At 71.9% G+C, this 102874-nt stretch carries 101 protein-coding genes, 5 pseudogenes and 1 riboswitch; of the genes and pseudogenes, 50 read left to right on the top strand and 56 right to left on the bottom strand.

Features of this window, described 5'->3' with window-relative positions; genetic code table 11:
- Positions 1-361: mismatch-specific DNA-glycosylase (locus K7G59_RS28520; RefSeq protein ID WP_225839204.1), on the top strand; the 361-nt coding region annotated here is incomplete at its 5' end.
- Here the strand turns inward: K7G59_RS28520 and K7G59_RS28515 are convergent.
- Genes K7G59_RS28515 through K7G59_RS28505 form a run of 3 tightly spaced genes read right to left on the bottom strand, consistent with a single transcriptional unit; the run spans position 358 to position 2476 of the window.
- On the bottom strand, positions 358-801 hold the full coding sequence (locus K7G59_RS28515) for a hypothetical protein (RefSeq protein ID WP_225839202.1): 444 nt from the start codon (positions 799-801) through the stop codon (positions 358-360). The two genes, K7G59_RS28520 and K7G59_RS28515, sit on opposite strands and share 4 nt — an antisense overlap.
- 41 nt (positions 802-842) lie before the next feature.
- Positions 843-1553 (bottom strand): ABC transporter permease subunit, encoded by a 711-nt coding sequence (locus K7G59_RS28510; protein ID WP_225839199.1) that lies wholly within the window; start codon positions 1551-1553, stop codon positions 843-845.
- A 2-nt stretch (positions 1554-1555) separates the two neighbouring features.
- Complete coding sequence (locus K7G59_RS28505; protein WP_225839197.1) at positions 1556-2476, bottom strand: ABC transporter ATP-binding protein; 921 nt, start codon at positions 2474-2476, stop codon at positions 1556-1558.
- A 108-nt stretch (positions 2477-2584) separates the two neighbouring features.
- On the opposite strand from K7G59_RS28505, the gene K7G59_RS28500 reads away from it, so the two are divergent.
- The 3 genes from K7G59_RS28500 (at position 2585) to K7G59_RS28490 (ending at position 5721) form a co-directional block, all read left to right on the top strand.
- On the top strand, positions 2585-3739 hold the full coding sequence (locus K7G59_RS28500; protein WP_225839194.1) for a sensor histidine kinase: 1155 nt from the start codon (positions 2585-2587) through the stop codon (positions 3737-3739).
- Between the two features lie 36 nt (positions 3740-3775).
- On the top strand, positions 3776-4432 hold the full coding sequence (locus K7G59_RS28495; RefSeq protein WP_225839192.1) for a response regulator transcription factor: 657 nt from the start codon (positions 3776-3778) through the stop codon (positions 4430-4432).
- 122 nt (positions 4433-4554) lie between these two features.
- Complete coding sequence (locus tag K7G59_RS28490; protein ID WP_225839190.1) at positions 4555-5721, top strand: ROK family protein; 1167 nt, start codon at positions 4555-4557, stop codon at positions 5719-5721.
- Positions 5722-5846: 125 nt separating this feature from the next.
- Here the strand turns inward: K7G59_RS28490 and K7G59_RS28485 are convergent, their stop codons facing one another.
- The gene (locus tag K7G59_RS28485; RefSeq protein ID WP_225839187.1) at positions 5847-6608 is read right to left on the bottom strand and encodes a GntR family transcriptional regulator; all 762 of its coding nucleotides are present in this window, start codon (positions 6606-6608) and stop codon (positions 5847-5849) included.
- A 196-nt stretch (positions 6609-6804) separates the two neighbouring features.
- Between K7G59_RS28485 and K7G59_RS28480 the strand changes: the two genes are divergently transcribed.
- The 5 genes from K7G59_RS28480 (at position 6805) to K7G59_RS28460 (ending at position 15250) form a co-directional block, all read left to right on the top strand.
- Complete coding sequence (locus K7G59_RS28480; RefSeq protein WP_225839184.1) at positions 6805-7635, top strand: alpha/beta fold hydrolase; 831 nt, start codon at positions 6805-6807, stop codon at positions 7633-7635.
- A 276-nt stretch (positions 7636-7911) separates the two neighbouring features.
- Complete coding sequence (locus K7G59_RS28475) at positions 7912-9495, top strand: alkaline phosphatase (protein ID WP_225839182.1); 1584 nt, start codon at positions 7912-7914, stop codon at positions 9493-9495.
- Between the two features lie 157 nt (positions 9496-9652).
- Complete coding sequence (locus K7G59_RS28470; RefSeq protein WP_225839179.1) at positions 9653-11059, top strand: SWIM zinc finger family protein; 1407 nt, start codon at positions 9653-9655, stop codon at positions 11057-11059.
- Complete coding sequence (locus K7G59_RS28465) at positions 11056-13713, top strand: DUF6493 family protein (protein ID WP_225839153.1); 2658 nt, start codon at positions 11056-11058, stop codon at positions 13711-13713. Before K7G59_RS28470 ends, K7G59_RS28465 begins: the two co-directional genes overlap by 4 nt.
- Before the next feature lie 88 nt (positions 13714-13801).
- A complete protein-coding gene (locus K7G59_RS28460; protein ID WP_225839150.1) occupies positions 13802-15250 on the top strand; it encodes a GNAT family N-acetyltransferase in 1449 nt (482 codons plus the stop codon).
- A 121-nt stretch (positions 15251-15371) separates the two neighbouring features.
- Here the strand turns inward: K7G59_RS28460 and K7G59_RS28455 are convergent, their stop codons facing one another.
- Positions 15372-16571, bottom strand: coding sequence for a PLP-dependent aspartate aminotransferase family protein (locus K7G59_RS28455; RefSeq protein WP_225839148.1), 1200 nt, complete (start codon positions 16569-16571; stop codon positions 15372-15374).
- 60 nt (positions 16572-16631) lie between these two features.
- Between K7G59_RS28455 and K7G59_RS28450 the strand changes: the two genes are divergently transcribed.
- From K7G59_RS28450 to K7G59_RS28430, 5 genes are all read left to right on the top strand, one after another.
- Positions 16632-17117 carry an Lrp/AsnC family transcriptional regulator gene (locus tag K7G59_RS28450; RefSeq protein WP_225839145.1) on the top strand — a complete coding sequence of 162 codons (486 nt, stop codon included), beginning with the start codon at positions 16632-16634 and terminating at the stop codon, positions 17115-17117.
- Positions 17118-17181: 64 nt separating this feature from the next.
- Entirely contained in the window at positions 17182-18873 is a 1692-nt protein-coding gene (locus K7G59_RS28445; RefSeq protein ID WP_225839142.1) for a DUF885 domain-containing protein, read from the top strand.
- A gap of 185 nt (positions 18874-19058) precedes the next feature.
- Positions 19059-19316, top strand: coding sequence for a ferredoxin (locus K7G59_RS28440; protein ID WP_225839140.1), 258 nt, complete (start codon positions 19059-19061; stop codon positions 19314-19316).
- A complete protein-coding gene (locus tag K7G59_RS28435; protein WP_225839137.1) occupies positions 19306-20706 on the top strand; it encodes an NAD(P)/FAD-dependent oxidoreductase in 1401 nt (466 codons plus the stop codon). The genes K7G59_RS28440 and K7G59_RS28435 overlap by 11 nt, the downstream gene beginning before the upstream one ends.
- Positions 20707-20741: 35 nt before the next feature.
- Entirely contained in the window at positions 20742-21971 is a 1230-nt protein-coding gene (locus tag K7G59_RS28430; RefSeq protein ID WP_225839136.1) for a cytochrome P450, read from the top strand.
- A gap of 23 nt (positions 21972-21994) precedes the next feature.
- Here K7G59_RS28430 and K7G59_RS28425 read toward each other — a convergent pair whose 3' ends face one another.
- On the bottom strand, positions 21995-22510 hold the full coding sequence (locus K7G59_RS28425) for an immunity 21 family protein (protein ID WP_225839134.1): 516 nt from the start codon (positions 22508-22510) through the stop codon (positions 21995-21997).
- Between the two features lie 58 nt (positions 22511-22568).
- On the bottom strand, positions 22569-23072 hold the full coding sequence (locus tag K7G59_RS28420; protein WP_225839131.1) for a rhodanese-like domain-containing protein: 504 nt from the start codon (positions 23070-23072) through the stop codon (positions 22569-22571).
- 94 nt (positions 23073-23166) lie between these two features.
- On the opposite strand from K7G59_RS28420, the gene K7G59_RS28415 reads away from it, so the two are divergent.
- Positions 23167-23613: an Lrp/AsnC family transcriptional regulator gene (locus K7G59_RS28415; protein WP_225839129.1), complete on the top strand. Its 447-nt coding sequence runs from the start codon at positions 23167-23169 to the stop codon at positions 23611-23613.
- 3 nt (positions 23614-23616) lie between these two features.
- On the opposite strand, the gene K7G59_RS28410 is transcribed toward K7G59_RS28415, so the two are convergent.
- Genes K7G59_RS28410 through K7G59_RS28390 form a run of 5 tightly spaced genes read right to left on the bottom strand, consistent with a single transcriptional unit; the run spans position 23617 to position 30091 of the window.
- On the bottom strand, positions 23617-26607 hold the full coding sequence (locus K7G59_RS28410) for an AAA family ATPase (RefSeq protein ID WP_225839126.1): 2991 nt from the start codon (positions 26605-26607) through the stop codon (positions 23617-23619).
- Positions 26604-27767, bottom strand: coding sequence for an exonuclease SbcCD subunit D (locus K7G59_RS28405; protein WP_225839124.1), 1164 nt, complete (start codon positions 27765-27767; stop codon positions 26604-26606). Before K7G59_RS28405 ends, K7G59_RS28410 begins: the two co-directional genes overlap by 4 nt.
- Before the next feature lie 41 nt (positions 27768-27808).
- Positions 27809-28435 (bottom strand): YigZ family protein, encoded by a 627-nt coding sequence (locus K7G59_RS28400; protein WP_225839122.1) that lies wholly within the window; start codon positions 28433-28435, stop codon positions 27809-27811.
- 40 nt (positions 28436-28475) lie between these two features.
- On the bottom strand, positions 28476-29057 hold the full coding sequence (locus K7G59_RS28395; protein ID WP_225839120.1) for a histidine phosphatase family protein: 582 nt from the start codon (positions 29055-29057) through the stop codon (positions 28476-28478).
- On the bottom strand, positions 29054-30091 hold the full coding sequence (locus K7G59_RS28390) for a hypothetical protein (RefSeq protein WP_225839118.1): 1038 nt from the start codon (positions 30089-30091) through the stop codon (positions 29054-29056). The genes K7G59_RS28395 and K7G59_RS28390 overlap by 4 nt, the downstream gene beginning before the upstream one ends.
- 154 nt (positions 30092-30245) lie before the next feature.
- Between K7G59_RS28390 and K7G59_RS28385 the strand changes: the two genes are divergently transcribed.
- A complete protein-coding gene (locus tag K7G59_RS28385; RefSeq protein WP_225839216.1) occupies positions 30246-30662 on the top strand; it encodes a CoA-binding protein in 417 nt (138 codons plus the stop codon).
- Between the two features lie 203 nt (positions 30663-30865).
- Positions 30866-32506, top strand: coding sequence for an APC family permease (locus K7G59_RS28380; protein WP_225839115.1), 1641 nt, complete (start codon positions 30866-30868; stop codon positions 32504-32506).
- Between the two features lie 55 nt (positions 32507-32561).
- On the opposite strand, the gene K7G59_RS28375 is transcribed toward K7G59_RS28380, so the two are convergent.
- Positions 32562-32921, bottom strand: a complete 360-nt coding sequence (locus tag K7G59_RS28375; protein WP_225839113.1) for a metalloregulator ArsR/SmtB family transcription factor — start codon at positions 32919-32921, stop codon at positions 32562-32564.
- 60 nt (positions 32922-32981) lie between these two features.
- Between K7G59_RS28375 and K7G59_RS28370 the strand changes: the two genes are divergently transcribed.
- Entirely contained in the window at positions 32982-34214 is a 1233-nt protein-coding gene (locus tag K7G59_RS28370; RefSeq protein WP_374114294.1) for a cation diffusion facilitator family transporter, read from the top strand.
- A 2-nt stretch (positions 34215-34216) separates the two neighbouring features.
- Here K7G59_RS28370 and K7G59_RS28365 read toward each other — a convergent pair whose 3' ends face one another.
- On the bottom strand, positions 34217-34774 hold the full coding sequence (locus K7G59_RS28365) for a YbaK/EbsC family protein (protein ID WP_225839111.1): 558 nt from the start codon (positions 34772-34774) through the stop codon (positions 34217-34219).
- 46 nt (positions 34775-34820) lie between these two features.
- The gene (locus K7G59_RS28360; RefSeq protein ID WP_225839108.1) at positions 34821-35393 is read right to left on the bottom strand and encodes a helix-turn-helix domain-containing protein; all 573 of its coding nucleotides are present in this window, start codon (positions 35391-35393) and stop codon (positions 34821-34823) included.
- A gap of 106 nt (positions 35394-35499) precedes the next feature.
- Here K7G59_RS28360 and K7G59_RS28355 point away from each other — a divergent pair, with 106 nt between their 5' ends.
- On the top strand, positions 35500-36357 hold the full coding sequence (locus K7G59_RS28355; protein ID WP_225839106.1) for a DMT family transporter: 858 nt from the start codon (positions 35500-35502) through the stop codon (positions 36355-36357).
- Position 36358: 1 nt separating this feature from the next.
- On the opposite strand, the gene K7G59_RS28350 is transcribed toward K7G59_RS28355, so the two are convergent.
- Complete coding sequence (locus K7G59_RS28350) at positions 36359-37123, bottom strand: acyltransferase (RefSeq protein WP_225839104.1); 765 nt, start codon at positions 37121-37123, stop codon at positions 36359-36361.
- Positions 37124-37241: 118 nt separating this feature from the next.
- On the opposite strand from K7G59_RS28350, the gene K7G59_RS28345 reads away from it, so the two are divergent.
- Entirely contained in the window at positions 37242-37769 is a 528-nt protein-coding gene (locus tag K7G59_RS28345; protein WP_225839102.1) for a gamma carbonic anhydrase family protein, read from the top strand.
- A gap of 12 nt (positions 37770-37781) precedes the next feature.
- Here the strand turns inward: K7G59_RS28345 and K7G59_RS28340 are convergent, their stop codons facing one another.
- The 3 genes from K7G59_RS28340 to K7G59_RS28330 all read right to left on the bottom strand — a co-directional run bounded on the left by K7G59_RS28340 (position 37782) and on the right by K7G59_RS28330 (position 41819).
- Positions 37782-38426, bottom strand: a complete 645-nt coding sequence (locus K7G59_RS28340; protein WP_225839101.1) for a DedA family protein — start codon at positions 38424-38426, stop codon at positions 37782-37784.
- 221 nt (positions 38427-38647) lie between these two features.
- A complete protein-coding gene (locus tag K7G59_RS28335; RefSeq protein ID WP_225839100.1) occupies positions 38648-41140 on the bottom strand; it encodes a beta-glucosidase in 2493 nt (830 codons plus the stop codon).
- A gap of 235 nt (positions 41141-41375) precedes the next feature.
- Complete coding sequence (locus tag K7G59_RS28330; protein WP_225839213.1) at positions 41376-41819, bottom strand: DUF4442 domain-containing protein; 444 nt, start codon at positions 41817-41819, stop codon at positions 41376-41378.
- Between the two features lie 142 nt (positions 41820-41961).
- Here K7G59_RS28330 and K7G59_RS28325 point away from each other — a divergent pair, with 142 nt between their 5' ends.
- Positions 41962-42960, top strand: coding sequence for a hypothetical protein (locus tag K7G59_RS28325; RefSeq protein ID WP_225839099.1), 999 nt, complete (start codon positions 41962-41964; stop codon positions 42958-42960).
- 187 nt (positions 42961-43147) lie between these two features.
- On the opposite strand, the gene K7G59_RS28320 is transcribed toward K7G59_RS28325, so the two are convergent.
- Together K7G59_RS28320 and tuf are read right to left on the bottom strand one after the other, a co-directional pair.
- Positions 43148-43993 carry a spermidine synthase gene (locus K7G59_RS28320; RefSeq protein ID WP_225839098.1) on the bottom strand — a complete coding sequence of 282 codons (846 nt, stop codon included), beginning with the start codon at positions 43991-43993 and terminating at the stop codon, positions 43148-43150.
- 31 nt (positions 43994-44024) lie between these two features.
- The gene (gene tuf / locus K7G59_RS28315) at positions 44025-45215 is read right to left on the bottom strand and encodes an elongation factor Tu (protein ID WP_225839097.1); all 1191 of its coding nucleotides are present in this window, start codon (positions 45213-45215) and stop codon (positions 44025-44027) included.
- Between the two features lie 318 nt (positions 45216-45533).
- Between tuf and K7G59_RS28310 the strand changes: the two genes are divergently transcribed.
- The gene (locus K7G59_RS28310; protein ID WP_225839095.1) at positions 45534-46229 is read left to right on the top strand and encodes a TVP38/TMEM64 family protein; all 696 of its coding nucleotides are present in this window, start codon (positions 45534-45536) and stop codon (positions 46227-46229) included.
- 16 nt (positions 46230-46245) lie between these two features.
- Here the strand turns inward: K7G59_RS28310 and K7G59_RS28305 are convergent, their stop codons facing one another.
- Positions 46246-47415 carry a thiolase family protein gene (locus K7G59_RS28305; protein WP_225839093.1) on the bottom strand — a complete coding sequence of 390 codons (1170 nt, stop codon included), beginning with the start codon at positions 47413-47415 and terminating at the stop codon, positions 46246-46248.
- A gap of 131 nt (positions 47416-47546) precedes the next feature.
- Here K7G59_RS28305 and K7G59_RS28300 point away from each other — a divergent pair, with 131 nt between their 5' ends.
- Both K7G59_RS28300 and K7G59_RS28295 read left to right on the top strand, forming a co-directional pair.
- The gene (locus K7G59_RS28300) at positions 47547-48017 is read left to right on the top strand and encodes a helix-turn-helix domain-containing protein (RefSeq protein WP_225839091.1); all 471 of its coding nucleotides are present in this window, start codon (positions 47547-47549) and stop codon (positions 48015-48017) included.
- Positions 48018-48370: 353 nt separating this feature from the next.
- Positions 48371-48550: a hypothetical protein gene (locus K7G59_RS28295; protein ID WP_225839090.1), complete on the top strand. Its 180-nt coding sequence runs from the start codon at positions 48371-48373 to the stop codon at positions 48548-48550.
- Between the two features lie 16 nt (positions 48551-48566).
- Here K7G59_RS28295 and K7G59_RS28290 read toward each other — a convergent pair whose 3' ends face one another.
- Positions 48567-49178 carry a DUF4291 domain-containing protein gene (locus K7G59_RS28290; RefSeq protein WP_225839088.1) on the bottom strand — a complete coding sequence of 204 codons (612 nt, stop codon included), beginning with the start codon at positions 49176-49178 and terminating at the stop codon, positions 48567-48569.
- Between the two features lie 92 nt (positions 49179-49270).
- On the opposite strand from K7G59_RS28290, the gene K7G59_RS28285 reads away from it, so the two are divergent.
- Both K7G59_RS28285 and lnt read left to right on the top strand, forming a co-directional pair.
- On the top strand, positions 49271-49753 hold the full coding sequence (locus K7G59_RS28285) for a nuclear transport factor 2 family protein (RefSeq protein WP_225839086.1): 483 nt from the start codon (positions 49271-49273) through the stop codon (positions 49751-49753).
- Positions 49754-50075: 322 nt separating this feature from the next.
- Entirely contained in the window at positions 50076-51641 is a 1566-nt protein-coding gene (gene lnt, locus K7G59_RS28280; RefSeq protein ID WP_225839084.1) for an apolipoprotein N-acyltransferase, read from the top strand.
- Here the strand turns inward: lnt and K7G59_RS28275 are convergent.
- Positions 51559-52470 carry a Gfo/Idh/MocA family protein gene (locus tag K7G59_RS28275; RefSeq protein ID WP_225839082.1) on the bottom strand — a complete coding sequence of 304 codons (912 nt, stop codon included), beginning with the start codon at positions 52468-52470 and terminating at the stop codon, positions 51559-51561. The genes lnt and K7G59_RS28275 overlap by 83 nt on opposite strands.
- A 10-nt stretch (positions 52471-52480) precedes the next feature.
- The gene (locus tag K7G59_RS28270) at positions 52481-53656 is read right to left on the bottom strand and encodes an FAD-dependent monooxygenase (RefSeq protein WP_225839080.1); all 1176 of its coding nucleotides are present in this window, start codon (positions 53654-53656) and stop codon (positions 52481-52483) included.
- A gap of 81 nt (positions 53657-53737) precedes the next feature.
- Here K7G59_RS28270 and K7G59_RS28265 point away from each other — a divergent pair, with 81 nt between their 5' ends.
- From K7G59_RS28265 to K7G59_RS28255, 3 genes are all read left to right on the top strand, one after another.
- On the top strand, positions 53738-54328 hold the full coding sequence (locus K7G59_RS28265) for a TetR/AcrR family transcriptional regulator (RefSeq protein WP_225839079.1): 591 nt from the start codon (positions 53738-53740) through the stop codon (positions 54326-54328).
- A gap of 44 nt (positions 54329-54372) precedes the next feature.
- A complete protein-coding gene (locus K7G59_RS28260) occupies positions 54373-54885 on the top strand; it encodes a DinB family protein (protein ID WP_225839078.1) in 513 nt (170 codons plus the stop codon).
- 114 nt (positions 54886-54999) lie between these two features.
- Positions 55000-55464, top strand: coding sequence for a hypothetical protein (locus K7G59_RS28255; protein WP_225839077.1), 465 nt, complete (start codon positions 55000-55002; stop codon positions 55462-55464).
- 23 nt (positions 55465-55487) lie between these two features.
- Here K7G59_RS28255 and K7G59_RS28250 read toward each other — a convergent pair whose 3' ends face one another.
- From K7G59_RS28250 to K7G59_RS28220, 7 genes are all read right to left on the bottom strand, one after another.
- On the bottom strand, positions 55488-56003 hold the full coding sequence (locus K7G59_RS28250) for a hypothetical protein (protein ID WP_225839076.1): 516 nt from the start codon (positions 56001-56003) through the stop codon (positions 55488-55490).
- Positions 56004-56118: 115 nt separating this feature from the next.
- Positions 56119-56802, bottom strand: coding sequence for a uracil-DNA glycosylase (gene ung, locus K7G59_RS28245; protein WP_225839075.1), 684 nt, complete (start codon positions 56800-56802; stop codon positions 56119-56121).
- A gap of 81 nt (positions 56803-56883) precedes the next feature.
- Complete coding sequence (locus K7G59_RS28240) at positions 56884-58461, bottom strand: ABC transporter substrate-binding protein (protein WP_225839074.1); 1578 nt, start codon at positions 58459-58461, stop codon at positions 56884-56886.
- 187 nt (positions 58462-58648) lie between these two features.
- The gene (locus K7G59_RS28235; protein WP_225839073.1) at positions 58649-59410 is read right to left on the bottom strand and encodes an SDR family oxidoreductase; all 762 of its coding nucleotides are present in this window, start codon (positions 59408-59410) and stop codon (positions 58649-58651) included.
- Positions 59411-59437: 27 nt separating this feature from the next.
- On the bottom strand, positions 59438-60199 hold the full coding sequence (gene fabG / locus K7G59_RS28230; RefSeq protein WP_225839072.1) for a 3-oxoacyl-ACP reductase FabG: 762 nt from the start codon (positions 60197-60199) through the stop codon (positions 59438-59440).
- A 146-nt stretch (positions 60200-60345) separates the two neighbouring features.
- A complete protein-coding gene (locus tag K7G59_RS28225; RefSeq protein ID WP_225839070.1) occupies positions 60346-60795 on the bottom strand; it encodes a DUF3037 domain-containing protein in 450 nt (149 codons plus the stop codon).
- Positions 60792-61556, bottom strand: coding sequence for a HipA family kinase (locus K7G59_RS28220; RefSeq protein ID WP_225839068.1), 765 nt, complete (start codon positions 61554-61556; stop codon positions 60792-60794). The genes K7G59_RS28225 and K7G59_RS28220 overlap by 4 nt, the downstream gene beginning before the upstream one ends.
- Positions 61557-62415: 859 nt before the next feature.
- Here K7G59_RS28220 and K7G59_RS28215 point away from each other — a divergent pair.
- Positions 62416-62613, top strand: a pseudogene (locus tag K7G59_RS28215) (ABC transporter ATP-binding protein); the annotation flags it as partial.
- 158 nt (positions 62614-62771) lie between these two features.
- Positions 62772-63362 carry a bifunctional 2-polyprenyl-6-hydroxyphenol methylase/3-demethylubiquinol 3-O-methyltransferase UbiG gene (locus tag K7G59_RS28210; RefSeq protein WP_225839066.1) on the top strand — a complete coding sequence of 197 codons (591 nt, stop codon included), beginning with the start codon at positions 62772-62774 and terminating at the stop codon, positions 63360-63362.
- 79 nt (positions 63363-63441) lie between these two features.
- Here the strand turns inward: K7G59_RS28210 and K7G59_RS28205 are convergent, their stop codons facing one another.
- Positions 63442-63858 carry an SgcJ/EcaC family oxidoreductase gene (locus tag K7G59_RS28205; RefSeq protein WP_225839064.1) on the bottom strand — a complete coding sequence of 139 codons (417 nt, stop codon included), beginning with the start codon at positions 63856-63858 and terminating at the stop codon, positions 63442-63444.
- Between the two features lie 260 nt (positions 63859-64118).
- Entirely contained in the window at positions 64119-65084 is a 966-nt protein-coding gene (locus tag K7G59_RS28200; RefSeq protein WP_225839062.1) for a sigma-70 family RNA polymerase sigma factor, read from the bottom strand.
- A 354-nt stretch (positions 65085-65438) separates the two neighbouring features.
- On the opposite strand from K7G59_RS28200, the gene K7G59_RS28195 reads away from it, so the two are divergent.
- A complete protein-coding gene (locus K7G59_RS28195; RefSeq protein WP_225839061.1) occupies positions 65439-65897 on the top strand; it encodes a Rieske (2Fe-2S) protein in 459 nt (152 codons plus the stop codon).
- A gap of 40 nt (positions 65898-65937) precedes the next feature.
- Here the strand turns inward: K7G59_RS28195 and K7G59_RS28190 are convergent.
- Positions 65938-66191, bottom strand: a pseudogene (locus K7G59_RS28190) (hypothetical protein); the annotation flags it as partial.
- Between the two features lie 25 nt (positions 66192-66216).
- Between K7G59_RS28190 and K7G59_RS28185 the strand changes: the two are divergent.
- Positions 66217-66657: pseudogene (locus tag K7G59_RS28185) on the top strand (pyridoxamine 5'-phosphate oxidase family protein).
- Positions 66658-66664: 7 nt separating this feature from the next.
- Here the strand turns inward: K7G59_RS28185 and K7G59_RS28180 are convergent.
- On the bottom strand, positions 66665-67582 hold the full coding sequence (locus K7G59_RS28180) for a LysR family transcriptional regulator (RefSeq protein WP_225839059.1): 918 nt from the start codon (positions 67580-67582) through the stop codon (positions 66665-66667).
- A gap of 74 nt (positions 67583-67656) precedes the next feature.
- On the opposite strand from K7G59_RS28180, the gene K7G59_RS28175 reads away from it, so the two are divergent.
- Complete coding sequence (locus K7G59_RS28175) at positions 67657-68637, top strand: DMT family transporter (RefSeq protein WP_225839057.1); 981 nt, start codon at positions 67657-67659, stop codon at positions 68635-68637.
- 79 nt (positions 68638-68716) lie between these two features.
- On the opposite strand, the gene K7G59_RS28170 is transcribed toward K7G59_RS28175, so the two are convergent.
- Complete coding sequence (locus K7G59_RS28170; protein WP_225839056.1) at positions 68717-70048, bottom strand: aminotransferase class I/II-fold pyridoxal phosphate-dependent enzyme; 1332 nt, start codon at positions 70046-70048, stop codon at positions 68717-68719.
- Between the two features lie 47 nt (positions 70049-70095).
- Between K7G59_RS28170 and K7G59_RS28165 the strand changes: the two genes are divergently transcribed.
- Complete coding sequence (locus K7G59_RS28165) at positions 70096-70797, top strand: pyridoxamine 5'-phosphate oxidase family protein (protein WP_225839053.1); 702 nt, start codon at positions 70096-70098, stop codon at positions 70795-70797.
- A 1-nt stretch (position 70798) separates the two neighbouring features.
- Here K7G59_RS28165 and K7G59_RS28160 read toward each other — a convergent pair whose 3' ends face one another.
- The 3 genes from K7G59_RS28160 to K7G59_RS28150 form a co-directional block, all read right to left on the bottom strand.
- On the bottom strand, positions 70799-71749 hold the full coding sequence (locus K7G59_RS28160) for a DMT family transporter (RefSeq protein ID WP_225839050.1): 951 nt from the start codon (positions 71747-71749) through the stop codon (positions 70799-70801).
- Positions 71750-71943: 194 nt separating this feature from the next.
- Positions 71944-73002, bottom strand: coding sequence for an EamA family transporter (locus tag K7G59_RS28155; RefSeq protein ID WP_263976883.1), 1059 nt, complete (start codon positions 73000-73002; stop codon positions 71944-71946).
- Between the two features lie 10 nt (positions 73003-73012).
- Positions 73013-73522 (bottom strand): Clp protease N-terminal domain-containing protein, encoded by a 510-nt coding sequence (locus tag K7G59_RS28150; RefSeq protein ID WP_374114293.1) that lies wholly within the window; start codon positions 73520-73522, stop codon positions 73013-73015.
- 366 nt (positions 73523-73888) lie between these two features.
- Between K7G59_RS28150 and K7G59_RS28145 the strand changes: the two are divergent.
- Both K7G59_RS28145 and K7G59_RS28140 read left to right on the top strand, forming a co-directional pair.
- Positions 73889-74194 (top strand): annotated as a pseudogene (locus tag K7G59_RS28145) (SRPBCC family protein).
- A 276-nt stretch (positions 74195-74470) separates the two neighbouring features.
- Positions 74471-74959, top strand: a complete 489-nt coding sequence (locus K7G59_RS28140; protein WP_225839048.1) for an MSMEG_6728 family protein — start codon at positions 74471-74473, stop codon at positions 74957-74959.
- A 188-nt stretch (positions 74960-75147) separates the two neighbouring features.
- Here the strand turns inward: K7G59_RS28140 and K7G59_RS28135 are convergent, their stop codons facing one another.
- On the bottom strand, positions 75148-75762 hold the full coding sequence (locus tag K7G59_RS28135) for a PadR family transcriptional regulator (RefSeq protein ID WP_225839047.1): 615 nt from the start codon (positions 75760-75762) through the stop codon (positions 75148-75150).
- Between the two features lie 341 nt (positions 75763-76103).
- Here K7G59_RS28135 and K7G59_RS28130 point away from each other — a divergent pair, with 341 nt between their 5' ends.
- The 3 genes and pseudogenes from K7G59_RS28130 to K7G59_RS28120 all read left to right on the top strand — a co-directional run bounded on the left by K7G59_RS28130 (position 76104) and on the right by K7G59_RS28120 (position 77676).
- Complete coding sequence (locus tag K7G59_RS28130) at positions 76104-76478, top strand: hypothetical protein (protein WP_225839218.1); 375 nt, start codon at positions 76104-76106, stop codon at positions 76476-76478.
- Positions 76454-76546 (top strand): annotated as a pseudogene (locus K7G59_RS28125) (ATP/GTP-binding protein); the annotation flags it as partial. The gene K7G59_RS28130 and the pseudogene K7G59_RS28125, both read left to right, overlap by 25 nt.
- Before the next feature lie 314 nt (positions 76547-76860).
- Positions 76861-77676, top strand: a complete 816-nt coding sequence (locus K7G59_RS28120) for a class I SAM-dependent methyltransferase (protein ID WP_225839209.1) — start codon at positions 76861-76863, stop codon at positions 77674-77676.
- A gap of 85 nt (positions 77677-77761) precedes the next feature.
- Here the strand turns inward: K7G59_RS28120 and K7G59_RS28115 are convergent, their stop codons facing one another.
- Positions 77762-78211, bottom strand: a complete 450-nt coding sequence (locus K7G59_RS28115; protein WP_225839046.1) for a hypothetical protein — start codon at positions 78209-78211, stop codon at positions 77762-77764.
- A gap of 165 nt (positions 78212-78376) precedes the next feature.
- Between K7G59_RS28115 and K7G59_RS28110 the strand changes: the two genes are divergently transcribed.
- Complete coding sequence (locus tag K7G59_RS28110; protein ID WP_225839045.1) at positions 78377-79189, top strand: PhzF family phenazine biosynthesis protein; 813 nt, start codon at positions 78377-78379, stop codon at positions 79187-79189.
- 37 nt (positions 79190-79226) lie between these two features.
- On the opposite strand, the gene K7G59_RS28105 is transcribed toward K7G59_RS28110, so the two are convergent.
- A complete protein-coding gene (locus tag K7G59_RS28105) occupies positions 79227-80033 on the bottom strand; it encodes a CPBP family intramembrane glutamic endopeptidase (protein ID WP_225839044.1) in 807 nt (268 codons plus the stop codon).
- Between the two features lie 577 nt (positions 80034-80610).
- A complete protein-coding gene (locus K7G59_RS28100) occupies positions 80611-82128 on the bottom strand; it encodes a glutamate-cysteine ligase family protein (RefSeq protein WP_225839043.1) in 1518 nt (505 codons plus the stop codon).
- A gap of 581 nt (positions 82129-82709) precedes the next feature.
- Between K7G59_RS28100 and K7G59_RS28095 the strand changes: the two genes are divergently transcribed.
- Complete coding sequence (locus K7G59_RS28095; protein ID WP_225839042.1) at positions 82710-83303, top strand: hypothetical protein; 594 nt, start codon at positions 82710-82712, stop codon at positions 83301-83303.
- Between the two features lie 402 nt (positions 83304-83705).
- Positions 83706-83912, top strand: a complete 207-nt coding sequence (locus tag K7G59_RS28090; protein WP_225839040.1) for a DUF5999 family protein — start codon at positions 83706-83708, stop codon at positions 83910-83912.
- Between the two features lie 96 nt (positions 83913-84008).
- Here the strand turns inward: K7G59_RS28090 and K7G59_RS28085 are convergent, their stop codons facing one another.
- Complete coding sequence (locus tag K7G59_RS28085; RefSeq protein WP_225839038.1) at positions 84009-84161, bottom strand: hypothetical protein; 153 nt, start codon at positions 84159-84161, stop codon at positions 84009-84011.
- Positions 84162-84342: 181 nt separating this feature from the next.
- Here K7G59_RS28085 and K7G59_RS28080 point away from each other — a divergent pair, with 181 nt between their 5' ends.
- The 6 genes from K7G59_RS28080 (at position 84343) to K7G59_RS28055 (ending at position 88917) form a co-directional block, all read left to right on the top strand.
- Positions 84343-84873, top strand: a complete 531-nt coding sequence (locus tag K7G59_RS28080; RefSeq protein ID WP_225839036.1) for a universal stress protein — start codon at positions 84343-84345, stop codon at positions 84871-84873.
- A gap of 184 nt (positions 84874-85057) precedes the next feature.
- Positions 85058-85453, top strand: coding sequence for a molybdopterin-binding protein (locus K7G59_RS28075; protein WP_225839034.1), 396 nt, complete (start codon positions 85058-85060; stop codon positions 85451-85453).
- 217 nt (positions 85454-85670) lie between these two features.
- The gene (gene modA / locus K7G59_RS28070) at positions 85671-86489 is read left to right on the top strand and encodes a molybdate ABC transporter substrate-binding protein (RefSeq protein ID WP_225839032.1); all 819 of its coding nucleotides are present in this window, start codon (positions 85671-85673) and stop codon (positions 86487-86489) included.
- Positions 86486-87343 carry a molybdate ABC transporter permease subunit gene (gene modB, locus K7G59_RS28065; protein ID WP_374114292.1) on the top strand — a complete coding sequence of 286 codons (858 nt, stop codon included), beginning with the start codon at positions 86486-86488 and terminating at the stop codon, positions 87341-87343. Before modA ends, modB begins: the two co-directional genes overlap by 4 nt.
- A 2-nt stretch (positions 87344-87345) precedes the next feature.
- On the top strand, positions 87346-88470 hold the full coding sequence (locus tag K7G59_RS28060; protein WP_225839030.1) for an ABC transporter ATP-binding protein: 1125 nt from the start codon (positions 87346-87348) through the stop codon (positions 88468-88470).
- A gap of 27 nt (positions 88471-88497) precedes the next feature.
- Positions 88498-88917, top strand: coding sequence for a molybdopterin-binding protein (locus tag K7G59_RS28055; RefSeq protein ID WP_225839028.1), 420 nt, complete (start codon positions 88498-88500; stop codon positions 88915-88917).
- A gap of 53 nt (positions 88918-88970) precedes the next feature.
- Here K7G59_RS28055 and gcvP read toward each other — a convergent pair whose 3' ends face one another.
- Positions 88971-91856 (bottom strand): aminomethyl-transferring glycine dehydrogenase, encoded by a 2886-nt coding sequence (gene gcvP / locus K7G59_RS28050; RefSeq protein WP_225839026.1) that lies wholly within the window; start codon positions 91854-91856, stop codon positions 88971-88973.
- 174 nt (positions 91857-92030) lie between these two features.
- A riboswitch (glycine riboswitch) is annotated at positions 92031-92125 on the bottom strand.
- A 119-nt stretch (positions 92126-92244) separates the two neighbouring features.
- On the opposite strand from gcvP, the gene K7G59_RS28045 reads away from it, so the two are divergent.
- Positions 92245-92616, top strand: coding sequence for a PRC-barrel domain-containing protein (locus tag K7G59_RS28045; protein ID WP_225839024.1), 372 nt, complete (start codon positions 92245-92247; stop codon positions 92614-92616).
- Here the strand turns inward: K7G59_RS28045 and K7G59_RS28040 are convergent.
- From K7G59_RS28040 to K7G59_RS27995, 10 genes are all read right to left on the bottom strand, one after another.
- Positions 92538-93950 (bottom strand): DNA polymerase IV, encoded by a 1413-nt coding sequence (locus K7G59_RS28040; RefSeq protein WP_225839022.1) that lies wholly within the window; start codon positions 93948-93950, stop codon positions 92538-92540. The genes K7G59_RS28045 and K7G59_RS28040 overlap by 79 nt on opposite strands.
- A 69-nt stretch (positions 93951-94019) precedes the next feature.
- A complete protein-coding gene (locus K7G59_RS28035; protein WP_225839020.1) occupies positions 94020-94706 on the bottom strand; it encodes a MerR family transcriptional regulator in 687 nt (228 codons plus the stop codon).
- A 252-nt stretch (positions 94707-94958) separates the two neighbouring features.
- On the bottom strand, positions 94959-95432 hold the full coding sequence (locus tag K7G59_RS28030; RefSeq protein WP_003988851.1) for a bifunctional nuclease family protein: 474 nt from the start codon (positions 95430-95432) through the stop codon (positions 94959-94961).
- A gap of 84 nt (positions 95433-95516) precedes the next feature.
- Positions 95517-96254, bottom strand: a complete 738-nt coding sequence (locus K7G59_RS28025) for a MerR family transcriptional regulator (RefSeq protein ID WP_225839018.1) — start codon at positions 96252-96254, stop codon at positions 95517-95519.
- Positions 96255-96295: 41 nt separating this feature from the next.
- Complete coding sequence (locus K7G59_RS28020; protein WP_225839016.1) at positions 96296-97123, bottom strand: FHA domain-containing protein; 828 nt, start codon at positions 97121-97123, stop codon at positions 96296-96298.
- Positions 97124-97313: 190 nt separating this feature from the next.
- Positions 97314-98204: a DUF881 domain-containing protein gene (locus tag K7G59_RS28015; protein WP_225839015.1), complete on the bottom strand. Its 891-nt coding sequence runs from the start codon at positions 98202-98204 to the stop codon at positions 97314-97316.
- Between the two features lie 5 nt (positions 98205-98209).
- Entirely contained in the window at positions 98210-98542 is a 333-nt protein-coding gene (locus tag K7G59_RS28010) for a small basic family protein (protein ID WP_225839013.1), read from the bottom strand.
- Positions 98539-99447: a DUF881 domain-containing protein gene (locus K7G59_RS28005; protein ID WP_225839010.1), complete on the bottom strand. Its 909-nt coding sequence runs from the start codon at positions 99445-99447 to the stop codon at positions 98539-98541. The genes K7G59_RS28010 and K7G59_RS28005 overlap by 4 nt, the downstream gene beginning before the upstream one ends.
- 99 nt (positions 99448-99546) lie before the next feature.
- Positions 99547-102042, bottom strand: a complete 2496-nt coding sequence (locus tag K7G59_RS28000; RefSeq protein ID WP_225839008.1) for a mannose-1-phosphate guanyltransferase — start codon at positions 102040-102042, stop codon at positions 99547-99549.
- 114 nt (positions 102043-102156) lie between these two features.
- Positions 102157-102765 (bottom strand): CDP-alcohol phosphatidyltransferase family protein, encoded by a 609-nt coding sequence (locus K7G59_RS27995; protein WP_225839006.1) that lies wholly within the window; start codon positions 102763-102765, stop codon positions 102157-102159.
- Positions 102766-102874: the final 109 nt, after the last annotated feature.

The following is a 102874-nucleotide window of genomic DNA, read 5'->3' as shown; positions in this document are numbered from 1 at the left end:
ACCTAGGCTGCTGAAACCCGCCGAGCAGCGCGAACTGCTGACGTACGGGCTCGGCATCACGAACGTGGTGGCACGGGCCACCGCACGCGCCGACGAACTGACCGCCGAGGAGTACCTCGAGGGCGGCCGGCTGCTGACCGCCAAGGTGACCCGGTGGCGCCCGGAGTGGCTCGCCGTGGTCGGCGTGACGGCGTACCGGGCCGCCTTCGGGGACCGCAGGGCGCAGGTGGGGCCGCAGGAGCGGACCATCGGCGACAGCCGGGTGTGGGTGCTGCCCAATCCCAGCGGGCTGAACGCGCACTGGACGGCGGCGACGATGGCGGAGGAGTTCGCCCGGCTGCGGGACGCCGCGCCGGCCTAGGGCGGGTCTGTCTCCGTGACCACGGCAAGGAGCTGGAACTCCAGTTCCTTGTCCCACTGGGACACGCCGAGGGCCACCCAGCGCCCCGGCCCGGGCGCCTGCCACAGGTGGACGTCCGGGACGTGCTCGCTCAGAGCCGCCCACGGCTGCTCCACCTGCTCGCCCTGCATCGCCCGGCGCAGGACGCTGTACAGGCTGAAGCGCTGCGGCGGCCCCCACCGCTCGGTGAGCCGCTGGGCGAGTCCGTCCCGGTCGGCGTCGAACTGGGCCTCCGTCTCCGCCCGTTCCGTGCCGTCGTCCTCCCAGAAGTCCCCACTCGTCCGTAATGCGGCTATGTGATACCCGGGGCCGCTCTCGCCGTGCTCCGTCCTGCCGTGCGCCCGGGGAAACTCCTGGGCGCACAGCAGGTCGATGACGTTCAGACAGCGCACGAGGTCCATGCGGTCCAGTAAAGCGGCACCCACTGACAAGTGGCGGTCTGTCAGGCGTCCCTGCGGTGGATGCTCCACGCCCCCGCGCCCAGCGCCGCAGCCGTCCACAGCGCGGTGACCGCGAGCCCGGTCCAGGGGCCGAGCGCACCGTCCCAGGTACTGTGCAGGGCCACCTGGCCGGCCCGGTCGGGCAGGAAGTCCGCGGCGCCCGCGGACAGGTCGCCGATGACGAAGGACACGATCAGCAGGAACGGGATCAGGACGGAGAGGGTCGCCACCCCGCTGCGCAGTACGGCCGCCAGTCCGGCGGCGAACAGCGACATCAGCGTGAGGTGCAGGCCGCAGCCGACCGCGCCGCGCAGTCCCTCGGCCCAGCCGGGACCGTGCCGGCCGAGGACCGCCTTTCCCACCAGCAGCGTCACCAGGCCGGTGAGGAGTCCCACGGCCAGCACCGGCAGGGCGATCGCCGTGGCCTTCGCGGCGAACCAGCGCCCCCGGTCGGGCGCGGCGGCCAGCGTCAGCCGCAGCGCACCGCCCCGGAACTCCGCCGCGACGGCCGTCGTACCGAAGGCGATCGCGGCGATCTGACCGAAGCCGATGCCGAAGAACGCCGAGAACAGCGGATCCGTGTCGTCGGCGTCGGCCGAGGCGAGCGCGGAGAACGCCACGGTGGCGACGACGATCGCGGCCAGGCTGCCCACCAGCGAACGGAGCGTCCGGATCTTGATCCACTCGGCGTGCAGAACGGGGACGAACGGCATGGTCAGGCCTCCTGGTGCAGGGCGGTGAACTCGGCCTCGGCCGCGGTCAGATCGAAATAGGCCTGCTCCAGGGTGGCTTCCCGCGCGGCCAGTTCGAGTACGGGCACGCCCGCCTCGGACATGAGGCGGCCGAGTTCGTCCACGCGCGCGTGGCGCACGGTCCACGTCCCGTCCTCGTCCCGGGAGGCGTCGTGACCGTGCCGGGCGAGCAGGTCGCCGAGCGCGGCGGGCTCGGTGGTGCGGATCCTGACCTCGGGGCGCACGCGCGCGTGGATGAAGTCCCGGACGGGGGTGTCGGCGAGCAGGCGGCCTCGGCCGAGGATCACCAGGTGGTCGGCGAACGCGGCGGTCTCGTTCATCAGGTGGCTGGAGACCAGGACCGTACGGCCCTGCGCCGCGAGCCGGCGCAGCAGCGTGCGGATCCAGACGATGCCTTCGGGGTCGAGGCCGTTGGCGGGCTCGTCCAGCAGGATCACCTCGGGGTCGCCGAGGAGCGCGGCGGCGATGCCGAGCCGCTGCCGCATGCCGAGGGAGTACGTCTTCACCCGGCTCCGGGCCACCGCCGCGAGGCCGGTCTCCTCCAGGACGGTGTCGACCCGACGCTCCGGGATGCGGTTGCTCGCCGCCAGGGCCAGCAGATGGTCGCGGGCGGTGCGGGATCCGTGCGCCGCCCGTGCGTCCAGCAGGGCGCCCACCCGGCGCAGAGGGTCGCGGAGTCCGGCGTAGGCGTGGCCGCCGATGGTGGCGGTGCCGGAGGTCGGCCGGTCGAGGCCGAGGACGACCCGCATGGTGGTGGACTTTCCGGCGCCGTTGGGGCCGAGGAAACCGGTGACGCGGCCGGGGCGGACGCTGAAGGTGAGGTGGTCCACGGCCCGCTTGGTGCCGTACTCCTTGGTGAGGTCTCGTACGTCGATGCTGGTCATGGCATCAGCCTGGCGGGGTGCGCGGCTGAAGTTCCTCCCCCGCCGGTGGAGATCGTCTCCCCCGCGCGGGGGAGGTCCCTTGTCGGGGCTGCCTGCGACGATGACCCCATGGCCCGCTTCCTGCGCCCGCTGCTGCGGGGGACGACGTACACGCGCCTGCTGCATCTGTGGGTGCCCATGCTGATCGTGAGCGTGTGGCTTTTCATCGACTTGTCGACTCCCTGGGTGCCCGCGCTGTTACTCGTCCCGGTCGGTTTTCTGCCCGCCGTGCGGATGGGCGAGGGTGTTCAGGCGAGGCTGCTGCTGACGCCCGGCGAGGAGGAGCCGGGCATCTCCGTGACGCCGTCGGCGACCTGGCGGGACCGGCTGCGCACGGTGCTGTGGCTGGAGCTGCGGATGGTCCTCGGCGCGGCGGCGATGTTCGCCACGGTGTGGCTGCCGGTTGTCACCTACGAACTGGCGAGGTGCGCGTGGGGACAGGCGCCGTCCGGTCTTCCACTGCTGGACCGGCTGCCTCCGGAGCGGGCGTACGCCCTGCTGGTGCCGCTGCCGCTGCTCGCCCTGTACGGGGCTGTCGTGGGGCTCGGCGAGCTGGTCACCGCGGGTGCGCGCCGACTCCTCGGGCCGTCTGCCGCCGAGCGGCTGGCCGCCCTGGAGGAGCGCACCGAGCAGCTGCTCGAACGCACTCGCATCGCACGGGAGTTGCACGACTCCATCGGGCATGCCCTGACGGTGGCGGTGGTGCAGGCGGGTGCCGCGCGGGCGGCGGGCGATCCGGGATTCACCGACCGCGCGCTGGAGGCCATCGAGGAGACCGGCCGAGCCGCCCTCGCGGACCTGGAGCGGGTGCTCGGGGTGCTGCGCGAGTCGGAGCGGCCGGCCGGCGCCCGGCCCACGCTGGCCGACGCCGATCGCCTCCTGGGCTCCGCGCGTGCCTCCGGCGCCACAGTGGACGCCGAGGTGACCGGGTCCGTCGCGGCGGTGCCGGGGCCCGTCTCGCGGGAGGGGTACCGCATCCTCCAGGAGGCGCTGACCAATGTCCTGCGGCACGCGGGTGCCGTACCGGTGCGGGTACGGGTGTCCGTGGCCGGGAGCACACTCGCCGTCGAGGTCCGCAATCCGCTTCCGGCCGCGCTGCCCGAGCCCGGACGGGGCAGCGGGCTGCGGGGCATACGGGAGCGCGCGGAGTTGCTCGGGGGCAGTGCCCGCACCGGACCGGACCAGGGCGACTGGCAGGTGCGCGCGGAGCTGCCGCTGGGCTGATCCGCGCCGGCGGACGGGTTGATCTACGCTGGCCGGATGCCTGTGACCGTGCTCCTCGTCGATGACGAACCCCTGGTCCGTGCGGGTCTTCGGGCCGTGCTGGAGGCGCAGCCCGACATCGAGGTGGTGGGCGAGGCGGCCGACGGTGCGGCGGTCATCCCGCTGGTGCGCCGACTGCGGCCGGACGTGGTCGCGATGGACGTGCGCATGCCTCTGATGGACGGGATCGAGGCCACGCGCGCGCTGCTGCGCACGGTCGACGCGCCGCCCAGGATCCTGGTGGTGACCACCTTCGAGGACGACGAGTTCGTGTACGAGGCACTGCGCGCGGGGGCCGACGGGTTCCTGCTGAAGCGGGCCAGGCCGGCCGAGATCGTCCATGCCGTGCGGCTGGTCGCGGAGGGCGAGTCGCTGTTGTTCCCGGCGTCCGTCCGCCGCCTCGCCGCCCGGTACGGCGACGCCGGCCCTGCGGCCCGTGCCCCGCTGTCGGCGGCCGGACTGACGGAGCGTGAGGCGGAGGTGCTGCGGCTCATGGCGCGGGGGCTGTCCAACGCGGAGATCGCCGACCGGCTGGTCGTCGGGACGGAGACGGTGAAGTCGCATGTGAGTGCCGTGCTGGCCAAGCTCGGGGCACGCGACCGCACCCAGGCGGTGATCGCCGCGTACGAGTCGGGGTTCGTCGCGCCGGGCTGACCCGTCTTCGCCGCACCGGGCTGGTCCCGAGGGCCGCCGGATCGGCGGAACCCGGAGCTCGCCGGGGTGGGCCCGGCCGAGTACGATCCGCCCCAACACGCCCGCGAGCTGGGAGGACGACGGTGGGGCAGCTGACCGGCGGCGATCCCTCGCTGCTGCGAAGGATCAATTCCGCGGTGGTGCTGCACTCGCTGCGTGCCACGGACTGCGCGACGCTCACCGAGATCGCCCGGGTCACGGGTCTGTCGCGGCCGACCGTCGAGGGGGTCGTCGAAGGGCTCGTCGAGGCCGGGCTGGTCGTGGAGTCGGCGGCCGACGACGGAGCCGCACGCCGTCAGGGGCGGCCCGCCCGGCGGTTCCGGTTCCGGGCCGAGGCGGGGCATCTGCTGGGCCTGGAGATCGGGGCGCACCGGGTCGCCGCGCTCCTGTCCGACCTGGACGGGCGGGTACTGGGCGCGCAGACCAAGGAGGTCGACGAGACGGCTTCGGCCGACGAACGGCTGGAACGGCTGCGCGGTGCGGTCGCGGAGCTGCTGCGGCGGGCCGGCGTGGCACGCGGCTCGCTGCGGGCGGTGGGGGTGGGCACGCCGGGGATCGTCGAGGCCGACGGCACGGTACGGCTGGGTACGGCCCTGCCCGAGTGGACGGGGCTGCGGCTGGGCGAGCGCCTGAGCCGTTCCTTCAAGTGCCCGGTGCTGGTGGAGAACGACGCCAACGCGGCGGCGGTGGCCGAGCACTGGAAGGGCGCGGCGGCCGAGTCGGACGACGTGGTGTTCGTGCTGGCGGGGTTGAGCCCCGGGGCGGGTTCGCTGATCGGCGGGCGGCTGCACCGGGGGTACGGCGGGGCGGCCGGGGAGATCGGCGCGCTGCATCTGCTGGGCCGGGAGGAGACCCCGGAGACGCTGCTGTCCACCACGGACGAGCCGTTGCATCCGCTGGACGAGCAGGCGGTCGCGGAGGTGTTCGCGCTCGCCCGGGAGGGTGACCAGCGGGCGCTGGCGGCCGTGGAGCGGTTCATCCAGCGCCTCGTCCACGACGTGGCCGCGCTGGTGCTGGCCCTCGACCCGGAGCTGGTCGTCGTCGGCGGCTGGGCGGCCGGCCTGGACGGCGTGCTGGAGCCGCTGCGCAGTGAACTGGCGCGCTACTGCCTGCGGCCCCCACAGGTCGCGCTGTCCCTGCTCGGTGAGGCGGCCGTGGCGACCGGCGCCCTGCGCCTCGCCCTCGACCACGTCGAGGAGCAGCTGTTCGCGGTGGAGGGCACGGTGACGCGGCGCCGAGCCGTACGGTGACGGCGCCGGCCATCGGGCCGTGCCCGCCGGACGGGTTCACCGGACGGCCACGGCACCGTCGTGGCTGGTGCCCTGATGAAGTGGCCCCGCCCGGCGTTCCGGGCGTGGGCGCAGACCTGGCGGGGTCAGGAGGCCTGGCGCTCGGAATCGTGGTGTATTTCCACGCCGGCCGGGTCGCCGAAGGTCAGCCGGCAGGTGTCGGCGCGGTAGGTCGCCACGGACAGGGCGGCGGTGCGGCCCGCGGCGAAGTAGCGGGTGGTGACGACCAGGACGGGCGCGCCGGGGAGCCGGTCGAGTTCCCTGGCGTCGTCCGCACGGGCCGAGCCCAGCTCGACGGCGCGGTCCTGGCCTTCCAGGGTCAGGTGCTGCAGCTCGCGCAGCACCGCACGCGCCCGTGCCGCGCCGGAGGGGGCGTCGATCGCGCTGAGGTCGGGCACCGAGACGGCCGGGACGTAGAGCAGCTCCGTGGCGACGTGCTGGCCGTGGGAGGTCCGGATGCGGCGCACGGTGTGCAGGGGCTCGCCGGAGGCGGTCTCCAGGGCGGCGGAGACGGCCGCCGGCGGCGCGGCCTGGACGCAGTCGACGGGCTGCCAGGCGTCGTCCTCGGCTTCCGGCCAGGTCTGCTGTCCCGCGCCGACGGCCACGCCGACACGCGGCGGCGCGACGGTGGTGCCGACGCCGCGGCGGCGCTGGAGCCGGCCTTCCAGCTCCAGCTGTTCCAGCGCCTGGCGGAGCGTGGCGCGGGCCACGCCGAAGCGGGCGGCGAGGTCGCGCTCGTTGGGCAGGATCTCGCCGACCGAGAACTCGGAGTCGAGTGCCTCGCTGAGCACGGTCTTGAGGTGCCAGTACTTCGGTTCCGGCACCGCTTCCAGCTGCGTGGTCCCCACCCTGTCCTCCGCAAGAGCCGTGGTCCGGCGGTTTATGGCGCCCTTGTTTATTAAAGGTTGTTGCAGTTCTCTGCGACGATAGGGCGGCCCTCACCCTTGGTCAAGACCAATGCCCGACCCCTGGGGGCTACCCGTCGGTAGTGATTGCTGACAAGCTGTCTATGGTGTCCGTCCGCAGCCCTGACGAGGAGCGCACATGCCCACCACCGTCGCCATCAAGGTCCCGACCCCGCACGGCCCGACGGACGTGACCGTCGCGTACGCGCGCGTGGGACGCGGTGAACCGCTGGTCCTGCTGCACGGCATCGGCCACCATCTGCAGGCATGGGACCCGGTGGTGGACATCCTCGCCACCGAACGCGAGGTGGTCGCCGTGGACCTGCCGGGGTTCGGCGCGTCCCCGGCCCTGCCGGCCGGGCTGGCCTACGACCTGCCCACGACCGGCGCCGTCCTGGGCGCCCTCTTCGAGGCGCTGGAGCTGGAACGCCCGCACGTCGCGGGCAACTCGCTCGGCGGCCTGGTGGCCCTCGAGCTGGGCCGGGAGAAGCTCGTACGGTCCGTCACCGCCCTGTCCCCGGCCGGTTTCTGGACGCAGGCCGAGCGGCGTTACGCCTTCGGCGTCCTGATCACGATGCGCGGCATCGCCCAGCGGCTCCCGCTGCCGCTCGTGGAGCGGCTGTCGCGCACGGCGGCCGGCCGCACCGTGCTGACGAGCACCGTCTACGGCCGTCCGGCCCGCCGCGCGCCGGAGGCCGTGGTCGCCGAGACGCTGGCGCTGGCGGGTGCCACCGGGTTCGAGCAGACCCTGAAGGCGGGCACCACGGTCCGGTTCACCGACGACCTGCCTGGCATGCCGGTCACCGTGGCCTGGGGCTCCCGGGACCGGGTGCTCATGCGCCGTCAGGGCGTGCGCGCCAAGCGGCTCATCCCGCACGCCCGTCTGGTACGGCTGCCCGGGTGCGGCCACGTCCCCATGAACGACGACCCGGCGCTCGTCGCCCGCGTGATCCTCGACGGCAGCCGCTGACCGCCGCAAGAACCCCGATCCCGCGAACGGCCGAGAACACCGGCTCGACGGCTCGCCGACCTGGCGGGCCATCGACCTGGCGGGACGCCGGCCTCGCGGGACGTCGGCCTCGCGGGACGTCGGCCTCGCGGGACGTCGGCCTCGCGGGACGTTCGTCCCCGCCCCACAAGCCCTGTTTCATCACCCCCCGTTCTTGTTGAATCCACGTTTCCGCTGTGGCTCCCCAGTTGGGTGTTGACCCCAACACCGGCCGGATCCATCCCCGGAGGCACAGCCATGTCACACCCTCAGCTCCCGGACCGCCGCAGCATTCTGCGCGGTTCCCTCGCCGCCTCCGCGGCCCTCTCGCTGCCCGTGAGCATCGGCGCGGCACCGGCGTTCGCCCGCTCCGGGCGCCCCGAGGCGAGCTGGGGCGTGCAGGCGGGTGACATCACCACCGACTCGGGCCTGGTGTGGGTGCGTTCGGACCGGCCCGCCCGGATGGTCGTGGAGACCTCGGCCACCGAGTCGTTCCGCGACCCGCGCAGGTGGCAGGGCCCGCTGCTGGGACCGGGCACGGACTTCACCGGTACCACCCGGCTGCACGGCCTGCCGTCCGGCGAGCAGATCCACTACCGCGTGGTGCTGGAGGATCCGGACGACCCGCGCCGCACCGGCGAGCCGGTGACCGGAACCTTCCGCACCGTCTCCCGACGTCACCGCGACGGCGTGCGCTTCCTGTGGTCGGGCGACCTCGCCGGCCAGGGCTGGGGCATCAACCCCGACTTCGGCGGCTACCGGATCTACGACGCGATGGCGAAGCTGGACCCGGACTTCTTCCTGTGCAGCGGCGACAACGTGTACGCCGACGGCCCGATCGCCGCCACGCAGGCCCTGCCGGGCGGCGGTACGTGGCGGAACATCACCACCGAGGAGAAGTCGAAGGTCGCCGAGACCCTGGCCGAGTACCGGGGCAACTTCCGCTACAACCTGCTGGACGACAACCTCCGCCGGTTCAACGCCCAGGTGCCCTCGGTCGTCCAGTGGGACGACCACGAGGTGCGCAACAACTGGTACCCGGGCGAGGTGATCGCCTCCACCGACACCCGGTACACCGAGAAGAGCATCGACGTGCTGGCCGCGCGCGCCCGGCGGGCGTTCAGCGAGTACTTCCCCGTCTCGACGCTGCGGCCCGGCACGCAGGAGGGCCGGATCTACCGCGTGCTGCACCAGGGCCCGCTGCTGGACGTGTTCGTCCTCGACATGCGCTCCTACCGCAACGCCAACTCCCCCGACGACCAGACCGTCGACCCCCAGGGCATCCTCGGCCGCGAGCAGCTGGAGTGGCTCAAGCGGGAGCTGTCCCGGTCGCAGGCGGTGTGGAAGGTGATCGCCGCCGACATGCCGCTCGGTCTCGTCGTGCCCGACCCGATGGAGGGCAAGCCGGACTTCGAGGCGGTCGCGCAGGGTGACCCGGGTGCTCCGCTGGGCCGTGAGCTGCAGATCGCCGAGCTGCTGCGCTTCATCAAGCACAGGAAGATCACCGGCACGCTGTGGCTGACCGCGGACGTGCACTACACCTGCGCCCAGCACTACCAGCCCTCGCGTGCCGCGTTCACCGACTTCGAGCCGTTCTGGGAGTTCGTCTCCGGCCCGCTGAACGCCGGCGCCTTCCCGGCCGGCGCGCTCGACGGCACCTTCGGTCCGGAGCGGGTGTTCGTGAAGGCGCCCCCGACGGCGAACGTCTCTCCCGCCGGCGGCTACCAGTTCTTCGGCGAGGTCGACATCGCCGCCGGCGGCGAGCTGACGGTACGGCTGCGCGAGCAGGACGGCACGGTGCTGTTCACCAAGGCGCTGCAGCCGGGCCGGGTCGGCCAGTAGGTGTCCGCGGAACCGCGGTCCCGTACTCTCTAGGCCGTGCCGCGCACCGGCGTCATCCCCCGGTGCGCGGTATGCTCCGGCATTCGCCAACTCCCCTGCCCGGCGTGTGTCTTTGCAGCTCAGACCTATTGTCAGTGGTCACCTCTACGGTTTTCCCATGACGCGATCACTGCAGGCAGTGGCCTATCGCCGGTCCTCCGTGCTGCGCTCGGGGGCGGACGGGCGGCTGCTCGGGCTGGAGACGTCCCGGGGTGCGACCCCCACGGGCGCCGAGGACCATCCGAGGTTCTTCGCGGGCTTCCTGACCTCGCCGCAGGTGGCCGCCGCCGGGCTGCTCGCGGTGGCCGACGTGGCGGCGGCGCGGTACTACCAGCCGCAGCTACGCGCCTCGCTCGACCCGGTGGTCACGGGCAACGGCGACCGCCTGCGCTTCGAGTCCTTCTCCGGCTGCGGCGGGGTGTACGCACGCCTGGACGTGCTGCCCCCGGGCCTGGACGGCGGCGAGGTGGGGCACGGGACGACGAACGTCGACGTCAACGACCCTCTGCGCGAGGCCCTCTCCCGGATCGGCGGTGACGACCCGCTGCACCTGCGCGTGGGCCCGGAGGAGCTGGCCGTCACCACGCTCGACGGTCCCGTGGTGGAGAAGAAGGTCCCGCTGCCCGACCGATGGCTGCGCGGGTTCGCGGAGGCCCAGGTGATCGCCGCCGGGTTCGATCTGCGGGCCGAGCTGCCGGCGGACGAGGCGGTGCGGTTCCTGCGCGGGCTGCCCCGGACGGGCGCGGGCCGTCGGTCCGCGGCGGGCCCGCGCTGGGTGGTGCCGGTGGGCCGCGGGCTGCGGCCGACGACCCGGGCGGTGCCGGGCGCCGTCTGCCTGCCGGGCCCGGAACGCCTGGTCGCGCTCCAGCGGGTGCTGCGGCACGCGACGGCCCTGCGCGTGTACGGGCCGCCGGTCACCGGTACGGCCGCGACGGCCGCCGCCTGGGAAGTCGTCCTGCCAGGCATGCGACTCACACTCACCCTGTCGCCGGACGCCTCGCGCGGCTTCTCCGGGGAGGGCGGCGTCCTGGACGCCCTCGCCACCGACGACGCGGCGGCGGACGCCGAGCTGGTCGCGGTGCTGCTGGCCTGGGAGCCGCGCGTCGACGTCGCCGGACTCGCGGCGGCCTCGGGCCTGACGCCCGAGCGGGTGCGGGCCGCCCTGGTCCGCCTCGGCACCTCGGGCCGGGTCGGGTACGACACGGCGGAGGCGGCCTACTTCCACCGTGAACTGCCGTACGACGCCGCGCGCGCCGAGCGGCACAACCCGCGCCTGCGTGCCGCGCGGGCGCTGGTGGCGGCGGGTGCGGTCACGGTGGACGGCTCGCTCGCCACGGTGACCGCCGAGGACGGTCATGAGCACCGGGTGCGCGACGAGGCGGGTGTTCTCACGTGCAGCTGTCTGTGGTGGGCGAAGTACCGGGGCGGGCGCGGACCGTGCAAGCACGCGCTGGCGGTGCGGATGGTACGGCGGGGTGCCCTGCCGGCGCAGGACACGGCGGAGATCGAGGGGGGTGTGCGGTGAGCGCGCTGATGGCGGCGGTACGGACAGGACGCACGGCGGAGACGCTGCGCGTGCTGGCGGAGATGACGGACGAGGAACGGCGGGCGGTGCTCCCCCGGTTGAAGGAGCTGCGCAAGGAGCTGCGGGCGATTCCACGCCGGGAGGCCGGTCCCGAGCGGATCCATCCGGCGCTGCACCTGGCCGGAGCCGCCTGTCACACCGGTGCGGCTGCGGCGGCAGGCTGGCTCGCGGCGACCGACATGCGCTGGAGCCAGGCGCCGGCCGAGACGCTGCTGCGGGCCCTGGAGCACCGAGACACCGGCTGGCTGGCCGATGTCGCACAGCGGCTGGCCCAGCGGCCGGTGTCCGCCCGGGTGCCGTACGAGCTGATGGCGGGCCTGGCCGGCAGGTCGGGCCGCGAGGTGCCGGTGACGGACGCCTATGTGATCGGCTGGATCCAGTATGTCGGCGGCCGGCGCCGCGGCGGTGTCCTGGAACAGCTGCGCCGTGAACCGCATCTGACCCCGCTGGTCACCGGGCTCTTCGCCCTCAAGGACCTCGGTGAGGTCCGGTGGCTGCTCGGCGACGGACCGGACTCCTGGCAGTGCGCCCTCGCGACGCTGGCCCAGGAGGGCTCCCTCGACCGGACCTTCGTGATCGACGCCTGCGTGGCCCGGCTGCTGCGCGGCGGTGGTCCCACGGACCACCGGATCTTCCTGCCGCTGCTGACCCGGCTCGGCCTGACCCGCGAGGAGGAGCGCGAGCGGGTCGCCGACTGGACGGCGCTCGCCCGTGACGCGGTCTCCCCCGTGGCCGCCCACGCCCAGGCGGTGCTCGCCGCCCTGGCACTGGACGGCGAACTGACCGTGCGGCAGCTGGCCGAGGTCTCCGAAGGACTGCTCTTGCGCGCCGAGAAGAAGCTGGTCCGGGCCCAGCTCGTCCTTCTCGCCAAGCTCCTGTCCCGTGACGCCGCCGCCGTTGCGGAGCTGCTGCCGGTGGTGGCCCAGGCGTTCGGCCATGAGGACACCCAGGTGCAGGAGCGCGCCCTGAAACTCGTCGAACGGCACGCGGGCGAGCCGGGCCTCGCCGAGATCGGTGAGGAACTCGCCGTGCTCGCCGACCGGTTGCCACCGGCCCTGCACGGGCGGGCGTCCGCCGCGCTGGGCATTCCCACGGTGGACCGGGCCCCGGAGACGTACGAGGAGGTGCTGCCGCCGGCGCCGGAGCCGGTCCGGCTCGCGTCCGCACCGAAGACGGCGGTCGAAGTGGCCGAGGAGGTTGGGGCGCTGCTCGCGTCCGGCGGTGAGGACGTGGCCGTGTTCGAGCGGGCGCTGGACGGCCTGGTGCGGCACGCCTGCCGGGACCCGGACGCACTGCGCGATGCGCTGGCACCGGTGGTCGCGAACCGCTGGTGGGTCACGGCGGACCACCCCCACTGGCCGCGTGTCGACGACATCTTCGGCAGCAGCCGCTACCGCGTGCTCGACGCCCAGCAGGGCCTCGACCTGCTGCTGGCCACGCTGGACGGCAGGATTCACACAGCGACGCTGCACACGGCGATGCGGCGCGGGCCGGACGAGCACCCGTGCCCGCACAGCGGCCTCGCCCGCGTCTTCGACGCCCGACTGCGCGAAGTGGCGTACCGTCTGCGGGCGGAACCGCTGCCGCTGCTGCTGGCCACGCCCAGCTGGAGCACTGGCCTGCTGGAGCCGGACGAACTGGTGGACCGCCTCGCGGAGTACCGGCGGCTGGACGCCCGGATCGGCGCGGCCGACTTCGCCCAGGCCCTGCTGCGCGTGCGCCGGGACGACCGGACGGCGGCCGAGGAAGCGGCCCGGAGGGCGCGGGCGCTCGGCATACCGGAGGGCGCGCGGCTCGCCCGCTGGCTGACCGCCACCGATGCCGCCGAACCCTCGGTCAGGCGCCGGGCCAGGGACGCGCGGATCCTGCTGGAGCTGGGCGAAGTACGGGAGTTCCAGGAGGGTTTTACGCAGGCGTTCCACCGGCTCGGCCGGCCGCTGTCGATCTTCGACGACCGGTGGTACTGCCACCACTGGAACCAGGCGATACGCCCGCACTGGCTCGCCGTACTGCCCGAGCGGCGGGAACTGGTCGCGGCCCGGCTGCTGAACGACCTGGCGAACGCGGCCGTCGCGGACGGACGGGGTGCCGCCGTTCTGCCGCTGCTCGCCGAGTCCGGCGGCGAGGCCGGCGAGGCGGTGCACCTGTGCGTGGCCTACGGGCTCGGCGCGCGGTACCCGGAGGACCGGCTGGCCGCCGTGGACGCTCTGCTGGTGCTCGCCGCGCGGCAGCAGCTCGATACGGAGCGACTGGGCCTGGATATCGCCGAGTTGGTGCGGCGCGGGGCGCTGAAGCCGCTGCGCCTGGCCGAGTCGGTGCGGACGGCGGCGGCCACCGGCGCCAACGCCACGATCTGGAGCGCGCTCCGGCACACCCTGCCCCCGCTGCTCGCCGGCCTGGCGGCCGCCCGGCCGGAGGCGGCCGCCGTGGCGCCGCGGGGCCTCGGGGAGCTGCTGGCCGTCGCGGCGGACTGTGCCGAGCGGACCGGGGCGCGCGCGGCACTCCCGTATCTGGCGCAGATCGCCTCGCGCAAGGGCGGCTCGCGTCTGGTGGCCGAGGCCCGGCGGCTGCGGGAGGCGCTGGAGCTGCGGTAGAAACCGCAACAAACAGGGCGGAGCATGCTTAACCCATCGGTCACAATCAGTTCGTGATCACGCAACACCTCTGCTCCACAGTGGCTGCATGACTCCAGACATGTCCGATGTGACCCGAACGAAGCACGGCAGGCCCGTGCACCACTGGCGGCGGGACGTCGTCGAACTCGCCGCCCTGTTCACGGCGGTGGCCGTGGCCGACGCCGTGGCCAACGTGATCGGCCACGGGCCCGGCGGCCCGGCGCTGCTGGTGATCTCCGCGATCGTGCTCGCCGCGACGACGGGCTTCCACATCTGGTGGGCACGCCGCCACGGGCACGCACCGCCGAGGGCGGATACCGGTGCCCGGCCGGCCGACGGGACACGGCCGGCCGGGCAGCCCGCAGCGCCGCAGGCAGCGGACCGGGGCGCGGACCGGGCGAGCGTGCTGTGGCGGATGCGGACGACCGTGAAGGACGAGCCCGGTTCGCTGGCCGCCCTGTGCACGGCGCTGGCCGCCGGGCGGGTCGACATCCTGAGCCTGCAGACGCACCCGCTGGCCGACGGCACGGTGGACGAGTTCCTGCTGCGGGCGCCGGACACACTGCCCGCGGCCGAGATCACCCGGGCCGTCGCACGGGCCGGCGGCGCGTCGACGTGGATCGAGCGGGCCGACGCCCATGACCTGGTCGACGCTCCGACCCGTATCCTCGGCCTGGCGGCCCGCACCGCCCTTGATCCGGCGGAACTTCCGCTGGCGCTCAGGCAGTTGCTGGGCCGGTGCACGATCCGTTCGCTGCCCGGCGTGCCGGTCGGCGGGGGCGGGGCGACGGAACCGGTGCCCGTGGAGGGTGTCCTGGAGGACACCGTCATGCGGCTGCGGGATCCCGAGGGTGGGGTGCTCACGGTGGAGCGGCCGTATCTGCCCTTCACACCGGCCGAGTTCGCGCGGGCCTGCGCGCTGGTGGAGCTGGACAGCCGACTCGGTCCGCGGATTCCGGGCGGCCAGGACGTGCTGACCCTGCCCGAGGGCAACGACATCACCGTGCGCCGCGTCGACACCGGCGCCCTGGCAGCGGCCAGGGCGATGCACGAACGGTGCTCCTCGCGCACCCTCGGCATGCGCTACCACGGGCCGGTCGGTGACGCCGACCGCTATCTGAACCACCTGCTCAGCCCCCGCTTCGGGCGGACCCTGGCCGCGCAGACCACCGCGGGCCGCATCGTCGGCCTCGGACATCTGCTGTGGGACGGCGACGAGACGGAGGTCGCGCTGCTCGTCGAGGACGCGTGGCAGCGGCGCGGTATCGGCACCGAGCTGCTCAGCCGGCTGGTGTCGATGGCGGTGGAGGCGGGCTGCGAGAGCGTGTACGCCGTGACGCAGGCCTCCAACACGGGCATGATCGCCGCGATGCGCGGGCTCGGGCTGCCCCTGGACTACCAGATCGAGGAGGGCACCCTGGTGATCACGGCCCGCTTGGACGCCACCCCGGTCGCCTCCCGGCCGTCGTACGCCACTCGGCGTGAGCAGCTCGGCGGCCCGTCCCGCAGGGGCTGAGGCCGCAGCCACGCGCAGCCCTGCGCACCGGACGCGGCGAGCGGACGACGAGGCCCCCCACAGGTACGGCGGCCCGGCACTGGCCGGCCGGGCCGCCGTACGTCTCACCTCCTCAAGGCCGTCAGGCCTTCGCCTCCTGGAGCGGCACGGGGGTCAGGATCCGTTCCCCGAGGGCGTTGTCCAGGTCCGCCCAGAGATCGTCGACGTCCTCCAGGCCCACCGAGAGGCGCAGCAGCCGGTCGCTCACCCCGGCGCCGCGCCGGTCATCGGCGTCGACGATGCGGTGGCTGATGGACGCCGGGTGCTGGATGAGGGTGTCGACGCTGCCGAGGCTGACCGCCGGGGTGACCAGCCGGACGCGGGAGATGACCTCGTGCGGGTCGCCGTGCACCTCGAAGGCGATCATCGCGCCGCCGAGCCGCGGATAGTGGACGCGGGCCACACGCGGGTCGGCGGAGAGACGGCGGACGAGTTCGGCGGCGTTGGCGGAGGCCGCCCGTACCCGCACCGGCAGCGTGGAGAGCCCGCGCAGCAGCAGGTAGCCCGCCAGCGGGTGCAGGACACCACCGGTGGCGAAACGTATCTGCCGCAGCCGTCCCGCGAACTCCTCGTCGCAGGCCACCACGCCGGCCAGCACGTCGCCGTGGCCGCCGAGGTACTTGGTGGCGCTGTGCAGCACCAGGCGGGCGCCGAGTTCCGCCGGGCGCTGCAGGACGGGCGTGGCGAAGGTGTTGTCGGCGAGCAGCGGGACCGAGCCGCAGGCGTGGGCGACGGCCCGCAGGTCGAGTTCGGCGAGGGTGGGGTTGGCCGGGGACTCGACCATCACCAGGCCGGTGTCCGGGCGCAGCGCGTCGGTGATCCCGGCCGGGTCGGTCCAGGTGACCTCCGAGCCGAGCAGCCCGGCGGTCAGCAGGTGGTCGCTGCAGCCGTACAGGGGCCGTACGGCGACCACGTGCCGCAGGCCCATGGCGGACCGGGCGAGGAGGACCGCGCTGAGCGCGGCCATGCCGCTGGCGAACGCGACCGCGGACTCCGTGCCCTCCAGCCGGGCCAGGGCGGTCTCGAAGCGGGCGACGGTCGGGTTGCCGAGACGGCCGTAGACCGGCGGGCCCACCGGGTCGGCGCCGTCGGCGGCGAAGGCGTCGATGCGGGCGGCCTCGGCGCGGCTGTCGTAGGAGGGATAGGTGGTCGACAGGTCGATCGGCGGGGCGTGCAGCCCCTGGCGGGCGAGGTCGTCGCGGCCGGCGTGCACGGCCTCGGTGGCCAGTGCTCTCGATGCGGTGCGTACGTGGTCGTAGGCACCGGTGCTCGCTGAGTCCATGGCGGGAAGGGTGAACACAGAACGGATGACCGGAGGCAAACCCCGTGCTACGTTCGGCCAATGGCCGAATCTGTCGTACTGGATCCGGTGGACCTTCATCTGCTGCGCCTGCTGCAGAACGACGCCCGGACCACCTACCGCGACCTCGCCGCGCAGGTCGGGGTGGCGCCGTCGACATGTCTGGACCGGGTGGCCCGGCTGCGTCGCTCGGGCGTGATCCTCGGGCACCAGCTGCGGCTGGACCCGGCCAGGCTCGGGCGCGGCCTGGAGGCGCTGCTGTCGGTACAGGTCCGGCCGCACCGGCGGGAGCTGGTGGGACCCTTCGTGGAGCGGATCCGGGCGCTGCCCGAGTCGCGCACCGTGTTCCATCTGACCGGGCCCGACGACTACCTCGTGCACGTGGCGGTGGCGGACATGGCCGACCTCCAGCGGCTGGTGCTGGACGAGTTCACGGCGCGGCGCGAAGTGGCCCGGGTGGAGACCCGGTTGATCTTCCAGCAGTGGGAGTGCGGGCCGCTGCTGCCGCCCGGGCACGCCCAGAGCTGAACTCGCCCCTACATGCCCGAAACACGGGTGACGCAGGCTTCCTCGTCGTAAGAGGATGGTCGGCATGTCTGAGACCAAGAGCCCGCTGCCCCGTCAGGTGGCCGACGCGTATGTGGACGACCTGATCGCCCTGGACCCGATCACCGGGACCTACCTCGGTGTGCCGGACAGTTCGAGCAAGCTGCCCGACTACTCGCCCGCCGGCCAGGAGGCCCGGGCGGAGCTGGCACGGGCCACGCTCGTGAAGCTGGACGAGGCCGAGCGGCTGCCCGGCGCGGACAGTGACGTGGAGCGCCGCTGCGGGCGGCTGCTGCGGGAGCGGCTGACCGCCGAACTCGCCATGCACGAGGCAGACGAGCATCTGCGCGCGATCGGCAACATGCACACCCCTGGCCACGCGGTGCGGGACGTCTTCTCGGTGACGCCGACGCGGACGGAGCAGGACTGGGCGGCGATCGCCGAACGGCTGCGCGCGGTGCCGGCCGCGCTCGCGGGCTACCGCGAGTCGCTGGCGCTGGGCCTGGAACGCAAGCTGTACGCGGCTCCGCGGCCGACCACGACCTTCATCGGCCAGCTCACCGAGTGGACGGACACGGACGGCCAGGGCCGTGGCTGGTACGAGGACTTCGCCGCCGAAGGCCCGGACACCCTGCGCACCGAGCTGGACGAGGCTGCCCGCACGGCCACCGCCGCCCTGCTGGAGCTGCGCGACTGGCTGCGGGACGTGTACGCACCGGCGGCCGAGGGGACCCCGAACACGGTGGGCCGCGACCGGTACGCGGTGTGGGCCCGGTACTTCAACGGCACCGACCTGGACCTGGACGAGGCGTACGCGTACGGCTGGGCGGAGTTCCACCGGCTGCTCGGCGAGATGCGGCAGGAGGCGGAGAAGATCCTGCCCGGCGCGAAGACGCCGTGGGAGGCCCTCGCGCACCTGGACGTGCACGGCCGGCACGTCGAGGGTGTCGAGGAGGTGCGCGAGTGGCTGCAGGGCCTGATGGACAAGGCCATCGAGGACCTGGACGGCACGCACTTCGAACTCGCCGAGCGGGTACGGCGGGTGGAGGCCCGGATCGCCCCGCCCGGCGGTGCCGCGGCGCCGTACTACACGGCCCCCTCGGAGGACTTCTCGCGTCCCGGCCGCACCTGGCTGCCGACCATGGGACTGACCCGGTTCCCGGCGTACGACCTGGTGTCGACCTGGTACCACGAGGGCGTGCCCGGCCACCACCTCCAGCTCGCGCAGTGGGCGCACGTGGCGCAGGACCTCTCCCGCTACCAGGCCACGGTCGGCGGGGTCAGCGCCAACGTGGAGGGCTGGGCGCTGTACGCGGAACGTCTGATGGACGAGCTGGGTTACCTCACGGACCCGGAGGAGCGGCTTGGCTATCTGGACGCGCAGATGATGCGCGCGGTCCGGGTGATCATCGACATCGGCATGCACCTGGAGCTGGAGATCCCGGCCGACTCCCCCTTCCACCCGGGTGAGCGCTGGACTCCGGAGCTGGCGCAGGAGTTCTTCGGTGCGCACAGCAGCCGCCCCGCGGACTTCGTGGAGAGCGAGCTGACCCGCTATCTGACCATGCCGGGTCAGGCGATCGGCTACAAGCTGGGCGAGCGGGCCTGGCTGCTGGGCCGGGAGAAGGCGCGCGAGCGGCACGGCGCCGGCTTCGACCTGAAGGCCTGGCACATGGCGGCACTGTCCCAGGGCTCGCTGGGCCTGGACGACCTGGTGGACGAGCTGTCCCGCCTCTGATCCTCCGGGACGGGGTCTCCGGGTGGCGCGTTCCCCGCGGGGTCGCTCACCCGAACGGCATTCCCCGGGGCGCGAGGCCCCCGCCCGGCTTCCATGCTGGCGAACGGGACATGACCGCCGTCCGGAGGCACCCGCGCACCGTGGTGGGGGACACCGGACTTCGCCACCGGAAGGTCGGAGCGTCGATGAGACTCGTCGTCGATCTCAACAAGTGCCAGGGGTACGCGCAGTGCGCGTTCCTCGCGCCCGATGTCTTCGCCCTGCACGGCGAGGAGGCGCTGATGTACGACCCGCGGCCGCAGGAGGAGCAGCGGGAGCGGCTGGCGCGGGCCGTCGCCGCCTGTCCGGTGCAGGCGATCACGGCCGACGGGCTGGACGGCGGACAGGGCCGGACCGCGTCCGGTCAGGAGGTGTCCGGCCGGGAGGCGTGCGATGGCAGCTGACTACGCCGACTACGTGGACTGGCTCAGGCACGAGGGCCGGATCGTGATCGTGGGCGCCTCGCTGGCCGGCCTGCGGGCCGCCGAGACGCTGCGCGCCGAGGGCTTCGCCGGTTCGCTCACCATGATCGGTGACGAGCCGTACGAGCCGTACGACCGGCCGCCGCTGTCCAAGGCCGTCCTGCTCGGCACGGCTTCCGCACGCCACACCGAGCTGCCCCAGCGCCGAGAGGTCGACGCCACGTGGCGGCTCGGTGTCGCGGCGACCGGTCTCGACCTGGCGGCCAAGCGCGTACGGCTCGCCGACGGGGACGAAGTGGAGTACGACCGGCTGCTCATCGCGACCGGTGTCCGGGCCCGTCCGTGGCCGAAGGAGGACGAGGCCCGGCTGGACGGCGTCTGTCTGCTGCGCACGCGCGGCGACGCGGCCAGGCTGCAGCAGCGGCTGAAGGCGGGGCCGCGCCGGGTGTTCGTCATCGGCGCCGGCTTCGCGGGTTCGGAGGTCGCCTCGGCCTGCCGGGACATGGGCATCGCCGTCACGGTGGCGGAGCGTGCCGGTGCCCCGCTGGTCGGCGCCCTCGGCGGGGTGGTCGGCGCGGTCGCCGCCGACCTGCACGCCGACAACGGCGTGGACCTGCGCACCCATGTCACGGTGACCGCTCTGGAGGGCGACTCGGCCGGCCGGGTGCGGGCCGTCCACCTGTCGGACGGGAGCGTCGTCGAGGCCGAGGTCGTGGTCGTCTCGCTGGGCTCGCTGCGCAACACCGAGTGGCTGACCGGGTCGGGGCTCGGCGCGGGGCCCCGGGGCATCGCGTGCGACGCGGGCTGCCGGGCCTTCGACTTCCGGGGCATCGTCACCGACGACGTCTTTGTCGCCGGTGATGTCGCGCGGTCCCCGCACGCACTGTTCGGATACCAGTTCCTCTCGCTGGAGCACTGGGGCAACGCCGTCGCCCAGGCGGAGACCGCCGCGCACAACATGGTCTGCCGGGGTGCCGACCGCCGACCGCACCTGTGGATGCCGGCCTTCTGGTCCGCGCAGTTCGGGGTGAACATCAAGTCGGTCGGTGTGCCGCCGATGGGCGACCAGCTCATGATCACGCAGGGGTCGCTGTCCGAGCGCAGGTTCGTCGGCGTCTACGGCTGCAAGGGCCGGATGATCGCCGCCGTCGCCTTCGACAACGCCCGCTGGCTGGAGTTCTACCAGCGGCAGATCGAGCGGGGCGCGCCGTTCCCCGTGGAGTTCCCGACCGTCGACCGGCGTCCCGAAGGCCGGCACCCGGTCGCGGCCGACTTCCCCGACCCGTCCCTGCCGACCCACGGCCCCACGGTGACCCTGACCGGCTACTCACCGGCCGACCAGCAGTTGGTCTTCCACCCCGCCCGGCACTGACCGCCGCCCGGCCCCCACGCTCCAAGGAACCCGTCATGACGCGAGCCTCGATGCTGCGCAAGATCACCGACTTCGCGAACCGCGCCGACCCCTATCCGATCTACGAGGAACTCCGCAGGACGCCAGTGCTGCACGAGGAGCAGGACGGTCCGTACCTCATCAGCTCGTACTACGACATCGAGGCCCTGCTCCATGATCCGCGGATCAGCTCCGACGCCGCCAACCTGGCCGCCGCCGGGGACGACGAGTTCTCCGGGCCGGAGGCGACCGGGCTGCCGCCGAGCTTCATCCGGCTCGACCCGCCGGAGCACGACCGGCTGCGGCGGATCGCCAACGGCTCCTTCGGCCCCCCGCACCGGCCCACCCGTGTCGACTCCCTGCGCGGTGAACTCACCGAGATCGTCACCGACCTGATCGACGCGTTCGGGGACGCGCGGCAGATCGACGTGGTCGACCGGTTCGCGTACCCCTTCCCGGTGACCGTGATCTGCCGGCTGCTCGGCGTGCCGCGCGAGGACGAACCGCGCTTCCGTGCCTGGGTCGACCCGATCGTCGCCAGCCTGGACCCCGGCGACCGCCCGAGCGCCGAGTCCGCGCGGGTCGCGCAGGACGCACGGCTGCAGCTCGCCATGTACCTGAACGGGCTGGTGGAGCAGCGCGTCAGGGAACCACGCGACGACATGCTGTCCGACCTGGTGAACAGTCACGGTCCGGACGGCGTCATGACCACGATGGAAGTGCTGAGCACCGCGGTGCTGCTGCTCATCGCCGGCCATGAGACGACCGTCAACCTGATCACCAACGGCATGCTCACGCTGCTGCGCCACCCCGAGTACCTCCAGCGGCTGCGCGACGAACCGGACCTGTCCGTGAAGATCGTCGAGGAACTCCTGCGCTACGAACCGCCGGTGCAGCTCGTGCCGCAGCGCACCTGCATCGCCGACATCGAGCTGCGCGGGGTGACCATCCCGAAGGGCTCACGCATCTGGCTCGTCCTCGCCGCCGGCAACCGGGACCCGGAGCGGTTCAAGGAGCCCGAGCGCTTCGACCCGGACCGCGGGGACATCCAGCACCTCGGCTTCGGCAGCGGCATCCACAGCTGCTTCGGCGCTCCGCTGGCCCGGCTGGAGACCCAGGTCGCCCTGTCCGAGCTGGCCCGGCGGCTGGAGAACCCCCGCCTGCTCGAGGACCCGCCGCCCTACCGGCAGAACGCGCTGCTGCGGGGTCCACGCCATCTGGACGTCGCGTTCGACGCCCTGCGCTGACCCCCGGGGGCGGGTGACCGCGGTCAGTTCGCGAGCCGTCTGAGCTGAACCAGCCCGACCCAGGTCTCAGGTCCCGGCTGGACGTAGGCGGCACGCACCGCGTACCTGCCCGCTTCCAGGGGGACGCGCAGGTGTTCGGTGCGGTCCGCCGTCCCGCCCGGCCAGGCCGAGTCGAACAGCAGCACCGGTCCGGGCACCTGCCAGTGGATCTCGGGTGCCCACAGCGCCGAGTCCAGGGCGTCGGGGACGCCGGCGAGCAGTTCCTCCTCCGAGTCGGCGGCGGCCCACCGTACGAAGGTGCCGTGGTCCGGCAGGAAGGACGTCGAGGCGGGGTCGTCGCCGAACACCAGCGCCGCACTGTCGCCGACCGGGAGCAGTCCCACGTACCCGTCGACCTCGCACGCCCGGTCGTAGTCCGTGGCGGGTTCGGAGCTGTCCGCGCCCGCCCAGAACGGCAGCACCGCCTCCGGTATCGCTATCAGCGGGCCGCCGCCCGACTCCACCCACTCCAGGGTGCCTGGATCCGCGTATCGAACCATGGGCAGAACCTACACGGAAGCCAGTGGTCCGGTTCCCTTGCGGGGATGTCCCGCGGACTCAGCAACCGCATGCGCCCTCGACCGGCGCGGTCAGCGGATCGGCGTCGCGGCGGGCGGGGCCCTGCCAGGTCTCGTACTCGAAGCCCTCGCGGACCCAGTACTCGAAGCCGCCGAGCATCTCCTTGACCCGGTAGCCGAGTTCGGCCAGGGCGAGGGCGGCGCGGGCGGCGCCGTTGCAGCCGGGGCCCCAGCAGTACGTCACCACCGGCACGGACCTGTCGAGGAGTTGACCGGCCTGCTCGGGGATGAGCGCGGTCGGCAGGTGGACGGCTCCTGGGATGTGCCCCTGGTCCCAGGACTCGGTGGAGCGGGAGTCCAGCACGACGAAGCCGGGGTCGCCGCCGGCCGCGAGCGCCGCGGCCACGTCGGAGACGTCGGCGTGGAAGGCGAGGCCGGCCCGGAAGTGAGCGGCGGCCTCGGCCGGCGCGGCGGGGGCGACGCGCAGGACGGGGTTCACGGGCGTCGTGGAGTTGCCGGTGGTTGCGGACTTCGTAGTGATCATGACTGAAAATCTATGACCCCCGGCCCGCTCGCTGAAGTGCTGATTCCCGGCGTTCCCCTTGATCTGCCGGGGTTTTCCCTGCTATCCATCGCGGATGACCGTGTATTCCCCGGATGCCACCGACTGGCACATCCTGGACGTCCTCCAGCGGGACGGCCGGGCCAGCTACGCCGAGCTGGCGCGTGCCGTCTCCATGTCGTCGAGCGCCGTGACCGAGCGGGTCCGGCGGCTGGAGGAGGCCGGCGTCATCCAGGGCTACGCGGCGGTCGTCGACCCCGAGCGCCTCGGTCTGCCGATACTCGCGTTCGTCCGCCTGCGCTACCCGAACGGCAACTACAAGCCCTTCCACGACCTGGTGGCGGCGACGCCCGAGATCCTGGAGGCGCACCACGTCACGGGCGACGACTGCTTCGTCATCAAGGTCGCCGCGCGGTCCATGTCCCACCTGGAGGAGGTCTCCGGGAAGATCGGCGCGCTCGGCTCGGTCACCACGAGCGTGGTGTACTCCTCCCCGCTGCCCCGGCGTCCGCTGGGCCGCTGACCGTCACACGCCCCGCTGCCGCAGCACGGACCCCGACCGCCCCTTGACCACCTCCAGCTGGGCGTGGATCCGGCGGCGCAGGTCGGCGACATGGCTGACGATGCCGACGCTGCGGTCGCGTTCCCGCAGGCCGTCGAGGACGTCCAGGACCTCGTCCAGGGCCTGGTCGTCGAGGCTGCCGAAGCCCTCGTCGATGAAGAGGGTGTCGAGGCTGACGCCTCCGGCCTCGTCCGTGACGACGTCCGCGAGGCCGAGGGCGAGCGCGAGGGAGGCGAAGAAGGTCTCGCCGCCGGACAGGGTGGCGGTGTCCCGTTCGCGGCCGGTCCAGGCGTCGACCACGTGCAGCCCGAGACCGCTGCGCCCGCGTCCGGTGCGGTCGTCGGAGTGGACGAGGGTGTAGCGGCCCGAGGACATGCGCTGGAGGCGTACGGTGGCGGCGGCGGCGACCTGTTCCAGGCGGGCGGCCAGCACGTACGACTCCAGGCGCATCTTGCGGTCGTTGTCGGCCGAGGTGCCCGCGGTGAGCGAGGCCATGCGGGCCACCCGGTCGTACTCGGCGCGCAGCGGCGCCAGGCGTCGTACCCCGTCGGTGGCGCGGGCGGAGAGCCGGTCCAGCTCGGTGCAGCAGCGGGCGGCGGCGTCGCGTGCGGAGGCGGCCTCCTGCAGCCGCCGTTCCGCCTCGGCCATGGCCTGTTGCGCCGTGGCGACATCGGCGGGCGGCTGCTGGGCGGCGGCGGCCGTGCCGGCCTCGGCGAGCATCGCGCGGACCGCGGCCTCTTCGGTCTGCCAGGCATCGAGGCGGTGTTGCAGCTCGCGGTGGGCGGCGGCGTCGAGGAGGGCGCCGGCCGCGGCCTGCGGTGTGTCGAAGCCGGCGCGGTAGGCGGCGTCGGCGAGACGGGCGTCGGCGTCCTTCAGGCGCTGGGCTGCGTCCTCGGCGGCGCGCGCGGCGTCGGCCGCCTCGGTGAGCAGGGCCGTCTGCCGCTCCAGTTGCGCGGCGCGCGCGGCCACACTCGCCGCGGTGCCGCGGGCGCGGTCCAGCTCCGTCCGCAGGGCCGTCCGTTCCCGCTCCAGGGTGTCGCGCCGGGTGAGCCGTGAGGCGGCACGCACGGCGGCCTGCTGACGGTCGGCCAGCCGCCGTTCCCGCTCGTGCTCGGCGCGCCTCAGCTCCTCGCGGGCGGCGTGCAGGGCGGAGCCCTCGCGGCGTGCGCGGGCGTACTCCTGTTCCAGTTCCTCGGCCTCGGCGGCGAGCCGGGCGGCGGGGGTGTCGCCCGCCTCGGCGCCGGCCGCTGCCAGGGCCTCGCGGACCACGCCGAGGCGCCGCTCGTCCTCGGCGTGCTGCTCCTCGGCCCGCTGGTGGGCGGCGAGGGCGCGTTCCTCGGCGTCGCGGTCGACGTGTCCGGCGACCTTGCGGGCGGGCGCGGGATGTTCGGTGGCCCCGCAGACGGCGCAGGGTTCGCCGTCGACTAGGTGCGCGGCCAGTTCGGCGGCGATGCCGTTCAGGCGCTGTTCCTTGAGGTCGAGCCAGCGGGTGCGGGCGTCCAGGGCGGCCTGCCGGGAGGTGTGGGCGCGTTGCAGGGCCTGCTCCAGGTCTCCGGCCAGCTGGTCCCGCAGGCGGGCTGCGTCGAGCCGCCTGCGGGCGGGTTCGCGCCGGACGGCGAGCTGTTCGGCGCGGGTGGCGCTCTCCTGGGCCGCGTCGACGCGGGACTGGAGGCTCGCGCGGGTGGCGTCCCAGTCGGCGAGCCAGGCGTCGGCCTCGCGCAGGACGTCCTCGTCGGCGCGCTCCTGCCGGTCGAGCCCGGCCTGTTCCTCGGCCAGTTCGGCGAGCCGGCGCTCGGCACGCCGGGCCGACTCCAGGCCGCCCAGCTCCTCGGCGAGGCGGCGGGCGGCGGCGGCCAGACCCGCCGGTCCGGCGGCGGCGAAGGAGTCGGGCAGCATCCCGCGCGCGCGTGCCTCGGCACGAGCGGCTCTGTCGTGCTCCCTCTCTGCGGCCTCCCGCAGCTCCAGCGCGGGCGCCACCGCTTCCGCCTTCCGGGAGCGCTCCATACGTTCCTGGGCGGCGCGGTGCGCACCGGCCCGCTCCCTCAGCCGCTCGGCGCGCTCCTGCGCCTCGGCGAACCGGCTTTGCAGCCGGGCGAGTTCGCGTACGTCCTCCAGGGTGCGCCGGGCCGTGGCACGGGCGGACTCGGCGGCGGTGAGCCGGCTGTGGGCGAGGGTGAGGCGTTCGCGGGCGGTGCTGCGGGCGACGGCGGCGGCACCGAGCACGGCCTCGGCCAGGCCCGGGTCGCCCGGGGCGAGGTCGGGCAGCTCCATGGTGCCGCCCGCCTCCTGCTGCATGCGGTGTGCGTCGGCGAGCAGCGCGGCGTCCCCTTCGCGCACCCGGGCCTCGGTGGCGCGGCGGCGCTCGGCGAGCCGCTTCTCGACGTCGGCGAAGCGCTGGGTGTCGAAGAGGCGGCCCAGCAGCCGGCCGCGGGCCTCGGCGTCGGCGCGCAGGAAGCGCGCGAAATCGCCCTGGGGCAGCAGGACGACCTGGCAGAACTGTTCGCGGCTCATGCCGAGCAGCTGGGTGATCTCCTCGCCGATCTCCTGGTGGGAGCGGCTGCGGTCCCGCCAGGCGCCGGCCGTGCTGTCGTACTCCCGCAGCCAGGTCTGGGCCTTGTCGACCGTCGTGCCCTTGCCGCGCAGCTTCGCCCGCTCCCGGGGCGGCTGCCGGGTGACCTCCAACCGGCGCCCGGCGACGGTCAGTTCGAGCCGAACCTCGGTGCGGGTGCCCGGTTCGGCGTGGTCGCTGCGCAGGTTCATGCCCTGGCCGCTCTGCCGGGAGCCGGGCACGGTGCCGTACAGGGCGTAGCAGACGGCGTCCAGGACGGAGGTCTTGCCGGCGCCGGTCGGGCCGTGCAGCAGGAAGAGCCCGGCGGCGGACAGCGCGTCGAAGTCGACGGTCTGGGAACCGCCGAAGGGCCCGAAGGCGGTGATGTCGAGCCGGTGCAGCCTCACCGCGCCCCCTCGCGCACCGCGTCGTCGGCGCGGACCGCGTCGAAGGCCTCACTGAGCACGGCCGCCTCCTGCTCATCGGGCCCGGCGCCGCGCACGTGGGCGACGAAGTCCTGGGCGATCTGCTGGTCGCTGCGGCCCACGAGCCGCCGGGCGTAGGAGACCTGGGGGTCGTCCGGTGCCCGTTCGGGGGCGAAGACCAGGCTGAGGGTGTGCGGGAAGCGCTCGGTGAGCCGGGCCATGGGGTCGGTGGGGCGGACCGGGTCGGTGAGGGTGGCCTCGATCCAGGAGTCCTCGTGGCGGGTCAGCTCCGGGTCGGCGAGGAGGTCCTCCAGGGTGCCGCGGACGCGGGCGAGGGGGCGGGGCACGGGGCAGTCGACGCGCTCGGCGGTGACGGCTCCGTCGGCGTCGAGGTCGACGAGCCACATGCTCTTGCGGTGGTCGGCCTCGGAGAAGGAGTAGGCGAGCGGGGAACCCGAGTAGCGGACGCGCTCGGTGAGGGTCTGACAGCCGTGCAGATGCCCGAGGGCCACGTAGTCGACGCCGTCGAAGATCCCGGCCGGTACGGCGGCCACCCCGCCGACGGTGATGTCCCGTTCACTGTCGCTGGCCCGGCCGCCGGTGACGAAGGCGTGGGCGAGGACGACGGAACGGGTACCCCGCGGGCGTGTGGCGAGGTCGGCGCGGACCCGGTCCATGGCGGCGCCGAGCACGGCCTCGTGCCCCGCCCTGTCCACCGCGAACTCCTCCTTGACCAGGGCCGGTTCGAGGTAGGGCAGACCGTAGAAGGCCACGTCCGAGTGGTCGTCGGCCAGCACCACCGGGGTGCCGACGGCGGACGGCTCGGTGCGCAGGTGGATGCCCGCGCGGTCGAGGAGTCCGGCGCCGACGCCCAGGCGGCGTGCCGAGTCGTGGTTCCCGGAGATCATCACCGTGGGCACACCGAGGTCCGCGAGCCTGTGCAGGGCGTCGTCGAACAGCTCGACCGCGGCGAGCGGAGGCACCGCGCGGTCGTACACGTCCCCCGCCACGAGCACCGCGTCCACGCCGCGTTCGCGGACGGTGGTGACGAGGTGACCGATGAACTCGGCCTGGGCACCGAGCATGTTCACCCGGTGGAAGGCCCGGCCGAGATGCCAGTCGGACGTGTGCAGCAGTCTCATGATCCCCGAGGTTAACGGCGGGGTCTGACATCGCGCTGATGTCAGGCGTCGCCGTACGCCTCCCCGCCCAGCTCGAACCCGGCCGTGCCCGCCGTCGCATCGGCCAGCCACGCCCGGAAGGCGTCCACGTCGGCGTCCGGCAGGCCGATCTCGATGGTGACGGCCTCGCCGTAGCGCACGTCCCGCACCTCGCGTCCCGTGGACCGCAGGTCGTTCTGCACCTTGCCCGCGCGCTGGTGGTCGACGGTGACCGTGGCCAGCCGGAAGCGGCGCCGGGTGATCGTGCCGAGGGTGTCGATGGCCTCGCCGACCGCCCCGCCGTACGCCCGGATCAGCCCGCCCGCGCCGAGCTTGACCCCGCCGTAGTAGCGGGTGACGACAGCGACGACGTACCGCATGTCGCGGCGCAGCAGCATCTGGAGCATGGGAACACCGGCCGTGCCGCCCGGTTCCCCGTCGTCGCTGGCCTTCTGGACGGCCGCATCGGCACCGATGACGTACGCCCAGCAGTTGTGGGTGGCGTCGGCGTGCTCCTTGCGGACCGCGGCGAGGAACTCCTGCGCCTCCTGCTCGGTGGCCGCCGGGGCGAGCGCACACAGGAAGCGGGAGCGGTTGACCTCGGTCTCGTGCACGCCCGCGCGGGCGACTGTGCGGTACTCGTCCTGCATCCCGCAAGCCTAAGCGCAGCCGCACCCCCGCCGGTCCGCGCTACCTCTCTCCCCGGTCGTCTCCCTCCCCTCCCTTCTTCCCCTTCTTCTCGCCCCGCGGCACGGTGAACGACGTCAGCAGGGCCACGCCCGGGGCGAGGGCCGGCCAGCCGGTGCCGCGCCAGGCCAGTACGGCGATCGCGGACGTGGGGAACTTCACGCGGACCCGGTCCAGCGTGTCGTCCAGGCCGTCGCCGGCCAGTTGCAGGACCAGATCCTCCAGACCCGGGTTGTGGCCGATCACCAGCAGCGTCTCCACCTCGGCCGGTGTCTCGCGCACGACCTCCAGCACCTCGTGCGCGGTGGCCCCGTACAGCCGCCGGTCGTAGCGGACCTGGGGCGGGGTGCCCCACTGCGCGGAGGACAGCTCCCAGGTACGGCGGGCGCGTACGGCGGTGGAGCACAGGGCGAGATCGGGCAGGCAGTCGGCCTCGGCGAGGGCGCGCCCGGCGGCCGGGGCGTCCCTGAGACCGCGCGGCGCCAAGGGGCGACGGTGGTCCTCGACGCCCTCGGGCCAGGCGGACTTGGCGTGCCGCAGCACCACCAGACGACGCAGCGGGCCCGCGCCCGCCCGCTCGATCACGCGAGGCTCCCGAGGTCCCGGGCGAGGTCGAGGGCGAGCAGCCGGTCGGCGTAGGCGTACGTCTCGAAGCGGGCGCCGTCCGGCACGCCGGGTCCGCTCGCCACGTCCCGCAGGACGCCGAAGACCGCGGGCACGTCCAGGTCGTCCTCCCAGGCGGCGCGCAACCGCGCGCGCACCTCGTCGGGCACCGGCCGCGAGGGCTGCCGCGCCCATCCGGCAACGTCTCGCCGCCATCGCCCGAGCGACCGCGCGGCGCTCTCCAACAGGGCGCCGTCCATCCGCACCGGTTCCCGCCGCGGGACGGAGAGCAGGGCCAGGCGGAGGGCGGCGGAATCCATGTCGGCGCCGGCCAGGAGGGCCGGCAGCGGGGGGAGGGGGCGGGGCGCGGGCCGGGACGGGGGTAGGGGGGTGGTGCGGGCCGCGGCACCGGCCGGAGCGTCCGCGACCCGGCCTCCTCCGTCCTCAGCACGGCGCGACCCGCCCGGACCACGGTCCAGCCCGCCCGGACCGTGCTCCAGCCCGCCCGGACGACGATCCATGGCGTCCGGCCCGTCCGCAGTCCTGTCCGGCCCACCCGCACCCTGGTCCGGCCCGCGCCCAGCGCCACCGGGCCCCCCTGCTGCGCCATCGGGAGCCTCCGCAGCCCCGCCCGGCGGCTCCCGGCGCGGCCACTCCACCGGTGCCACCGATACCACCGCTCCCTCGCCGCAGGTGTCCTCGGCACCCTGTGGTGCCACGTGGACGACCTGGGCCTCGCCGAGTCCCGAGGCGAGGTCGTGGCCGTCCTCGAAGGGGCGGACGGAGAGGGTGGTGGCCGCCGTGCGGAGTGCGGGGCGGTCACAGGCGGCGGTGAGTGTCGTCCAGACGGGGGTGCCGCCGAGTTCCAGTGCGCGGCCGAGGACGTCGGCGGTGAGGAGCACACGCAGGGACGTCGGGTCGAGGCCGCAGGCGTGCGCCTCGATACGGGTCAGGCCGCGCCGGACGGGCGCGGCGGCAACGGACTCACCGGTACGGGCGTCGAGGATGCGCAGCACGCAGTGAGCGTAGGCGGGCCGACGGCCGTACGCAGGCACCTGGCCCGGATTACGGACGCCGTGGCGGCCCGATCGGGACACCGTGGCGGGAATCAGCGGCAGCCGGGTGCTGTTGCCGCGACGACAGTTCCCCGAGCAGCCCGAGGAGGCGGCCGTGTACGGCGACTACGGCGACGAGGCGACGATCCGCAGGATCCTGACCGAACTGGGTGACACGTGGGCCGTGGTCGGCCTGTCCTCGAACCGGGGGCGGGCCGCGTACGGGGTGGCGCAGGTGCTGCAGCGGTTCGGCAAGCGGATCGTCCCGGTGCACCCGCGGGCGGAGACGGTACACGGCGAGCGGGGCTACGCCTCCCTCGCGGACGTGCCGTTCCAGGTCGACGTGGTGGACGTTTTCGTCAACAGCTCCCTGGCCGCAGCGGTGGCCGAGGAGGCCGTCGCGAAGGGCGCAAAGGCCGTGTGGTTTCAGCTCGGTGTCGTCGACGAAGCCGCTTTCGAACGGACCCGGAACGCCGGACTTGACATGGTCATGAACCGCTGCCCGGCGATCGAAATTCCCCGTCTGGGCTAGCCCATCTCACTTTCTTCTCACAATTGACTGATGAATATTGACATTCACGCTTGGTGTCTGACCTGGGGGAAGTCGACATCCAAGACGAACAAGATCCCAGGTCAAGATTTGGAAAACAGTCTTTTGCCAGGACGGAAAGCGTTCCTAGCCTGTGACCTTCCTGCTCGTTAATGATGCGTATACGACCTGAGAGGTCACTTGACATGGTGAAACTCGACCATGCCGCGCCCACAACCACGAAGGACACAGCCGGCGGACTGCGCCGGGATGTCGGCCTGATCGGCCTGATGTGGGCCTCCGTGGGTTCCATCATCGGATCCGGCTGGCTCTTCGGCGCCCAAAAGGCGGTCGTGGTGGCCGGTCCCGCGGCGATCATCTCGTGGGTGATCGGCGCGGTGGCGATCGTGCTGCTCGCCCTTGTGCACGCCGAACTCGGCGGCATGTTCCCGGTGGCGGGCGGCACCGCCCGTTACCCGCACTACGCGTTCGGCGGCCTGGCCGGCATGTCGTTCGGCTGGTTCGCCTGGCTCCAGGCGGCGACCGTCGCGCCGATCGAAGTCGAGGCCATGGTCGGCTACGCGAAGCACTGGAAATGGGCCGAAAGTCTGCAGCACGCGGACGGCACCCTGTCGGCCAGTGGTTTCGCCATCGCCGTCGTCCTGATGGCGGTCTTCGTCGGAGTCAACTTCTTCGGCGTCCGTGCCCTCGCGCACACCAACAGCGCCGCCACCTGGTGGAAGATCGCCGTCCCCCTCGCCGCGATCTTCATCATCGCCATCGGCAACTTCCACCCGGGCAACTTCACCTCCGAGGGCTTCGCGCCGTTCGGTGCCAAGGGTGTGCTCGCCGCGATCAGCTCCAGCGGCATCATCTTCGCGCTGCTCGGATTCGAGCAGGCCATCCAGCTGGCCGGTGAGAGCCGCAACCCCAAGCGCGACCTGCCGCGTGCCACGCTCGGCTCGGTGGCGATCGGCTCCGTGATCTACATCCTGCTCCAGGTCGTCTTCATCGCCGCGCTGCCGCACACCTCGTTCGCGCACGGCTGGGCCAAGCTGGACTTCCCGGGCATCAGCGGCCCCTGGGCGGGCCTCGCCACCCTGGTGGGCCTGGGCTGGCTGGGCCTCGTGCTGTACATCGACGCGATCATCTCCCCCGCCGGCACCGGCCTGATCTACACCACCGCCACCTCCCGCGTCTCCTTCGGTCTGGCCAAGAACGGCTACGCCCCGAAGCTGTTCACCAAGACCGACAAGCGCGGTGTGCCGTGGTTCGGCCTCATCACCTCCTTCGTCACCGGTGTGGTCTGCTTCCTGCCGTTCCCGAGCTGGCAGGAGCTGGTCGGCTTCATCACCTCGGCGAGCGTGCTGATGTACGCGGGTGCCCCGCTGGCGTACGGCGTCTTCGCCGACCGCCTGCCGCACATGGAGCGCCCGTACCGGCTGCCCTTCGGCAAGGTCATCTCGCCGATGTCCTTCGTGGTCGCGAACCTGATCATCTACTGGGCCGGCTGGGACACCCTGTGGCGGCTGGGCTTCGCCATCCTGCTCGGCTACGTGCTGCTGGGCTCCTACGCCTGGTACGCGATCCGCAAGAAGCTGTCCGACGCGCCCCGGCTGGACTTCAAGGCCGCGCAGTGGCTGCCTCCGTACCTGGTGGGCATGGGCCTGATCTCCCTGGGAGGCGGCTTCGGCGGCCAGGGCATCATCCCGCTGTGGTGGGACATCGCGGTCGTCGCGGCCTTCTCCCTCGGCATCTACTACTGGGCCAAGGCCACCGCGTCCAAGCCCGAGGAGATCGAGCGCAGCATCGGCGAGGTCGTGGTCACCGACGCCCCGGCGCACTGATCGCCCCCGTTTTCCCCGGTGTCCCGTCAGCCGATCCGTGGCTGACGGGACACCGTCATGTACGGGTGCTGCGCTCGGCGAGCCGGTGGTCGGCCAGGTTCAGCGCCTCGTCGACCAGCCGGCGCAGATGTCCGTCGCCGAGCGAGTAGACCACCCGGCGCCCCTCCTTGCGGGTCTGCACCAGGCCCGCGAGGCGCAGCCGGGCCAGATGCTGGCTGACGGCGGGACGGGCCGCGCCGCATGCCTCGGTCAGCGTGGTGACATCGGCCTCCCCCGCCGTCAGGGCATGCAGCAGGGTCAGGCGGGTGCGGTCGCCGAGCAGGCCGAGCAGCTCGGCGGCGAGGGTGAACTGCCCTTCGCCCGGAGTATGCGTATGCGCATGATGTGCAGGTGATAGGTGCATGCGTGCGCTCATACGCACATAATGGCGGTGTGGGCGCCACGCGTCCACACCGCACGCCGAAAGGGGACGCACGTGAGCGACCGGCATCCGCACCACCACGGACCCGAGCAGGAGCACCACGACGGGCACGGGCAGCACCACGGACACGCGCACGGGCACGAAGCGCACGGTCACGGCCGCCAGGAAGGGGACGCACACGGGCACCGCGACGGGCATGGACTCGGGCACCACGACGCGCAGGGGCGCGGGCACCACGACGGGCACGAGCACGAGCGCCCCCACGCCCACGAGCACCCGCACGGGCCGGCCGACCGCGCCTCCGCCCTGCGTCACCGCCTCGCCCATCTGCTCACCCCGCACTCCCACGAGAGCGCCGACAAGCTCGACTCCGCCCTGGAGTCCTCGGCGCGCGGGATGCGGGCCCTGTGGGTGTCGCTGGCCGTGCTCGGGGCGACCGCGGTGGCGCAGGCGGTGGTGGTGGCCCTGTCCGGGTCGGTGGCGCTGCTCGGGGACACCGTGCACAACGCGGCCGACGCGCTGACCGCCGTACCGCTGGGCATCGCCTTCGTACTGGGCCGCCGCGCGGCGACCCGGCGCTTCACCTACGGCTTCGGGCGGGCGGAGGATCTGGCGGGGCTGGCGATCGTGCTGACCATCGCCGCGTCCGCGGCCTTCGCGGCGTGGGCGGCCGTCGGACGGCTGCTCGACCCGCGACCGGTCGGGCATCTGCCCGCGGTGGCGGTGGCCGCGCTGGTGGGCTTCGCGGGCAACGAGTGGGTGGCCCGGTACCGGATCCGCGTGGGCCGGCAGATCGGCTCGGCCGCGCTCGTCGCCGACGGCCTGCACGCGCGCACCGACGGGTTCACCTCGCTGGCCGTGCTGCTGGGCGCGGGCGGCTCAGCCCTGGGCTGGCAACTGGCCGACCCGATCGTGGGGTTGGCGATCACGGCCGCGATCGCGCTGGTGCTGCGGGACGCGGCCCGGGAGGTCTTCCGTCGGGTGCTGGACGCCGTCGACCCGGCACTGGTGGACCGGGCCGAGCAGGCGGTGCGGGCGGTGCCGGGCGTGCGCGGGGTCGGTGAGCTGCGCCTGCGGTGGATCGGGCACCGGCTGCGGGCCGAACTCGCGGTGGTGGTGGACGGCGAGGCGACGGTACGGCAGGCGCACGCGATCGCCGTCGAGGCCGAACACGCCCTGCTGCACGCGGTACCGAGGCTGACGGCGGCGCTGGTGCACGCCGACCCGGCGCCGGTCCCGGGCGAGACGGACCCGCACCTGGCGCTGGCTCACCACGCGACGGCCTGACGTCAGGCCACCCCGAGCCCTTCGATCACCACGGCCCCCGGCAGTTGCGCGAGTGCCTTGCCCGGCACGAGCAGCTTGCCGCGCCGGCGTCCGCTGCCGACCAGGACGTAGGGCAGGTCGACGACGGCCGAGTCCACCAACACGGGCCAGCCGTCGGGCAGTCCGACGGGGGTGATGCCGCCGTACTCCATGCCGGTCTCCCCCGTCGCCGTCTCCATCGAGGCGAACGACGCCTTGCGGGCGCCGAGTTGGCGGCGTACGACGCCGTTGACGTCGACCCGGGTGGTGGAGAGCACGACACATGCGGCGAGCGTGGTCTCACCGCCCCGCTTGCCCGCGACCACCACACAGTTCGCAGACCGCTCCAGCAGGTCGCGCCCGTAGTGCTCCACGAAGACGGCGGTGTCGGCCCACTGCGGGTCGGTCTCGACGTAGAGGACCTGGCCGGCGGGGACGCTGCCGCGCCAGGCGCGTACGGCCTCGGCGACCGGGTGCGTCAGCTCGGCGAGGCAGTCCGGAGCGGGCGTGGCGGTGTCGAAGTCTCCGATGGGTGCACGCATGGCCCGCACGCTAACAGGTCCTCGGCAACCGGTCAGCGGCGTCCGGTCAGCGGACCGGCGGGACCGAGACCGCCATCACCATCTCCATCGGTACGTCGCCGTGATTGCCGTAGGTGTGGGGGGTGTTGGCCTCGAAGGAGGCGCTCGCGCCGGCGGGGACGCGGTACTCCACGCCGTCGACGGTGAGGGTCAGCTCCCCGGCCGTGACGTGGACCAGCTCGACCGTGCCGGGCGGGTGCGGGTCGGAGGGGCTGTGCTCGCCCGGCATCAGGCGCCAGTCCCACATCTCCAGGGGGCCGGGGGCCTCCGCGCCCGCGAGGAGCCGGTTGTAGCTGCCGGCGTCCGTGTGCCAGAGCCGGACGGCCTGCTCGGCGGGGACGATCCGGACGCTCGGGCCCTGCTCGTAGTCGAGCAGGGTGGTGATGCTGATGCCGAGCGCGTCGCCGATCTTGACCACCGTGCCGATGCTGGGGTTGGTGCGGGCCTGCTCGATCTGGATGAGCATGCCGCGGCTGACTCCGGCGCGGGCTGCCAGCGCGTCCAGGGTGAAGCCGCGCTCGGTGCGCCAGCGTTTGACGTTGCGCGCCAGGGACTGGGTCAGCAGGTCGAGGTCCGACACAGGGAGTCCAATGGTCGAGTGCAATATTGTGGATGGCATAGTGCAATGAACTGAACTACGGTGTGGTGCACCTGATCGTTCACCGAACTGTACTGCGAGGCGGCCCGTGACAGCATTCTTCGCCCTGGCCACCAGTCTCCTGTGGGGCCTGGCCGATTTCGGCGGCGGGCTGCTGACCCGACGCATGCCCGCGCTCACGGTGGTGGTCGTGTCGCAGGCGATCGCGGCGGCCGTCCTGGGTGTGATCGTGATGGTCACCGGGGGCTGGAGCGAGGCCGGGCCGCGGCTCTGGTTCGCTTTCGCGGCGGGCCTGGTGGGGCCGGTCGCCCTGTTCTCCTTCTACAAGGCGCTCGCTCTCGGCCCGATGGGCGTGATCTCCCCGCTCGCCACCCTCAGCGTGGCCGTCCCGGTCGGCGTGGGTCTGTTCCTCGGCGAGCGTCCGGGGCTGCTGCAGTTCGCGGGCATCGCCGTCGCCGTCACCGGTGTCGTCCTCGCGGGCGGGCCGCAGCTCAGGGGCGCCCCGGTCCAGCGGCGGACGATCATGCTCACGCTGGTCGCGGCACTCGGTTTCGGCACGGTGTTCGCCCTGATCACGGAGGCCTCGACCACCGTCACCGGCCTGTTCCTGTCCCTGTTCGTACAGCGTGTGACCAGCATCGTCACCGGCGGCGCCGTGCTGTACGCCTCGGTCAGGCGGGGCACCGCCGCCCTCCCCGAGGGCGGCTTCCCGTGGGTGTCGCTGCCCGCGCTCGTCTTCGTGGGCCTCGCGGACGTCGTGGCCAACGGCACGTACGCCGTCGCCACCCAGCACGGCCCGGTCACCGTGGCGGCCGTCCTCGCCTCGCTCTACCCGGTGGTGACCGCGCTGGCCGCCCGCGGCTTCCTCAGCGAGCGGCTGCGCGCGATCCAGGCGGCGGGCGCGGGCCTTGCCGTGCTGGGGACGGTACTGCTGGCGACCGGCTGAGTCAGCTCTCGGCCTCCAGCCGGGCCGACGGTACGGCCTCTTTGCCGTCCAGGTCGGCCAGCGCCCGCAGCTGCTCCGGCGTGATCCCCTCCGGGACCGGCACCGGCGCGGGGCTGCGCAGCGGCGGCTGCCAGCCGTCGCCGGGCGTCCAGCGCCGTACGACCCGGGCCGGCGCCCCCGCCACCACGGCGTGGTCGGGGACCGTGCCCCGCACCACCGCACCGGCGGCCACGACCACGTTCCGGCCGATCCTCGCGCCCGGAAGGATCACCGCGCCGGTACCGATCCAGCAGCCGGGGCCGATCTCCACAGGCTCCATGCGCGGCCACTGCCTGCCGATGGGCTGGTGCGGATCGTCGTAGGAGTGGTTGGTGGAGGTGACGTACACGTACGGCCCGAAGTAGCAGTCCCTGCCGATCGTGACCGTGGTGTCCGCGATGACATGGCTGCCGCGGCCGAGGACGACCCCGTCGCCTATGCGCAGGATCGGGTCGGGGCCGAGATCCAGGTCCGGCATCAGACCGGCCGTGAGTGTGACCTGCTCGCCGATGATGCAGTGGGCGCCGAGGTGGATCCAGGGCTCGCCGAAGACCGTGCCGAGCGGGAAGGCCAGCCGGGTGGCTTCGCCGATCGAGCCGAAACGGAAGCGGCCGGGGTTCTCCGCCGTCACCGAACCCGTGCGTTGCACCCAGGACCAGCCCGTGTGCACGACGCGCTGCACGAGGCGGCGTCGCCAGGATGAGAACGTGTTCTTGCGCTTCGGCACGCGCTCACGTTACTCACCGGTCGCCTCCGGCGGACGGGCGGGCTGCTGTGATCTTCGCCCCAGTCCTGTCGTACCGTGCGTCGTACTACGGACATGACACGGACATGAGGTGACGGTGATGACGCACAAGGCGCTGATCGTGGGCATCGGCGGGAGGGAGCCGCAGGTCGACCCGGAGGCGTTCGTGGCGCCGACGGCCTCGGTCATCGGGGACGTCACGGTGCACGCGGGGGCGAGCGTCTGGTACGGCGCCGTGGTGCGGGGTGACGTCGAGCGGATCACCGTGGCCGCCGACGCGAACGTGCAGGACAACGTCACGCTCCACGCCGACCCCGGGTTTCCGGTGAGCGTCGGTGAGCGGGTGTCCATCGGGCACAACGCCGTGGTGCACGGGGCGACCGTGGAGGACGACTGCCTGATCGGGATGGGGGCCACCGTGCTGAACGGGGCGGTGATCGGTGCCGGGTCGCTCGTCGCCGCGCAGGCTCTGGTGCCGCAGGGGATGGTGGTGCCGCCGGGATCCCTTGTCGCGGGAGTGCCGGCGAAGGTCCGACGGGAGCTGTCGGAGGAGGAGCGGCAGGGGGTGACCCTCAACGGCACGCTCTATGCGGAGTTGGCCAAGACGCACCGCGGGGTGCACGAGTAGCGCACGAAGGGTTCAGTCGCCGGCGGTGACGGGCTCGGGTTCCTGCCGGGCCTGCTGGGCCTTCTTCGCCTTGCGCTTCACGATCAGCATGGACGCCAGGCCGATCGCGACCGCCGCCACCAGGCCCAGGTACGAGAACTTCTTCAGCCAGCCCTCGGCGACCACGCCCACGTAGTAGATGACGGCCGTGGTGCCGCCCGCCCAGCAGATGCCGCCGAGGACGTTGGCGGTCAGGAACTTCCAGTACGGCATCTGCAGGACGCCCGCCAGCGGGCCGGCGAAGATGCGGAGCAGGGCGACGAAGCGGCCGAAGAAGACGGCCCACATGCCCCACTTCTGGAAGGAGCGCTCGGCGGTGGCGACATGCCCCTCGCTGAAGTGTTTCGGGAACTTCTTGCCGAGCCAGGCCAGCATGGGGCGTCCGCCCTTGCGGCCTATCGCATAGCCGATGGAGTCGCCGACGACGGCACCGGCGGTCGCGCACAGGCCGAGGACGACCGGGTTGATCCCGGAGTGCTGTGAGGACATCAGGGCCGCCGAGACGAGGACGATCTCGCCCGGCAGCGGGATGCCCAGGCTCTCCAAGCCGATCACCAGGGCCACCAGGGCGTAGACGGCGGCCGGAGGCACCGTGTCGAGCCATTCCTGGACGTGCACCGCCGGGTTCCTCCCTGTCGCTGGCCCTGACTTCCGGGTGCGCCGCACGTAAAGGGCACCCCAAGGGAAGGCTACCTGGTCGGCACCGAACGGCGGCCTTCACGCACGCGTCACTGTCCCTGCCGGCCCGGCCCCGGCGAACTGCTCCACCCCGGCCCGCTCGGGGCTGCGCCGCGCCCTCGCTCCTTCCGCTCCTTCCGCCGGCGGAGACGGCGCGCCCGTCACTGCGCACCGCTCGCCGCACCCGTCACCCGCACCCTCGTGCGCAGCCGCAGGTCACCCGAGGACGCGCCCACCCACACCGTGCGGGGCCCGGTGCCGAGGGCCCAGCCGTGCCGGTGCGGGTCCCACGACGACAGGGAGCGCCGGGTCACCCGGACGGTCACCCGGCACCCCTCCCCCGCCGCCAGCGCGATGCGCCGGTAGCCGCCCAACACCCGTACGGCCTGGTCCAGTCGGAGGTCCGGGGAGGGGCCGAGGTACACCTGGGGCACGTCGATGCCGTCCCGCCGGCCGGTGTTGTGCACGGTGAAGGTCACGTCCAGCCCGTCGCCCGTCCACCGGGCCGCCACATCCGCATAGGCGAAGGAGGTGTACGACAGCCCGTGTCCGAAAGGGAACAGCGGGCGCACGCCGTTGGCGTCGTACCAGCGGTAGCCGAGGTGGATCCCCTCCGAGTAGTCCTCCTCGCCGTCGACGCCGGGGTAGCGGTGCGGGTCGCCCGCGACCGGGTGGTGGTCGTCGTCGGCCGGGAAGGACTGGGTGAGGCGTCCGCCGGGGTCGCAGTCCCCGAACAGGACGGCGGCGGTGGCGGCGGCTCCCTCCTGGCCCGGGTAGTACATCTGGAGCACCGCGCCGGTGCGCCGCAGCCAGGGCATCGAAGTGGCCGAGGAGGTGTTGAGGACGACGGTGGTGCGCCGGTTGGCCGCGATCACCGCGTCGATCAGGGCCTCCTGGTGTCCGGGCAGGGCGATGGTGCCGCGGTCCAGGCCCTCGGTGGCGTCCTCGTAGGCGAACAGGACGACGTGCCGGGCGGCCCGTGCCGCGGTGACGGCCTCGGCCACGTCCGCGGCCCGGGTGGCACCGGTGATCCGGCGCAGCCTGAACAGCTGGCCACGGTCGCCGCCCTGCGCGCTGATGTGCAGGGCGTGCGGGCCCTTGGTGAGGCGGAGGGTCCTTCGGCGCACGGCGAGTGCGTCGGGGGCGCGGGAGAGCAGACCGCCGAAGAGGATGTACTCGTCGTATCCGGGAGCGAGCGGGAACAGTTCCTGTCCGTCGAGGAGCACCTTCGGCCGCAGCGTGGGGGTGCCCGAGTAGTGGATGAGCAGGGTCCAGTCGTCGTCCTCGGGGGCGGTGAGCGTGCCCTCGTAGGTCCAGGTGTGCCCGGCGGCGACGTGCTGGGCCTCGGTGTCGAGGCGCGGGGCGAGGGCGTCGGGCGGGAACGCCTTGCCGTACAGGTCCTCTCCGAGGGCGTACACAACGGGGTCGGCGGCGCGGTCGCGGATCGCGTCGAGGGGGCTCGTCGCCGCGTCGGGGACGACATGGGCGCTGCCGGCGCCGCTGACGAACGGCAACGCCCCGGTGGGTCCGATCACCGCGATACGGCCGGCGTCGAGGGGCAGGGTGCGGTGTTCGTTGCGCAGCAGCGTCGCGCCCGCCTTGGCGACCTCCAGGGCGACCGCCGCCCCGGCCCCGGCATCGCGCTCGGGGCGGGCGGGCGGGGTGCCGTCGAGGAGCCCGAACCGGTCCATGACGGTGAGCACACGCCGCACGGCCCGGTCGACGTACCGCTCCGGCACACTGCCGTCGCGTACGGCTGTCTTCAGCGCCGTACCGAAGCAGGTGTCGTCGGGCATCTCCATGTCGAGCCCGGCGGTGAGCGCGGCGGCGGTGCTGTGCGCGGCGAACCAGTCGCTCATCACCCAGCCCGTGAAGCCCCACTGCTCGCGCAGGATGCCGGTGAGCAGCGTCCGGTTCTCGCAGGCGTAGGTGCCGTCGACCTTGTTGTAGGCGCCCATCACGGCGCCGGTGCCGGCCCGGACGGCGGCTTCGAAGCCGCGCAGTTCCAGCTCGTGCATGGTCCGTTCGCCGGCCCGGACGTCGAGGGAGGTGCGGTCCTTCTCCTGGTTGTTCAGCGCGAAGTGCTTGACGGTCGCGATGAGCCCCTGGCCCTGGATGCCCTCGATCTCGGCGGCGACCAGGTCGGCGGCGAGCAGCGGGTCCTCGCCGAAGGTCTCGAAGTTGCGGCCCGCGTACGGGGAGCGGATGAGGTTGACCATCGGGGACAGGAGCACGTCCTGGCCGAGAGCGCGTCCCTCGTGGCCGATGACCCGGCCGTAGCGGCGGGCCAGGTCCGGATCGAAGGCGGAGGCGAGCAGCACCGGAGCGGGCAGGGCGGTGGCGTGCCGGGTGACGCGGACCCCGGCGGGTCCGTCGGCGAGCCGCAGCGGCGGAATGCCGAGGCGGGGGACGCCGGGGACGTAGCCGGCCTGGCCGAGCGCATCCGGATCGTCGGCGCCGTGCAGGAGAGAGACCTTCTCATCGAGGGTCAGCTTCGCGATCAGGCCCTCGACGCGGCGACCGGCGCCTGGCCCGGGTCCGCCGGCCGCGAAGGCGTGCCGGACCGCAGGGACCGTGCCGACGGCGGTCGCGGCGGCCGCGATCGCGGCGGCCGTCAGGCGCAGGGTGGAACGACGGGAGACGGGGGCGGGCATGGGCCGTCACTCCTTCGGTGCGCGGGCACGCGGTTGTGCACCGCTGAGCGCCCACGCGCCTCCCGACCGGGATATGACGCCCCGTCGGACAACACGGGGGCGGACCGGAAACTAGGCCTCGCGATGACTCGTGTCAACGATGTCGAGGACGTCGACGGCGATCGACGGGGGCCGGTGGCAGCCGAAGGGGCCCGTCCTCCCGGCCGGGCCCCTCACCTACAGCGTGTCAGGCGTGTCAGTCCTTGTCGTTGGGCCGCAGTGTCCAGGTCACTTCCATCTCGCTGGTGACGGCCCCGTCCTCGCGCTGGATGACGACCGTCACCGGGAACTCGGGGCGCTTGCCCGCGTCGAGTTCGGCGACGATGTCGGCGATCGGACGGCCGAGGGTCGCGGTGGCCTTGACCGGGCCCAGGGCGATCTTCTTGAAGGCGATCTGCGCGGTGACCGGCAGCGGCACGGCGCGCGAGAGCTGGTCGCCGAAGGCCGCGAGGACGATCGCACCGCTCGCGGACTCGCCGAGCGTGAACATCGCGCCGGCGTGCGGCCCGCCGACGTGGTTGCGGTACTCGCTCTGGTCCGGCAGCGACAGGACAGCCCGCTCCGGAGTGGTCTCCAGGTACTCCAGGTTCAGGGTCCGCACCATCGGAACCGCGGCGGCGAGCAGCTCGCCGATCGACATCTGGTCTGTGCTCATGGCCGCGATGTTACTAGCGAGTAGGTCGGGCTGGCCAGAGTCCACGGCCCCCCGCCGTCCTCCTGGTACGCCCCTGACAAGATCCGGTGACCGAATCGTGTCCACGACACGACTAGGGTTACTCCCCATGTGGCCAGGAGATCAGCCGCCCGGGGGCGCGCAGAACCCGCAGAACAACCCGTACCAGCAGCCGGGTTACCAGCAGCCGAATCCGTACCAGCAGCCCGGCTACCAGCAGTATCCGCAGGCGAACCCGTACGGGCAGCAGCCGCAGTGGGGTCAGCAGCAGCCCCCTGCCGCGCCGCTGCCCACACCCCCGCAGGGCGGCGGCGGACGGACGAAGCTGATCGCGGTCATCGCGGCGGCGGCCGTCGTGGTCGCCGCGGGCGTGACCGGATATCTGGTCCTGAGCGGCTCGAAGGACGACGAGGCGAGCAACGGCAAGGGCAAGCCGGGCCAGTCCCCGACGGCGGCTCCGACGGCGACGCCGTCCACCACGGACAACCCGCGCGGCGGTGGGGCGGAGAAGCCGACGATTCCGGGCTGGAAGGTCGTGGTGAACCCCAAGTGGGGCATCGCCTTCGACGTGCCCGCCGAGTGGGAGGTCGAGTCCCCGGGCGCGGCCTACTCCTTCGACTTCCCCAAGGAGAAGGACAAGGGCATCACCATGTCGGGCCTCGCCGAGTACCAGTCCAAGTGGTGCACGTCCGACGACGACAAAGACGGCCGTACCGAGGACACTCCGCTGGCCGTCGTGGGGTCCAAGGGCGCGAGCGGTGCGAAGAACACCGACGAGATAGCGGTCAACACGCCGGCCTGGTGGGTCTTCGGCGGCTACACCATGCCCGACAAGAAGAGCATCACCTTCGACCAGAAGGGCACGCCGTTCACGACCGCCTCGGGGATCCAGGGCAGCTACGGCTGGGCGCACTCGACGGACACGCCCGCCAAGGGCAAGTGCGCGAGCGACGGCAAGGCGCTCACGTTCGGCTTCAAGAACTCCAATGACGACTACGTGTCGTTCAACTTCTTCGGTGCGAAGGGCGTGCACGGCGAGGTTGCCGACGCGACCGTCCTGAAGATCCTCCGCACCGTCCGGCTGCACGGAACCCCGACGAGCGACTGAGCCCCCAGACACACGCCGGCCCGCCCCGCCCCGGCGGGCCGGAAGGCCGACGAGGCCAGACACATGAGCGACAGCCGTGCTCACGTGCCCTGAGTGGTCTCTCTGTTGCGGAGCCCCTGTCAGGGGGCGGGAGTGCGGCTGCCGAAACAACGCAACGCGGCAGGGGGCCGGTACCGGGCAGGCGGTGTCAGCCGATGCCGAAAGCCCCGTCGGGGGGCTCGGGTGAGGGTACGGCGTCGGCGTCCTGCACGGGACGTGCCGTGCCGATGAAGTCCCTCAGCGCCGTGCCGTGTTCGACGCGGGCCGGGAAGGCGTCGGCCGCGGTGCGGCGGGCCAGGGCCGTCGTGTCGAGGGGCCGGTGGGCGGCGACGAGCACGCCGTTGCCGAACCTGCGCCCGCGCAGCACCCCCGGTTCGGCGATCAGTGCCAGCTCCTCGAACGCTGCGGCGAACGTGGCCAGTTGGGAACGCAGGAAGCCGAACGGCGCCCCGTCGGCGAGGTTCGCCAGATAGACCCCGCCGGGCCGCAGGACGCGCTCGGCCTCCCGCGCGTAGGCGAGGGAGGTGAGGTGCGCCGGGACGCGGGAGCCACCGAAGACGTCGGCGATCAGCACGTCCGCGGAGTCGTCCGCGGCAGCTTCCAGCCAGGCCCGGGCGTCGGCGTGGTGCAGCGTGACGCCCGAGCCCGCGGGCAGCGGCAGGTACTCGGCGACCAGTTCCAGCAGCCCACGGTCGGCCTCCACCACGTCCTGCCGGGAGCCGGGCCGGGTGGCGGCCACGTACCGCGGGAGCGTCAGCGCGCCTCCACCGAGATGCAGCACGTCCAGCGGCAGCCCGGGCTCGGCCACGGTGTCCAGCACGTACCCGAGCCGCCGCGCGTACTCGAACTCCAGATACGCGGGGTCGTCGAGGTCGACGTACGACTGCGGGGCGCCGTCGACCGTGAGCAGCCAGGCCCGCTCCCGGTCGACGTCCGGCATCAGCTTGGCGGTGCCGTGGTCGACGGCCCGGGTGACGGGTATGGCTTCGTTCACCTCTCCATTGTGCGGGGATCCGGCAGGCGCTTTAGCCCACGAAGACGACCGTGCCCGCGCCCACGGTCCTGCCGCCCTCACGGATGGCGAAGCCGAGACCCGGCTCCAGCGGAACGTCCCGCCCCAGCTCGACGGTCATCTCGACCGTGTCCCCGGGCCGGGCGGCCCCCGCCTCCCCCAGGTCGACGTTCCCCACCACATCCGCCGTACGGATGTAGAACTGCGGCCGGTACCCCGTGGCGAGGGGCGTCGTACGGCCACCCTCGCGGGCGGACAGCACGTACACCCGCGCCGTGAACCGGCGACTCGGCACCACACTCCCCGGTGCGGCCACCACGTGCCCCCGCCGCACCGCGTCCCGTGGCACCCCGCGCAGCAGCACGGCCACGTTGTCCCCGGCCTGTGCCTGCGCCATGGGCTTGCCGAAGGTCTCCAGGCCGGTGACGACGGTCTCGGCGCCGGCCCCGAGCACCTCGACCCGGTCACCCACCCGCAGGGTCCCGCGCTCGACGGCTCCCGTGACGACCGTGCCGCGGCCGGTGATGGTGAGCACGTTCTCCACGGGCAGCAGGAAGGGCGCGTCGAGGTAGCGCTCGGGCACGGGCACATAGGTGTCGACCGCGTCGAGCAGCGCCTCGATCGACGCCGTCCAGCGCGGGTCGCCCTCCAGGGCCCTCAGCCCGGAGACTCGTACGACGGGTACGGCGTCCCCCGGATACCCCTGGGCGGTGAGCAACTCGCGGATCTCCAGCTCGACCAGGTCGGCCAGCACAGCGTCCTCGCCGTCGTCGACGGCGTCGGCCTTGTTGAGGGCGACGACGATGTGGTCGACGCCCACCTGCCGGGCGAGCAGCACGTGCTCCGCGGTCTGCGGCATGATCCCGTCGAGTGCGGAGACGACGAGGATCGCCCCGTCGAGCTGCGCGGCGCCGGTGACCATGTTCTTGACGTAGTCGGCGTGGCCCGGCATGTCGACGTGGGCGTAGTGCCGGGTGTCGGTCTCGTACTCGACGTGCGCGATGTTGATGGTGATGCCGCGGGCCGCCTCCTCCGGGGCCCGGTCGATACGGTCGAACGAAACGTACCGGGTGGTGCTGTCGGTGCCGCGCTCGGCCAGGACCTTGGTGATGGCGGCGGTCAGGGTCGTCTTGCCGTGGTCGACGTGGCCCATGGTGCCGATGTTCAGGTGCGGCTTGGTGCGTACGTATGCCGTTTTGGACATGGCTGTACCTCGAAGTCTCTGGCGGTGCTACGGGAATGCGGGACCCCGGGGAACTGGCCGACCCTCCCCCTGCGGGGTCCGCCGGACGATCCGGAGAGGGTCAGCTTCGGGCGCCGTCGACAGCGGCCACGAGGATCAGGACGGCAGCCTTCGGGGCATCCGCGACGGCGGATGCTGCGAGGTGGAAGGCGTACCGGAACATACCGAGGATCATCGTCGACCGTCTGCCCGGCGTCGAATGGTTTTCCCTCGGGGGGAGTTCGGCGGACGGGCAGGGCCGTACGGCGATCACACGCGTTCGTCGGTTAATGTCACCGGATGCTCGATGCCAACCGCTCCGGCACCGCCCCGGCCTTGCGCAGGGCGCTCCTGTCGCCGTACGCGCGCCTGTCGCTGCTGGTGGCACTGCTCGCGGCAGCCGCGGTGTGCGTGCTGCTGTTCGAGCCACAGCGGCTGCTCACGCAGGGCTGGCCGCCGCGGCTCGGCGGTGCCGCGGCGGTGCTGGTGTTCGCGGTGGCGTACGGGCTGTGCGCGGTGGCGTTCGTGCCGCGCCCCCTGCTGAACCTGGCGGCGGGCGCACTGTTCGGTTCCCGGCTGGGGCTCACCAGCGCGCTGGCGGGCACGGTGCTCGGCGCCGGGGTGGCCTTCGGTCTGGGCCGGTTGCTCGGGCAGGACGCGTTGCGCCCCTTGCTGCGCGGACGCTGGCTGAAGGCGGTCGACAGCCAGCTCAGCCGGCACGGCTTCCGGTCGATGCTGGCGGCCCGCCTCTTCCCGGGTGTGCCCTTCTGCGTGGCGAACTACTGCGCGGCCGTCTCCCGTATGGGCTGGCTGCCGTTCCTGCTGGCGACCGGCCTGGGTTCGATCCCGAACACCGCCGCCTACGCGGTCGCCGGCGCCCGCGCCTCGGCGCCGACGTCCCCCGCCTTCATGGCGGCGCTGGCCGCCGTCGCCGTGCCGGCGCTCGCGGGTGGCGTGGTGGCCTGGCGCAAGCGCCATCAGCTGCGCGGTCGGTGATGGGTCAGGCCGCTCCTCATACCCCTTCCAGGATCATCGCGTTGGCGAGTCCGCCCGCCTCGCACATGGTCTGGAGGGCGTAGCGGGCGCCGCGCTCGCGCATGGCGTGGACGAGGGTGGTGGTCAGGCGGGTGCCGCTGGCGCCGAGCGGGTGGCCGAGAGCGATGGCGCCGCCGTGCACGTTGACCTTGGCGAGGTCCGCGCCGGTCTCCTGCTGCCAGGCCAGGACCACGCTGGAGAAGGCCTCGTTGACCTCGAACAGGTCGATGTCGTCGAGGTTCAGGCCGGCCCGGCGCAGCACCTTCTCGGTGGCCGGTACGACGCCGGTGAGCATCAGCAGCGGGTCGGAGCCGGTGACGGCGAAGCTGTGCAGACGGGCGAGCGGGCGCAGGCCGAGGCGGGCGGCGGTGTCGCTGGAAGTGATCAGGACGGCACTGGCGCCGTCGTTGACGGGGCTCGCGTTGCCGGCGGTGACGTTCCACTCGATCTGCGGGAAGCGCTCGGCGAAGCCGGGGTCGAAGTAGGCGGGCTTGAGGCCGGCGAGGATCTGCGGGGTGCTGTCCGGCCGTACGCACTCGTCGCGGGCGACGCCGTCCAGCGGCGCGACCTCGGCGTCGAAGAGGCCGTCCGTCCACGCCCGGGCCGCCTTGTGGTGCGAGAAGACGGCGAACTCGTCCATCCGGGCGCGGGTGAGGGACCACTTGGCGGCGATCAGCTCGGCGCTGATGCCCTGCGGTACCAGGCCCTCCGGGTAGCGCTCGGCGACGCCCGGTCCGAACGGGTCCTTGCCCGCGGGCACGTTGGACCACATCGGCACCCGGCTCATCGACTCCACCCCGCACGCGACGACGAGGTCGTACGCGCCCGAGATGACGCCCTGTGCGGCGAAGTGCACGGCCTGCTGGGAGGAGCCGCACTGGCGGTCCACCGTGGTCGCCGGGACCCAGTCCGGGAAGCCCGCCGCGAGGACGGCGTACCGGGTGGTGTTCATGGCCTGCTCGCCGACCTGGTCGACGGTCCCGCCGATGACGTCGTCGATCAGCGCCGGGTCGACGCCGGAGCGCTCCACCAGGGTGCGCAGGGTGTGGGCGAGGAGCTGTACGGGGTGCACGTGCGCGAGGGAACCGTTCGGCTTGCCCTTGCCGATGGGGGTGCGTACGGCTTCGACGATGACTGCGTCTCGCATGGTGCGGGCCTCCCGCGACGGCCGCGACGGACAGCCGCGGCGACCATTAGTAAGTAGGAAATTCAAACTCACCCTAGCCTAGTGCGTTGGAAAATCAAACTCCCCCCTGCCCCTCCACTACACTTCGGTGCATGGCCGCCACGAAAGACCCGCGCCCCTGCTCCATCGCCGACGCCCTCGCGCTGGTCGGCGAGAAGTACTCCCTGCTGGTCCTGCGGGAGGTCTGCCTGGGCAACGGCCGCTTCGACCAGCTCGTGCGCAACACCGGCGCACCGCGCGACATCCTGGCCGCCCGGCTGCGCCGGCTCGTGGACGCCGGGATCCTCACCAAGCGCGCCTACAGCGAGCGCCCGCAGCGCTTCGAGTACCGGGCCACGCAGGCGGGACTCGAACTGGAGCCGGTCCTGATGACCCTGAAGGAGTGGGGCGACCGGCATCTCCGCAAGGGAGCCGACCTGCCCATGGTCGTCAAGCACGTCTGCGGCAACGAGCTGATCCCCGTCGTCACCTGCCGGGCCTGCGGCGGCGAGGTACGCCACAGGGACCTGACGGCCCACCCGCAGGCCCCCGGCTGGACGGTCGCCGGGCCCGGGGCGGCGTAGGAGGGGGAGACGCCCACTGCCGCCGGTACACGTGGAGCCCCGGCCGCACCTCCCGAACCGGCTTTGCCCGAGGGGGTCCGGCGCACACCAAGCGCAGTGAGCGCTCCCCCCTGCGCACCGTATGCGGAGGCGCCCGGACCGGTCAGCCCCCTTGCGGCGCCGCCCCCACCGCCATCGTTTCGGACATCTTCCGGACCCCGCGCATCCGCGTCCGACCTGCCCGACAGGCCGGTACGACCGGCCACTTCACCCCCGCGCAACACATCGTTCCGCGCCACCGATGACCAAAGCCCTTACGGTCTGTGTAGCCACGCGGTAGCGCAGGGTCAGTGCCTACCCCTAGGCTTGTCCCCATGTCCCCCGATTCCATGCCCCTTGGCTCCGCACGGTCTGCCGCCGAGGTGAACGAGCACATCCGGGCGCTGTGGCTGCGTTCGGGCGGCATCCTGTCGACTCAGGAGCGCGCGGAGTACGAGCTGTTGGTCGTCGAGTGGGCCGAGGCGATCCGCGGGGCGGTCATCGAGGCCGCCTGACCCGGGGGCGTTGACGCTAGGCCCGCAGAGGGGCGAGCAGTTCCTCGGCCACCGGGTACGGCCGCTCCCGCGGCAGCAGTGCCGTCGCCTTCTGTGACTCACCGGCCCGTACCAGCGCGTGGATCTCCGTCGCGAGCGGTGTCACGTCCTCGATGCCGGTGATCCACTCGTCGGCGTACCGGGCCGCCGCCTCGCCCGCGAGCCCCAGCTGCAACGACCGGTACGGCAGCGGGTTGTGGCGCAGATCCCGCTCGGGGTCCCATTGGACGCGGGCCGGGGACCGCCGCAACTGCTGTTTCCAGGCGTCCTGGTTCGCGTGCAGACCGGGCGCGTAGTGCGACAGGCATGCGTGGCGCAGGGCCCATTCGAAGCCCTCGCGGCTGATCTCGACGGCGAGGACGGTCTCCTGTCCCTCCTTGGTGCCCCAGCCGCAGCGGTACATCATCCACAGGAAGGACGGTTTGATCCAGGTCATCCGGTCCCGCTTCCAGGCGGACGGGAACCGTCCGGTGCGGGCCGCCGGAACGCCGATCTCCGGCCGGTAGGCCTGGTAGACGGTGACCGTGGACTCCGTGTGACGGGCCCGGATTCGAAATCTCGGCTCTTCTTCGACTGACTGTTCGTTCACAGGCACAGCGTCGCGGACCTGCGCTGCCCCGGACCACCGAATATCGCCGCACCCCTCTTGGCTCCACGCTCCCCGTGCCCAACACTGTGCCGATGACGCAGCGCGCGGAGCTAGCGACCGTAATGGACCGGCTGGCCGTCGACGACCTGATCACCGAGTACGCGATGGCGGTGGACGACGGGGACTGGGCGGCGTACCGAGGGCTTTTCACGGCGGACGGACGGGCCGACTACCGGTCCGCCGGCGGAATCGAGGGAGGTGCGGGCGACGTCGCCGGATGGCTCGCCGGAAGTCTGGAGCTGTTCTCGATGCGGCAGCATCTGATCGTCAACCGCCGGGTGGACTTCGGCATCCTGGACCACGACACCGGGGACACCGCCCGGGTGCGGGCCGACTATCTGAACCCCCTGCGGTGCGCGGGCGACGGTGACGGCACGGCTTCGGACCTGGTGTGCGGCGGCCGGTACGACTTCGCGCTGCTGCGCACACCGGAGGGCTGGCGGCTTCGCCAGGTGGTGGTGCACGAGAAGTGGCGCCGTCTCCCCGAGCCCGATCCGGCGTCCGTACCGGACTGATCCGCTCGACCGGTCCCGTCACCCGAGCCCGGCCCGGGACGTCACTCCGGCCGGCCACCCGGGCCGAAGCGCGCGCCGCCCGACGGAGCCGGCGCACGCGCAGGCACCCCGACCGGAGCCAGGGCGGATCGGCGGGCCGGAGCCAGTGCGGTCGGCGGGCCCGCAGCCCGGCCGGTCAGCCGGACCGCCGAACCGGGAAGGCCAGTTGGGCCGGTGCCCCGGTCGAGACGTGCCGGTGTCCCGGCCGGTGGGCCGAAGGCCCCCTGTCGGAGATCGCTTCGGGCGCGCACACTGGAGCCAACGGCTGGTAGGGAGGCTCCGTATGACGACGTTCGACCACTGGCTGACCTCCCCGTGGCGACGCTCATCGGCCGCCGCCCTCGCGGGCGCCCTGCCGGTCCTCGCCTTCCCGGCGCCGTCGCTGTGGTGGTTCGCGTACGTCGCCCTGGTCCCCTGGATCCTGCTGGCCCGCTCGGCGCCGACGCCCCGGCGTGCCGCGTACGACGGCTGGTGCGGCGGCTTCGGGTTCATGGTGGCGGTGCATCACTGGCTGCTGCCGAACCTGCATGTGTTCATCTTCCTGATAGCCGCGCTGCTCGGCGCGCTCTGGGCGCCCTGGGGCCTGCTGGTCCGCAGGTTCCTCGGCGGTCATCCCTCTCCGGGGCGGAGCGCGGCCGCGCTGCTCGTGCTGCCCTCGGCCTGGCTGACGGTGGAGCTCGTCCGCTCCTGGCAGGGGCTCGGCGGCCCCTGGGGCATGCTCGGCGCCAGCCAGTGGCAGGTGGGGCCGGCGCTGCGGCTCGCCTCGGTGGGCGGGGTGTGGCTGCTCAGCTTCCTGCTGGTCGCGGTCAACGTGGCGGCGGCGGTGCTGGTCGCCGTGCGCGAGTCCCGGGTGCCGGCGCTGGCAACGCTGGTCGCCACGGCCGCCGCAGCCTCCGCCGCCTGGGTCTGGGCGCCGCGCCCGCACGTGGACGGGCAGGTGCGGATCGCAGTGGTGCAGCCGGGCGTGACGGACGGCCCCGACCGGCGTTTCGACCGCGAGGAGCAGCTCACCCGGCAGCTGGCCGGGCAGCGCGTCGACCTGGTCGTCTGGGGCGAGAGCAGCATCGGTTTCGACCTGGCCGACCGTCCCGACCTGGCCCGGCGGATCGCCGCGCTGTCCCGCGCGACCGGCGCGGACGTGCTGGTCAATGTCGACGCCCACCGCTCCGACCGGCCCGGCATCTACAAGAGCGCGGTGCTGGTGGGACCGGACGGACCGACCGGTGAGCGCTACGACAAGATGCGGCTGGTCCCGTTCGGTGAGTACGTCCCGGCGCGCTCCGTGCTGGGCTGGGCGACGTCCGTCGGGAAGGCGGCCGGCGAGGACCGCAGGCGCGGGTCGGGGCAGGTCGTGATGAACGTCGGGCACGGGCTGCGGATCGGCCCGCTGATCTGCTTCGAGACCGCGTTCCCCGACATGAGCCGGCACCTCGCCGAGGACGGCGCCGATGTCCTGCTCGGCCAGTCCGCCACCTCGACCTTCCAGCAGAGCTGGGCCCCCGCGCAGCACGCCTCGCTGGGCGCGCTGCGCGCCGCCGAGACCGGCCGCCCGATGGTGCACGCCACCCTGACCGGGGTGTCGGCCGTGTACGGCCCGGCGGGGCAACGGCTCGGCCCGTGGCTCGGCACCGACGCGAGCGCCGCCCGTGTCTACGACGTCCCGCTCGCGCACGGCCTCACCCCGTACGTCCGCTACGGCGACTGGCCGGTGCACGGCGCGCTGCTGGTGCTGGCCGCGCTCGGCGTCACGGAGGGGGCACGGGCGCTCAGGCTGCGCCGGACCGGTCAAGCACCGCTCGTACCACCCGCTCGCACAGCTCATGAGTCGCCAGTGCGTCACGGGCGCTGAGCACCTTGCCCGCGCGTACGGCGTCGAGGAACGCGAGGACGGCCTGCTCGATGCCGCGCTGCCGGGCCACCGGCACCCAGTCGCCGCGGCGGCGCACGGTCGGCTGTCCCTTGTGGTCGATCACCTCGGCGAGGTTGAGCACCTGACGCTTGGTGTCCTGCCCGGACACCTCCAGGATCTCCTCGGCGGAGCCGCTGAGCCGGTTCATCACGCCGAGCGCCGTGAAGCCGTCCCCGGCGAGCTGGAGCACGACGTGGTGCAGCAGTCCGCCCTCGGTGCGGGCGCGCACGGTCACGTCGTCGACCGGGCCGGGCACCAGGAAACGCAGGGTGTCCACGACGTGGATGAAGTCGTCCAGGACCATCGAGCGCGGTTCCTCGGGCAGGCCGATCCGGTTCTTCTGCATGAGGATCAGCTCGCGCGGGTGGTCCAGGCACTGCAGGTAACCGGGGGCGTACCGGCGGTTGAAGCCGACGGACAGCGAGACGCCGCTGCGGTCGGCCAACTCCACCAGCCGCTCGGAGTCGGCGAGTTCGTAGGCGAGCGGCTTGTCGACGTACACCGGTATGCCCGCCTCCAGCAGCCGTCCGACGATCTCGGGGTGGGCGACGGTGGGCGCGTGCACGAAGGCCGCGTCGAGGCCGGCGGCGAGCAGGGAGTCCAGGGTCGAATGGCGTCGGCCGGCGGGCAGGTGCAGGGAGTCGGCGACGCGGTCGAGCGTGGCGGGCGTCCGGGTCTGCAGGTGGAGCTCGACACCCGGCTGCGTGCTCAGCACCGGCAGATACGCCTTCTGCGCGATGTCCCCGAGTCCGATGCAGCCGACCTTCACGTGCTCTCCCCTACCGCGTGCCTGCGTGTCTCCTCCCGGCAGCATACGGCGGTCGCCAGTCCGCGATCCCGTCGTATCCCCGCAGGAACAACGCCGGCCCGGCCTTGGAGAGCGCGCTGACCGCGGTGTCGCGTACGGCGACGGCGGCGCGACTGCCGCACATGTTGAGCCGGGCCACCCTGACGGCCCGGCGGGCGATGGCGCTCGTGCGCGGCAGCCGGGCCCGCGTGTAGGCGGCCAGGTCGTCGCGGTGGTGCGCGAGGACGACGGCATCTTCGATGGCCTGGTTGCCGCCCTGTCCGAGGGTCGGCGGCATGGCGTGCGCAGCGTCGCCGAGGAGGGCGACCCGGCCTGCGTGGTAGGCCGGCAGGGGCTCGGCGATGTGGTGCACGTCGTGGCGCAGGACGTCCTCGGGGCGGGCGGCGGCGATGACGGCGGGGATCGGGTCGTGCCAGTCGCCGAAGCGGCGCAGGAGTTCCGCCTTCTCGTCGTCGGCCGCCCGGCCGCCCGCCGGGACCGTGGCGGCGGCGTAGGCGTAGACCCGGCCGTCCTTCATCGGGTGCGTGCCCCAGATACGGCCCCGTCCCCAGGTCTCGTGCGAGGCGAACTCGACGCCGGGCAGCGGGACCACCACCCGCCAGGTGGTGAACCCCGCGTACACCGGCCCCGGGTGGGCGGGGAACAGCGCTCCGCGGACCCGGGAGCGGATGCCGTCGGCGCCGACCACCAGGTCGGCCTCCAGCTCCGTGTCACCGACGGTCACGCGGGCGGGCCGCTCGCGGTCGCCGCGGTCGGCGAGGGTTGCGGCGGTGGCCGTGCGGACGGCCTCCGGGGGGAGCAGCGCGGCGAGGCGCTCGACCAGAGTGGCCCGGGGCAGCAGGACCAGGGGGCCGCCGAAGCGGGCGGCGGCGGCCTCGGCGCTGGAGCGGGACAGCCACCGGCCGCTCGGTGTGCGCAGCCCTCCGTCGCCCTGCCAGGCGGCCAGGTCGCGGATCTCCTCCCCGATGCCGAGCAGGTCCAGGGCGCGCAGGGCGTTCGGGGCGAGCGAGATGGCCGCACCGGCGGGCTCCAGGGAGCGGGCCCGCTCCACCACGGTGACGTGCAGGCCGCGCTGGTGCAGGGCCGCCGCCGCGGCCAGACCTCCGATGCCGCCGCCGATGACGATCGCACGCTCGGACTGCGCCATGACTCCTCCTGAAGTTGAGACTACACCTGTAGTGCCAGACAGACTGTACTACATTCGTAGTGAGCCAGATAGGGTCGGCCCATGTCCGTACGCACCCCGAGCGCCTCCCGCGCCGATCTCGTGGCCGACACCGCCCTCGCCCTGCTGGCCGAGCGGGGAATGCGCGGGCTGACGCACCGTGCGGTGGACGAGGCGGCCGGACTGCCACAGGGCTCGACCTCGAACGTGGCGCGCACCCGGCAGGCGCTGCTGGAACTCGCGGTGCGCCGGCACGCCGAGCGGGAGGCGCGGATGCTCGCCCTGGAGGAGATGCCGGATCCCCCCATCGGACCCGACGCACTGGCCGACGCACTGGCCCTCGCGGTCCACCGCTCCCTGACCGGCAACCGCGACCTCTTGATCGCCCGCTACGAACTGGCCCTGGAGGCCACCCGCCGCCCCGAGCTGCGTGCCTTCTACGACGCGACCGGCGCGGTGTTCAAGAAGCAGATCACCGCGCTGCTGACCGCCGTCGGCTCGCCCGACCCGGCCCGGCACACGCTGTCGCTGGTCGCGTGGGCGGACGGGCTGATGTTCTCCTGCGCGGCCGGTTCCTTCAGCGCCGAGACACCAGGCCTGGAGGAGCTGCGCAGGGGGCTGCGGGAGCTGCTGGGCGGGCTGCTGGGCACCTGAAAAAGCCCTGGTGAGAACCCGCACGGTGTTGCGAGGATGCGGGCATGACGACTGAACGCCATGAGCCCGCCCAGACCGCCGGTGAACGCGCCATGCTGGAGGGCTGGCTGGACTACCACCGGCAGACCCTCGCCTGGAAGTGCGAGGGGCTCAGCGACGAAGAGCTGCGGACCGCGTCCGTACCGCCCTCGGAGCTGTCCCTCATGGGGCTGGTGCGCCACATGGCGGAAGTCGAGCGGGGCTGGTTCCGCGAGGTGCTGGTCGGTGACGACGCCGGGCCGATCTACTGCACCGAGGAGGACCGCGACGGCGAGTTCCACCTCACCGAGGCCGACACCTGGCAGGAGGCGTACGCCACCTGGCAGCGGGAGATCGAGACCGCCCGGCACAACGCGGCCCGCCTCGGCCTCGACGATCTGTCCGAGGGACGGAGCAGGCGCACCGATGAGCCCTTCAGCCTGCGATGGATCTACACCCACATGATCGAGGAGTACGCCCGGCACAACGGCCACGCCGACCTGGTCCGGGAGCGGATCGACGGCGCGACCGGCGACTGAACGTCACCCTCGGCGGCGGGAAGCACTCCGTACGGGGCACGAGATCACCCGTACGGTGCACCAACCTCCGGTCGGCGGTGCGGGGCCGGGCGCCGAACCAGCAGAGTAGCGCGGGTGCATCGAACGACGACCACCGCAGCGCTCCTGGTCACCGTGGCCGTCTCGGCCCTCTCCGGTTGTGTGACGGTTCCGAGCCCGGCGACACCCGGCGGTCCCCCGCCGGGGACCGCGCCCACCCAGCCGACGGCGCCGCGGCCGGACGGCAGCGCGGCGCCGCGGGTGGTGCAGGCACCGGCCCGCGAGGCCCTGGAGATGGTCGGCCCGTCCCGGCACCCGGAACACCGCGAGCCGGTCGCCCCGCACCCGCCCGGGGTCGCACCGCCGGTCACGCGTCGGCCGCCCGCCCCACCGCGCCCCCGGCCGCACCCGGACCGGCCCCGGCGGACGCCCGTCGACACCTTCGACCTGTCGCAGCCGGCGCCCGGGACCCCGGACGTGTGCGCTCTCGGCAGGCAGTACGGCGGCTGGCACAGGGACAGCCCCGAGGCGGCCATCTGCGAGCAGGCGTACGGGCCTTGAGGCGGGCCGGGGAACCGATCGGCCTAGCTGGGCCGCTGCCTCGGTGGCCCCCAGCCGTCGCCGCCCCGGGAGCCGTCCTCGTCGAGCCGCAGCTCCAGGCGGTCCATCGCGGCCCGGACCCCGTTGCCGTAGCCGTCGTCGGGCAGGGCGTTCGAGGCGCGGCGGGCCCGGTGCAGGTGGCTGCGGGCGGCATCGGTGCGGCCGAGTTTCGCGTAGTCGGCGGCGAGGTTGAGATGCAGGGAGGGGAAGAAGCCCCGGACGCTCAGCGGGTCACCGCCCCGGCCGTCCGCGAGTTCCTGCGCCGCCGACAACGCCCGCAGGTCCCAGGCCAGTTCGTCCCCCGGTTCGTCCTGGGTGTCGGCGAGATAGTGGGCCAGCGTGCAGCGGTGCAGCGGGTCGCCGTCCTCGCCGATCTCCGCCCACAACTCCAGGAAGCGGCGCCGGGCCTCCTCGCGGTCACCGCCGTGGTGCAGCATGACGACCTGCCCGATCCGCGTCAGCACGTCGTCCAGTGCCGACTGCTCCTGTCGCTCCGCCACCGCGTCCTCCGGGCCGTCGTCAGCCGTCTCGCCGGCTGTGTCACCCGACGCTAACCGGCGGCACCGGCAATCCCCGGAAGGCGGCCCCGTACGACACGGGGCCGCCCCGGTCAGGTCAGCCCAGGTTCGGGATGCGCCAGTCGACGGGCTCGTGGCCCTGCCGGGCGATCGCCTCGTTGATCTGGGTGAACGGGCGGGAGCCGAAGAACTTCTTCGCGGACAGCGGCGAAGGATGCGCCCCCATGACCACGGCGTGACGGCTCTGGTCGATCAGCGGGAGCTTCTTCTGCGCGTAGTTCCCCCACAGCACGAAGACCGCCGGGTCCGGCCGGGAGTCCACCGCGCGGATGACGGCGTCGGTGAACTTCTCCCAGCCCTTGCCCTTGTGCGAGTTGGCCTCGCCGGCCCGCACGGTGAGCACCGCGTTGAGCAGCAGCACGCCCTGCCGGGCCCACGGCATCAGGTAGCCGTTGTCCGGCACGGGCAGGCCCAGCTCCTCCTGCATCTCCTTGTAGATGTTGCGCAGGGACGGCGGGGTCTTCACACCGGGGCGGACCGAGAAGCACAGGCCGTGGCCCTGGCCCTCGCCGTGGTACGGATCCTGGCCGAGTACGAGGACCTTGACCTTGTCGTACGGCGTCGCCTCCAGCGCGGCGAAGACCTCCTCGCGCGGCGGGTAGACGGGGCCCTTCGCCCGCTCCTCCTCGACGAACTCGGTCAGCTCCTTGAAGTAGGGCTGCTGCAGTTCGTCACCCAGAACCCCGCGCCAGGACTCGGGCAGCATGGCGGTGTCGGTCACGTCAACGTCCTCACGATGTGCGGTCACTTCCAGGTCCTTGAACCTACAGGCGACCACTGACAACCGGTGCGGCGCGGTCGGTCACCAACTCGTCTTGCGGTGCAGCGTCCACATCATCATGATCGTCGACGGGTCCAGGGCCTGCTCACCGCCGGAGATGTCGTCGCTGGCCGCGATGTACTGCCGGCCCTGCCACAGCGGGATCAGCCGGGCGTCGTTCACGATGATCTGCTGGGCCGCCTCCAGGTCGTCGACGACCTTGGCGCGGTCGCTCTCGCTGCGGGAGTGGGGCAGCAGCTGGTCGGTGATCTCCTTGGCCGGGTAGGGCGTGCCGAGCGCGTTGTCCTGGCCGACGAACGGGGCGATGAAGTTGTCCGCGTCGGGGTAGTCCGGGAACCAGCCGCGGCCGAAGACCGGGTACTCGCCCTTCTGGTAGCCGACCACGTAGGTCTTCCAGGGGCGGCTCTTGAGGGTGACGGTGAACAGGCCCGAGCCGTCCAGCTCCTGCTTCAGCTCCTTGAACATCTCGGCCGTCTCGGAGCCGTAGCGGTCGGTGGTGTACCAGAAGGTGAGCGGGACGCGCTGGGTGATGCCCGCGTCGGAGAGGATCTTGCGGGCCTTGGGGACGCTCGGGTCGCCGTAGTCGTCGAAGAAGCCGGTGGTGTGCCCGGTGAGCCCCTTGGGGACCATCGAGTACAGGGGGTCCACTGTGTCCTTGTAGACCTTGTGGGCGATCGCCCCCCGGTCCACCAGCTGGGCGACCGCCCGGCGCACGGCGAGCCGCCCGGCCCACGGGTCCTTGGGGTTGAAGACCAGGTAGCTGATGTCGGTGCCCACGCCGTCGACCAGCTGCAGGTCGGTGGTGCCGTGCCGCTGCAGGGCGATGATGTCGTCGGCGCCCAGACCGCGGTAGGTGACGTCGATCTCCTTGGCGCGCAGCGCCTTGACCATGCTGGCCGAGTCCTGGAAGTAGCGGATGACCACGCCGTTGTTCTTCCGGTCGGCGAAGCCCCGGTAGTTGTCGTTGCGGGCCAGGACGGCCTGCTTGCCTTCCGTGTAGGACTTCAGCGTGTACGGCCCGGAGCCGAACACCTTGCCGTCCTTGCGCAGGGAGGTGGCGGAGTATTCGTTCGGGTCGACGATCGACATGGCCGGAGTGGCCAGGACGAACGGGAAGGTGGCGTCCGCCTTGTTGAGGTGGAAGACGATCTCACGGTCCCCGATCGTCTGCACGTCCTCGAGGCTGCCGAGCAGGCCGGCGGGGCCGCCGGGGACGTTGATGGTGCGGATGCGGTCGATGGAGTACTTGACGGCCTTGGCGTTCAGCGGGTCGCCGTCGGCGAACTTCATCCCGGGATGCAGCTTGCAGCGGTAGGTGCGGCTGCCGGAGTCGGTGAAGGAACAGCTCTCGGCGGCGTCGGGCTGCGGGCTGGTGGCGCCGTTGGGGTAGGCGAGGAGCGTCTGGTAGATGTTCCGGAAAAGCTCCCAGGAGCCGTCCCAGGCGGCGGCCGGATCGAGCGTACTGGGGGCGCTGGTGGTCCCCACGACGATCGTTTTCTCGTCGCCGGTGTCGCCGCCGGACAGCAGACCGCATCCGGTCAGCAGGGATATGGACGCGATCGCCGCGACTCTCCGCAGGAATCGGTTCCGGTTGAACACGCGCACGCTCCTCGATCTGCCATACCAAGGTCGGCAGACCTTACCGCAGCGTCGGGTCACCTGAACCTCCCCCGGGGCAGGGCTTCTTGATCGATTTCACCATGACGACGTTGTCATCCGGCAGTGTTTGATCTTGTACGGCTTTCCGGGCGCCGTCCGGCTGGGAGCGGCGCCCGGAAAGGGACGATCAGCCCACGCCCGCGTTGAGGAAGATCCCGCCGTCCACGACGAGCGTCTGACCGGTGATCCACTCGGACTGCTCCGAGGTGAGGAACGCCGCGGCCCCGCCGATGTCGGAGGGCACACCGAGCCGGCCCAGCGGGTAGGAGGCGGCGGCCTCCGTCTCCCGGCCCTCGTACAGGGCCTGCGCGAACTTGGTCTTCACGACGGCCGGGGCGATCGCGTTGACCCGCACCGCGGGAGCGAACTCGTGGGCGAGCTGCTGGGTCAGGTTGATCAACGCGGCCTTGCTGACGCCGTACGCGCCGATGAACGGAGAGGGCGCGAGGCCCGCGATCGAGGCGATGTTGACGATCGCTCCGCCGTTGTCCTTCTGCCAGGCGTGCCAGGTCTTCTGGGCGAAGCCGAGCGCCGAGATCACGTTGGTCTCGAACACCTTGCGCGCCACGTCCAGGTCGAGGTCGGCGATCGGCCCGAAGACCGGGTTGGTGCCCGCGTTGTTGACCAGGAAGTCGACGCGGCCGAACACCTCCATGGTCCGTTCGACGGTCTCGGTCTGGTGGTCGAGGTCGTGGGCCTTGCCGGCGACGCCGATGACCCGCTCGGCGCCGAGCTTCTCGACGGCCTCCTTCAGGGCGTCCTCGTTACGGCCGGTGATGCACACGCGGTCGCCGCGGGCGACCAGCGCCTCGGCGACGCCGTAGCCGATGCCGCGGCTCGCGCCGGTGACAAGGGCGACCTTGCCGGAAAGCTCCGGGAGTTCAGTCATGTCCGTGTTCCTCTTGTCCCGAGTGCCCTAGTTCAGCGGTCCGCCGGCGACGTACAGCACCTGGCCGGAGACGAACCCGGCCGCCTCGCCGGTGAAGAAGGCGATGGCGTTGGCGATGTCGTCGGGCTCGCCGACGCGCTGCACCGGGATCTGCGTGGCGGCGGCCTTCTTGAAGTCCTCGAAGCCCATGCCGACACGGTCGGCGGTGGCCTTGGTCATCTCGGTGGCGATGAAGCCGGGGGCGACGGCGTTGGCGGTGATGCCGAACTTGCCCAGCTCGATGGCGAGGGTCTTGGTGAAGCCCTGCAGCCCGGCCTTGGCGGCGGAGTAGTTGGCCTGGCCGCGGTTGCCGAGCGCCGAGGAGGAGGAGAGGTTGACGATCCGGCCGAAGCCCGCGTCGACCATGTGCTTCTGGACGGCCTTGGCCATCAGGAAGGAGCCGCGCAGGTGCACGTTCATGACGGTGTCCCAGTCGGAGACGCTCATCTTGAACAGCAGGTTGTCGCGCAGCACGCCCGCGTTGTTGACGAGGATCGTCGGGGCGCCCAGTTCCTCGACGACCCGGGCGACGGCCGCCTCTACCTGCGCCTCGTCCGAGACGTCGGCGCCGACCGCGATCGCCTTGCCGCCGGCCGCGGTGATCTTCTCGACGGTGTCCTTGCAGGCGGCCTCGTCCAGGTCGATCACGGCGACCGCGCGACCCTCGGCGGCCAGCCGTACCGCGGTGGCGGCGCCGATGCCGCGCGCCGCGCCGGTGACTACCGCGACCCGCTGTTCAGTGGTGGTCATTGCTGCTTCTCCTCGCCCTTGAGAGAACCTGTCGTGATCCCCGAGGGGACCCGCTGTGCGGTGAGCGACCGCTTAGTACCTTGGGTACACGTGACGCTAGAAGCCCTGGCACCCGGTGTCAACGGCACACCGGGTCGTGTGATCCATTACCTCACCAGGAGGTCCAGCAGACGCTCCGTTTCGGCCGCCGGGTCGGTGGTGAGCCCGGTGTGCACGGGGCCGGGCTGGACGATGGTGGAGCGTGGCGCGATCAGCCAGCGGTAGCGCCGCCCGGCGTCGTCGCCGGCCGCCTGTCCGGCCGCCTCGCCGCCCGCGCAGTGACGCTCGATCGCACCGAGCGCGGCGCGCACCCCGGCCACGTCGGCCGCCGGGTCCAGGGCGAGCAGCCGGGCCTCGTCCAGATGGGTGCGGGCGCCGACGTAGGCCCGCGCCCGGCAGTAGACGACCACGCCCGCGTTGATGCACTCCCCGCGCTCCACGCGCGGTACGACACGCAGCAGGGCGTACTCGAACACGTCCCGGTCGCCGCCCTGGCCCGCCCGGGTGATATGGCGCTCGGTGACATGCCCGGCCATGTGGATGTGGGTCTCGCTCACTTGCCCTCCTCGATGCCGGTGATGCGCTCGTGGATGACGGCGGCCCTCGCGAGCAGGGGCCGCGCATAGGCCCTGCGCAGGTCGTCCGGGGTGTCGAAGCCGGGCTCGTCGGCGAGCCAGGCGTCGGGGATCTCGGCGGTGACCTCGGCGAGCAGATCCCCGGTGACCCGGGGAGCCAGGTCGGCCGCGGCGGCGGTGACGTCCGGGGCGAAGCGGGCGAGGGCGTGGTCGGAGGCGTCGTAGGGGCGGGCCGCGGAGGCCTCGGCGGAGGGCCAGTTGTGGTGCCAGATCATCGTGGCGCCGTGGTCGATGAGCCACAACTCACCGCGGTGCACGAGAAGGTTGGGGTTGCGCCAGGAGCGGTCGACATTGTTGATGAGCGCGTCGAACCAGACGATCCGCCCGGCTTCCTCGGCGCCCACCGGGAAGGCGAGCGGATCGAAGCCCAGGGCTCCGGAGAGGAAGTCCATACCGAGGTTGGTGCCGCCACTGGACCTCAGCAACTCCTGTACCTGCTGTTCGGGTTCGCCGAGGCCGAGCACGGAGTCCAGCTGTACGGTGACCAGCCGGGGCACCCGGAATCCGAGCCGGCGGGCGAGTTCACCGCAGACGACCTCGGCGACGAGGGTCTTGCGGCCCTGTCCGGCGCCGGTGAACTTCATGACGTAGGTCCCGAAGTCGTCGGCCTCGACCAGTCCTGGCAGCGAGCCGCCCTCGCGTAGCGGCGTGATATAGCGGGTCGCAGTGACCTCTTTCAACATTTTCCCAGGCCATCCGTCTCTTCAGCCTTGCAATGCAAGATCAACCTCGGAGGGGCACCGCAGCGGGAACCGCCCGTCAACGGGCTCTGGGGAGAATCTGGGGGGTCGACCGGCAGGCAGCTTTCCCTGTCTCCCCAGCAGTCCGTCAATGGCCGTTCGCCCCTTGTTTCCGGCCTCGGGCATGAAGTGAGCATAGTAACCGAGGGTGATCGCCGACGAGGATGGTGCCCGAGTCGGCACGCCAGGGTCACGACGGACTCTCCCGTCTGGACCATGATCTGGGCATGAGTGTGCCGCAGCACCTGGAAGCCCTCCTTCTGTGCCGCCAACTCCTTGGCCACCGCGGGGGCATGCCAACGGTACGGTCTTGGCTCCCTGTGGCGGGGCGAATACAGCCTTGCCCCGATCCCTTGGATCGGGCGGCGGATACGGAGGACTCCTCGCGCGTGATCGATGTCCTCACAGGGGCGCATCGCGAACACCTCGCCCTGACGGAGTCCACAGCCCAGGCCGACTACGACGACTGTCCGGTTTCGCGGGCTGGTCACGTCGCGCACTCGCGGTGGCCTCCTCCAACGGCCACGCCTCACGTCGCTCCTGCGGTGCCTTGGGCCACCGCGTGGATTTCGCGTGGATTTCGCGTGGCAGCAACACGGCGACGGCCGTCGAGCGGAGTCTCGGCGTTTCGGCCAACCACCTTGCCTCGCACTCCCGTTGCGGGAAGCGGGTCGATGCATCCTGCACGCCCGCCACGCCCTCCGACTCGGGATTGCGAGACCGACCGAAATACATCAGTTCGATATGCGGGCCGGATCGTTGAGCCTTATGACCGCGCCGGACGACCTTCGAGGGGACCACCTTGACCTCGGCCGCCACGCACGAACAGCAGGACCCGGCGCCTCCTCCTCCACCACCGTCGGCGGAGATCGCCTGCAGCGGGCAGTACTCCGTCAATCCGCTCGCCGAGGTCTCGTTCCGGCGGGTGTGCGCGAAGATCCCGGCCGTCCTGGGCCGGATCGCCCGGCTGTCGTGGCGGAACGACCGGCGCACGGTGCAGTGTCCCGGCAGTCTTCCTCGATACGCCGACGGCCCTTGCCATCGACGCGCCCCAGGTCGGCCCGTGGTCCTGCTGCCGGCCTCCCCCCTTTCGGGCCCTGCGGGAATGCCCGCCCCACCTGGCCTGCGGCCGTGCCGCCCGCCCCGTGAAGGAGAGTCATGACCACCAGACCGTCCACTGCGAGCGCCATCTACTGGGAGCCGCTGTGGGCCCAGGGCCGCCGGTACCGGCCGCTGGATGACGCGGAGAGGCGGCTGCTGGACGAGCACCTCGGCCCCGGCCGCGCCCGCCCCGCCCTCGACATCGGCTGCGGCGACGGCACCCTGGCTCGGTACCTCCATCACGAGCTCGGCTACCGCACGACCGGCGTCGACTGTTCCCCCAGCGCCATCGCGCTCGCCGCCGCCCAGGACACCGGCCCTCGCCCCGGGCCGACCTGGCGGTGCCTGGACATCACCACCGATGACCTCACCGCCCTGCCGGAACCGTCGTTCGCGGTCATCACCTGCCGTCTGGTCTACCGGTGGATGGACGACAAGGCTGCGTTCCTTGACCACGTCCGCCAACTCCTCACACCCGGTGGAGCGCTCTGGGTCGTCACCGAGATCACCGGCCGCCGGACCAGCACCGATCCGGCTCTCCTCGGGCTCGGGATCACCCCCGCGGAAGCCGAGACCCTCACGGCCGGTTGGTCCGTCGTCCACACCGCCGACCTCGACGTCCTGCGCTGCTACACCCTCCGTCCCTGAGCACCCCCTCTCCTACTGGAGCAGCCGGGGAAGCGCCCCTCTTCCGCGGTGGTGGTCGAGGGGCGCCAGGCCGGCAGCCTCAGCCCTGGTGCGTGACCGCCGGGGAGTTCTGGTAGGCCGCAAGAAGCCACTTGCCGTCCTGCCGTGTGAGCACCCAGCTCGCGACCACAAGGCGGCCTTCCGGCACCTCGGTTTCGCCCGGGAAGAGGATGCCCGTCTCGCTGACGACCACAGCCGCATCATCGTTGAGGAAACGGATGTCCAGTACCTTGTCGGTAGTGGTCGAGCCCTTCAGGAAGGTGCTGAAGCCGGCCTTCATGCTCTCGCGGATCTCTTCCCGGGACTTCCGGTAGGACCCGGGCAGGATCGCGCTGGCGTCTTCGGTGTACTCGGCCACGAACGCGTCAGCGTCGTTGGCGCTCCAGGCTTCGTATACGCCCTTGAGCACGTTACGGATGGCGGTCTCGTCCGCTGCACGGGTCTGGTTCGCAATCAAGGTCTTCCTCGCTTCGTCGTACCGGTACAGATCGCTGCGGCCTGCGGCTCACAGGGAGTCGTCTGGGCTCCGCAGATAGATACCGGCGGCCAGGCCAGAACTCATCGCGCCCGTGGAGATTCTTTTCGAGTGGCAGCCGATAGCGCCCTGAACAGCGACGATGCGCCCGTGTCTGGTCGGCTTGCCGCCCCGGAGCCGACGAAGAGGGGCCCGCCCGCGTGCCGACACCGGCACGGGCCCGCGGCGGGCGGAGCAGCCCTTCAGGATTCGCTCTTGGTCTCCAGGCCGAACGCCGCGAAGACCTCGTCGTCCTGGAACACGGTGGTCCTGCTGATGCCGGCGTCAGTGACGGTGAACACCTGCAGGGTGTGCAACTCGAACGCGCCGCTGTCGCCGCGGCGATACGCCGCGAAACCCGGCTGGCCGTTCGCCGCGATCGCATCGAGACGCCAACTGCTGCCGGCCTTCGCGAAGACCCAGCCCATGAATTGGGCGTAATTGTCGCGACCGACGAACCAGTTGAGCATCGGAGGCATCTCCATGAGGACATCGTCGGCAAGGAGCTGCTTGATTCCTTCGATGTCCGCCTTCTCGAACGCCTTCATGTAGCGCTCAACGCAAGCCCGCTGTTCCGCCTGTGAGGGCTCCGCGACTTCGTCCTCCCGGACGCCTGCTTCGTTCAGGCGTGCACGCGCCCGCTGCAGCGAACTGTTGACCGAAGCGACCGACGTACCGAGCACGTCCGCGGTCTCGGCCGCTGAGAAGGCGAGCACCTCGCGCAGGATCAACGCGGCGCGCTGGCGCGCCGAGAGATGCTGCAGCGCAGCGACGAACGCCAGGCGCAGGCTGCCCCGGTCGACGGCTGCGCCGGCCGGGTCCCCCAGGTGCAGCAGCGCGTCGGGCATCGGCTGCAGCCAGGTGACCTCGCCGCCATGGACGAACGGCTGGAGAGGATCGCTTTCCGCGACCATCCCTGATGGCAGCGGTCTGCGGCTGCGGCTCTCCAGGGCACTCAGGCAGGCGTTGGTCGCGATCTGGTACAGCCAGGTCCGCAACGAGCCGCGGGTTCGGTCGTACCGTGCCCGCGCCCGCCAAGCCCGCAGACAGGTCTCCTGCACCAGGTCTTCGGCATCGTGAACCGAGCCCAGCATCCGGTAGCAGTGGGCGAGCAGCTCCGGTCGGTATGGCTCGAGTTGGCGGTCGAAGTCCTCGATCGTGGTCGCCACACCCGGCCCCCGTTTTTTGTTGCGTCCCCTGCCGGGGACACTATCGAACCTCCACCCCACCGGCATGAGGGGGGCCTCAGTGCTTCGGGTGCTGCCCCATCTCGCGTACAGGCACTTCGGTTCTGGGGTTCTGGCTCAACTCCCGCGAAGTGGTCACTGGTAGTCAGATCGCCGAAGCGAGACGGTACCGGTTCGGGCGACCTGGATTCGGGGCGAGGTGAGTCCCAGGGCTCGGTTGCCCAGTCCTGCGGTCATGTGGTCGCCCTCATGTTGCTGGGGCGGACTCTGAACGCATGGTGCCCGCGGCCCGTACCCCTGGGCGGACCTCGAAACGCTCCATGGGAGGAAATCCATATGACCAGCGCATCCCAAGCGGGACCGGCCCGCCGCACCGTCGTGGCGACGGCCGCGGCGGCGGGGCTCGCCACCGCGCTCACCGCCTGCGGATCGGGCGACGGCTCGTCGGACTCGGTGAACAGCGGCTCCGGTACGTCCGCCGATGGTTCGTCCGGTGGTGGTTCGACCGGTGGGGTGCTCGCCAGGACCGCGGACATCCCGGAGGGCGGCGGGAAGGTCTTCGAGGACCGGGGCGTGGTGGTCACGCAGCCGACGACCGGCACGTTCAGGGCGTTCTCGTCCAAGTGCACCCACCGGGGCTGCGCGGTGGGCAGCGTGTCGGGCGGCGCCATCGTCTGCCCGTGTCACGGCAGCCGTTTCTCCATCGAGGACGGCAGCGTGCGGCACGGTCCGGCGACCAGGGCCCTGCCTCCGGCGAAGATCACGGTGACCGGCGACCAGATCACGCTCGCCTGAGCCGCTGGAGGCAGCCCAGCACCTCCTCCGTGGTGGTGACCGTGGCGGCCAGGGTGCGGCAGCCGAGGTTGTGCGGCAGGGCGTCGACGGCGGTGGCGTGGATCGTGGACAGGCCGCGCAGCCGCCCTACGACGAAGTCCGCCTCGGTGACCTCGATCGGCGGCGAGAGCGCGCCGTGCGGGCGAGTTCGGGCAGCGCGCCGTCCGGTCCGACGGCGCCCTGCCGGCACTCCACGGTGAGCAGCACGGTGCTCGCGGGGCCGCGGATCTCGCTGAACTGCTCGCGCGAGGGCATCAGTCAGCGTCGGGGCCGGAAGATCATGATGACTCCCGGCGAGCTGGACGAGTTCCTCGCGACCCAGCGCACCTGCCGGGTCGCGACTGTCTCGGCGGACGGCGCACCGCACGTGAACGCGCTGTGGTTCGCCTGGGACGGCACCTCGCTGTGGCTTTACTCGGTGGTGCGCAGCCGGCGCTGGGCCCAGCTGCGCCGCGATCCTCGGGTCGCCGTCGCCGTCGTCGTCGACTCGGGCGAGGAGTAGGACCAGTTGCGCGGGGTCGAGCTGTCCGGGCGGGTGGAGTTCGTGGGCGAGGTGCCGCGCACCGGGGAGCTGTGCGCCGAACTCGGCGGGCCCGAAACGCTGTTCGCGCACAAGTGCTTCGGCATCGGCGAGATGCCGCACGACGGCCTGCACGCCTGGGTCCGGCTGACCCCGGCGCAGACCGTCTCCTGGGACTTCCGCAAACTCGCCTCCCTCTGACTCCGGTTCAGCTCGCCTGATGCTGCTCCACCTGCCGTGCTGCCGCCCGGAGGGCCTCGACCGCCGCGCGGATCGAAGGGCGGCGGTCGGCGTCCGCCCGCCAGACCACGTACACGTGCCGGCGCACCCGCTGCTTCAGCGGCACCAGGACGACGCCCGGAGGCACCGGGTGGCGACCCAGCAGCGGGGCGATGCACACGCCCAGCCCGCTGGCCACGAGGGCGAGTTGGGTGTGGGTCTCGCCCGCGCGGTGGCCGACGATCGGCTCGACGGCCTTGGAGCGCAGGGTGAACATCAGCCACTCGTGGCAGAACTCACCCTCGCCCCAGGTGATCCACTCGTCCTCGGCGAACTCGGTGAGGTCCACCTCCTCCCGCCCCGCGAGCCGGTGCCCGGCCGGCATGGCGACATCGGCGGGGTCGTCCAGCAGGGGTGCCTTGACCAGGCCGTCGGGCACGGGCATCGGCTTGTTATACCAGTCGAGGACGACGGCGAGGTCCAGGTCGCCGCGTACGACGGCGGCGATGCCCTGCTCCGGTTCCAGCTCGCTGGAGCGCACACGCAGCCCGGGGTGCTCGGCGCGCAGCGCGCCGAGCGCGGACGGGAACAGGCCGCGGGCGGCGGTCGGGAACGCCGACAGCCTGAGTTCGCCGACGACCTGCCCGCGGTGCGCCTCCAGGTCGGACTGGGCGAGTTCGACCTGCGAGAGGATGCGCGCCGCGTGCTCGGACAGCAGTCGTCCGGCGTCGGTGAGCCGCACGCCCCGGCCGTTCTTGGCGAGGAGTCGCTGGCCGACCTCACGCTCCAGCTTGCCCAACTGCTGGGAGACCGCGGAGGTGGTGACGTGCAGCGCCTCCGCGGCGGCGCTGACCGAGCCGTGCCGGGCGAGGGCGTCCAGGGTGCGCAGGCGGTCCAGGTTCAACATGTAAGTGATACTACGAGGTATCAGGTGAGAAGTCTCGATTGTGCTACGAGATCACGTCGTGCATGGTTGAGGTCATGAGCACGACCGCCACACCCCGGATCCAGTCCCGCACCCCCGCCCCGACCCCCGCCCGCCCCCGCGCTCGCCTCGACTGGCGGCTGCGCTTCGGTGCGCTGTCCCTGATCTGGGGTTTCAGCTTCCTGCTGATCAAGGTGGGCACGGGAGGGTACGCGCCCTTCCAGGTGACCCTCGGCAGGCTGGTCTTCGGTACCGCGGTGCTGCTCGCGGCGATGGCCGTGAAGCGGGAGCGGCTGCCGCGCGGGGCCCGGCTGTGGGGTCACATGACGGTCGCCGCGTTCTTCCTGAACGCCCTGCCGTTCTCCCTCTTCGCCTACTCGGAACTGACCATCCCGTCCACGCTGGCCGGCATCTGCAACGCCACGTCGCCCCTGTGGGGCATGGCCCTGTCCATGGTCGCCCTCTCCGAGGACCGGCCGACCCGGGTGCGTGTCGCCGGGCTGGGCCTGGGCTTTCTCGGGGTGCTGACGGTGCTCGGGGCGTGGCAGGGCTTCCACGGGCTGGACGCCACGGGTACGGCGATGGCGCTGCTGGCCTCGCTGAGCTATCCGGTCGGCTGGATCTACGTCCGGCGCATGCTGGCCGGTACGGGCAACTCGCATCTGTCGATGACGGGCGGACAGTTGCTGATCGCCACGCTGCAACTGGCCGTTGTCACCCCCCTGTTCGCAGGACTGCCGACACATGCCCCGCTCGTCCCGCTGCTGGCGATCGCCGCGTTGGGCGCGCTGGGGACGGGGCTGGCGGTGCTCATCCAGTACGGGCTGGTCGCCGAGGTCGGGCCGACCACCGCTCAGATGGTGACGTACTTCATTCCGGTCATCGCCACGGCCGCCGGGGTTGCGATTCTCGGCGAGTCGCTGCGCTGGACCACGCCGGTGGGGGCAGTGATCGTCCTCGCGGGCGCGGCGCTCACCCAGGTGAGGCCGAAGACCCGGGCCGAAGTGCCGAGCGGAAGTCCCGAGCAGAAGTCCTGAGCCGAGATCCCGAGAGGACGCCCCCCAAGGGAACACCCCGAGGGAACGCCCCGAGGGAACGCATCCCACCTGACGTGCGTCAGCCATAGGTCCGCGCCGGTGACGGTCGCACCGCCGCCGCCACCGCCTCCGCCAGAGGGGCGATGTCGTGCACGGTCAGTGTGGAGACCGTGATGCGGATGCCCGGCGGGGTGTCCAGGCGGAAACGGGCTCCGGGGGCCACCGCCCAGCCCGACTGGAGGAGGCGGGCCAGTGCCCCCGTCTCGTCGCGGACGGGGATCCAGACGTTCATGCCGCTGCGACCGTGGGCGGCGACACCGCGGTCGGCGAGCGCGTCGATCAGGGCCTGTCTGCGGGAGCGGTAGGCCGCCGCCACCGCTGCCCTGTCCACCGCACCGTCGGTCCACAACCGGACCACCGCCCGCTGGAGCAGGTGACTCACCCAGCCCGGCCCCAGGCGCTGGCGGCCCCGCACCCGGTCGACCGTGACGGGGTCGCCGGTGAGGACGGCGAGCCGCAGGTCGGGGCCATAAGCCTTGGCGACGGAGCGGACCAGGGCCCAGTGGGTGGTGACGCCTGCGATTGGGTGCAGCGGGAGGTCGACGATGCCGTGGCCGTGGTCGTCCTCGATCAGCAGGGTCTGCGGGTGCTCGCGCAGCACCGCGCGCAGGGCACGCGCGCGCGTGGCGCTCACCGAGGCGCCGGTCGGGTTCTGCGCGCGGCCGGTGACGATCACGGCGCGGGCGCCGGACTCCAGGGCGCGGCGCAGGTCGTCGGCGCGGGGCCCCTCGTCGTCGACGCCCACGGCGACCGTGCGCAGCCCCAGCGCCGGGACGAGGTCCAGGGTGCTGCCCCAGCCCGGGTCCTCGACGGCGACCGCGTCGCCCGGTTTGAGGTGGGCCAGCAGCACGCGTTCCACGGCGTCGAGGGAGCCCGAGGTGACGGTCAGCGGTCCCTCGGGCACGCCGTCGGCGTCGAGGTCGGCGCGTGCGATGCGGGCGAGGTCCGGGTCGACCGGGTCGTCGCCGTACAGGACGGGCTCCCGGTCCCCGGCCTGTGCCGCCGCGGCGAGGGCGGGGGCCAGGCGGGGCAGCAGGGCGGGGTCGGGGTTGCCGGTCGACAGGTCCCGCCCGCCGGCGGGGACCTCCACGCGCAGTTCCTCACGCCCGGTCGTGGCCGGCTTGAACCTGACGCGGCTGCCCCGGCGTCCGGCGGTCTCGATGACTCCGCGCTCGCGCAGGGTGCGATAGGCAGCCGCGACCGTATTGGGGTTCACCCCGAGGCTGGCCGCCAACTCCCTCATCGGGGGCAGCGGTTGGCCCGGCCGCAGCTCTCCGCTGCCGACCGCACGCTCCACGCTCGCCGCGATCTCTGCTGCGCCACGTCCCTGGATTCGATACTCTCCTAGCACAAAAACAATTATGCACTAGTGCAATACTGATCGCCAGGAGAGACGCAATGCAGGGGACCAAGGAGACCAACGCACCGCAGCCGGTATCCACCGCGTACACCCCCACCGACCGTACTGTGCCGACGCGTTCGGCGGAACGGGCCGCATACGACCGGGAGTTGGTGCACGCGATACTGGACGAGGGTTACGTCTGCCACCTCGGCTTCGTCCGCGACGGCGCCCCCGTGGTGCTGCCGACCCTGTACGGCCGGGTCGGTGAGCGGCTCTACATCCACGGGTCCACCGGATCGCGCCCGCTGCGGATGACCGGCCAGGCCGACCCGGGCCTGCCGGTGTGCCTGACCGTCACCCACCTGGACGGGCTGGTCCTGGCGCGCTCCGCCTTCCATCACTCGGTCAACTACCGCTCGGTCGTGGTGCACGGCATCGCGTACGACGTCACCGACACCGAGGAGCGGCGGCTGGCCCTGGACGCGCTGGTCGACCACGTCGTGCCGGGCCGGGCCGCCGACTCCAGGCCCGCGAACAAGAAGGAGCTGGCCGCCACCGCGGTGATCCGCCTGGATCTGAACGAGGTCTCCGCCAAGCTGCGCACCGGCGGCGTGAACGACGAGCCCGAGGACCTGACCCTGCCGCACTGGGCCGGGGTCGTCCCGCTCCGCAAGGGGTACGACATCCCGGTCGCCGACGCCGGCCTGGCGCCCGGGGTCGAACTCCCCGGGTACCTGGCCGATCTGGCGGCGCGCTGAGCTAGGAGGTCGTGGGCACCGGGTCACGGCGCCCGCCTCCCCGGGCCTCGTCCACGGCGAGGCCGCCGACCGCGCCGAGCATCAGCAGGGTGCCGGTCAGGGTGGCAGCAGTGAGGTGTTCGCCGAGCAGGGCGACGGCGAGCACGGCGGCGGTCACCGGCTCCAGCAGCATGATGACGGAGACGGTGGCGGACCGTACGACGGCGGCTCCGGCGAAGTACAGGGCGTACGCGAGGGCCGTCGGCACCGCGGCGATGTACACGACGAGCCACAGCAGCCGGGCGGGGTGGGCGGTGTGCGGAAGCAGTCCCTCGTGCACGGCGAGCGGCAGCACGGCGAGGCCCGTCACCGCGAAGGCCCAGAGCGTGGTGTCGGAGGCGTCGACACCGCCGTCGCGGCCCCACCGGCGGGTGAGCAGGGTCATCACGCAGTAGCCGGCCGCCGAGACGAGCGCGAGGAACACGCCCGCCGGGCGGACGGACGCCTGAGAGCCGCCCAGGGTGAGCACGACCAGCCCGGCGAGCGCCCCGGCGACGGCGAGGACACCGCCGCGGCCCAGCCGCTCCCCCAGCACCAGCCGGGCGCCGAGCGCGATGAGCACGGGTCCCGCGCCGAGGGTGACGACGGTGGCAACGGCCAGCCCGGTCACCCCCACGGCCGCGAAGTAGGAGGTCTGGAAGACGGCCAGACCCAGGCCGGTGGTGACGGCCTTCGCGACCCTGCGGCGCAAGGGTTCGGCCACTGCCGGGCGGATGCGCGGGCGCAGCATGCGGCCCGCCAGCAGCAGGACGAGCCCGATGGCGCAGCGCCAGAACGACAGGCCGAAGGCGCCCATGTCACTGGCCCGGTAGACCAGGGAGGCGGCGGCGCCGGCGGTGCCCCAGGCGGCACCGGTGATGATCAGGTAGAGCAGGCCACGCCCGACGGGCAGGCCTGAGACAGCATTCGACAAGGGGAATCTCTCCGCAGAAGCGCACAGAAGTGCCAAAGCTCGAAGGCGACCCGCCGTGGCGGGGCGCGAGGACCTCATCTGCGGGCAGCACCGTCCGGCCCGGCACGTCGCGCGCCGGGCGTGTGGTCCGGGAGGCCCGCCGTCAGGCGGCGGGAGGCGGAAGGACGAGCGCGTTCGAAGGCATGACCGGCACCTTATGCGGTGGTGTCGCGGGCGGACAACTTCCCGGCGCCGGACCACTCGTGGTCCGGGCCGCCCGTCGCGACCGGCTCCGGGGCGGGCTTGGCGGGGGCCGAGGACTGGGCGATGAACGCGCCGACGAGCACGATGGCGCCACCGGCGATCTGCGGAGCGGACAGGTGCTCGCCGAGCAGCACCCAGGCGAGCACGGTCGCGATGACCGCCTCGAGGCAGGCGACGACACCCGCGACCTGCGGAGACAGCCGCCGCACGGAGAGCACGCCGGTGATGTACGCGATGACCGTGGCGACGAGCACGATCCAGGCGAGCAGTACGAGTGCCGGGACGGCGGTGCCGTTCATGTCCGCTGAGCCGGTCAGCACCGACCAGCGCATGCTCCAGGGGCGGGCGACGAGCGTCAGCACGGCGGCACCGACGAGCAGGCCGTAGGCGATGACCCCCAGCGGGTCCGGCGCCCGCCGGCCCGCGTCACTGCCCTGGTCGGACAGGACGAAGTAGCCGACCTGGCAGCAGGCCGCGCCCAGCGCGAGCACCAGGCCCAGCGCGTCGAAGCTCAGCCCCGACCAGACTTGCACCACACAGGCCAGGCCGCCGGCCGCAAGGACGACACCGAGCGCGGCGGCACGGGTCACCGGCCGGCGCTGGACGAACCGCACCCAGCCGAGCACCAGGGCGGGCGCGAGGTACTCGATGAGCAGCGCCACGCCGACCGGAATACGGGAGAGCGCGGCGAAGTAGCAGGCCTGGACACCCGCCACGGCGAGCAGCCCGAAACCGGCGAGCAGCGCGGGCCGGTCGCGCAGCAGGGCGCGGTGCCGTACGGCGAGCGGCAGCATGACCACGGCGGCACCGGCCACCCGCAGCCACACCACGTGCAGCGGGTCGAGCCCCGCCTCGATCAGTGGCTTGGCCGCCACCCCGGACCCTCCGAAGGCCAGCGCCGAGGCGAGCGCGAGACCGAGCCCGACGCCTTTTCCACGACTGCCCTGACTGCTCTCAGACTTACGCACCGGCACATGATGACAGGCGATGACATGAGCGTCATCCCCCATTGCCCCTGTCTCAGGGGATGGACGGCACACGGACGCCGGCGCGTTCGAGGACCTCGACGGCCCGGGACCGCCGGTCCACGACGAGGGCGGCGAGCAGGTCGGTGCCGTTGACGCGGGTCTCGCCGCGCCGCCGGGCGCGCCCGAGGGCGTACGTCAGGGCGGCTGCGGCGACCGGCGACCAGCCCGCGGCGCCGGGCGTGGCCACGGCACGTTCACCGACGGAGTCCTCCACGCTGCCCTGCCAGCGCAGGCCGTAGCCGATGCTGCGCTGCACGAGGTAGCCGAGCAGCCGGGCGAGCTGCGGGGCGTCGCCGACGGCGGCGCGGACCTCGGCGTCGTGTTCGAGGAGGGAGTGGAGCAGGTGGGCGGTGTCGATCTGCCGGTCCCCGTCCCGCACGGCCCTCCTGCGGGCACTGGCGACCACCGCCGCCAGCTCGGCACTGAGCCCGGCTTCGTCGTCCATGTCCCCACGCGGGTCCGTCACGTCAGAGGCGGGCCGGCGGGCTGTACGCGATTGCACAACCCCTACCCCATCAGCCACAACGGTCCGGGGCATCGACGGGCGGAACCATTTTCGCGTCCCACGCAGAGTGGACATCGCCGACCGGGATCTCATCCTTACGGAGGAGATGCGGTCGGCCGCCCGCCAGGGGCGCGCGCCGCCGCCTTGCCGCACGCCCCTCAAGGCAACGACGGCCTCTTGCCACCCGTCCGACACGGGCAGGGAAAGCATGTGCGGGTCCTGCCTTGTGGAGCTGCCGTCGGTGGACGGCAAGCAGCACGCGCACCGGGTGTACGCCCCAAGGGGAGCACTGCGTGGGTTCTGTTCGACGCGGCGGTGACACGTCGCGCGGGCCGGGTGGCATCCCGGGTTTTCTGATGGCCCATCAGCAGGCTCACCGACCGGTCGTCGTACGGGAAGTGGAACGCGCCCCGCACAGGCTTTCCCGAGGACAGGCCGAACCCCCGCGGTGGGCGGTACGTTCCAGGAGAACATGAAGCTGATGGGCTTCCCGGTGAAGGGACCGTCACCGCCCGCTGGCCGCTCGGACCCGACGGAGAGGCCAGGACGGTCCGCGTCGACGGTGAATTCACCGGCACCCCGGTGTCGCTGGTGACGGGCAGGCTCAAGGACTCGGCGACGGCCGCGTGGAACGAGCCGCTGCGCACGCCGGCCGGGCAGGTGACCTGAGCCGGCACCATGGACGGTTGCCCACGGCGCAAAGGTGGTCGGCTGCGACGTGGTTGGAGTCGGCGCCGTCGGGGCACTCGGCGATGGTGCCCCACTGATCGGGGCGCCGGGAGGCGCAGACGCGGTGTGCACCGGCTGCTCGACACGGAGCCAGCCGGTACGCGGAGTGGGTCGTGGGAACCGCCTCTGCCCTCCCCCCGCCGGTCAGTGGGCCGCAAGCCCGTTGGCGGCCGGACCCCCGCGCTGCCGGACGACGCGCGACTTCAGGTGACCGTCATGCAGACGTTCCTGCCCCATCCCGACTTCCGCCGTTCCGCCCTGCTGCTGGACCGCCGGCGCCTCGGCAAGCAACGGGTCGAGGCGCTCCAGGTGCTGCGCGGTCTGACCGTCCCGGGATACGGATGGCGGCGGCACCCCGCCGTGCGCATGTGGACCGGATACGAGGAGGCACTCGTCCGCTACGGCCTGGAGATCTGCCGGGTCTGGCGGGAGCGGGGACACCAGGACAGCTGCGCCGCCTCGCTCGTCGCCGGTTTCACCGAGGCCCGCCCGGGCACCCCCGTGAGAGACCAGCCCGCTCTCGCCGCCGCCGGCGAACTGCCGCCCTGGCTCGGCGACGAGGCGTTCCACCGGAGTCACCGGTCGGCACTCGTCCGCAAGGACCGGGACGCCTATGGCGACGTGTTCCCGGGAACACCGGACGACCTGCCCTATGTGTGGCCGGAGTCCGACCGGGAACGGGATGTCAGGCCCGTCGCCCGGTGACGCACGCAAGGAGCGAGGGACGGGAGAGAGCCCGGCCAGGAGCCTGGTGCCGGTGCACGCGACGAGACTCTCGCGGTGACCGCCACCCCACCGCCGAGCCCTGTCCCCTCGACCGGCCACGCAACAGGGCGTCCCGCGGAGGATTCCGGAGGGCGCCCCGGTCGTCGTGACGGCCTCAGCGCTCATCCTCAGTGCTCATCGGCGAGGATCAGGTACAGCTTCTTGCGGGCTTCGTTGATGACGGCCAGTGCCTTCTCGCGCTGCTCCTTCGTGCCGGTCTTCCAGACCTGCCCGAAGGCTTCCATCAGCCCGAAGCCCGCCTGGCGGATCTCGCTGAGGGCCTCCCAGTCGACCCCGCGCGAGGCCTCCTCCCAGGGAGCGTCCGGCCCCTCCTCGGCGGCGCCACGACCGGTCTCGGTGAGCGAGAAGAGCTTTTTGCCACCCTCGCTCTCGCTGGTGATCAGACCCTCGTCCTCCAGCAGCTGGAGGGTGGGGTAGACCGAGCCGGGGCTGGGCTTCCAGACCCCGCCGCTGCGCTCGGCGATCTCCTGGATCATCTCGTAGCCGTGCATCGGCCGGTCCTTCAGCAGGGCCAGGATCGAGGCGCGTACGTCACCGCGCCGTGCCCTGCCCCTTGGACCGCCACGCCCTCGCGGCCCCCATGGGCCCGGGCCGAATCCGGGTCCGCCTGGCCCGAAGGGCCCGAAGGCGGCGCGCCGCCCCTCGAAGCCGCCGAAGCCGCCCCGGCCGTGTCGACCCGGACCGCACTCCTCGTGTCCACGCTCGAATCCGTGGGGGCCCACCGCGACCACCCCATCCCCTCGTTGACCTGTCGCTTATCAATCGCGATCTTTACGTGATATCTCAACGATATATCGAGACCAGTCGCATGACAACCTTCTTCCCCCCGGGGGAATGTCCTGTGACAGCGAATCTCGTTCGATTGCCACTGAACTTTGACCACCGGTACGTTCCTGCCACCGACCTTTGACCGTTGCGGTTGGAGGTCTGGTGGGGGCACCGGCTCAGGCGTACGGAGATCCGTCGTTATCCGCCTTTGAACTGGACTTTCTTGAGTCTGGTGAGCGTTGCCGCGGGCCGTTGGGCCAGTTGTGGAGTACGCGGTTCGAGGGCGTTCAGCCGGTTGGGCTACGAGTCGTGGCTGGAGCGGGACTGCCTGATCTTGCTGGACCGTGATCCGGAGGTGGTCGAGATCGCCTCACAGCCCTTCTGGCTGCACTGGCAGGACGGTCAGGAACAGCGTCGCCATGCGCCTGACTACTTCGTACGCCTCGCTGACGGGCGGGCCAGGGTGGTCGATGTCCGGTCCGCGGACCGGCTGGACGAGCGGACCGGGGGAAGCGTTCACGGCGACGCGTCGGGCCTGTCTGGCGGTGGGCTGGGAGTTTGCGTGGATGGGCACGCCCAAGCCGGTGTTCATGGCGAACATGCGCTGGCTGGCCCGCTACCGGCGGACCCGATCGGGACGCCCGACCGCCCGCCGCGACACCCCGCATGATCGCGGCCGAGTTCGCCCGTTTCCTCGGGCTGCCGGTGGTGGCCCGCATGAACATCATCGACCTGACATGCTCAGACCGATGCCGCCAGCGAGCACGTCGCCAACAGCTCAGGCAGCCTCCCGCGAACCCACCTTCTCCACCGCCGGTCACATCGCCGACACCACAGCCCGCACCACCACCCCAGCCACCCGAACCAGCCCCCACGGCATCAACGAGACCCTGCGAGACCTGCGGAGGACCACTACCAGCAGGGCGCTGCCAGCAACAACGCCGGACGTGCTCACAGCGCTGCCGCCAGAAGGCATACCGGCAGCGGAAGGCGCAGCAGCCTTCTAGGCTGGCGCGGTGACTGATGAGCAGGAGCGGGTGCAGCCGTCGGGAGTGTGGGCCACGGCGGTGGGGGTGGCCAGGGTGCGGGCGCTGGAGACCGAGCGGGAGAACGCCCTGTTCCGCGACCCACTGGCACAGGCCTTCGCCACCGCTGGCGGCCTATGGCCCTCCTCGCCGCCGCTGCCCGATGACGAGGCCGCGCGCCGCCGCCGACTGGCCGTGTCTTTCTCCATCGTCATCAGGACGAAGTTCCTCGATGACCTGTTGCAGCAGGCCTCCGCGTCCGGGGTCCGGCAGGTCGTGTTGCTCGGCGCCGGCATGGACAGCCGGGCCTTCCGAATCGACTGGCCAGAGGGCACCCGACTGTTCGAGGTCGACACCGCCGCGCCACTGGACTTCAAGGCTTCGGTGCTGCGCCAGGAGCGGGCCGTCGCACGCTGCGAGCGGATCACCGTCGCGGTGGATCTGCGTGAGGACTGGCCAGGCGCGCTGGCCGCCGCAGGGCACGACCCAGCGATGCCGACCGTGTGGATCGCCGAGGGACTGCTGATCTATCTGCCCGAGGACGCGGTGGAGCTGCTGCTGGCCCGGATCAGCACGCTGTCGGCGGCAGGCAGTCGGATGGGGCTGACGTTGGGCTCGCGCGGCGTGATCGAGCGCTTCGGCGCGGATGCCGTGCCGGGATCGGCGGCGTCCATGTGGGTCTCGGAGATGCCCTACGACCCGGTGGGCTGGCTGGCCGGGCACGGCTGGGAGGCTGACAGTCACACCCTGCGCGAGCGCGCTGCCGCCTACGGCCGCCCGATCAGCACCCCGCCGCAGCGCGAGGAGCGGCCCGGCGGCCTGATCTCGGCGGTCCGCCGGTAAAGCGCCTCCAGGCGGTCAAACTTCAGTGGCAATCGGTCAAGGTTCACTGTCACAGGACAGGGAACGCTCGCCAGCGGTTGGCAACTCACGCGTGGTCTGGTGGCGGTGGCGGGAGCTCGTCCGCGAAGGGGACGGTCGAGCCCGGCCAGGCGAAGGTGAAGCGGTGGGAGGGTCTGTCGTACGTGACCGAGGCACTGCACGGGGCAAGCCTGAAGCGACGGTGGATCCATCCGTCGATGGCGAGGGCAGCGACCTCAGCGCGGAAGTCGGCGCCCGGGTACGTGAAGGCATCGACGTCGAGGACCAGGGTCCGGCCGTCGACCAGGTGTCTGGCATGCAGGGAAGCCCCGAAGGCGAGCCAGGCCGCCTCCAGCCAGTACGGAGTTCGGCCCGGAGGCAGCCGCAGGTACAGCGAGCGGTAGATGAGGAGGGCGGGCGGGGGCGGGGGCCCGTCCGTCTCGTACGCGTCAGCGCGCAGGTCTGCGGCGAAACCCACGCCGGCGTGGATGGAGCGGTAGCGGAAGGTCTCGTACATGGCGCACATCCTTCGCTACGGACCGCATCGGAACCCAGGCCCCCTGACCAGCTGCGGACACCCGGGAGCGGAGGTCCGTGTGCCGGTCCAGGCCGGTCCAGGCCGGTCCAGCAGTCGTGAATTGGCCTTGGCCCCACGGCTCGTCGCGGCTCTAGCGTCGGCGCCATGCGTATCCGAATCGTCGACGCCTTCACCGACCGCCCCTTCGCCGGCAACCCGGCCGGAGTCCTGCTCCTGGACGACGGGTTCCCGGACGACGACTGGCTCCAGAACGTCGCCATGGAGGTGAACCATGCCGAGACCGCGTTCGCGCACCGGCTCCCCGAGGGCGGTGACGCCGACTGGGCGCTTCGCTGGTTCACGCCGGTCGCCGAGGTCGCGATGTGCGGCCACGCCACGCTCGCCACCGCGCACGTCCTGCACACCAGCGGAGCCCACAAGGGGCCGGTGCGGTTCGCCACCCGCAGCGGCGTGCTCATCGCCACGCCGGACGCGGACGGTTCGATCACCCTCGACTTCCCGACCGCCCCGCTCACGCCCGTGGAGGTCCCGGCCGGTGTCGCCGAAGCGCTGGGCGCCGAGCCGGTCGCCGCCTTCGACACCGGACCGAGCGTCGGCGACCTGCTCGTGGAACTGGCCGACGAGACGACGGTGCTCGGCCTCACCCCGGACCACAAGTCCCTGGCCGCGTACTCCTCACGGGGCATCATCGCCACCGCCCGCGCCGACGCCCCCTCCCGGGGCTACGACTTCGTCTCCCGCTGTTTCTTCCCGAACGTCGGCATCGACGAGGACCCGGTCACCGGCAGCGCCCACACCGCGCTCGCCCCGCACTGGTCCGCCCGCCTCGGCCGCGAGGACCTCATCGGGCTCCAGGCGTCCCGCCGCACGGGCCTCGTCCGCACGGTCCTGCGCGGCGAACGCACGCTCCTGACCGGCCGCGCGGTCACGACCATCGAGGGCCGGCTGCTGTCCTGAACCGCGACCCGAGCGGCGCCTCGAGGGGCTGGGCGGCTCAGTGCGCGGGTGTGGGCAGCCACCCCACTTTGCCCGCGAGCAGGGCGTAGCCGACGAAGGCGCCGATATCGAGCAGGGAGTGCGCGACGACGAGGGGGCCGACCCGGCCCCAGCGGCGGTACAGCCAGACGAAGACGACGCCCATCACCACGTTGCCGACGAAGCCGCCGACGCCCTGGTACAGGTGGTACGAGCCGCGCAGGACCGCGCTGGCCATCAGCGCGGTCCCCGGGGTCCAGCCCAACTGCCCGAGCCGACGCAGCAGATAGCCGACGACGATCACCTCTTCGAGGATCGCGTTCTGCAGCGCGCTCAGGACCAGAACGGGGTACTTCCACCACACGCCGGGCAGCGCCTCGGGCACGACGGTGAGGTTGAAGCCGAGGCCGCGGGCGGCGAGGTAGAAGGCGATGCCGGTGCTGCCGATCACGGCCGCGATCCCGGCTCCCCGGGCGAGGTCGAACCTGGGGCTGGTGCGGTCGAAGCCCAGCGTGCGCAGGCTCTGGCCCTCGCGCAGCAGCAGATGGGCGACGAGGGCCACGGGGACCAGCGCGGTGGCGATGCCGAAGAGCTGCCAGGCGAGGTCCAGCCAGGGACGGCCGGGCGCGGCCGAGGCGTTCAGGGTGGCGGCCTGGTCCTTGAGGCCGCCGGGCTTGGTGACCGAACCGATGAAGCTGATGAGCGCGGACACCCCGCTCGCCCCCAGCGAGACCCCGAGCACCAGCAGCGTCTCGTCCCGCAGAATCCGCCGCGGCTCCCGCTCCCCCGCCAAGGAATCAGCCACCGAGTCAGCCTCCACCGGCACTCCGCCCTCCAGCCACACACAGCCGACAGCCCACCTACGCCCGCAAGGATCGCAGAACCGACACGGGCGACCCTGCACCGGGCTGGTGGGGCGCGGGAAGGGAAGCAGTCGTGCGCCGGACGGGGCGAGGCTGGCGGGGCGCGCCGGGGGCGCGAGGTGACGTAGGGAGAGGCGTTCGGAAGGAGAAGGCAGGGGCGGTGGGCACGTGGGCCGGTGCGGGAGGACGGCTCGGGCGGGAGGCATGTGGAAGCTCGTCGAGGACCGAGAGCGAACCTGTGGATCGAGGCGGCCGTGAACGGCTTCTCCGCCGCCTCTTTCCCCGCGGCCCCCTCCCTCTCTTCTCCGCGCGCCGTGGTCGCCGCCACCCCTTCCTCTCCACCACCCCTGTGTTCTGCGCCGCGACGGCGCCGGGCACCCGGCACTACGGCGCGAGCCGGCGGTCATCACGGCGCTCAGGCCTCCGGCGCTCACCGCTCACCCCTCCGGCCCCCTCACCCCGCCGCCTCAGAACCCGCCGGCCCTCACCCCCTCCGTTTCAAACCCCGGGCTCCGCCCGCGGCACTCTGAGCCGCCGCACTCACCCGAGCGGCACAGGCTCAGGCAGACCCACCGGCCAGGTGTGTACCGGCTCGCCCGCGTGCATCAGTTCGGCGTAGCGGCGGGTCGTCGCGGCCAGGGCCGACTCGCGAGGCAGGCCCTGTTCCAGGGCGCGGTGGAAGGTGGCCGCCTGCCAGGACGCTCCGTTGACCCGGCGTCGGCAGCGTTCCTCGATCACGCCGAGGTAAAGGTCCCGGTCGGCGGCCTCGACCCCCCACGCGTCCAGCCCCGCGGAGGCCAGCGGCAGCAGCTCGTCGCGGACCAGCGTGACGGCGTCGACCTCGCACGTGCCGCCGTACCGCCCCCTGCGCGGCCAGACGAACCGTGCGTCGATGCCGTACCGGCACGCGGCATCGAAATTCGCCTCGGCCGCTGCGAAAGGCAGCCGGGTCCACACCGGACGTGACTCGTCGGCGAGCATCCGCACCAGACCGTAGTAGAAGGCCGCGTTGGCGATCACGTCGGTGATGGTGGGGCCGGCCGGCAGCACCCGGTTCTCCACGCGCAGATGGGGAACGCCGTCCGCGATGCCGTACACCGGCCGGTTCCAGCGGTACACCGTGCCGTTGTGCAGGACGAGCTCCGCAAGGCGCGGTACGCCCCCGGCGTCGAGCACCTCCAGCGGATCCTCGCCGTCGCAGATCGGCAGCAGCGCCGGGAAGAAGCGCAGGTTCTCCTCGAACAGGTCGTACGCGGAGGAGATCCAGCGCTCGCCGAACCAGGTCCGCGGCCGTACCCCCTGTGCCTGGAGCTCCGGCGGGCGCGTGTCGGTCGACTGCTGGAAAAGCGGCGGCCGGGACTCTCGCCACAGTTCGTGTCCGAAGAGGAACGGCGAGTTGGCGCCGAGGGCGATCTGCGCCGCGCACGCCACCTGGGCCGCGTTCCACACGTCGGCGAACCGGGCCGGGGTGACCTGGAGGTGCAGCTGTACGGAGGTGCATGCGGCCTCGGGGACGATGGACCTCGAGGTGCAGGTGAGGTGCTCGATGCCGTCGATGTCGAGCAGGAAGTCCTCGCCGCGTGCGGCCACGATCTGATCATTGAGCAGGGTGTAGCGGTCGACCTCGGAGAGGTTGGAGGAGACCAGGTCGTCCCGCTCCAGGGTGGGCAGGATGCCGATCATGACGATGCCGGCCGCCACCTCGGCGGCCTTGCGGTCCGCATACGCCAGGGCAGTGCGCAGTTCCTCGGCGAGCCGGTCGAATACCCGCCCACCCAGCCGGTGGGGCGCTATGTTCACTTCCAGGTTGAACATGGCGAGTTCGGTCTGGAAGTCGCGGCTCGCGATCCGCTCGAGTACTTGACCGTTCAGCATTTTCGGCAAGCCGTCGGGCCCGGCCAGATTCAGTTCGATCTCCAGCCCCATGAGGTTCTTGGGACGGTCGAATCGCTTCTCGACCAGTAGCCGCTCCAGTCCCGCCAGGCACATGTGGAGCTTTTCGCGGTAGCGCCGGCGATCAGACAGTTCAAACTGCCCCGCCACGACCTTCTCCCCCATCGAAGTGTCCCTCCTCGGATGGGCGGGCCGTTCATCCGGCCGCCGGGGTCCCGGGTCAGGTGGGATGATGCCCAGTCGAAGCCATTGATAACGCCCCTGCTGGTACCGGCGCCCGCTACGCTGTCGGAATGTGCCCAGCGGCACATTCACGGGGCATGCAGCAGTGCGCACTGTCGGGTTCCCTGGGAGCCTCGTGAAAAACGCCGACGACATTCGGCCGACCGCAACCGCGCGGTATTTCGAGGTCAGCGCGGCACACCCGGCGGAAAACCGGGAGGATTCCCGCGTATCGGCAGCTGAACGGCGACCCAATAGCGCCTTGTCCGCCTCACCGCAATCGGATAGGCGAAACTCCACCTGAACACTGGTCGTATAAACTCGGTGAACAAGGCGTAAGGTGGACGCCCCGGTCCTGGGCCTTCCCGTGATCCTGCCGTCGAGGTGACTGACGGTCGGGAGGTCTCGGCACCGCACCCTCGTTCGTCGAACGGGCACCACCACTCTCGCCATCAGTGAGCAGACAGCGCTGTCCGCCCCACCCTCCTCGCGCCGCCGCGCCTGTCGAATGAGAGGCGACCCACATGCCGCTCCACCTTCCCCCTGCCCCCGCGCCCGCCCTGCGCTCCGTCCTCACCGCCCTCGGTTCCCCGACCGCGGTGCGCGAGGCCAAGACGCCCTCCCTGCGCGCCGCCCACGGCCCAGTGACGCCCGAACTCTCGCTGCCCGTCCACGTGTTGGACCGGATCAGCGCGCAGGGTCTGTCCGCGACCCGGCTGGCCGGCTGGCGCTTCTTGATCCACTGCGGGGACCGCGCGGTGGCCGCGGCCGAGACCATGCTGACGCCCGACGGCTGGGCCTTCTCGCACTTCTTCGAGGGGCCGTACATCACGTCGACGGAGCGTGCGCTGCAGCAGGCCGAGGGGCTGCAACAGCCGTACCAGCCGCGCCTGCTGTCCGTGCCCGGGCTGTACATGCTCACCCTGTGGCTGCACGGGGACTGCGCCGCCGACGGCGCGGAAGGACATCCGGCCGCCACCGACCTCCTGGTCCCCCTGGCCCCGGCGCCCCCCGGCATCTTCGCGCACCGCCCGCATCGCGTCGCCGATCTGCTCCCGGTGCTGACCCATCGGGCGACCGCGGTCCCGAAGATCCCACTGCTCGGCTCGCCCGCCTGAACCAGGCCTGCACTCTCAGGCGCGCACGCGTACCCCGCGACCCCGGAAGGGAAGCGGGGTACTCCTGTTATTCCTGCCCCAGGGGAGCGATAATGCTCGTACGGGCCGGAAAAGGATCTTCTCTGACCCCCTTGGCGGTCTCGACGACGATCTCCGCGTCGATCTCCAATCGATCTCCGCGTCGATCTCTCCGACCGGACTAGTCCCATCCGGTCACCCCGAACCACCCAAAAGGACAGGGGAGTTGGAATGAACCGTCCGCGCGGGTGACGCGTCATGAACCTGTGAGAAGCGGTGCTGCGAAATCCCTGCGGATCGACGCCGAGAGGGCAACACTGGGTTCCGACCGACTTATCACAACGGGGGACGGACATGACCACGACAGAGCGAAAGATCCCACCCATGTGCCAGCACCAGCCGCCGTGCCCGCCAGCGGAGTCCGCCGACCGGGAGTCCGCCCGCCTCATGGCCCACCACCCGGAGCAGGGATGGAGCCTGCTGTGCAACGGCGTCCTGCTCTTCGAGGACACCGGTGAGCTGCTGCCGGACGGCCGCGTCATCGCTCCGCACCGGCCACTCGGTGCGGAACGGGTGATGACCGCCGCCTGAGCGCAGCACAGTGACCCGATGAGGGGCCGGCCGCACACACCGGTGCGCACCGGCCCCGACGTGTGTCCGGGCCCGGCTACCGTCAGTAGCCGTACGTCAGCCCTTCGTGGGCCCGGCCGGTGAGGCCGCCACCCACTGGCGTTCGGTGACCGAGCAGGCGGTCCGGGTCGCGTCGGAGAGGACCAGCAGCGGCGGGAAGAAGGCGGCCCAGCGGGTGACGACAGCGAGAAGGGCGGCCCTCCCGTTCACCGGGGATCTGCCGGAAGAAGCCGCGCAGGACGACGAGCGCCGTCGGCAGCCCTAAGACGACCCGTGGACGGATCACGCCAGGATGTCGCCCCCGCTGGTCGGATCGCCCTCGCGGAGGTGGGATGGAAGGGAGGCCTCGCCCGCGGGTCCCGCGGGCACCCGCGAGAAAAACGGTGGAGTCATGTCCGGTCACGACACCTCCGCCCCACCCCGCGTGGTGGTCGGCGTGAGCGGTTCCCTGGGCAGCGTCACGGCCCTGCGCCGGGCCACCGCGCTGGCCCGCACGCTGGGCGCCGAGCTGTGGCCGGCGCTGGCCTGGGAACCGCCGGGCGGCGACCCCGCCGCACGTCGCTCCCCGGCGGCCGGCCTGCCGGTGGCGGAGTGGCAGCGGCTGGCGCAGCAGCGGCTGGCCTCGGTGCTCGACGAGATCTTCGGCGAGAAGGGCCCCGGTGTGCCGATGCACGCCGTCGTCGTCCGCGGCACCCCCGGCCGGGCGCTGGTGGCGCTCGCGGACCGCGAGAACGACCTCCTGGTCGTGGGCGCCGGACGGCGCGGCCTGCAGCGCGCCTTCTCGGGTTGGGTCTCCCGGCACTGTGTGGCCCACGCCCACTGCCCCGTCCTCGCGGTGCCCCCGTCCCCCCTGGAGTCCGAACTGGTGTCCGTGCACCGGCGCAACGTCTGGCACCTACGGATCGACACGCGGGGTCTGTGAAAAGGGGAGAGGGGCAGGACCCGACAGCCGCGGGAGGCAGAACCGGACCGTCGACCGGCCGAGGGCGCGCCCGGGCTGAGGCCGCTGCCGACCGCGGCCGAACGTGCGCGCCAGTCATGCCGCGTTACGCCCGACGGCCAGCCCGGGACCGCGGTTCCCGGCCCGTGCCCCTATCGTGACCGGCATGCAGTCCTACACCATCGGCCAGGCCGCACGGCTTCTCGGCGTCAGCCCCGACACCGCCCGGCGCTGGGCCGACGCGGGCCGGGTGGCCACCCATCGCGACGAGGCCGGGCGGCGGCTCATCGACGGCAAGGCCCTCGCCGCCTTCTCGGTCGAACTGGCCAAGGCGGGCGGCGGCGAGGAGGACGCCTCCTACACCTCGGTCCGCAACGCCTTCCCGGGCATCGTCACCGCCATCAAGCTCGGCGACGTGGCCGCCCAGGTGGAGATCCAGGCGGGCCCGCACCGGCTGGTCTCCCTGCTGACCCGGGAGGCCGTGGAGGAACTGGGCCTGGAGGTCGGTATGGAGGCCACCGCGCGCGTGAAGTCGACCAACGTGCATATCGACCGCGTCTGACCTACCGCTCGCTGCGCCGCACCCGGTGACCGCAGATACAGGGCACACGGTTCCGTACAAACGCACATGCCAGCTCCCGGCCACAAATTCGCAGCTCATGCGATGCCACAGGAGACTTCTACCTGGCAAATGCGGCAGTATCATCGACGCAGTGCCGGTGCTCAGCCGTGCCAGGCCGCGACGTTCGTCCCCACAGGACCCGAGGAGCAGATCCGCCATGACCCGTTCCGTGCGCCGAACCCGGCGGATACTGCAGATGACGAGCACGGGAGCCGCCGCCCTGCTGACACTCAGCGCCTGCTCCGGTTCCGGCTCTTCCGACGCGTCCGGAAAGGCAGGCGACGCGGCTTCCGCGAAGCTTTCCGGCACGGTCACCGTCTTCGCGGCGGCCTCCCTCCAGGAAAGCTTCACGACCCTTGGCAAGGAGTTCGAGAAGCAGCACCCGGGCACCAGGGTCAGTTTCAACTTCGGCGGCAGCGACACCCTGGCCGCGAACATCACCGGCGGCGCCCCGGCGGACGTCTTCGCCGCCGCCAGCCCCAAGACCATGAAGATCGTGACGGACACGAAGGACACGGCCGGCACCCCGGCCACGTTCGCCCGCAACCAGCTGGAGATCGCCACCGTGCCGGGTAACCCGCACAAGGTGGCCTCGCTGAAGGACCTGACGAAGTCCGGCCTGAAGGTCGTCCTGTGCGACAGCAGCGTGCCGTGCGGAGCCGCCGCCCAGAAGGCCCTGAGCGTCGGCAAGGTCATGCTGACCCCGGTGTCGTACGAGCAGGACGTCAAGGGCGCCCTGACGAAGGTCGAGCTGAAGGAGGCCGACGCGGCCCTCGTCTACAGGACCGATGTCAGGGCGGCGGGCGACAAGGTGGAGGGCGTGGAGTTCCCCGAGTCGGCCGAGGCCGTCAACAACTACCCGATCGCCCTGCTGAAGAACGGGCAGAACGCCCGGGCCGCCAAGGCGTTCATCGCACTGATCCGGTCCGGCGTGGGTCAGCGGGTCCTGAGCGGGGACGGGTTCCTCGAGCCGTGACCTCGCTCGACAGGCGCACAGCCGTGGCCGGCCCCCGCACGGGCCGGCCGCGGCGCCTCACCGGCACAAGGGGCCGACGCGGAGTACCGCTGCCCCTGCTGCTCCCCGGCGTGCTGGCCCTGGCGTTCCTGGTGCTGCCGCTCCTCGCGCTGCTCCTGCGCGCCCCCTGGCACAGTCTGCCGGACCGGCTGACCAGCGCCGAGGTGTGGCAGGCGCTCCAGCTGTCCCTGGTCAGCGCGACGGCGGCGACCGCCGTGAGCCTCGTCCTGGGCGTGCCGCTGGCCTGGCTGCTGGCCCGCACCGACTTCCCGGGCCGCGGTCTTGTGCGCGCGGTGGTGACCCTGCCGCTCGTGCTGCCGCCGGTGGTCGGCGGTGTGGCCCTGCTGCTCGCCCTGGGCCGCAACGGGGTCGTCGGCAGGTGGCTCGACGCCTGGTTCGGGATCACGCTGCCGTTCACCACCACAGGGGTGGTCGTCGCCGAGGCGTTCGTCGCGATGCCGTTCCTGGTCATCAGCGTCGAGGGCACCCTGCGCGCCGCCGATCCGCGCTTCGAGGAGGCGGCGGCCACGCTCGGCGCCTCCCGCTTCACCGCTTTCCGCCGGGTCACCCTGCCGCTGATAGCCCCCGGCATCGCGGCGGGCGCCGTACTGGCCTGGGCACGGGCGCTCGGCGAGTTCGGCGCGACGATCACCTTCGCGGGCAACTTCCCCGGCCGTACCCAGACCATGCCCCTCGCGGTCTACCTCGCCCTGCAGAACGACCCCGAGGCCGCGATCTCCCTGAGCCTGGTCCTGCTGGCCGTGTCGGTCGCGGTGCTGGCGGGGCTCCGGGACCGGTGGATGACGGGAGCCTGACGATGGCAGCCAACCCTGGGCATGTGCGACCGCACCGACCCGTGACCGAGACCGACGCCCCCGAGGCCGGCACCCAGGTGGCGGGCGAGCAGGGGCTGGACGCCCGGCTCGTCGTCGAACGGGGTGCGTTCCGGCTGGACATGACACTGACGGCCGCCCCCGGGGACGTCGTCGCCCTGCTCGGCCCGAACGGCGCCGGCAAGACAACGGCCCTGCGTGCCCTGGCGGGACTGGTCCCGCTCACCGAGGGCCGTCTGCGGCTGGACGGTGCCTGCCTGGAGCGCACCCCGCCGGAATCCCGCCCGGTCGGTGTGGTCTTCCAGGACTACCTGCTCTTCCCGCACCTGTCCGCCCTGGACAACATCGCCTTCGGGCCGCGCTGCCAGGGCGCCGGCAAGGCCGAGGCCCGCGCGCAGGCCGCCACCTGGCTGGACCGTATGGGCCTGGCCGAACACGCGGGCACCAAACCCCGTCGGCTCTCCGGCGGGCAGGCCCAGCGCGTCGCCCTCGCCCGGGCACTGGCCACCCGGCCCCGGCTGCTGCTCCTGGACGAGCCGCTCGCGGCCCTGGACGCCCGTACCCGCATGGAGGTCCGGGCCCAGCTCCGCCGCCACCTGGCCGAGTTCGAGGCGGTCGCCGTCCTGGTCACGCACGACCCGCTGGACGCCATGGTGCTGGCCGACCGACTGGTGGTCGTGGAGCACGGCCGGGTCGTGCAGGAGGGCAGCCCGTCCGACATCGCGCGCCGTCCGCGCACGGACTACATCGCCCGGCTCGTCGGCCTCAACCTGTACCAGGGGCAGGCCGAGGGGCACACGGTTCGGCTGGGCTCGGGACCCTCGATCACGACCTCGCAGGAGTTGTCCGGGCCCGCCTTCGTGGCGTTTCCGCCCTCCGCGGTCACCCTGTTCCGCGACCGGCCCGCCGGCGTCAGCGCCCGCAACCTGTGGCGCTGCGAGGTCACCGGCCTGGAGCCCCATGGCGACCAGCTGCGCGCCGACCTCATCGGCGAACTGCCCCTCGCCGCCGACCTCACCACCGTCGCCGCGGCCGAGCTGGACCTGCAGCCAGGAGCATCGGTCTGGGCGACGGTCAAAGCGACGCAGACCCATGCATACCCGGCCTGAGCGGACACAAGCCCTACGGTGAGGGCCATGACTCTGAGCATCCGCAACCAGCTTTCCGGCACTGTCAGCGAGGTTCAGCCCGGGGAGGTCATGGCCGTCGTCAAGGTCCGCCTGGACGGCGGGCAGGACATCATGGCCGCGGTCACCGCGGAGGCCGTCGAGCAACTCGGCCTCGCCCCCGGCTCGGCCGTCCGCGCCCTGGTGAAGGCGACGGAGGTCTCGCTCGCCACGAGCCGCGTCGAGGGACTGTCGATCCGCAACCAGCTCCCCGGCACGGTCACCCATCTGACCCTGGGCGGGGCCATGGCCTTCGTCAAGATCGGCGTGGACGGCGGCGGACTCACCTCTGTGATCACCAAGGACGCGGCCACCGGTCTCGGCCTCTACGTGAGTTCCGACGTGGTCGCCCTGATCAAGGCGACAGAGGTGTCCCTGGCGACGGCATGACAGGGTGAGGGCCCCGCCCGGAACACCGGACAGGGCCCTCATCCACGGCTCACTCAGTCCTCGTACGCGTCCAGCGGCGGGCAGGAGCAGACCAGGTTGCGGTCGCCGAAGGCCTGGTCGATGCGGCGCACCGGCGGCCAGTACTTGTCGGCGGCCGAGACACCGGCCGGGAAGACGGCCTCGTCACGGCTGTAGGCGTGCGCCCACTCCCCGCCCAGCGCGGCGGCGGTGTGCGGGGCGCCGTGCAGCGGGTTGTCCTCGGCGGGCCACTCACCGGAGCCGACCTTCTCGATCTCCGCGCGGATGGCGATCATCGCGTCGCAGAAACGGTCCAGCTCGGTGATGTCCTCGGACTCGGTCGGCTCGATCATCAGCGTGCCGGCCACCGGGAAGGACATCGTCGGCGCGTGGAAGCCGTAGTCGATGAGGCGCTTGGCCACGTCGTCCACGGTGACGCCGGTCGCCTTGGTCAGCGGGCGCAGGTCGATGATGCACTCGTGCGCGACCAGACCGCCGGGGCCGGTGTAGAGCACCGGGTAGTGCGGCTCCAGGCGCTTGGCGATGTAGTTCGCGGAGAGCACGGCCACCTGCGTGGCGCGCTTGAGACCCTCGCCGCCCATCAGCCGGACGTAGGCCCAGGAGATGGGCAGGATGCCCGCACTGCCCCACGGCGCCGCCGAGATCGGGCCGACGCCCGTCTCCGGGCCGGCGGCCGGCTGGAGCGGGTGGTTGGGCAGGTACGGCGCCAGGTGCGAGCGGACCGCGACCGGGCCGACGCCGGGGCCGCCGCCGCCGTGCGGGATGCAGAAGGTCTTGTGCAGGTTCAGGTGCGAGACGTCACCGCCGAAGTGGCCCGGCTTGGCGAGGCCGACCAGCGCGTTGAGGTTCGCGCCGTCGACGTACACCTGACCGCCCGCCTCGTGGACCTGGGCACAGATGTCGGCGACGTGCTCCTCGAACACGCCGTGCGTCGACGGATAGGTGATCATGAGCACGGCCAGCTCGTCGCGGTGCTGCTCGATCTTGGCGCGCAGGTCCTCGACGTCGACCTCGCCGTCCTCGGCGGTCTTGACGACGACGACCTTCATGCCGGCCATCGCGGCGCTGGCGGCGTTGGTGCCGTGCGCGGAGGACGGGATGAGGCAGACGGTGCGCTTGTCGTCGCCGTTGGCGCGGTGGTAGCCGCGCACCGCGAGCAGACCGGCCAGCTCGCCCTGCGAGCCGGCGTTCGGCTGGAGCGAGACCTTGTCGTAGCCGGTGACCTCGGCGAGACGTTCCTCCAGCTCGCGGATGAGCGTCAGGTAGCCCTCGGCCTGCTCGGCGGGGACGAAGGGGTGCAGCTGGCCGAACTCGGGCCAGGTGACCGGCTCCATCTCCGTGGTCGCGTTGAGCTTCATGGTGCAGGAGCCCAGCGGGATCATGCCGCGGTCGAGCGCGTAGTCGCGGTCGGACAGCTTGCGCAGGTAGCGCAGCATCGCGGTCTCGGAGCGGTACTGGTGGAAGACCGGGTGGGTCAGGTAGTCGCCGGTGCGCAGCAGCGCCTCGGGCAGCGCGTCCCCGGCCGTCGCGTCCAGCGCCTCGACGTCGCCGTCGACACCGAAGGCGGACCAGACGGCGCCGAGCTGGGCGCGCGTGGTGGTCTCGTCGCAGGCCATGGAGACGTGGTCGGCGTCGACCAGGCGCAGGTTGACCCCGTTCTGCCGGGCGGCGGCGACGACCTCGGCGGCCTTGCCGGGCACCCGCGCGGTGAGCGTGTCGAAGTAGGCGGCGTGGACGATCTCGACACCGCCGGCCTTCAGGCCCTCGGCGAGGACGGCGGCGTAGCGGTGGGTGCGCCGCGCGATGGTCCTCAGGCCCTCCGGGCCGTGGTAGACGGCGTACATGCCGGCCATCACGGCGAGCAGTACCTGCGCGGTGCAGATGTTGCTGGTGGCCTTCTCGCGGCGGATGTGCTGCTCACGGGTCTGCAGGGCCAGGCGGTACGCCTTGTTGCCGTCGGCGTCGACGGAGACGCCCACGAGACGGCCGGGCAGGCTGCGCGCGAACTTCTCGTGCACCGCCATGTAGCCCGCGTGCGGCCCGCCGAAGCCCATCGGCACACCGAAGCGCTGGGTGGTGCCGATCGCGATGTCGGCACCCAGCTCGCCGGGCGAGGTCAGCAGGGTCAGGGCGAGCAGGTCGGCGGCGACGGTGACGAGCGCGCCGAGCTCGTGCGCCTGGTCGATGACCGGCTTGATGTCCCGTACGGCACCGGAGGCGCCCGGGTACTGGACGAGGACGCCGTTGATCTCGCGGGCGGCGATGCCGGCCGGGATGCCCTCGCTGAGGTCGGCGACGACCACCTCGACACCGGTCGGCTCGGCACGCGTCTCGATCACGGCGATGGTCTGCGGCAGCGCGTCCGCGTCGACCAGGAACAGGCCCTTCTTGTTCTTGCCCATGCGCCGGGACAGCGCCATCGCCTCGGCCGCGGCGGTGCCCTCGTCCAGCAGGGAGGCACTGGAGGTGGGCAGGCCGGTGAGGTCGGCGACCACCGTCTGGAAGTTCAGCAGGGCCTCCAGGCGGCCCTGGGAGATCTCCGGCTGGTACGGCGTGTAAGCGGTGTACCAGGCCGGGTTCTCCATGATGTTGCGCAGGATGACGGGCGGCGTGAAGGTGCCGTGGTAGCCCAGGCCGATCATGGAGTCGAGGACCTGGTTGCGGTCGGCGAGCGAACGCAGCTCGGCGAGCACCTCGGCCTCCGTCCGGGCCTCCGGCAGGTCCAGGGCGTCGGCGTTCTTGATCACATCCGGAACCGCGGCGGCGGTCAGCTCGTCGAGGGAGCCGTAACCGACCTGCGCGAGCATCTTGGCCCGCGCCTCCTGGTCGGGCCCGATGTGGCGCTGCTCGAAGGGGATGCCCGCTTCGAGCTCGGACAGCGGAACGTGTGGGGCGGTCATTGCGGAGGCCTCCTGGTCTGGCGCGACCTGCGAGGGGCACCACGACGCGGGTGCCCGGACGGCCTCCCCCTCTGTCATCTCAACCTGAGAGCTTCACCGGGCGCCCGAGGACGCCGGCTTTCACCGTCGGTGAGGGCGGACGCCTTCGACACCTGCCCTGCTTTCCAGAGTGACCTCGTCCGTGCGGTACGTGAGCCTGAGAGATTCCGGGGAGGATTTGCTCCTTCGGCGCCTCCGACGTGGTCGGAGGACTCTCCCGCGCGGGGTCAGCAGCCGCTGTCAGCCTACCAGCGAGGTCAACGCCCGGGCCTTCGAGTGGCCGCCTCATTGAATGTGCTCTTTTGTAGTCCTTACGGATGAGTTGCGACCAAGTGGAGGGAGAGGGACCGTGCAGACCGACATCGATCCGCGCAGCCTGATCGGCCGCAAGGCGTTCGACCGCAGTGGCCACAAGATCGGCACCATCGACGAGGTGTACCTCGACGACGCGACGGGTGTGCCCGAGTGGGCTGCCATACGGACCGGCCTGTTCTCCAGGGACGCGTTCGTGCCCTTGGAGCCGAGCGAGCTGGTCGAGGGCACCCTTCAGGTACCGTTCGACCGCCACCTGATCAAGGACGCTCCCGATTTCGGCGTGGGCCGCCATCTCTCCCCCGAACAGGAACTCCAGCTCTACCACCACTACGGTCTGGATGTGGATGTGCCTGAAGCCGTGCCCGACCACGACTTCGGCAAGCTGGCCGGCACGGAGGAGACCTGAGCCCCGTCCGCCACCAGCGGCAGCGGATCCGCCGGCTCCAGGTCGGGGTCGTCCACCCGGAAGGTGCGTACGCGGCCCGGCTGCGAGTACGGCGTCTCGAACCGTACGGTGACCCGCCCCAGGCCACTGCCCTGGACCCAGCCGTGGCCGTGGGCGGCGTGCCGTACGTCCTGCCCGGCGCGCCACTGCCGCTCGGCGGGCTCCGGCTCCTCCTCGGCGGCCTCGGGCACGGCCTGCTCGTCCTCCTCGGCGGACCGCTCGCCCGCGGCCTGGGCGAACAGGTCCTCCTGGGTGTAGTCGGCGAGGCCGGACACGCCGACGCCCAGCAGCCGCACCCCGCCCGTGGTGTCCACGGATTCCAGCAGCCGGGCCGCGGCCTCCCGGATCACCGCCGGGTCGTCCGTGGGCCCTCTGAGCGTCTCGGAGCGGGTCAGTGTGGAGAAGTCGTAGCGCCGCACCTTCAGCACGATGGTCCGCCCCGAGAGCCCGGCCCCGCGCAGCCGCCCCACACACCGGTCGGCCAGCCGCCGTACCTCGAGGCCGACCCGCAGCCGGTCGTGGATGTCGACGTCGTAGGTGTCCTCCACCGACACCGACTTGGTCTCCCGCTCGGCCACCACGGGCCGCTCGTCGCGAGCCAGCGCCATGGCGTACAACGCGTGCCCGTGAGCCTTGCCCAGCAGTCGTACGAGTTCGTCCTCGCCCGCCTCGGCCAGTTCCTCGACCGTGGTGATCCCGGCACGCCGCAGATGGTCCCCGGTGGCCGGTCCGACCCCCGGCAGGGTCCGCACCGGCATGGGCGCGAGAAGCGCGCGCTCCGATCCCGGCTCTATGAGCACGAGCCCGTCAGGCTTGGCCTGCTCGGAGGCGATCTTCGCCAGCATCTTGGAGGCGGCGAGGCCCACTGAGCCGGTCAGCCCCGTCACCGCCAGGATGTCCGCACGCAGCTTCGCTCCGGCCAGTCGCGCCGACTCCTCGTCGCAGGCGGCTCCCCCGGCCTCCAGGTCCACGAACGCCTCGTCCAGGCTCAGCGGCTCCACCAGCGGCGACAGCTCCCGCAGCAGGGCCATCACCTGCTCGCTGACCGAACGGTAGAGACCGAAGCGCGGCACGAGATAGGCCGCGTGGGGTGCCAGTCGGCGCGCCTGGGCCATGGGCATCGCCGAGTGGACGCCGAAGGCCCGAGCCTCGTACGACGCGGTGGCCACCACACCGCGCGGGCCGAGCCCGCCCACGATCACGGCCTTTCCCCGCAGGCTCGGCTTGGACGCCTGCTCCACCGAGGCGAAGAAGGCATCCATGTCGAGATGCAGGATCGTGGGCGTGTTTCTCACAACTCCGATGCTGCACCACGGCACTGACAATGCCATGGCGCCGGAGGGGCGCCGCCGTGGATCCGGGGCTCAGACGGCCCGGTTGCGGCGCCGCGCCAGTTCGTCCGCCGGGTTGTGGCCGACGAGGGTCTCGCCGGTGTCGATGCGTTCCCCGTGCAGCTGGGAGAGGGCGCTGTCCACGTCCCGCCACACCACGCCCACGGCGATACCGAAGATGCCCTGGCCGCCCTGGAGCAGGGCGTGGACCTCGTCGGGCGAGGTGCACTCGTACACCGTGGCGCCGTCGCTCATCAGAGTCATGCGCTCCAGGTCACGGAAACCGCGTTCTCTGAGGTGCTGCACAGTCGTACGGATGTTCTGCAGCGACACCCCGGTGTCCAGGAACCGCTTGACGATCTTCAGGACGACGACGTCCCGAAAACTGTAGAGACGCTGTGTGCCCGACCCGTGGGCGGGCCGCACGCTCGGCTCGACCAGCCCGGTGCGGGCCCAGTAGTCGAGCTGCCGGTAGGTGATGCCGGCCGCCGCGCAGGCCGTGGGGCCGCGGTAGCCGATCTCCTCGGACATCTCGGGCTCCGCCGCCCGTCCGCCGCTCGGCACCGCCGTCGGCCGCTGCGGAGCGTGGTCGGCCGCGCCGCCGGGCACGGGGAACCCCCTGCCCGAAGGCAGCTGAGAGCTGGGGGGAGGGTACGGACCGCTCTCCCCGGAGCCGCGTCCGGGAGCACCCCCAGCCGTACCGTCGCCGCTGGTTCTCACGCCGACCTCCGTCCTTGACCTGCCTTCTCGACGGTAGGCAGTCACCAGGGGTGCGTCAACGATCGCCACACTCGGCACGCCGAGTGATAATCACCCTAGGAGTGGTTTCCCGTGTCCCACCGCGGGGAAAGGCTAGCCGAATGCGTGCGCGGGAGGCCGTAGGACGCTCTCAAGGGCCGGTGGCAATTGCCGCCGGCCCGGCCGCCGCAAGCTCCCCAGCCGGCCCGCTGACTCGCTGGTCCGGCCGGGGTTCTACTGGCTGCTGCTGCCGAAGTCCTCGGGCGAGATCTGGTCGAGGAACTCGCGGAACTTCTCCACCTCGTCCTCCTGCTCGTCCGGAATCGCGATGCCCGCATCGTCCAGCACCGTGTCACTGCCGTAGATCGGCGTTCCGGTGCGCAGGGCCAGCGCTATGGCATCGGAAGGACGGGCGCTGACCTCGACCCCGCTGGCGAAGACCAGTTCGGCGTAGAAGACGCCTTCGCGCAGATCGGTGATCCGTACCTCGGTCAACTCCTGCCCGACGGCCTCCAGCACGTCCTTGAACAGGTCGTGGGTCAGCGGTCGCGCGGGGGCCATGCCCTGTTGGGCGAACGCGATCGCCGTCGCCTCCCCCGGCCCGATCCAGATGGGGAGGTAGCGGTCGCCTCCCACTTCGCGCAGGAGCACGATCGGTTGGTTGGAGGGCATCTCCACCCGGACACCTACGACATCGAGCTCGTTCACACAGCAACCCTAGGCCGTGCCCGGGACGTTTGGGTAGTCGGGCCGGGAACAGGTGCCCGATCCGCAGGCCAGGAGGCCCACCGCTCAGGGCAGCCGCAAGCCGAGAGCGGTCTGCACGAGGGCAGCGTGCAGCTTGACGGTGAGCGCCGCCAGCTCCTTCGCACGGGCCTCGGCATAGGCCCTGGTCTGGGGGTTCCGGTGGCGCTTCAGCGGGGCCACCACCTGGTCGACGAGTCCTGCCTCCCGGTCGGCGGCGGCCTTCATGACCCGCAGATGGCGCGGTTCGATGCCGAAGCGGCCCAGTTCCGCCACGAGTGTCGCCACGGTGACGGCCTCGGCGTCGTACGCCCCGTCCTCGAGCGGAGCGATGAGCCCGTACGACTCCCACTCCTCGAGATCGCTCTCCTCGACCTCCGCCGCCGCCAGCAGCTCGGCCCGCCCGATCCGGGCCACCGTGGGTCCCTCGTCCGGCTCCCGCGGATCGTCCTTGGTGCGCTGGCGCCCCACCAGGGGCAGCGAGACGTCCTCGCCGCGCTCCATGGCTTCCAGATACTCACGGATGACCTTGAGCGGCAGGTAGTGGTCCCGCTGCATTCTGAGGACATGGCCGAGGCGCTCGACGTCCCCGGCGCTGAACTTGCGGTACCCGGACGGGGTCCGCTGCGGCTCGATGAGCCCCTCCGACTCCAGGAAGCGGATCTTGGAGATGGTGACTTCGGGGAACTCGTCGCGCAACGCGTGCAGCACCGTGCCGATGCTCATCAGCCCACTGTCCCTGGCGGCGGTACCGCTTCCGGCACCGCCGCTCGGTGTTTGAAGCATGGACCTTCCCTGGGGTCCCCCCGGACAGGGTCCGGGGGAGGTCAGATGCCCTGCCGGCTCGCGTAGAACACCAGCCGGTACTTGCCGATCTGCACCTCGTCACCGGTCGACAGGGCGACCTGGTCGATCCGCTCCCGGTTGACGTACGTGCCGTTCAGGCTGCCCACGTCGGCCACGGTGAACGAGCCGTCCGGAGACCGCCGGAACTCCACGTGCCGACGGGAGACCGTCACGTCGTCCAGGAAGATGTCGCTCTGCGGGTGACGGCCGGCCGTGGTGAGGTCGGCGTCCAGCAGGAAGCGGCTGCCCGAGTTCGGCCCGCGGCGCACCACGAGCAGCGCCGAGCCCAGCGGCAGCGCGTCGACCGCGGCCTGCGCCTCGGGCGACAGCATCGGCAGCGGCGTCTGGCCGGTCACCTCCGCGTCGTATGCCTCGAGGCCCGAGATGGAGATCGTGGACGTCGTCTCGGACGCGCGCTCCGGCGCCACTCCGGGGCGCAGCGGCGCACCGCAGTTGGAGCAGAAGCGGGCGTTCGCCCCGTTGCGGTTACCGCACCTCGTACACACCAGGACCGACATGGACGGACCCTCCTGCGGCTGCCCCGCCGGGGCGTTGGACGCGTACGGGTCGGGGGCAAACCCTCCACCCGCGCTTGAGGTTGGCGGTTGCCCGAAACCTATGCCGCCGGACTGGGCAGGGTCAACAGACGCCGCGCCCTGACCTCCCGAAATGTCACCGCCCGGACCAGCGACCTGGTCCCGGAACAGAGGGCGCTGGCCCTCCGCGTCTGGCTGTGCGCGATGGCGAGCGGTCGCGTTGGCGCTGCCCTCTCGCGCGCTCTTGCCGAACAACTTCGCAAACAACTTCACGGGCGATTCCCCTTGACCGAAACAGACCCGCCCGTGGGGCAGGACGAACCCTGATTGCCTACACCGGCCGATCCGGACATCCTGACAACGTCCGTATCCGCCAAACAGTTTCCACCACGCACCACTCCTTCGGTGCGCCGACCCCCCGCAACCTCATGCCCCTGCCGGATCGCCCCCATGCACCGTCGGTTCACTGGGAGGACGACCGAGCGTAGTCAGGCCGCTTCGACGACCGCAAGGCGTCCACGACGATCTTGCTCGACTGCTGGACGGTCACCGTGGCCTGCTCCTTCTCGAGAGTCTGCACCACGCCTCCGGGGATGTTCAGTGCCGGCTCGAGGTCCTGCGGCTTGCCGATGACCTTGAAACGATAGGGTGCGCTGATCTTGTTCCCGTCGACGCTCACACTCTTGCCGGAGTCCGCGAAGTAAGTGTTCGCGACCACGCGCACCCCGTTGACCTGGATCGCCTCCGCACCGGCCGCGCGCAGCTCCTGGATCGCGTCGAGCAGCATGTCCGCCTGGACCGTCCCCTTCGTGTCCTCGATCGTCATCGTGATACCTGAACCCTGTGCCGCCATGGTGCCCGCCAGGATGCCGAGTTGCCTCTCCTTCTCGGCGGTCTGCTTGCGTGCCTCGGCCGCCTGGTCGGAGCTGGTCTGCAGCTCCTGGCGCTGCTTGTCGAGTCCCTGCTTCTCATCCTGAAGACGCTGCGTACGTGAATCCAGTTCATCGAGGATGCGCACAAGATCTTCCTGCCGGGCGCCGCGCAGCGCGCTGTCGCTGTCGCTGTTCGACGCCACCTGCACGGCCAGGCCGAAGCCGAGGCCGAACAGCAGCAGTGCGACGATGAGTTGGGCCCGCGTCACACGCGGCGGCCACAGGCCCTTGACCAGCCGCTGCCGGCCGGTCAGCGAGTCCTCGTGTTTCTCCGCCGACGGCTGCCCGCCCGCGGGGACGGGCGCGGGCACCTCGTCGGGCAACTCCCTGCGCAGCCTGTTCTCGGACCACTCGTTCTGCTCGGGCCGTTCGTTGTTCTCGGGCCGGCCACTCTGCCCGGGGCGCTTGTTCTCGTCGCTCATCGGTCTCACGCCCGGAACACGTGCCGTCGGATCGCCGCGGCGTTGGAGAAGATCCGGATACCCAGGACCACCACGACACCCGTGGACAGCTGCGCGCCCACGCCCAACTTGTCGCCGAGGAAGACGATCAGCGCGGCCACGACCACGTTGGACAGGAACGACACCACGAAGACCTTGTCGTCGAAGATGCCGTCGAGCATGGCCCGCAGGCCACCGAAGACCGCGTCCAGCGCCGCGACGACGGCGATCGGCAGATACGGCTCGACGACCGCCGGAACCTCTGGCCGGACCAACAGGCCGGCCACGATTCCCACGACGAGGCCCAGTACGGCGATCACGATGTGCCCTTCTCAGATTTCTCGGTGGTCGGCTGTGCGGTGCGTACGGTCAGGCTCGGTGCGGCGGGCAGCGTGACGTCGCCCTGTGTGGAGATGGTGGCGCGGATGCCGAAGTTCTCCTCCAGGGCATGCAGGTAGAGGCCGTCGGCACTGTTCTGGAACCTGGTGCTCAGCCTTTCCCCGTCCCCCACCGCCAGCACGGTGTACGGCGGCACCAGCGGCTTGTTGTCGACCAGTATCGCGTCCCCCGCAGCCCTGATCGCGGACAGGGCCGTCAGCCGCTGCCCGTTGATGGAGACGGCCTCGGCGCCGGAGGACCACAGACCGTTGACCACGCGCTGCATGTCACGGTCGCGTACCCGCCCGTTGTCGGAGAACCCGGAGGTCTCGCGCGGGTCGGTGCCGTCGCCTCCGGTGCTGGCTTCCTTGGCGTCGTCCACGACCAGCTTGACACCGGGTCCGTGCACCGCGGTGGCACCCGACAGGATGTCCACCAGGGGCGGATTCCCACCGCTGCGCTTCAGGGCCGCCCGCTGGCGCGCGGCGACATCATCACGCAGCTTGTCCACGGTGCGCTCGAGCTTGTCCGCGTCCGAGGTCTGGCGGTCGATGCGGTCGATCAGCTCCTGGCGCTCCTTGGCCACCACGGGCGCCGCGACGCGCGCTTGGGCCGCGCCCACCGTGACGACCAGTGCGGCGAGGACCAGGCCGACGGCCAGCCCCAGTTTCGCCCTGAGCGTTTTCGGCATGCCGCCTTCGCCCTGCGACTGCTTCCGGGCTGCGGCCTCGGCGTACCCGTCGTCGAGGCTGTGGTCCATGACGTTGGTGATCAACGACATCGACGCGTCCGGACGCGGCCGGGTGGGGCTGCTCCGAATGGGGGGTTGCTGCGGCATGCCGCACATCGTCGCATGTCGCGAGCAGTACCTTCGAACGGCCCCACCGGCGTGCCGGACAGGCCCCCCGGGGAGACACGTGTCCGGCACGCACGCGTGCTGCGGGTTTTACCGTCCGGCGCTGTCCACGACGGACGACCACTCGTCCAGCAAGGCCTGCGCGGAGGCGTCGTCGGGCCCTTCGGCCCACAAATGCGTGACCGCCTCGGCCGGGTCCGGCAGCACCAGCGCCCAGCGCCCGTCGGTCTCCACGACCCGCACGCCGTCGGTCGTGTCGACGAAGCGGTCTCCGGCGGCCTCGACCACCCGCCGCATCACCAGTCCCTTGACGGCCCACGGTGTCGCGAGATCCCGTTTGAGGACATGCGCCCGCGGAATCCGCGCGTCGATCTGGCTCAGCGTGAGCTGCGTCCGCGCGACCAGCCCGATCAACCGTACGAAGGCCGCCGTGCCGTCGTAGACACCGCTGAACTCGGGGACGATGAACCCGCCCGTACCGTCGCCGCCGAAGATGGTCCCTTCCTCACGCCCCACGCGCGTGAGGTCGTCGGGGGATGTGGTGGTCCATGCGACCTGGGTGCCGTGGTAGGCGGCCACCTGCTCGGCGATCCGGGTCGTGGTCACGGGCAGCGCCACCCGGCCGCTGCGCCGCTCGGCCGCCACCAGGTCCAGCATCACGAGCAGCGCCCGGTCGTCCTCGATGATCCGGCCCTTCTCGTCCACGAGCGACAGCCGCTCGCCCACAGGGTCGAACCGGACGCCGAACGCGGCTCCGGAGGACGCCACGATCTCACCGAGCCGTTCCAGCCCCTTCCGGCGCATCTCGGCCGTCTCCGTGGGCCTGGACTCGTCCAGGCCGGGGTTGATGGTCAGCGAGTCCACTCCCAGCTTGCCGAGCAGGCTGGGCAGGACCAGTCCGGCGCTGCCGTTGGAGGCGTCCACGACGACCTTCAGCCCGGCCTCGGCGATGCCCGTCGTGTCGACATTGCGCAGCAGCGAGCCGGTGTACGAGTCGAAGACACTCGCGGGGAAGTAGAGATCACCGATCTCGCCGGGGAACGCCCGCCGGTACTCCTGGCGCGCGAAAACCCGGTCCAGCTTGCGCTGGCTGGCCTGCGACAGGTCCGCTCCCTGCCCGTCGAAGAACATGATGTCGACGGAGTCCGGGACCCCCGGGGAGGTCCGGATCATGATGCCGCCGGCACTGCCCCGCGCGGTCTGCTGCCGTGCCACGGGCAGCGGCACGTTCTCCAGGTCCCGTACGTCGATGGCGCTGGCCTGGAGCGCGGAAATGACGGCCCGTTTGAGCGCACGGGCGCCTCGGGAGTGGTCACGGGCGGTGGTGACGGTGGAGCCTTTCTTGAGGGTCGTCGCGTAGGCGCCGGCCAGCCGCACGGCCAGTTCGGGTGTGATCTCCACGTTGAGGATTCCGGACACGCCACGGGCGCCGAAGAGGTTTGCCTGTCCGCGGGACTCCCAGATGACGGAGGTGTTGACGAAGGCACCGGCCTCGATGGTCTTGAACGGATAGACCCGGACGTTGCCCTGAACGATCGATTCCTCGCCGATCAGGCACTCGTCGCCGATGACGGCGCCGTCCTCGATCCGGGCGGCGCGCATGATGTCGGTGTTCTTACCGACGACACAGCCGCGGAGGTTGCTGTGCTGCCCGACGTACACGTTGTCGTGCACGACGGCCTTGTGCAGGAAAGCACCGCTCTTGACGACGACGTTGGACCCGACGACGGTGTGTTCCCGGATCTCCGCGCCGGCCTCGACCTTCGCGTAGTCGCCGATGTACAGCGGACCTCGCAGCAGCGCGTCGGGATGCACCTCGGCGCCTTCGGCCACCCATACGCCCGGGGATATCTCGAATCCGTCGATGTCGACGTCGACCTTGCCTTCGAGGACGTCCGCCTGGGCCTTCACGTAGCTCTCGTGGGTACCGACGTCCTCCCAGTAGCCCTCGGCGACGTAGCCGTAGATGGGCTTGCCTTCCTTCATCAGTTGCGGGAAGACATCGCCGGACCAGTCGACGGGCACGTCGGGCTCGACGTAGTTGAAGACCTCGGGCTCCATGACATAGATGCCCGTGTTGACCGTGTCGGAGAAGACCTGCCCCCAGGTCGGCTTCTCCAGGAAACGCTCGACCTTTCCTTCTTCGTCGATGATCGTGATGCCGAACTCCAGCGGATTGGGCACACGGGTCAGACAGACCGTGACCAGTGCGCCCTTCTCCTTGTGGAAATTGATCAGATCGGTGAGGTCGAAGTCGGTCAGGGCATCACCGGAGATGACGAGAAAAGTATCGTCCTTCAACGCCTCTTCGGCGTTTTTCACGCTTCCGGCGGTACCGAGTGGCTTCTCCTCATTGGCGTACGTGAGCTCCATTCCGAGCTCCTCGCCGTCGCCGAAGTAGTTCTTGACGAGCGATGCCAGGAACTGCACGGTGACAACGGTCTCGTTGAGTCCGTGCTTTTTGAGCAGCCGCAGCACGTGCTCCATGATCGGGCGGTTCGCCACGGGCAGGAGCGGCTTGGGCATGCTAGAGGTCATGGGGCGCAGGCGCGTGCCTTCGCCTCCGGCCATCACGACGGCCTTCATGTCGGAAGCGTCCTCCTCCAAGAGACGACGGTCTAGCCGACTTCACCCGTTCAGATTGTCCCGCACTTTTCCATCACGGGCCATCGAAGCGCTACGTCCGGACAATCGCTGAGCTCAATCGGCCATGGCGTCCGCACGAACCAATCGGCGGACTTGCACCATGTAGAGCACTCCTGCCCACCAGTAGAGGGTTGTACCCCATCCGGCGAACGCCCATCCGAAAACAGCGGCGAGTGACGCGATCCAACCACTTCCGTCGCTGAGGAGCAGGAGCGGGAAGGCATACATCAAGTTGAAGGTAGCGGCTTTCCCCAGGAAGTTCACCTGGGGCGGCGGATATCCGTGGCGCCTGAGGATACCCACCATCACCAGCAGAACCAGTTCTCGCAGGAGCAGTACTGCGGTCAACCAGATCGGCAGGATGTCCCGCCATGTGAGACCGAGGAGTGTGGAAAGGACGTACAGCCGGTCGGCGGCCGGATCGAGGAGCCTGCCGAGGCTGCTGATCTGATTCCAGCGCCGGGCGAGCTTGCCGTCCAGGTAGTCGCTGACTCCGCTCAGTGCCAGCACGAGAAGGGCCCACCCATCGCTGTGGGGGCCTCCGAACTCCGGCCTGAGGATCAACCACAGGAACAGGGGCACGCCGGCGAGCCGGGCCATGCTGAGGATGTTGGGGATGGTGAGGACCCGGTCTGTCTGGACACGGGTCTCCTGGACCTCCACCCGGGGGCCTCCTGTGCGAAACGAGTCAACGGTGCCCCCTGACCCTACCTCAACGCAAAAAAGCTCCGGCTCTCGGGCTGTGTGCCCAAGAGCCGGAGCTTTAAAAGGA

The sequence above is a fragment of the Streptomyces sp. NK08204 genome, from assembly GCF_020400585.1.
Classification (GTDB): domain Bacteria; phylum Actinomycetota; class Actinomycetes; order Streptomycetales; family Streptomycetaceae; genus Streptomyces.
The sequence above is the reverse complement of the archived record's forward strand: the minus strand, read 5'-3'. Positions and strand labels throughout refer to the sequence as shown.

What these genes read in the sequence shown, in the direction of transcription:
- K7G59_RS28515 (WP_225839202.1), bottom strand. Translation starts at nt 801, where the DNA reads ATGGACCTCGTGCGCTGTCTGAACGTCATCGACCTGCTGTGCGCCCAG.
- K7G59_RS28510 (WP_225839199.1), bottom strand. Translation starts at nt 1,553, where the DNA reads ATGCCGTTCGTCCCCGTTCTGCACGCCGAGTGGATCAAGATCCGGACG.
- K7G59_RS28505 (WP_225839197.1), bottom strand. Translation starts at nt 2,476, where the DNA reads ATGACCAGCATCGACGTACGAGACCTCACCAAGGAGTACGGCACCAAG.
- K7G59_RS28500 (WP_225839194.1), top strand. Translation starts at nt 2,585, where the DNA reads ATGGCCCGCTTCCTGCGCCCGCTGCTGCGGGGGACGACGTACACGCGC.
- K7G59_RS28495 (WP_225839192.1), top strand. Translation starts at nt 3,776, where the DNA reads ATGCCTGTGACCGTGCTCCTCGTCGATGACGAACCCCTGGTCCGTGCG.
- K7G59_RS28480 (WP_225839184.1), top strand. Translation starts at nt 6,805, where the DNA reads ATGCCCACCACCGTCGCCATCAAGGTCCCGACCCCGCACGGCCCGACG.
- K7G59_RS28475 (WP_225839182.1), top strand. Translation starts at nt 7,912, where the DNA reads ATGTCACACCCTCAGCTCCCGGACCGCCGCAGCATTCTGCGCGGTTCC.
- K7G59_RS28470 (WP_225839179.1), top strand. Translation starts at nt 9,653, where the DNA reads ATGACGCGATCACTGCAGGCAGTGGCCTATCGCCGGTCCTCCGTGCTG.
- K7G59_RS28460 (WP_225839150.1), top strand. Translation starts at nt 13,802, where the DNA reads ATGACTCCAGACATGTCCGATGTGACCCGAACGAAGCACGGCAGGCCC.
- K7G59_RS28455 (WP_225839148.1), bottom strand. Translation starts at nt 16,571, where the DNA reads ATGGACTCAGCGAGCACCGGTGCCTACGACCACGTACGCACCGCATCG.
- K7G59_RS28450 (WP_225839145.1), top strand. Translation starts at nt 16,632, where the DNA reads ATGGCCGAATCTGTCGTACTGGATCCGGTGGACCTTCATCTGCTGCGC.
- K7G59_RS28445 (WP_225839142.1), top strand. Translation starts at nt 17,182, where the DNA reads ATGTCTGAGACCAAGAGCCCGCTGCCCCGTCAGGTGGCCGACGCGTAT.
- K7G59_RS28440 (WP_225839140.1), top strand. Translation starts at nt 19,059, where the DNA reads ATGAGACTCGTCGTCGATCTCAACAAGTGCCAGGGGTACGCGCAGTGC.
- K7G59_RS28435 (WP_225839137.1), top strand. Translation starts at nt 19,306, where the DNA reads ATGGCAGCTGACTACGCCGACTACGTGGACTGGCTCAGGCACGAGGGC.
- K7G59_RS28430 (WP_225839136.1), top strand. Translation starts at nt 20,742, where the DNA reads ATGACGCGAGCCTCGATGCTGCGCAAGATCACCGACTTCGCGAACCGC.
- K7G59_RS28425 (WP_225839134.1), bottom strand. Translation starts at nt 22,510, where the DNA reads ATGGTTCGATACGCGGATCCAGGCACCCTGGAGTGGGTGGAGTCGGGC.
- K7G59_RS28420 (WP_225839131.1), bottom strand. Translation starts at nt 23,072, where the DNA reads ATGATCACTACGAAGTCCGCAACCACCGGCAACTCCACGACGCCCGTG.
- K7G59_RS28415 (WP_225839129.1), top strand. Translation starts at nt 23,167, where the DNA reads ATGACCGTGTATTCCCCGGATGCCACCGACTGGCACATCCTGGACGTC.
- K7G59_RS28405 (WP_225839124.1), bottom strand. Translation starts at nt 27,767, where the DNA reads ATGAGACTGCTGCACACGTCCGACTGGCATCTCGGCCGGGCCTTCCAC.
- K7G59_RS28400 (WP_225839122.1), bottom strand. Translation starts at nt 28,435, where the DNA reads ATGCAGGACGAGTACCGCACAGTCGCCCGCGCGGGCGTGCACGAGACC.
- K7G59_RS28380 (WP_225839115.1), top strand. Translation starts at nt 30,866, where the DNA reads ATGGTGAAACTCGACCATGCCGCGCCCACAACCACGAAGGACACAGCC.
- K7G59_RS28375 (WP_225839113.1), bottom strand. Translation starts at nt 32,921, where the DNA reads ATGAGCGCACGCATGCACCTATCACCTGCACATCATGCGCATACGCAT.
- K7G59_RS28365 (WP_225839111.1), bottom strand. Translation starts at nt 34,774, where the DNA reads ATGCGTGCACCCATCGGAGACTTCGACACCGCCACGCCCGCTCCGGAC.
- K7G59_RS28345 (WP_225839102.1), top strand. Translation starts at nt 37,242, where the DNA reads ATGACGCACAAGGCGCTGATCGTGGGCATCGGCGGGAGGGAGCCGCAG.
- K7G59_RS28335 (WP_225839100.1), bottom strand. Translation starts at nt 41,140, where the DNA reads ATGCCCGCCCCCGTCTCCCGTCGTTCCACCCTGCGCCTGACGGCCGCC.
- K7G59_RS28330 (WP_225839213.1), bottom strand. Translation starts at nt 41,819, where the DNA reads ATGTCGATCGGCGAGCTGCTCGCCGCCGCGGTTCCGATGGTGCGGACC.
- K7G59_RS28325 (WP_225839099.1), top strand. Translation starts at nt 41,962, where the DNA reads ATGTGGCCAGGAGATCAGCCGCCCGGGGGCGCGCAGAACCCGCAGAAC.
- tuf (WP_225839097.1), bottom strand. Translation starts at nt 45,215, where the DNA reads ATGTCCAAAACGGCATACGTACGCACCAAGCCGCACCTGAACATCGGC.
- K7G59_RS28310 (WP_225839095.1), top strand. Translation starts at nt 45,534, where the DNA reads ATGCTCGATGCCAACCGCTCCGGCACCGCCCCGGCCTTGCGCAGGGCG.
- K7G59_RS28305 (WP_225839093.1), bottom strand. Translation starts at nt 47,415, where the DNA reads ATGCGAGACGCAGTCATCGTCGAAGCCGTACGCACCCCCATCGGCAAG.
- K7G59_RS28300 (WP_225839091.1), top strand. Translation starts at nt 47,547, where the DNA reads ATGGCCGCCACGAAAGACCCGCGCCCCTGCTCCATCGCCGACGCCCTC.
- K7G59_RS28295 (WP_225839090.1), top strand. Translation starts at nt 48,371, where the DNA reads ATGTCCCCCGATTCCATGCCCCTTGGCTCCGCACGGTCTGCCGCCGAG.
- K7G59_RS28285 (WP_225839086.1), top strand. Translation starts at nt 49,271, where the DNA reads ATGACGCAGCGCGCGGAGCTAGCGACCGTAATGGACCGGCTGGCCGTC.
- lnt (WP_225839084.1), top strand. Translation starts at nt 50,076, where the DNA reads ATGACGACGTTCGACCACTGGCTGACCTCCCCGTGGCGACGCTCATCG.
- K7G59_RS28270 (WP_225839080.1), bottom strand. Translation starts at nt 53,656, where the DNA reads ATGGCGCAGTCCGAGCGTGCGATCGTCATCGGCGGCGGCATCGGAGGT.
- K7G59_RS28265 (WP_225839079.1), top strand. Translation starts at nt 53,738, where the DNA reads ATGTCCGTACGCACCCCGAGCGCCTCCCGCGCCGATCTCGTGGCCGAC.
- K7G59_RS28260 (WP_225839078.1), top strand. Translation starts at nt 54,373, where the DNA reads ATGACGACTGAACGCCATGAGCCCGCCCAGACCGCCGGTGAACGCGCC.
- K7G59_RS28235 (WP_225839073.1), bottom strand. Translation starts at nt 59,410, where the DNA reads ATGACTGAACTCCCGGAGCTTTCCGGCAAGGTCGCCCTTGTCACCGGC.
- fabG (WP_225839072.1), bottom strand. Translation starts at nt 60,199, where the DNA reads ATGACCACCACTGAACAGCGGGTCGCGGTAGTCACCGGCGCGGCGCGC.
- K7G59_RS28220 (WP_225839068.1), bottom strand. Translation starts at nt 61,556, where the DNA reads ATGTTGAAAGAGGTCACTGCGACCCGCTATATCACGCCGCTACGCGAG.
- K7G59_RS28210 (WP_225839066.1), top strand. Translation starts at nt 62,772, where the DNA reads ATGACCACCAGACCGTCCACTGCGAGCGCCATCTACTGGGAGCCGCTG.
- K7G59_RS28195 (WP_225839061.1), top strand. Translation starts at nt 65,439, where the DNA reads ATGACCAGCGCATCCCAAGCGGGACCGGCCCGCCGCACCGTCGTGGCG.
- K7G59_RS28180 (WP_225839059.1), bottom strand. Translation starts at nt 67,582, where the DNA reads ATGTTGAACCTGGACCGCCTGCGCACCCTGGACGCCCTCGCCCGGCAC.
- K7G59_RS28175 (WP_225839057.1), top strand. Translation starts at nt 67,657, where the DNA reads ATGAGCACGACCGCCACACCCCGGATCCAGTCCCGCACCCCCGCCCCG.
- K7G59_RS28165 (WP_225839053.1), top strand. Translation starts at nt 70,096, where the DNA reads ATGCAGGGGACCAAGGAGACCAACGCACCGCAGCCGGTATCCACCGCG.
- K7G59_RS28155 (WP_263976883.1), bottom strand. Translation starts at nt 73,002, where the DNA reads ATGGGGGATGACGCTCATGTCATCGCCTGTCATCATGTGCCGGTGCGT.
- K7G59_RS28140 (WP_225839048.1), top strand. Translation starts at nt 74,471, where the DNA reads ATGCAGACGTTCCTGCCCCATCCCGACTTCCGCCGTTCCGCCCTGCTG.
- K7G59_RS28115 (WP_225839046.1), bottom strand. Translation starts at nt 78,211, where the DNA reads ATGTACGAGACCTTCCGCTACCGCTCCATCCACGCCGGCGTGGGTTTC.
- K7G59_RS28110 (WP_225839045.1), top strand. Translation starts at nt 78,377, where the DNA reads ATGCGTATCCGAATCGTCGACGCCTTCACCGACCGCCCCTTCGCCGGC.
- K7G59_RS28100 (WP_225839043.1), bottom strand. Translation starts at nt 82,128, where the DNA reads ATGGGGGAGAAGGTCGTGGCGGGGCAGTTTGAACTGTCTGATCGCCGG.
- K7G59_RS28095 (WP_225839042.1), top strand. Translation starts at nt 82,710, where the DNA reads ATGCCGCTCCACCTTCCCCCTGCCCCCGCGCCCGCCCTGCGCTCCGTC.
- K7G59_RS28090 (WP_225839040.1), top strand. Translation starts at nt 83,706, where the DNA reads ATGTGCCAGCACCAGCCGCCGTGCCCGCCAGCGGAGTCCGCCGACCGG.
- K7G59_RS28080 (WP_225839036.1), top strand. Translation starts at nt 84,343, where the DNA reads ATGTCCGGTCACGACACCTCCGCCCCACCCCGCGTGGTGGTCGGCGTG.
- K7G59_RS28075 (WP_225839034.1), top strand. Translation starts at nt 85,058, where the DNA reads ATGCAGTCCTACACCATCGGCCAGGCCGCACGGCTTCTCGGCGTCAGC.
- modA (WP_225839032.1), top strand. Translation starts at nt 85,671, where the DNA reads ATGACCCGTTCCGTGCGCCGAACCCGGCGGATACTGCAGATGACGAGC.
- K7G59_RS28060 (WP_225839030.1), top strand. Translation starts at nt 87,346, where the DNA reads ATGGCAGCCAACCCTGGGCATGTGCGACCGCACCGACCCGTGACCGAG.
- K7G59_RS28055 (WP_225839028.1), top strand. Translation starts at nt 88,498, where the DNA reads ATGACTCTGAGCATCCGCAACCAGCTTTCCGGCACTGTCAGCGAGGTT.
- gcvP (WP_225839026.1), bottom strand. Translation starts at nt 91,856, where the DNA reads ATGACCGCCCCACACGTTCCGCTGTCCGAGCTCGAAGCGGGCATCCCC.
- K7G59_RS28025 (WP_225839018.1), bottom strand. Translation starts at nt 96,254, where the DNA reads ATGCTTCAAACACCGAGCGGCGGTGCCGGAAGCGGTACCGCCGCCAGG.
- K7G59_RS28015 (WP_225839015.1), bottom strand. Translation starts at nt 98,204, where the DNA reads ATGAGCGACGAGAACAAGCGCCCCGGGCAGAGTGGCCGGCCCGAGAAC.
- K7G59_RS28005 (WP_225839010.1), bottom strand. Translation starts at nt 99,447, where the DNA reads ATGTGCGGCATGCCGCAGCAACCCCCCATTCGGAGCAGCCCCACCCGG.
- K7G59_RS28000 (WP_225839008.1), bottom strand. Translation starts at nt 102,042, where the DNA reads ATGAAGGCCGTCGTGATGGCCGGAGGCGAAGGCACGCGCCTGCGCCCC.